Source organism: Bradyrhizobium sp. CIR18, from assembly GCF_014198295.1.
Classification (GTDB): Bacteria; Pseudomonadota; Alphaproteobacteria; order Rhizobiales; family Xanthobacteraceae; genus Bradyrhizobium.
The window spans coordinates 1-115,343 of record NZ_JACIHF010000012.1 but is presented as its reverse complement, the minus strand read 5'-3'; the positions used below and the strand labels follow the sequence as shown (position 1 = coordinate 115,343).

General features: G+C 62.2%; 104 protein-coding genes and 1 tRNA gene (1 of these 105 running past the window's edge). 37 read left to right on the top strand and 68 right to left on the bottom strand.

The genetic code is table 11. The annotated features are described in order from the left end of the window. The 5 genes from GGD65_RS29850 to GGD65_RS29830 form a co-directional block, all read right to left on the bottom strand. On the bottom strand, nt 1-1,240 hold the 5' portion of the coding sequence (locus GGD65_RS29850) for an AAA family ATPase (RefSeq protein ID WP_183237630.1). The gene continues 1,010 nt to the left of window position 1, outside the view; only the first 1,240 of its 2,250 coding nucleotides appear in the window; it begins with the start codon at nt 1,238-1,240; its stop codon lies off the left edge, out of view. A 496-nt stretch (nt 1,241-1,736) separates the two neighbouring features. After that, on the bottom strand, nt 1,737-2,354 hold the full coding sequence (locus tag GGD65_RS29845) for a hypothetical protein (protein ID WP_183237555.1): 618 nt from the start codon (nt 2,352-2,354) through the stop codon (nt 1,737-1,739). Between the two features lie 99 nt (nt 2,355-2,453). Continuing rightward, a complete protein-coding gene (locus GGD65_RS29840) occupies nt 2,454-3,995 on the bottom strand; it encodes an O-antigen ligase (RefSeq protein ID WP_246783440.1) in 1,542 nt (513 codons plus the stop codon). A 32-nt stretch (nt 3,996-4,027) separates the two neighbouring features. Next, nucleotides 4,028-4,678 (bottom strand): hypothetical protein, encoded by a 651-nt coding sequence (locus tag GGD65_RS29835; protein WP_246783439.1) that lies wholly within the window; start codon nt 4,676-4,678, stop codon nt 4,028-4,030. A 101-nt stretch (nt 4,679-4,779) separates the two neighbouring features. Then, nucleotides 4,780-5,982 (bottom strand): polysaccharide biosynthesis/export family protein, encoded by a 1,203-nt coding sequence (locus tag GGD65_RS29830; RefSeq protein ID WP_183237554.1) that lies wholly within the window; start codon nt 5,980-5,982, stop codon nt 4,780-4,782. Nucleotides 5,983-6,387: 405 nt separating this feature from the next. Here GGD65_RS29830 and GGD65_RS29825 point away from each other — a divergent pair, with 405 nt between their 5' ends. The 3 genes from GGD65_RS29825 (at nt 6,388) to GGD65_RS29815 (ending at nt 8,595) form a co-directional block, all read left to right on the top strand. Beyond that, the gene (locus GGD65_RS29825; protein ID WP_246783438.1) at nt 6,388-6,825 is read left to right on the top strand and encodes a hypothetical protein; all 438 of its coding nucleotides are present in this window, start codon (nt 6,388-6,390) and stop codon (nt 6,823-6,825) included. Nucleotides 6,826-6,901: 76 nt separating this feature from the next. Continuing rightward, nucleotides 6,902-7,177 (top strand): hypothetical protein, encoded by a 276-nt coding sequence (locus GGD65_RS29820; RefSeq protein WP_183237551.1) that lies wholly within the window; start codon nt 6,902-6,904, stop codon nt 7,175-7,177. A 146-nt stretch (nt 7,178-7,323) separates the two neighbouring features. Next, nucleotides 7,324-8,595 (top strand): hypothetical protein, encoded by a 1,272-nt coding sequence (locus tag GGD65_RS29815; RefSeq protein WP_183237550.1) that lies wholly within the window; start codon nt 7,324-7,326, stop codon nt 8,593-8,595. A gap of 11 nt (nt 8,596-8,606) precedes the next feature. Here GGD65_RS29815 and GGD65_RS29810 read toward each other — a convergent pair whose 3' ends face one another. Then, nucleotides 8,607-9,233, bottom strand: coding sequence for a transglutaminase-like cysteine peptidase (locus tag GGD65_RS29810; RefSeq protein ID WP_183233109.1), 627 nt, complete (start codon nt 9,231-9,233; stop codon nt 8,607-8,609). Nucleotides 9,234-9,426: 193 nt separating this feature from the next. Here GGD65_RS29810 and GGD65_RS29805 point away from each other — a divergent pair, with 193 nt between their 5' ends. Continuing rightward, the gene (locus tag GGD65_RS29805; RefSeq protein WP_091956216.1) at nt 9,427-10,164 is read left to right on the top strand and encodes a metallophosphoesterase family protein; all 738 of its coding nucleotides are present in this window, start codon (nt 9,427-9,429) and stop codon (nt 10,162-10,164) included. Between the two features lie 62 nt (nt 10,165-10,226). Then, on the top strand, nt 10,227-10,889 hold the full coding sequence (locus GGD65_RS29800; RefSeq protein ID WP_183237547.1) for a hypothetical protein: 663 nt from the start codon (nt 10,227-10,229) through the stop codon (nt 10,887-10,889). Between the two features lie 3 nt (nt 10,890-10,892). Here the strand turns inward: GGD65_RS29800 and GGD65_RS29795 are convergent, their stop codons facing one another. After that, nucleotides 10,893-11,339 carry a hypothetical protein gene (locus GGD65_RS29795; protein WP_312017738.1) on the bottom strand — a complete coding sequence of 149 codons (447 nt, stop codon included), beginning with the start codon at nt 11,337-11,339 and terminating at the stop codon, nt 10,893-10,895. Nucleotides 11,340-11,694: 355 nt separating this feature from the next. On the opposite strand from GGD65_RS29795, the gene GGD65_RS29790 reads away from it, so the two are divergent. Continuing rightward, the gene (locus GGD65_RS29790; protein ID WP_183233106.1) at nt 11,695-12,072 is read left to right on the top strand and encodes an Ig-like domain-containing protein; all 378 of its coding nucleotides are present in this window, start codon (nt 11,695-11,697) and stop codon (nt 12,070-12,072) included. Nucleotides 12,073-12,412: 340 nt separating this feature from the next. Here the strand turns inward: GGD65_RS29790 and GGD65_RS29785 are convergent, their stop codons facing one another. Continuing rightward, nucleotides 12,413-12,658: a hypothetical protein gene (locus GGD65_RS29785; protein ID WP_183233105.1), complete on the bottom strand. Its 246-nt coding sequence runs from the start codon at nt 12,656-12,658 to the stop codon at nt 12,413-12,415. A 186-nt stretch (nt 12,659-12,844) separates the two neighbouring features. Between GGD65_RS29785 and GGD65_RS29780 the strand changes: the two genes are divergently transcribed. After that, nucleotides 12,845-14,062, top strand: a complete 1,218-nt coding sequence (locus tag GGD65_RS29780; RefSeq protein WP_183237544.1) for a hypothetical protein — start codon at nt 12,845-12,847, stop codon at nt 14,060-14,062. An 11-nt stretch (nt 14,063-14,073) separates the two neighbouring features. Here GGD65_RS29780 and GGD65_RS29775 read toward each other — a convergent pair whose 3' ends face one another. From GGD65_RS29775 to GGD65_RS29765, 3 genes are all read right to left on the bottom strand, one after another. Next, nucleotides 14,074-14,310 carry a hypothetical protein gene (locus GGD65_RS29775; RefSeq protein WP_244550789.1) on the bottom strand — a complete coding sequence of 79 codons (237 nt, stop codon included), beginning with the start codon at nt 14,308-14,310 and terminating at the stop codon, nt 14,074-14,076. Between the two features lie 187 nt (nt 14,311-14,497). After that, on the bottom strand, nt 14,498-14,914 hold the full coding sequence (locus GGD65_RS29770; protein ID WP_026201779.1) for a hypothetical protein: 417 nt from the start codon (nt 14,912-14,914) through the stop codon (nt 14,498-14,500). Between the two features lie 42 nt (nt 14,915-14,956). Further along, nucleotides 14,957-15,247 carry a hypothetical protein gene (locus tag GGD65_RS29765; RefSeq protein ID WP_092261669.1) on the bottom strand — a complete coding sequence of 97 codons (291 nt, stop codon included), beginning with the start codon at nt 15,245-15,247 and terminating at the stop codon, nt 14,957-14,959. A 979-nt stretch (nt 15,248-16,226) separates the two neighbouring features. Between GGD65_RS29765 and GGD65_RS29760 the strand changes: the two genes are divergently transcribed. The 4 genes from GGD65_RS29760 to GGD65_RS29745 all read left to right on the top strand — a co-directional run bounded on the left by GGD65_RS29760 (nt 16,227) and on the right by GGD65_RS29745 (nt 19,308). After that, nucleotides 16,227-16,400 (top strand): hypothetical protein, encoded by a 174-nt coding sequence (locus GGD65_RS29760; RefSeq protein ID WP_018317058.1) that lies wholly within the window; start codon nt 16,227-16,229, stop codon nt 16,398-16,400. A gap of 254 nt (nt 16,401-16,654) precedes the next feature. Next, entirely contained in the window at nt 16,655-16,816 is a 162-nt protein-coding gene (locus GGD65_RS29755) for a hypothetical protein (RefSeq protein WP_183237542.1), read from the top strand. A gap of 400 nt (nt 16,817-17,216) precedes the next feature. Continuing rightward, nucleotides 17,217-18,803: an EAL domain-containing protein gene (locus GGD65_RS29750; protein WP_183237540.1), complete on the top strand. Its 1,587-nt coding sequence runs from the start codon at nt 17,217-17,219 to the stop codon at nt 18,801-18,803. Between the two features lie 139 nt (nt 18,804-18,942). Continuing rightward, the gene (locus tag GGD65_RS29745; protein ID WP_018317055.1) at nt 18,943-19,308 is read left to right on the top strand and encodes an antibiotic resistance protein VanZ; all 366 of its coding nucleotides are present in this window, start codon (nt 18,943-18,945) and stop codon (nt 19,306-19,308) included. Between the two features lie 45 nt (nt 19,309-19,353). On the opposite strand, the gene GGD65_RS29740 is transcribed toward GGD65_RS29745, so the two are convergent. The 13 genes from GGD65_RS29740 to GGD65_RS29680 form a co-directional block, all read right to left on the bottom strand. Then, entirely contained in the window at nt 19,354-19,800 is a 447-nt protein-coding gene (locus GGD65_RS29740) for a CHRD domain-containing protein (RefSeq protein WP_210286646.1), read from the bottom strand. Nucleotides 19,801-19,952: 152 nt separating this feature from the next. Next, a complete protein-coding gene (locus tag GGD65_RS29735; RefSeq protein ID WP_183237538.1) occupies nt 19,953-20,234 on the bottom strand; it encodes a hypothetical protein in 282 nt (93 codons plus the stop codon). A gap of 109 nt (nt 20,235-20,343) precedes the next feature. Then, entirely contained in the window at nt 20,344-20,790 is a 447-nt protein-coding gene (locus GGD65_RS29730; RefSeq protein ID WP_179736946.1) for a hypothetical protein, read from the bottom strand. A gap of 141 nt (nt 20,791-20,931) precedes the next feature. Next, a complete protein-coding gene (locus GGD65_RS29725) occupies nt 20,932-22,659 on the bottom strand; it encodes a chemotaxis protein (RefSeq protein ID WP_183237536.1) in 1,728 nt (575 codons plus the stop codon). 5 nt (nt 22,660-22,664) lie between these two features. After that, nucleotides 22,665-23,756 (bottom strand): chemotaxis response regulator protein-glutamate methylesterase, encoded by a 1,092-nt coding sequence (locus GGD65_RS29720; RefSeq protein WP_179736942.1) that lies wholly within the window; start codon nt 23,754-23,756, stop codon nt 22,665-22,667. 16 nt (nt 23,757-23,772) lie between these two features. Then, a complete protein-coding gene (locus tag GGD65_RS29715) occupies nt 23,773-24,627 on the bottom strand; it encodes a protein-glutamate O-methyltransferase CheR (RefSeq protein ID WP_028142306.1) in 855 nt (284 codons plus the stop codon). Nucleotides 24,628-24,760: 133 nt separating this feature from the next. Beyond that, nucleotides 24,761-26,566, bottom strand: coding sequence for a methyl-accepting chemotaxis protein (locus tag GGD65_RS29710; protein ID WP_183237534.1), 1,806 nt, complete (start codon nt 26,564-26,566; stop codon nt 24,761-24,763). A gap of 61 nt (nt 26,567-26,627) precedes the next feature. After that, a complete protein-coding gene (locus GGD65_RS29705) occupies nt 26,628-27,116 on the bottom strand; it encodes a chemotaxis protein CheW (RefSeq protein WP_038949575.1) in 489 nt (162 codons plus the stop codon). Between the two features lie 62 nt (nt 27,117-27,178). Beyond that, complete coding sequence (locus tag GGD65_RS29700; protein WP_183237533.1) at nt 27,179-28,876, bottom strand: methyl-accepting chemotaxis protein; 1,698 nt, start codon at nt 28,874-28,876, stop codon at nt 27,179-27,181. A gap of 37 nt (nt 28,877-28,913) precedes the next feature. After that, nucleotides 28,914-29,375, bottom strand: coding sequence for a chemotaxis protein CheW (locus GGD65_RS29695; RefSeq protein WP_183237530.1), 462 nt, complete (start codon nt 29,373-29,375; stop codon nt 28,914-28,916). Next, nucleotides 29,375-31,450, bottom strand: coding sequence for a chemotaxis protein CheA (locus GGD65_RS29690; protein WP_183237528.1), 2,076 nt, complete (start codon nt 31,448-31,450; stop codon nt 29,375-29,377). Before GGD65_RS29690 ends, GGD65_RS29695 begins: the two co-directional genes overlap by 1 nt. After that, nucleotides 31,447-31,812 carry a response regulator gene (locus GGD65_RS29685; protein ID WP_018317043.1) on the bottom strand — a complete coding sequence of 122 codons (366 nt, stop codon included), beginning with the start codon at nt 31,810-31,812 and terminating at the stop codon, nt 31,447-31,449. The genes GGD65_RS29690 and GGD65_RS29685 overlap by 4 nt, the downstream gene beginning before the upstream one ends. Next, nucleotides 31,812-32,135, bottom strand: coding sequence for a lipid asymmetry maintenance protein MlaB (locus GGD65_RS29680; protein WP_018317042.1), 324 nt, complete (start codon nt 32,133-32,135; stop codon nt 31,812-31,814). The genes GGD65_RS29685 and GGD65_RS29680 overlap by 1 nt, the downstream gene beginning before the upstream one ends. 271 nt (nt 32,136-32,406) lie before the next feature. Here GGD65_RS29680 and GGD65_RS29675 point away from each other — a divergent pair, with 271 nt between their 5' ends. The 3 genes from GGD65_RS29675 to GGD65_RS29665 all read left to right on the top strand — a co-directional run bounded on the left by GGD65_RS29675 (nt 32,407) and on the right by GGD65_RS29665 (nt 36,554). After that, entirely contained in the window at nt 32,407-33,528 is a 1,122-nt protein-coding gene (locus GGD65_RS29675; RefSeq protein ID WP_183237526.1) for an HD domain-containing phosphohydrolase, read from the top strand. Nucleotides 33,529-33,714: 186 nt separating this feature from the next. Then, on the top strand, nt 33,715-34,383 hold the full coding sequence (locus GGD65_RS29670) for a hypothetical protein (RefSeq protein WP_183237524.1): 669 nt from the start codon (nt 33,715-33,717) through the stop codon (nt 34,381-34,383). 20 nt (nt 34,384-34,403) lie between these two features. Then, on the top strand, nt 34,404-36,554 hold the full coding sequence (locus GGD65_RS29665) for an adenylate/guanylate cyclase domain-containing protein (protein WP_183237523.1): 2,151 nt from the start codon (nt 34,404-34,406) through the stop codon (nt 36,552-36,554). A 26-nt stretch (nt 36,555-36,580) separates the two neighbouring features. Here GGD65_RS29665 and pobA read toward each other — a convergent pair whose 3' ends face one another. After that, nucleotides 36,581-37,753 (bottom strand): 4-hydroxybenzoate 3-monooxygenase, encoded by a 1,173-nt coding sequence (gene pobA / locus GGD65_RS29660; RefSeq protein WP_183237521.1) that lies wholly within the window; start codon nt 37,751-37,753, stop codon nt 36,581-36,583. A 50-nt stretch (nt 37,754-37,803) separates the two neighbouring features. Here pobA and GGD65_RS29655 point away from each other — a divergent pair, with 50 nt between their 5' ends. After that, nucleotides 37,804-38,709 carry a helix-turn-helix domain-containing protein gene (locus tag GGD65_RS29655; RefSeq protein WP_179736928.1) on the top strand — a complete coding sequence of 302 codons (906 nt, stop codon included), beginning with the start codon at nt 37,804-37,806 and terminating at the stop codon, nt 38,707-38,709. A 355-nt stretch (nt 38,710-39,064) separates the two neighbouring features. After that, a complete protein-coding gene (locus tag GGD65_RS29650) occupies nt 39,065-39,676 on the top strand; it encodes an NYN domain-containing protein (RefSeq protein WP_183237519.1) in 612 nt (203 codons plus the stop codon). Between the two features lie 24 nt (nt 39,677-39,700). Here GGD65_RS29650 and pcaG read toward each other — a convergent pair whose 3' ends face one another. Continuing rightward, on the bottom strand, nt 39,701-40,327 hold the full coding sequence (gene pcaG / locus GGD65_RS29645; protein WP_183237517.1) for a protocatechuate 3,4-dioxygenase subunit alpha: 627 nt from the start codon (nt 40,325-40,327) through the stop codon (nt 39,701-39,703). Nucleotides 40,328-40,330: 3 nt separating this feature from the next. Beyond that, on the bottom strand, nt 40,331-41,119 hold the full coding sequence (gene pcaH, locus GGD65_RS29640; RefSeq protein WP_183237515.1) for a protocatechuate 3,4-dioxygenase subunit beta: 789 nt from the start codon (nt 41,117-41,119) through the stop codon (nt 40,331-40,333). Between the two features lie 103 nt (nt 41,120-41,222). Here pcaH and GGD65_RS29635 point away from each other — a divergent pair, with 103 nt between their 5' ends. The 4 genes from GGD65_RS29635 (at nt 41,223) to GGD65_RS29620 (ending at nt 48,058) form a co-directional block, all read left to right on the top strand. Next, nucleotides 41,223-42,143 carry a LysR family transcriptional regulator gene (locus GGD65_RS29635; RefSeq protein ID WP_018317033.1) on the top strand — a complete coding sequence of 307 codons (921 nt, stop codon included), beginning with the start codon at nt 41,223-41,225 and terminating at the stop codon, nt 42,141-42,143. An 87-nt stretch (nt 42,144-42,230) separates the two neighbouring features. Further along, the gene (gene pncB, locus GGD65_RS29630) at nt 42,231-43,535 is read left to right on the top strand and encodes a nicotinate phosphoribosyltransferase (RefSeq protein WP_018317032.1); all 1,305 of its coding nucleotides are present in this window, start codon (nt 42,231-42,233) and stop codon (nt 43,533-43,535) included. A gap of 249 nt (nt 43,536-43,784) precedes the next feature. Next, entirely contained in the window at nt 43,785-45,098 is a 1,314-nt protein-coding gene (locus GGD65_RS29625; RefSeq protein ID WP_183237513.1) for a GGDEF domain-containing protein, read from the top strand. A 356-nt stretch (nt 45,099-45,454) separates the two neighbouring features. Continuing rightward, nucleotides 45,455-48,058: an autotransporter domain-containing protein gene (locus GGD65_RS29620; protein ID WP_183237512.1), complete on the top strand. Its 2,604-nt coding sequence runs from the start codon at nt 45,455-45,457 to the stop codon at nt 48,056-48,058. Nucleotides 48,059-48,071: 13 nt separating this feature from the next. Here the strand turns inward: GGD65_RS29620 and GGD65_RS29615 are convergent, their stop codons facing one another. After that, complete coding sequence (locus GGD65_RS29615; RefSeq protein ID WP_183237626.1) at nt 48,072-48,704, bottom strand: TetR/AcrR family transcriptional regulator; 633 nt, start codon at nt 48,702-48,704, stop codon at nt 48,072-48,074. A 651-nt stretch (nt 48,705-49,355) separates the two neighbouring features. Between GGD65_RS29615 and GGD65_RS29610 the strand changes: the two genes are divergently transcribed. Both GGD65_RS29610 and GGD65_RS29605 read left to right on the top strand, forming a co-directional pair. After that, entirely contained in the window at nt 49,356-52,760 is a 3,405-nt protein-coding gene (locus GGD65_RS29610) for an acyl-[ACP]--phospholipid O-acyltransferase (protein ID WP_183237510.1), read from the top strand. A gap of 5 nt (nt 52,761-52,765) precedes the next feature. Beyond that, the gene (locus GGD65_RS29605) at nt 52,766-53,440 is read left to right on the top strand and encodes a triacylglycerol lipase (protein WP_183237506.1); all 675 of its coding nucleotides are present in this window, start codon (nt 52,766-52,768) and stop codon (nt 53,438-53,440) included. A 4-nt stretch (nt 53,441-53,444) separates the two neighbouring features. On the opposite strand, the gene tcuB is transcribed toward GGD65_RS29605, so the two are convergent. Beyond that, nucleotides 53,445-54,545: a tricarballylate utilization 4Fe-4S protein TcuB gene (gene tcuB, locus GGD65_RS29600; RefSeq protein WP_183237503.1), complete on the bottom strand. Its 1,101-nt coding sequence runs from the start codon at nt 54,543-54,545 to the stop codon at nt 53,445-53,447. Continuing rightward, nucleotides 54,532-55,923, bottom strand: coding sequence for an FAD-dependent tricarballylate dehydrogenase TcuA (tcuA, locus tag GGD65_RS29595; RefSeq protein ID WP_183237502.1), 1,392 nt, complete (start codon nt 55,921-55,923; stop codon nt 54,532-54,534). The genes tcuB and tcuA overlap by 14 nt, the downstream gene beginning before the upstream one ends. A gap of 153 nt (nt 55,924-56,076) precedes the next feature. Here tcuA and GGD65_RS29590 point away from each other — a divergent pair, with 153 nt between their 5' ends. Then, nucleotides 56,077-56,760: a GntR family transcriptional regulator gene (locus tag GGD65_RS29590; RefSeq protein ID WP_183237501.1), complete on the top strand. Its 684-nt coding sequence runs from the start codon at nt 56,077-56,079 to the stop codon at nt 56,758-56,760. Between the two features lie 10 nt (nt 56,761-56,770). Here GGD65_RS29590 and GGD65_RS29585 read toward each other — a convergent pair whose 3' ends face one another. The 11 genes from GGD65_RS29585 to mobB form a co-directional block, all read right to left on the bottom strand. Continuing rightward, a complete protein-coding gene (locus tag GGD65_RS29585; RefSeq protein WP_183237500.1) occupies nt 56,771-57,856 on the bottom strand; it encodes a HupE/UreJ family protein in 1,086 nt (361 codons plus the stop codon). An 18-nt stretch (nt 57,857-57,874) separates the two neighbouring features. After that, nucleotides 57,875-58,348 (bottom strand): Cys-tRNA(Pro) deacylase, encoded by a 474-nt coding sequence (gene ybaK, locus GGD65_RS29580; protein WP_018317021.1) that lies wholly within the window; start codon nt 58,346-58,348, stop codon nt 57,875-57,877. Nucleotides 58,349-58,599: 251 nt separating this feature from the next. Next, nucleotides 58,600-61,368, bottom strand: a complete 2,769-nt coding sequence (gene fdhF / locus GGD65_RS29575; RefSeq protein WP_018317020.1) for a formate dehydrogenase subunit alpha — start codon at nt 61,366-61,368, stop codon at nt 58,600-58,602. After that, complete coding sequence (locus tag GGD65_RS29570; protein WP_183237498.1) at nt 61,365-63,071, bottom strand: NADH-ubiquinone oxidoreductase-F iron-sulfur binding region domain-containing protein; 1,707 nt, start codon at nt 63,069-63,071, stop codon at nt 61,365-61,367. The genes fdhF and GGD65_RS29570 overlap by 4 nt, the downstream gene beginning before the upstream one ends. A gap of 284 nt (nt 63,072-63,355) precedes the next feature. Further along, nucleotides 63,356-63,637, bottom strand: a complete 282-nt coding sequence (locus GGD65_RS29565) for a hypothetical protein (protein ID WP_018317018.1) — start codon at nt 63,635-63,637, stop codon at nt 63,356-63,358. Nucleotides 63,638-63,721: 84 nt separating this feature from the next. Continuing rightward, on the bottom strand, nt 63,722-65,374 hold the full coding sequence (locus tag GGD65_RS29560; RefSeq protein WP_028142275.1) for an OFA family MFS transporter: 1,653 nt from the start codon (nt 65,372-65,374) through the stop codon (nt 63,722-63,724). Between the two features lie 344 nt (nt 65,375-65,718). Continuing rightward, nucleotides 65,719-67,743, bottom strand: coding sequence for a cache domain-containing protein (locus tag GGD65_RS29555; protein ID WP_183237496.1), 2,025 nt, complete (start codon nt 67,741-67,743; stop codon nt 65,719-65,721). Beyond that, on the bottom strand, nt 67,736-69,169 hold the full coding sequence (locus tag GGD65_RS29550; protein ID WP_183237494.1) for a sigma-54 dependent transcriptional regulator: 1,434 nt from the start codon (nt 69,167-69,169) through the stop codon (nt 67,736-67,738). Before GGD65_RS29550 ends, GGD65_RS29555 begins: the two co-directional genes overlap by 8 nt. 196 nt (nt 69,170-69,365) lie before the next feature. Further along, nucleotides 69,366-69,599 (bottom strand): sulfurtransferase TusA family protein, encoded by a 234-nt coding sequence (locus tag GGD65_RS29545; RefSeq protein ID WP_100231531.1) that lies wholly within the window; start codon nt 69,597-69,599, stop codon nt 69,366-69,368. A gap of 45 nt (nt 69,600-69,644) precedes the next feature. Next, nucleotides 69,645-70,901, bottom strand: coding sequence for a gephyrin-like molybdotransferase Glp (gene glp, locus GGD65_RS29540; RefSeq protein WP_183237493.1), 1,257 nt, complete (start codon nt 70,899-70,901; stop codon nt 69,645-69,647). Between the two features lie 9 nt (nt 70,902-70,910). Then, a complete protein-coding gene (gene mobB / locus GGD65_RS29535) occupies nt 70,911-71,438 on the bottom strand; it encodes a molybdopterin-guanine dinucleotide biosynthesis protein B (protein WP_092261702.1) in 528 nt (175 codons plus the stop codon). 183 nt (nt 71,439-71,621) lie between these two features. On the opposite strand from mobB, the gene fdhD reads away from it, so the two are divergent. From fdhD to GGD65_RS29520, 3 genes are all read left to right on the top strand, one after another. Then, complete coding sequence (fdhD, locus tag GGD65_RS29530) at nt 71,622-72,512, top strand: formate dehydrogenase accessory sulfurtransferase FdhD (RefSeq protein ID WP_018317011.1); 891 nt, start codon at nt 71,622-71,624, stop codon at nt 72,510-72,512. Continuing rightward, a complete protein-coding gene (mobA, locus tag GGD65_RS29525) occupies nt 72,493-73,134 on the top strand; it encodes a molybdenum cofactor guanylyltransferase MobA (protein ID WP_183237491.1) in 642 nt (213 codons plus the stop codon). The genes fdhD and mobA overlap by 20 nt, the downstream gene beginning before the upstream one ends. A 93-nt stretch (nt 73,135-73,227) precedes the next feature. Beyond that, nucleotides 73,228-73,458, top strand: a complete 231-nt coding sequence (locus GGD65_RS29520; RefSeq protein ID WP_183237490.1) for a hypothetical protein — start codon at nt 73,228-73,230, stop codon at nt 73,456-73,458. Between the two features lie 71 nt (nt 73,459-73,529). Here the strand turns inward: GGD65_RS29520 and GGD65_RS29515 are convergent, their stop codons facing one another. The 3 genes from GGD65_RS29515 to GGD65_RS29505 are packed head-to-tail and all read right to left on the bottom strand — an operon-like array spanning nt 73,530 to nt 77,481. Next, nucleotides 73,530-75,491, bottom strand: a complete 1,962-nt coding sequence (locus GGD65_RS29515) for a molybdopterin biosynthesis protein (RefSeq protein ID WP_183237489.1) — start codon at nt 75,489-75,491, stop codon at nt 73,530-73,532. A 1-nt stretch (nt 75,492) separates the two neighbouring features. Further along, nucleotides 75,493-76,599, bottom strand: coding sequence for a molybdopterin-binding protein (locus GGD65_RS29510; RefSeq protein WP_183237487.1), 1,107 nt, complete (start codon nt 76,597-76,599; stop codon nt 75,493-75,495). Between the two features lie 54 nt (nt 76,600-76,653). Beyond that, the gene (locus GGD65_RS29505) at nt 76,654-77,481 is read right to left on the bottom strand and encodes a substrate-binding domain-containing protein (RefSeq protein WP_183237485.1); all 828 of its coding nucleotides are present in this window, start codon (nt 77,479-77,481) and stop codon (nt 76,654-76,656) included. A gap of 45 nt (nt 77,482-77,526) precedes the next feature. Between GGD65_RS29505 and GGD65_RS29500 the strand changes: the two genes are divergently transcribed. The 3 genes from GGD65_RS29500 (at nt 77,527) to GGD65_RS29490 (ending at nt 79,958) form a co-directional block, all read left to right on the top strand. Beyond that, nucleotides 77,527-77,742 (top strand): hypothetical protein, encoded by a 216-nt coding sequence (locus GGD65_RS29500; protein WP_143109122.1) that lies wholly within the window; start codon nt 77,527-77,529, stop codon nt 77,740-77,742. Nucleotides 77,743-77,751: 9 nt separating this feature from the next. After that, entirely contained in the window at nt 77,752-78,645 is an 894-nt protein-coding gene (locus tag GGD65_RS29495) for a helix-turn-helix transcriptional regulator (protein WP_183237482.1), read from the top strand. A 98-nt stretch (nt 78,646-78,743) separates the two neighbouring features. Continuing rightward, a complete protein-coding gene (locus tag GGD65_RS29490) occupies nt 78,744-79,958 on the top strand; it encodes an ABC transporter substrate-binding protein (protein ID WP_018317005.1) in 1,215 nt (404 codons plus the stop codon). A gap of 70 nt (nt 79,959-80,028) precedes the next feature. Here GGD65_RS29490 and GGD65_RS29485 read toward each other — a convergent pair whose 3' ends face one another. After that, entirely contained in the window at nt 80,029-80,994 is a 966-nt protein-coding gene (locus tag GGD65_RS29485) for a TAXI family TRAP transporter solute-binding subunit (RefSeq protein ID WP_183237481.1), read from the bottom strand. A 106-nt stretch (nt 80,995-81,100) separates the two neighbouring features. On the opposite strand from GGD65_RS29485, the gene GGD65_RS29480 reads away from it, so the two are divergent. Together GGD65_RS29480 and GGD65_RS29475 are read left to right on the top strand one after the other, a co-directional pair. Continuing rightward, nucleotides 81,101-82,075, top strand: coding sequence for a tripartite tricarboxylate transporter substrate binding protein (locus GGD65_RS29480; protein ID WP_183237479.1), 975 nt, complete (start codon nt 81,101-81,103; stop codon nt 82,073-82,075). Nucleotides 82,076-82,422: 347 nt separating this feature from the next. Continuing rightward, nucleotides 82,423-82,498 (top strand) — tRNA-Ile (locus GGD65_RS29475). 17 nt (nt 82,499-82,515) lie between these two features. Here the strand turns inward: GGD65_RS29475 and GGD65_RS29470 are convergent. From GGD65_RS29470 to GGD65_RS41170, 5 genes are all read right to left on the bottom strand, one after another. Further along, complete coding sequence (locus GGD65_RS29470; protein ID WP_183237477.1) at nt 82,516-83,766, bottom strand: tyrosine-type recombinase/integrase; 1,251 nt, start codon at nt 83,764-83,766, stop codon at nt 82,516-82,518. Nucleotides 83,767-85,139: 1,373 nt separating this feature from the next. Beyond that, nucleotides 85,140-86,066 carry a hypothetical protein gene (locus GGD65_RS29465; RefSeq protein WP_183237474.1) on the bottom strand — a complete coding sequence of 309 codons (927 nt, stop codon included), beginning with the start codon at nt 86,064-86,066 and terminating at the stop codon, nt 85,140-85,142. 401 nt (nt 86,067-86,467) lie between these two features. After that, nucleotides 86,468-87,280, bottom strand: a complete 813-nt coding sequence (locus GGD65_RS29460) for a hypothetical protein (protein ID WP_183237471.1) — start codon at nt 87,278-87,280, stop codon at nt 86,468-86,470. 386 nt (nt 87,281-87,666) lie between these two features. Further along, the gene (locus GGD65_RS29455) at nt 87,667-88,197 is read right to left on the bottom strand and encodes an ImmA/IrrE family metallo-endopeptidase (RefSeq protein WP_183237470.1); all 531 of its coding nucleotides are present in this window, start codon (nt 88,195-88,197) and stop codon (nt 87,667-87,669) included. After that, nucleotides 88,194-88,508, bottom strand: coding sequence for a helix-turn-helix domain-containing protein (locus GGD65_RS41170; protein ID WP_409362764.1), 315 nt, complete (start codon nt 88,506-88,508; stop codon nt 88,194-88,196). The genes GGD65_RS29455 and GGD65_RS41170 overlap by 4 nt, the downstream gene beginning before the upstream one ends. A 487-nt stretch (nt 88,509-88,995) precedes the next feature. On the opposite strand from GGD65_RS41170, the gene GGD65_RS29445 reads away from it, so the two are divergent. The 3 genes from GGD65_RS29445 (at nt 88,996) to GGD65_RS29435 (ending at nt 91,944) form a co-directional block, all read left to right on the top strand. Beyond that, nucleotides 88,996-90,663, top strand: coding sequence for a ThiF family adenylyltransferase (locus GGD65_RS29445; protein WP_312017737.1), 1,668 nt, complete (start codon nt 88,996-88,998; stop codon nt 90,661-90,663). Beyond that, nucleotides 90,615-91,157, top strand: a complete 543-nt coding sequence (locus tag GGD65_RS29440; RefSeq protein ID WP_183237467.1) for a Mov34/MPN/PAD-1 family protein — start codon at nt 90,615-90,617, stop codon at nt 91,155-91,157. Before GGD65_RS29445 ends, GGD65_RS29440 begins: the two co-directional genes overlap by 49 nt. Nucleotides 91,158-91,308: 151 nt before the next feature. Continuing rightward, the gene (locus tag GGD65_RS29435; RefSeq protein WP_183237466.1) at nt 91,309-91,944 is read left to right on the top strand and encodes a hypothetical protein; all 636 of its coding nucleotides are present in this window, start codon (nt 91,309-91,311) and stop codon (nt 91,942-91,944) included. Nucleotides 91,945-92,192: 248 nt separating this feature from the next. Here GGD65_RS29435 and GGD65_RS29430 read toward each other — a convergent pair whose 3' ends face one another. From GGD65_RS29430 to GGD65_RS29365, 14 genes are all read right to left on the bottom strand, one after another. Beyond that, nucleotides 92,193-92,399, bottom strand: coding sequence for a hypothetical protein (locus tag GGD65_RS29430; RefSeq protein WP_246783437.1), 207 nt, complete (start codon nt 92,397-92,399; stop codon nt 92,193-92,195). Nucleotides 92,400-92,439: 40 nt separating this feature from the next. Continuing rightward, nucleotides 92,440-94,908, bottom strand: coding sequence for a S8 family peptidase (locus GGD65_RS29425; RefSeq protein WP_183237465.1), 2,469 nt, complete (start codon nt 94,906-94,908; stop codon nt 92,440-92,442). A 17-nt stretch (nt 94,909-94,925) separates the two neighbouring features. Beyond that, nucleotides 94,926-95,912, bottom strand: a complete 987-nt coding sequence (locus tag GGD65_RS29420) for an AAA family ATPase (RefSeq protein WP_183237464.1) — start codon at nt 95,910-95,912, stop codon at nt 94,926-94,928. A gap of 57 nt (nt 95,913-95,969) precedes the next feature. Further along, complete coding sequence (locus tag GGD65_RS29415) at nt 95,970-96,320, bottom strand: hypothetical protein (protein ID WP_183237463.1); 351 nt, start codon at nt 96,318-96,320, stop codon at nt 95,970-95,972. A gap of 8 nt (nt 96,321-96,328) precedes the next feature. Continuing rightward, nucleotides 96,329-96,850, bottom strand: coding sequence for a hypothetical protein (locus GGD65_RS29410; protein ID WP_183237462.1), 522 nt, complete (start codon nt 96,848-96,850; stop codon nt 96,329-96,331). Nucleotides 96,851-97,484: 634 nt separating this feature from the next. After that, entirely contained in the window at nt 97,485-98,336 is an 852-nt protein-coding gene (locus tag GGD65_RS29405; RefSeq protein ID WP_183237461.1) for a hypothetical protein, read from the bottom strand. 262 nt (nt 98,337-98,598) lie between these two features. After that, on the bottom strand, nt 98,599-99,003 hold the full coding sequence (locus GGD65_RS29400) for a hypothetical protein (protein ID WP_183237460.1): 405 nt from the start codon (nt 99,001-99,003) through the stop codon (nt 98,599-98,601). Nucleotides 99,004-99,056: 53 nt separating this feature from the next. After that, on the bottom strand, nt 99,057-100,085 hold the full coding sequence (locus GGD65_RS29395; protein WP_183237459.1) for a hypothetical protein: 1,029 nt from the start codon (nt 100,083-100,085) through the stop codon (nt 99,057-99,059). A 53-nt stretch (nt 100,086-100,138) separates the two neighbouring features. Continuing rightward, nucleotides 100,139-103,405, bottom strand: a complete 3,267-nt coding sequence (locus tag GGD65_RS29390) for a DEAD/DEAH box helicase (protein ID WP_183237458.1) — start codon at nt 103,403-103,405, stop codon at nt 100,139-100,141. Next, the gene (locus tag GGD65_RS29385) at nt 103,398-104,252 is read right to left on the bottom strand and encodes a hypothetical protein (RefSeq protein ID WP_183237457.1); all 855 of its coding nucleotides are present in this window, start codon (nt 104,250-104,252) and stop codon (nt 103,398-103,400) included. Before GGD65_RS29385 ends, GGD65_RS29390 begins: the two co-directional genes overlap by 8 nt. 114 nt (nt 104,253-104,366) lie before the next feature. Further along, nucleotides 104,367-104,780, bottom strand: coding sequence for a hypothetical protein (locus tag GGD65_RS29380; protein WP_183237456.1), 414 nt, complete (start codon nt 104,778-104,780; stop codon nt 104,367-104,369). A gap of 107 nt (nt 104,781-104,887) precedes the next feature. Continuing rightward, a complete protein-coding gene (locus tag GGD65_RS29375) occupies nt 104,888-105,127 on the bottom strand; it encodes a hypothetical protein (RefSeq protein WP_183237455.1) in 240 nt (79 codons plus the stop codon). A 326-nt stretch (nt 105,128-105,453) separates the two neighbouring features. Beyond that, a complete protein-coding gene (locus GGD65_RS29370) occupies nt 105,454-106,734 on the bottom strand; it encodes a type II toxin-antitoxin system HipA family toxin (RefSeq protein ID WP_183237454.1) in 1,281 nt (426 codons plus the stop codon). Continuing rightward, the gene (locus GGD65_RS29365; RefSeq protein WP_027562245.1) at nt 106,724-107,062 is read right to left on the bottom strand and encodes a helix-turn-helix transcriptional regulator; all 339 of its coding nucleotides are present in this window, start codon (nt 107,060-107,062) and stop codon (nt 106,724-106,726) included. Before GGD65_RS29365 ends, GGD65_RS29370 begins: the two co-directional genes overlap by 11 nt. A gap of 285 nt (nt 107,063-107,347) precedes the next feature. Between GGD65_RS29365 and GGD65_RS29360 the strand changes: the two genes are divergently transcribed. After that, nucleotides 107,348-108,949, top strand: a complete 1,602-nt coding sequence (locus GGD65_RS29360; RefSeq protein ID WP_183237453.1) for a hypothetical protein — start codon at nt 107,348-107,350, stop codon at nt 108,947-108,949. A 50-nt stretch (nt 108,950-108,999) separates the two neighbouring features. After that, a complete protein-coding gene (locus tag GGD65_RS29355; RefSeq protein WP_179736835.1) occupies nt 109,000-109,311 on the top strand; it encodes a hypothetical protein in 312 nt (103 codons plus the stop codon). A gap of 295 nt (nt 109,312-109,606) precedes the next feature. On the opposite strand, the gene GGD65_RS29350 is transcribed toward GGD65_RS29355, so the two are convergent. From GGD65_RS29350 to GGD65_RS29335, 4 genes are read right to left on the bottom strand one after another with little or no spacing between them, the layout of a single operon-like run. Further along, nucleotides 109,607-110,875 carry a DUF2130 domain-containing protein gene (locus GGD65_RS29350; protein ID WP_183237452.1) on the bottom strand — a complete coding sequence of 423 codons (1,269 nt, stop codon included), beginning with the start codon at nt 110,873-110,875 and terminating at the stop codon, nt 109,607-109,609. After that, nucleotides 110,872-111,078, bottom strand: coding sequence for a KTSC domain-containing protein (locus GGD65_RS29345; RefSeq protein WP_183237451.1), 207 nt, complete (start codon nt 111,076-111,078; stop codon nt 110,872-110,874). Before GGD65_RS29345 ends, GGD65_RS29350 begins: the two co-directional genes overlap by 4 nt. A gap of 3 nt (nt 111,079-111,081) precedes the next feature. Continuing rightward, nucleotides 111,082-112,878 (bottom strand): ATP-binding protein, encoded by a 1,797-nt coding sequence (locus tag GGD65_RS29340; protein ID WP_183237450.1) that lies wholly within the window; start codon nt 112,876-112,878, stop codon nt 111,082-111,084. Beyond that, complete coding sequence (locus GGD65_RS29335) at nt 112,875-114,098, bottom strand: SIR2 family protein (protein ID WP_210286643.1); 1,224 nt, start codon at nt 114,096-114,098, stop codon at nt 112,875-112,877. The genes GGD65_RS29340 and GGD65_RS29335 overlap by 4 nt, the downstream gene beginning before the upstream one ends. Before the next feature lie 302 nt (nt 114,099-114,400). On the opposite strand from GGD65_RS29335, the gene GGD65_RS29330 reads away from it, so the two are divergent. Continuing rightward, nucleotides 114,401-114,619, top strand: coding sequence for a hypothetical protein (locus GGD65_RS29330; RefSeq protein ID WP_183237449.1), 219 nt, complete (start codon nt 114,401-114,403; stop codon nt 114,617-114,619). The last annotated feature ends 724 nt before the right edge of the window (nt 114,620-115,343 follow it).

The window sequence follows — 115,343 nt, the reverse complement described above, 5'->3', positions numbered from 1 at the left end:
TATATTTTTGCAAGAAATTGTCATACATTGCTTGATAAGATTGCGCATTGCTTTCCAATTCTCGCAACTGCACCTGAGCTTGATTGGTCAACTGGGATTCAGACACAGCATTGTTCAAGCTAGTTTTGATGCTTTCCTCTCGCGTAACCGCGATATCGTACTCGCTCTTATAAGACTCCTGGATACGCTTGAGCTCGTCCGTGATGTTCTTCTTAATCTCCGCCATTTGCCTTCGAAGGTTTACAGCGGCGAGATGGTCAGGCCCGTATTTTGCTGACCAAATGGACTCCTTAGAGGCCATGTCAACATACTGCGCCCGCAGCTTCACGATCGTATCGTTTTTAAGCGCATCCGCAATGTTGGCGTCAGGAACATCTTGTCTGAGGATGTCGTTTAGGCGGTCTAGCCTTGCTTTCGCCTCAGCGGTAGACGCATGTGCCAGAACTAATTGACTATTCACCTCGGCTAGCTGCTGCTCGTTCATAAGTCGACCGCCGGTATCAACGATCTTATTATCGGTCTTGAAATCGACGACTGCTCTTTGCGCGGCTGAAGCTTGTATGCGCAGCTCTTTGATACGATCTTGCAACCATACACTCGCCCGTCTTGTCGACTGGTACTTAGCTTCCAGCTGATCAACAATGTACGAATCCGCGATTGCATTCGCGATCCGCCCCGCCTTCACCGGATCGCGCGAAGTAAATCCGATTTCCATCACATAGGTTTGGCCAAGTCGCTTGATTGTGCGACCGGACTCAAACCGACCCAAAGCTCGGCGCGTCAATTGATATTCGGACGACGCACTAGGTGACGAGAACAACCTAGAAACGGATCCGATGACCGCCCCAACCAAACCACCGCCGCCACCTGTGAATTCTTCATCGTCGATGAGGTGCAGGTCTCGGATAACCGCAAGGCTAACGTTCTCAGATTTTAGAATTTCGACCTGGGTTTCGACCGTAGATGAGTCGAGAGCAACGTCTCCGAGAAAGGACTGCTGTTGAAACAACTGCAGCTTTCGCGTGTCAATCACCACTGAGGCTGTGGAGGTAAACAGCGGAGCTGCGGTAAAAAGATAGACGATAGCCACAAGGAGAGTTGCCGATGCAATGGCGAGCACCGTCGGAAACTGGCGCCGAATGATGTCAACGTAAAACCTAATATCCTGCTGGGACGAGCCCTGCTCCCCCTCGGGGAAATCCCGGTTGATCTCGTTAGTCGGTCTATTGAACTGAAGCATATTTAAGCCCTGAGACGAACCCAGTTTTAAAGTTTTGGAAATATCCTTGGCTTTGCGCCGAAGTGAAGAATACACGTATCTGCAAAGCTCAGACTTTTCGCGTGTGCAATATCTATTACCATGCGCCATCTCTAAGAAGAACAGGCCATTGCAGCGCAGACGCGGCGGTCAACCAAAAATCTCAGGAAGCTTAACAGCTGGAGATCAGCAGGCAGCCGAATCGAAGCAGGCCGATATCAACAACTCAGCAGTAGCAAGTCGCTCTGACGCCTCCTGCCGAGCATCGCTTCGATACTGCGTGAGTTAACCGGCCTGCCACGTGCCGACGTATTGCTACCCGCAAAATGTCGGAGAGCAGCGCAATGCATCTGCAAGGAACGTTTGATACAATGTTACGATCGCGACTCGCGCCCTCTTCATTTGAACCTTAACAAGCCAAAAGTATAGCGGCGCTAATTGCGCCGTAGTCGACGTCTATTGGGCAGGCCGTCGCCGCTTAGCGCGGGCTCACGCTGCTGGTCGTACCACCAACGGAACCACTGCCGAGGCTAGTGCCATTGTTTGCCGTCGTATTGTTGCCGAAAAAGGTGCCACCGCCACCACCGCCCCCGGTCGCAAATCCGCTTGTTCCTGTCGGTCCGCCTCCGCCGCTGCCGCCACCGCCCGCACCGCCGCCGGTCGCGGCGATCGCGACGTCGCCGGTCGCGGCTTGGTAGGCCGCGATCACGTCGGGGTTGCCGGTGCCAGCGATCGCGGTCTGGATCTCATTGGCAAAGGCCTGATCCTGCTGCGCGGCCATGCGGGCGACCTGGGCAAGGCCGGCGACGATCGCGCGCATCTGGTCGGTGGTCGTCGCGGGATCTTTCAGAAGCGCGATCAGGCCCGGCAGTGTGGTCGGATCGGAAGCGCCGAGGTCGCGCACGCGCGAGATCAGCTGCGGGCCGCCGGTCGGATATTGCTGCAGCAGACTATTCGGGGAAGCCTTGAAGTCGGAAATGACGGTGGCCGCCAGCTGGCGCTGCGGCGGGTAAACGGCAGCGTTTGCGGCCGAGGTAATCGTCGCGGCGAGGGCCGCGGCGGCAGCCATGCGAAGCGCGATTCTGATAACGCTCATAAATCAACCTCCAAAAAAACGGCGCCCCGATTGCTTCCTCGGCCCGGGCAAATGACTGTGCAGTGCAGGAACCTATCCGAAGAGAAATGGGCTGTCCATTTATTCTAAAGACTTCGTAAACGACGCAACTGCTTCAAATCTAGACACTTTTGTGAAACTGAGGCACCGGGCTCGAGGCTGCGTCCGCGGTTGTCGGATGCCCTCGCCTCGCCGACTGGTAGCGCCCGCCTCCGCCATCGCCCGGCCCTCCTTGGTGCGGAAGGACTGCGCCAGGCCCGCGCCGAAAAGCGCAAAGAATGGAATGCTGTAGCCGGGCACCTGCAGCGTGAAGTCGAGGCACGAATGCAGCAGCGACAGCGTCGCGGTCGCCACCGCCGCCAGCGGGATGATGGCATCGCGCCGGCGGGTGAACACGCCTCTCGCCAGGACGAGCAGCATGACGGCCCAGGCGAGCGCCACCAGCAGCGCCATGGGAATGCCCACCTCGGAGGCAAGCTCCAACGGCGTCGAATGCGCGGCATCCCAGACGCCGCGAATCGAGATGTTGGGGCTTCGATACGGCGGGAAGGCCCATTGGAAGGTCCCCATGCCGGTGCCGAACCATGGGTTGTTGCCGATGATCCGCAGCGTCGATTTCCAGGCCTCGATGCGGCCTTCGTCAACGAGGCCCTGACTGTCGAAGCGACTGGAGACGCGGCCGCCGAGCAGCTGCAAGAGGCCGAGCGCGACGGCGAGGCCCGAGCCGAGCGAGATCCAGATGCCGGTGCGCGGCGGCAGGTCTTTCCTGAGAAAGAGCGTGAACGCGACGATCATCGCGAGCAGCGACAGCCCGACGCCGGCGCGCGAGGTCGTCATGAACATCGCCATCAGGCAGATCAGCAGGCAGCCAAGCTGCGGCAGGATCTCTTTTGGCGGAATCGTGCGCAGATCGAGCGACAGGCGTCGCCATTCGATGTGCCGTTCAGGCAGCCGGCGGCGGACGTCCTCCAGGATCAACAGCATCCAGATCACCGCGCAGGAGCCGAAATAGGCCGCCGCCGTGTTGCGGTTGATGAAGGTGCCGGTGACGCTGCCGAGATAGGCCGTCTTGTCCCGCCACAGGATCATGGTGGGCTCGATCAGGAACGAGAGCACGCCATAGAGCGAGTATGCCGCGCCCGAGATCGCGATCACCCACAGCATGCGGCGGGCGCGGTCGCGATCGGCCCCGACGGTAATACCGAGAACGATGGCGAGGATGTTGGCGAGCGGCGCGCCGAGCGCGAAGAACGCTTCGTTCTTGACGATGGAAGCCGACGGGGCGATCGGCACGCCCAGCAGCTCCGCGGCCTGCTTCCAGATCGGCTGGAACGGCGCGACCCAGGGATGGTCGGAGAGCTGCTCATGCAGCACGAACGCGTAGGCCACAACGATCACGCCGATGCCGGCGAGCAGCCAAAGATGCGGCCGACGCAGATCGCGCGTCGGCGCGAAGATCACCGCGATCCCGAGACACAGGCACCAGAACGCAATCGACAGATCATTGGTCGAGCCGAACGGGAACGGCGCGCCAGCCATCACGAAGAACAGGATGAAGGTCGCGGGCAGGCTCCATGACCAACGAATCCTGAACCAGCTCATATTGGGAGGCCAAAGGCGCATCGTGCTTTCTTTAGGCGAGCTTTGCTTTAGGCTTAGAGGAAGCAATCGATCGGATAGATTTTCAGATCCACGTTGAGGCGGCTGTTCCGGGTCTGCGCCCGGAATGCCAAGAATACTCCAAAGCTATCACTGCCCGGATCGAGTTTTATTCCAGGGGTTAATTCGTCGGGCGGGACCAGGACGCCGATGTGCCGGTTGATGGCCGAAATCTCGATCCGCCCCTCCCCCTCGCCGAAATGCCCGCCGAGTTGCGTCACCGTGACTTTGGGCAGGCCGCGGCGCTGATGGCAAACCTCCTCCTCCCATAGCTTGGTCTGCTGGACCAGCGGCTTTCCCGCACCATCGGGGACAACGATATCCGGGAAGGAGGGACGCAGCATCCCGAAGAACTTGCTCTCCTTGGAGTTCGCCGACAGCCGGACCGTGAACGACAGCTCGCCCTTGGCTCCCTTGAAGCGCGACAAGATTGGAGCATCGGGCTCGGCGGAGACCATTACGTCGATGCGGTGGCGGACGCCCAGCTCTGCAGCGGCGCCGAGAGCCTGCCCGAGCGGTGCTAGCCCGAAGCCGACGGGGACGACAGCCAAAAGACGGCAAAGTGTCCGAAAGCGCATGAAGCCCCTTGCAACAGTGCGGGGGTGACCGATGACCGGCGCGCCGTGCTCAGTGGCGCCTTGATCCAAATCCCGAACTCGTAGCCGCAGCAGAACCGCTTCGATCTAAACGAAAATGGCACCGGGACAAAGCCCCGGTGCCATCGGTTTCGCTGGATCAAGTCGGCGTCTTACGGCGCCAGCTTGACGTTGTTGCGGAAGATCAGGGCGTCGTTGGAGAGATTCACCGCATCCGAGCCGGTGGCCATGATCACGCGCAGGAACTGCAGGAATTTCGTAACTTCGACGTTGCGGGAGTTCGAGACGTAGATCACGTCGCCGTTCTTCATCATGACCTTGGTGGTAAGGAAGAAGCCGCCGGGATCGCGGAGGTTCACGTTGAAGATGACCGGAACGGTCTCGGAAGTGTACTTGCTCACGTCGATACCGAGCTGGGCCGCAACCTCGCGCGGCTCGCGGCGATACATGTACACGGCGGCCGGATCGGCTTGGCCATCGAGAAGACCGCCGGCCTTGCCCATGGCTTCGCCGAGGTTGATGCGCCAGGCATCGAAGTTGAACTCGCCACTCTGGCCGCTGGCGCCGAACGCCAGGAACTTCTGCTGCTCGCGATAGACGTAGATGCTGTCATCGGGGCGAACATAAACGTTGTTCTCGGGCGCCATCACGAGATTTTCGAACGGCACGGTGGCCCGCTTGCCGCCGCGCTCCAGCATGACCCAGGTCTCGAAGCCCTGGCCCTTGATGCCGCCGGCGCGGGTGATCGCATCGAGCACGCGATCCTTGGCACCCGCCGCGCTCGCCGGATAACGCGCCGGCGAATTGACTTCGCCGAGCACGCTGATGAGCTGGGTGCGTTGCGACGACATCGCCACGACCGCTTGCGGCTCGATGGCGCGGTTGCCGATCTTCTCGACGATCGCACGCTGGATTTGCACCGCCGTCAGGCCTGCGGCCTTGATCTGGCCGGCATAGGGCACGGTGATGAAGCCGTCATTGTCGACCGACTGATCCGGGATGGTCACATAGTTGCCCGGGCGGACGCCGGCTTCCGCCGGAATGAACAGACCGCCTGCCGCAGCTTCGAAGATGGTGACGCTGACGACGTCGCCGATGCCGAAAACGATGCTGGCCGGCGGACGACGATCGGTGAACACGCCGGCGAGCCCCTTCGGCTCATGGGTGTGCAGGATCTTCACGGTGGCCGGATTGAGCGGCACCAGCTCGTAGGCCGGCGCGTTTTCAGTCTGAATCTTGTTGTTGACGTCGTCCGTCAGCGGACCCGAGCCGGGATTGGTCGAGCAGGCTCCGAGCGCCAAAGCAGCCGCCAGCAACGCAGGCTTCAACATATAGGTCTTGGCAATAGATGACATGAATCGCGCCCGAGGGTCCCCAAGTGACGTAGATTGGTACGGCCTAGGGGGTGGTGCGACAAGGGTTCCCAGTAGTTAACGGAGCGATCGGTCGGCCACTGTTGCGTGCGGGCCACTCTTTGGGGCTTGGTTTAACCCTTTGTGACCATTTGTTGTATTTCGTGTGCCCGGTCGGCGAGCAAACCGCCCAACTCAAGGGCTTCGTGTGTCGAGCGCGAGGCTTCTTGACCTCTCGCCGCTCTGCTAAGTCTGGGCCGTTAAGGATAGGAACTCCCATTGTCTGGCCTCCTTCTTGTTCCGCTGTTGGCAGGCTCCCTCCTTGGCGCCGCTGACCGCCCATGGGGCTCTGCTACCTCCTGTGCTGGCCGCGCGCGGTCCTCGTGCCAGGGCGCCCCCGTCGTTGAGGTGGCCGCCCCCTCCTCCATCTGGAAGTTCAGCCGCACGCAAGGGGCCAAGGACGGCGAGAGCTTCGCGGCCATCACGAAGACCGCGGACACCACCCAATCCGACCCGGACTTTGCCGGCCTCATCGTCCGCTGTGCGCCGAAGGGCAAGGTTGACGTGCTGGTGGCCTTGATCCGGCCTTTTCCGCCGCGGAGCCACCCCAAGGTCACCATTGCCGCGAGCGGCGGCGGCAGCCTGACCTTTGACGCCAGCATGGCGGCCGCAGGCGCCGCGGTGCTGCTGCCCGACGAGGTCTCGGCCTTTGCCGCCGGCAAGTGGCAGTCAACGGCCTCGCTGTCGGTGGTGGTCAGGGAAAGCGACAGCGAGATCAAGGGCGTGGTGGCCCTGAACGGCTTGCGGGAGGCCTATCATTCGCTGCTGGCAAATTGCAGCCAATAGGCCAAATTTAGCCATACAGCTTAAGGGTCTTTTTAGGGTGGGGAACCTAGGGTCCGAAGCACGGAGAGTGTTTCGGATGACCGCGTTTTTGATTTTCAGCTTTCTCGTAGGTGCCGTGCTGGGCCAACGCTTTCGCGTCCTGGTCCTGCTGCCATTGACCTTCGTCATGGTGCTCGCCGCCATCCCGGTCGGCTCGATGCTCGATCTCACCTTGCTCGAGAGCCTCAAAGGCGTGGCACTCGCGGCCATCGCCCTCCAGGGCGGTTATCTCTTCGGCTCGGCCGCGCGCTTTGGCCTTGCCGCCGCACGCGCCGCCCGCGTCTTCGGCCGCCCGATCAAGGCCACCCGCTGATCGCGCCGATCAATCAGCGACCAACGAGCCCGCGCGCAAACGGCCCAAGGTTTTAAGCGTTGGACCGAGGCAGGCCTCTGTTTGAAAACCACCCGCCCGCTTGTATGGTGACCTGACCGTTTCAGGATTCCCTTCGAGCGCGCCGTTTGTCCCTCGCTTATTTTGCCCTCATCGTTTCCATCGTCTCCGCTTCCGCTCTCGAAATCGCCGGCGCCAAGTTTGGTGCGCAGCTCGGGACGATGGCCGCCGCGCTAAGCCTGCTGGCGGCCACCGCAAGCGCGCGAAAAGCCGACTACGACCACTATGTTCGCGCGACCTCCTGGGGCCGCTGGATCCCGATCGCCATTCCGCTGTTCATCGCGGCTCAGCTCGTCCCGCTTCCGCTAAGCTTTGCCCATCCGATCTGGGCCAGCACCCGCGATGCCATAGGTGGCCTGCCGTTCGGACCGATCACTGCCGATATCGGCCTGACCGTCAGCGCGCTGCTGCTGGCGCTTGCGGCGATCTCGTTGCTCGGCGTCACCGTCCTGGTGGTCCGCAACCGCAGCCGGGCCGAACTGGTTCTCTTTGTGCTGAGCGGCGTAACCGCGGTCTCCGCCTTGATGTTGGACCTGCATCGGCTGTCGCCGGCGCTTGCGGGGACCGTTCCCGCTGATCTCACGGCAACCATGGCCGGCCTCGGCCTCATGCTCAATCTGGCGGTGATGCAGCTTGCGGCTGAACGGGCCGAGACCCATCACTCGGTCCTTCGCTCGGTGGCGATCGGCCTTTGCGGTCTTGTGGGCACGCTGGCAAGCGCGCTTGCGGTGTTCGGCCTGTCAGGCACGAACAGCGCGATCGCCGCGGCCTTTGGCATTGTGCTGATCCTGCTGATCCTCGTCATTCGCAGGCTCGATCTATCGCCGCTCGCAGCGGGCGCCTTGTCGGCCGCCGCCTTGATCGGAGCGGCGATCGTGCTGTCCTTCCTGTTCGAAAAGGGCTCCGGACCGATCCTGCTGCGGCTCGTCCCGGATATGGGGGCTGAAACGCGGGCCGCGCTGGAGCGGATGTTGTCCGACACGCGCTGGTTCGGCGCAGGCGCCGGGACCTTTGCTGCGGTGGGCCGGATCTACCAGAGCGATGTCGGAGCCGCTTTGACGGCGCCGTCGACAGCCGCGGCGGTCTTTGCCGGCATGGGATGGATTGGCCTGGCTAGCGCGCTGGCGGTGAGCTCGATCGCGCTGCTGCGCCTGTTCTTCGGCGCCTTGCAGCGCGGACGCGACTCGTTCTTCCCTGCGGCCGCCGCGGCCTGTGTTTTGTTTGCGCTGGTTCAGAGCTTCGCCGGGCCAGGATTGCTGCGGCCCGCAGCAATCCTGTGCCTTTCCGTGATCGTGGGACTCGGGCTGTCGCAGAGCGTCAGCCAATCCGGATCACGATAGAGCGCGGATGATCAGACCGCGCGGTCGCCGAGCGAGGCCCAGTAGTTCGGGTTCTTGGGCGACTGAATGCGGACCCAGCGATAGGGCTTCTTCGACCACGGCAGGATGTGACCGGAGAGATTGTCCAGCACGAGATCGCCGGCGAAGGTGCGAACCACGACCACGAGATGATGCTCGCCCCAGGTGGTCACGACCTCGCTGAGCAGCACCGAGCGCGCCGGAAAGCCCTTGGCGATCAGCTCGTGGCGTTTTGTCACAGCGTAATCGTTGCAGTCGCCGCTGGTCGGATGCAGCAGCCACTTCTCGCCGCGCAGCCCTTCCAGATTGGCCTCGGGACGGATGGCGGTATTGACCTGCTGGTTGACCTCTTGCATCTGCGCCAGCCGCTCCGCGGTAAGCTTCAGGCGCCCGCCCCTGAACACGACGTGCTGCGGCCGCGGCTTGCACTCGTCCTTGTACTTCAGGCAGAAGAGCGTGAACGCCATCGGCGCCAGCGTCGGCTGATCGAACTTGATGTACTGGATGGCCCCGCGCAGCCCCAAGGGCGCACCGACGAAAGCAGCTTCAGCGCGCTGCTGCACCCCTGCAGCAACGACGATGGCGGCCACGGCCGCCAGGAACTTTACAACTTTGCGCATGTCGCGCTCCCCGTTTTTGTTGGGGAGACGCTACGCGAGACGTCTTGAAATACGGCTCAAAGGCCGCGCGATCCTTTAATCAAAATGCGGGCGCCTTGGTCGGAAACAATTAAGAATACCGATGTGTGACTTGTTCTGCTAAGAGCCATCGCGACGTTCCGCTCGTGACGCTGGAAGCGATTCGACCGACCTGATGGGCCTTTCCTCACGCTTTCGAAAGAAGACCAAGCCTCGGCTTCCCGACGGCGTTCGCGTCTATGCCATCGGCGACGTGCACGGCCGCGCCGATCTGCTTCAATCGCTGTTAACCGTCATCGACGTCGATCTGGCCCGCTCGGCCCCTGAACGGGCCATCCAGGTCTTTCTCGGCGACTATGTCGACCGCGGCCCGGACTCGCGCGCCGTTCTTGATCTGTTGATCGAACGCTCGAAGACACACGAGACGGTTTGCCTGAAGGGCAACCACGAGATCTTCCTGCTCGAGGTCCTCAAGGACCCCGCCCGCCTGCAGGAGTGGCGCCACTATGGCGGCCTGCTGACGCTGGTCTCCTACGGCATCACGCCGACGATGAATCCGTCCGCGGAGCAGCAGGTCGAGCTGATCGAAGGACTGAAGCGCGCATTGCCGCCCGAGCACCTGGCGTTCCTGCAGCAATTGCCCTCGTCCTTTACCTGCGGCGACTTCTTCTTCGTCCATGCCGGCGTCAAGCCTGGCGTGCCGCTCGAGCGCCAGAAGGATGAGGACCTGCTCTGGATCCGCGAGGAATTCCTCGCGTCCGAGGAGCGCTTCGGCAAATATATTGTCCACGGTCACACCCCGGTCAGCGCGCCCGATATTCGCCCGAACCGCATCAACATCGACACCGGCGCTTACGCGACCGGAAACTTGACGCTGCTGACGATCCAAGGTGATAGTCTGCTCGCAATTTAAGAGCCCTGCTCTCGTTTCAATCCCGTGCTCGCTTCGCCCTCACAGGCCTCGTCGATTTCACCATGAACCGCATGTTCCTGCTTCGCGTCATCGGCATCTGCACTGCGTTCATGCTGGCGCTTCATGCCGGCATGGAATTCTACGGCGATCTCATCCGACCGAACTTTCGCGCGAGCGATTTGTTCTCGGGCGAGATTCCGCCCGAGAAGGCCAAGCTGGCGGCCGGCGGTGTCTTGGCATCAGTTTCGCTGGATGGCGACCTGCTCGCGAACTACGCGGCGGCAGTGGCCGCTGACGTTCTTCACGGTCCATCGTCCGATGCGGCCGGACGGGCCAGCGAGAACAAGGCCGCCCAAGGCGCCGTCGTCGCAGCCTTGAAGGTCTCACCGATCAGGCCCGCGCTCTGGCTCACACTCGGCACGTTGCAGGCCCAGGCCGGCGAAGCGGCAACGCCGGCTGTGAAGATGTCCTACTTGACCGGATCCGTGCCGATCGACGTCGCCTTCGCTCGCGTCCGGACCGTGACCTCGAGCGCGGCTGCAACGGACGAAGAGATCAAGCTGCTGGCGCAATCTGACATCCGCGCGGCGCTGGCCAATCGCTCGCGTTACGAGCCGCTGCTGATCGCGGCCTATGTGCAGGCATCTCCGCAAGGCAAGGCGCTGCTGCTCGACACCACGAAAGTGACCGATCCCAAATTCAACGAGATCTTGCGGCGGTACTGAAGCTCAGCGCACCGATTTCGGATTGACAGGCACGAAGTCCTGATCGCGACGCGGTTGGTCTGATCGCCCCTGATAGACGAACATTCCCTTCTTGGTCGTGACGATATCGCCTCGCTGCAGGCTATCGTCGCGGAGAAGGCGTTCGGTCGCGACAAGGTCCGGATCTTCCGGAATCGGCTTGTAGAGCTCGGGATGCTCCCGCCGCTCGCGCGAGACATCCTTGGCGCGGCGCCGCGCGTCCTCGATCCGCTGCCGCCATTCGTCGCGCGAGACTTCCGGCTCGCTTGGCGGAAGGTAGTCGTTGATGGATGGCTCGGGCTCAGACTGAGCACGACATGAGAGCGGGTAGGCAGAGAGGGCCAATCCGACAGCGGCGGCCACGGCCGCCTGAACCGGCGCGCGCCCGGATATCCAGCGATCCGATGTGGACTTGCGGCGAATGGATCGCACTCCGATCTCTCCCAAGCGGGCCGAGCAGCATCAAGCGCCCCCCTCAACTTCAGCTCATGCGGCTGCCAATTGCAAGATTTTAGGAACGCGGGGCCGTGCCATCAAAAATCGAAAAACAACCCCATGCACAGTAGCCGGCGCCAGCCATTTCAATCAGTTACGCCTTTCCCGAAATCCGATTTGATCCGTCGGGCAAAACAGAGGTAGGATGGCATGATCTGGAGAGAGCCGACCGGATGATCGCGCTTTCTGAGATCCATGTGAGATGAGCGGCTCAGTGGCAAACAGCTGCGTTCCAAGACCTCGTTAAATCGTCGCCGTTCGATTTCGGCATAAGCTGGTGGAGTTGCCGAGAATGCGTACAAGACCGGTACTGCTGTCAGGTGCTGTCCTCGCGGCGTCCGCCATGTCTGGCCTTGCGGCGCAGGCGAGCCCCATCTGCATCAAGGAACGAACACCGTTTGCCTTGTCGCACGATACGGTGAAATGGACGATGTCGATCGCGCCTGGCGCCGAGTGCATCCAGGGCCTGCGCTGGTCGTACATGCAGATCTTCAAGGTATCGGTCGTGAGCGGACCATCACGGGGACAATTGGCGGTGGTCGGGTCCGGCTTCCGCTATTCGGCAGAAGCCGAGGCGCCCGGCACCGACAAGTTCACGCTCCTGATCTCGGGCAAGAACCGTCGCAATGCAGGGACGTCGACCTTGGAGGTCGAGGTCAACCCGCAATAGCTTGAGAGAGGCACCGAAGGGTGAACGGCGCGGCTAGCGGCGGCTCGAGCCACTGCCCCGGGTTCTATTCCCGTGATAGGGTCGGGCGTATCCGCCCCTCGTCACGGGCGGCTCGATCCGGCTCGGGATATTGGGCGTCGCGTTGGGGCGCGCGGGCTGCGACGGATTGACAATGGTCACGTTGCGGTTGGGCGTCGATGGGTCATTGACGCCCTGGGCCCAGGCAGCGGCGGGCAAAAGCAACGCAATGGCGATCAGAACTGGTCGTTTCATACGATATCTCCCGAGCATGAACGTCAGGGAGGCGATCACCGTTCCTTCACGGTTCGTTGGGTGGACCTTAGCGGGGGACGGCAACCAGCTTGCCATCCCGCCAGACGCCCTGGGCCGACTTTCCAGCAGGCAGGCTGCCTGAAAGGTTCCGAACGGCGGTCGGCCGCGAGGCAGCCTGATTGGTCTGCGCCTTCTTCGTGGGGGTCGTGATGATGCTGGAGCTCGTGGTGTTGGCCTGATCCTTGGTCCCCTGCGCACCGGCAGGCGAAACCAGGAAGGTCAAAACCGTGAGGACTGCTAGAACGCCGCGCATGGTCGAGCACCAGAAAGAGAAGAGCTTGGCGAAATGTCACAGGTTCTCGCCCAAAAGCAAGCACCTTCGAACACTGCGCGAGGCCGTCGCGGAGCCGCCAATCGAAGCCAAACTGCCTCAACTCGAGAGGTTTGAAGCGGAAAGACCTAGCGAAATAGCCCTATCCGGGCTACTTGATCGGCCTTGATGACCGACTCCGGTGAAACTGCGGCCAACGCTCCCTCGGCGCAACAGATCAAAGCCGGGTTTATCCGTCTCCTGTCGAGCCGCATCCGCGCCGTATCCGACGATCCCCGGCAGATGCGGGAGATTGTCTATGAGCTGGCGCGCGTCAAGCTTCTGGAGCAATTCACGCACGCCGACGCGCGGGAATCGCGCGAGTTTCAGCAGGTCCTCGAACGTGCCATCAAGGAGGTCGAGCGTTCCTTCGAGCGTAGCGCCGCGTCCGAGCCGCAAAAAACTGTCGCGGCAACCGACGTTCCGGTCCCGCCCCCGGGCCATACCTTCGCTCCCCCGCCCATTCCGATGTCGTCACCCGTTTCGGCTTCGCCGCCTGCTGCGAACGACGCGGGAGCACCGCGCCGTCCCGTGGCTTCGCCGCGATCGCCGGATCAAACCAAACGCAGCGGCGCCTTCACCTTTCTGGTTCGACTGGCCGGCATTCTCCTGCTCATGGCCGGCGCCAGCACCACGGTGATCTATTGGCCGCGTTTGAGGACCCAAGTGTCCGCACTGTCACAATTGGTGCTGCCATCCGAGCGCGCGCCGGGCAACCCCGAGCCCCGGCCGGCCACCGCCCCGCCCCCGTCGGAGAGCGTGAGTGTCGAACGAGCGTCCGACAGCGCAAAGGAGCCGGCGCCACCTGCACACCCCTCCATGCCTTTGCCGACGACCTTCGGCGTCTACGCGCTGAACGAGGGGCAGCTCCAGGAACTGAAGCCGGTCCCCGGAAAGATTCCAGACCGCCGCGTTGCGATCTCGGCGGCCATCAACACGCCGAGTGCAACGACCCTGACAAGCGGAGATGTCAACTTTATCGTGTTCAGACCGGACGGAAGCATTGAGGCAAGCGTGACCGAGGTTCGAGTCGTCGCGAAGGTGTCCCGGTCAATGGGCGTCGATGCCTCCGGCAAGGCCGCCATCGTCAGCGCGGGCGATTCCTGGGTCATTCGCAGCATGTCCTACCCCTACAAAGTGGGGCCGGTCGAGGATCAGCAGAGGATGCTGTTGCTGCAACCGGAACAGGACGGCTTCACGCTGTCGCCGGGCCGCTACATCGTCGTCGTCAAAGGCATCGGCTACGATTTCACCGTGGCAGGGACGATCACCGATCCCAACCAATGCGTCGAACGTATCAACGCGGCAAACGGCGCGTTCTATTCTCCCTGCCCGCCGCCGCGTTAGATCGACGGCCGCTACTTACTGGGCTTGCTGTCCTTGGCCGCCTCCGCCGGCGCGTCGTCGACCTTACCGTTGTTCGCGACGCATTTTTGGAAGTATGCGCGCTGATCCTTGGCCGTTCCCTTGGCGCTCCCCGCCGCCGGGTTGCCGATTTGCCTGGGCGGAAACGCCTTGGCCACCGCCGCTTCGCATGCGCGCGCCACTTCGGCGGTGATGGCCGACGCCGTCGCCGGCGCAGCCAACGTCAACACGCATGCCAATCCAACCAACCTTCGCATATTCCTGACCGGCACCTTGCTGCTCCCTCGAAGCGTGAATGCTTGCCGGGACCATAGCAAAAAGGATCGACGCGCCAAACCGCAAAGCGGCGCCGAATTGTCACGCGGTGTGGCCTGGGCGTCTCGAAGGATGGCCGAGCGCGCGGCAAGAGCTCCAATACTAGCTGTTGAGCTGCGGCGGCTTGAAATTCGGAAAACGCGTGAGCATTGCGGTCTTGACGAACTTCAGGTGCCCGATGCTGCTCGCCAATTCCTTGAGCCGGCGCTGGCCATTGGAGATGTCCGCCGCAAAGAGATCCTGGTGATGATTGTCGAGCGCCTCTCGCTCGAGGTACTCGTCGGTACCGTTTCCGAAGGTGACGGATGCGCGCGCAACTGCGTCATCGACACGCCGGTTGAGGCCGGCCTGCTCCCTCTCCGCTTCCTGCAATGCCGTTTCGATCGCCGCCAGGACGGCACCGATCCGCGTGCGGTCGGTCTCCGCATCACGCTCCGCGGAGCGGGCCTTAAAACCTTTGTCCTCGCGGCGGGAGCCGAGAAGATTATGCGCGCGTGCTCTCAGGAACAGCTGAAACATGTGGGCCATCCCCATTTTCGAGATCTAAGCCGCTACCATCGGTCAGGCATAGTTAACAAAGCCTAAATCCTGCGTCCGCCCCGCCTGGCTTTGTGCGATCCAGGCCCGCCAGGCTCCTTCGTGCTTGGAATAGAGCTCCAGCCACCGAACGTCGTCAACCGCGGCCGCTCTCGTGCCTGCGCGGGTTTCGGCCACGATTTGCACCGTCTCCTTCGAGGCAAGATCTAGCGCCTCGAATTCCGCCGTCTCCTCCAGCGAAAGGCCTATCAGAACACGATGCCCTTGCGCGTCAACAAAATATCTGCGCGGCGCGTTCTGCCGTTGATCAATCATTTGAATGACCCTCGCTCATTATCCAGGGACCTGGAAGATCTCTCAGATGCCGGCCATAGCTACAAACAAACGCAATCAAAATAAGAGCGCAAGTCGTCGCGCCCAGCAACGCAATCAGCCACGTCATCTACGCCTACCCGCACGCCCTCCGGAAATAGAGGACCCGAACTCGCAATGAACTGATCCGTCTTAGGTTGCCTTGCCTGGGCGCTCAAGGACGGCGGCAGATTAACCTAACCGCACATGGTTATTTCGACTCCGCCACGACGACCATTCACCCGGGTCAGCACGCGCGCAGCCCCGCGGTTACGATGGCCGCTGGGTGCGACCGGCTTCCATCGAAGCGGGGGTATAGGGTGCATAGAGACGATATCGTGCCGATCGCTTCCGCGAGCGCCACGCGCGTACGGCATAGCCGCAGCCAAAACCCGCTGCGAAAATCGAAATCAAAACCAAAGCAGCTAACATTGGAATATTCCCACGTTTGCCGGAACGCTCCTCCCGCGCTCATTTTCATCTTTTCGTTGTGTCGACTTCAAGTTCGTCACCGCTGAAACTTTTGTCAGACGAAGATGAAGTTTGTGCAACGTGATGCTCGAAGATTGGTCGGCACGCGAGGGCACAGAGCGCGGAGAAGAGGCTCCAGTTCTTTTTACCAGAACTCGCCACGCCGACACCATGAACCTCGTTCATCTTGGTGCTTCAAACGTCGACCGGCACGGATGAGACCGCCGTCGGAGGGCGCGCATCGGATTCGCCAGCGAAACACCGTGGTTATACGGAGCGTCGCGCATCGATTTCATCGCAGTAAGGTTGAGCAGTTAGCTTAATCCGCGTTGTTTGTTGCGAAGTCTCACCGATCGCATATCCATCTCGCACCGGGCTCCCCCAAGCCCGGCCCCACCCAAGCAAAGCCGTCGAGCGAACATGGGTCGCTTGGCGGCTTTGTCGTTGTGTCGACAAGAGGATGATTTCGGTTATGGCGCGCAAGCCCTGGTCGTTCAAAGAAGACCGCCGGCTCATGGAGCTGGCTAAGTCTTCGGCTTCGCTGGAAGAGGCCGCGAAAGTTCTCGGACGCTCGCCTGATGCGATCAAGCGCATGGCCTTGCGGCTTGGTCTTTCGCTGAAGCCGAAGACGGGCAAAAAGAGCTAGCCTCGGAAAGGCGACGGTGCTCGCCTTGAGCCCCGCAGCACGACCTCCCGCGTGCGGTGAATGACGACCGACCTCACTGACGGGGCCAGCAGGCCACTGCAAAAGGCTCAGAGGTCACGACTCCGCAGATGCGGACGTCAGCCTACAGTCTTTCGAAACAGACATTCTTTCGAAGTAATCATGGCTTTGCCTCGCCGGGACGGAACCAGACCCACGTTCGGGTGTTAGTTCGAATCTCACAGCGAGGTCTGGCAGTGCTCCACTTTGCCATTTCCGCGGTTCTGGTTTGGCTGGCGATCAACATCGCCTTCGTGGTGCTTCGGCTGCGGGCCGCCCGTGATCCCGCAGCGCCCCACACCGACAGGTCAGGCAGAGCTTATCCCGCGCCCCCGATGAGCGCGACCAAGCTGACCTGACCTAGTTGCGCGTCTTCTTCTGGGACCCCATCCCAGGGCTCGTTCCATAGTTGGGTGTCCCCGTCCCCTTGAAGGCTCCGCCCATGCTGTCCGAACCGGAATTCGTCGCCGTGCCGCTGCGGGAGGTGGGCTGAGTGCCCGATGGCTGGTCTTTGGTTCCCTGCGCCCAAGCCGCGGAGCTTCCGACGACGAACGACAGGAGGAGGAGGCTTAACGTCCTGATCATACTGCTCAACTTTCCATGCTCGGGCCGCACGACATCAGTCAGCCAACCCCTCGGTAGCCCTTCCGGACCGGTCCGCCCGTTAAACCCTATCTTAGCCCCCGCTGGCTAGAATCAATTCCCAAAATCAGTTCCAAGATCAGTCACCAAGCCTCTCCTGAATTTCGCCTGGACCGGATGAGATTACAGCGGCCGAACCTCTCGTTTGCGGCGCTCGTTATTGCGAGCACGATGGCGTTCGGGCTGGCGGGCCATTTTGCGGCAGACGGCGTCATTCGCCACCAGCAGGCGCACCAGCTGAACGAGCTGACCGAGGTCGTTCTGCGCCGCTCCGAATTTGCGGTCGATTTCGCCGCGGCCAGCCTCGACGAACTCGCCAAGCGTGATCTTGCCAGCTGCGCACCGGCAGCGTTGCAAGCCATCCGGCTCCACGTCTACCAGCGCTCGGCGATCAAGGACGTCCGTCTCGTCAACCCGGACGGATCGGTGATCTGCTCGGCCTATTCCGAGACGCTCGAGTTCGACAAGGGCTGGGCGGATCGGCGCGACATGCTGCCCTCACACGACAAGAGGCTCTCGCTGTTCCGCGTGGAGCAGTTCGGCGGCGACGCATTGGGCGTGCTCAGGGACGTCAATCGCAGCTCCGCGCTGGTCGCCATCGTCGGCATCAACGCCGGCCTGTTCGATCTCATGCCCGCCGAGCTGCGCGCGCACAGCGAGGTGATCCTCGCCTTGAGCAATGGCGAGAAGCTCGGCGAATTCCGGCTCGATGCCGACAGGCCCCTGCCAGGGCCGATCAGCTTCGACAGGCATTCCACGCGCTTCCCGCTTCACGCCACGATCCGGCTCGAGCACGCCGTGCTTTCGAGCTGGAACAGCGAGGCGTATTGGCCGGCGCTCGCAGTCGCACTTGGGCTTGGTGCACTGTTCGGCATCCTGCTGGCACGCAGCCGCCGGATGGAAGGGCCGGTCGCCGATCTCGATCGCGGCCTCGCAGCCGGCGAATTCAAGCCATACTACCAACCCATCTTCGAGCTCAGGACGGGCCAGATCACCGGCTGCGAGATTCTGGCGCGCTGGGTTCGTCGGGACGGCTCGGTGGTGCCGCCGATGAACTTCATTCCGCTGGCCGAATCCAGCGGGCGCATCCAGGTGATGACCTGGCAGATCCTGAAATCGGCGCTCGCCGACCTGCAGGGCGTGCTGAAGGCGGACAAGACCTTCAAGATGTCCGTGAATGTCGTGCCCAAACACCTGCTGAGTGCCGGCTTCGTCGAGACGCTGCGTCGCACGGTCCTGGCAACGAGAATCTCCGCACGCCAGATCGTGGTCGAGGTCACCGAACGCGACGAGCTCGACGATCTCGCGCACGCCGCGACCGTCGTGGCCGAGTTACGCGACCACGGCTTCCGCGTCGCAATCGACGACGTCGGCGTGGGTCACAGCGGTCTGTCGCGACTGAAGGGACTTGGCGCCAACACGATCAAGATCGACAAGTTCTTCGTCGACACCATCACCGTGGATGCATCGACCACGACGATCGTCGAGATGTTGGTCGCGCTCGCCAAGGACTTCCGCATGACGGTCGTCGCCGAAGGAATCGAGACCGAAGAGCAGCGCCGCGCCCTGATCGCGTCCGGCGTCGAGGAAGGGCAGGGCTATCTCGTCGCCGCACCGCTGCCCTTTGCGAAATTCAGCGAGCTCGTCGATTCACGCCGCCACTCCGCATCCGCAGCGCCGGCCGGCGACGTCCTGGTGGCCTGACCATCTTCGCCGGACCGCCTCCCGGCCGGCGATAGCGGCTAGGTTTTAGGCAGCCCGCGCCGCCCGAAGAGCGACGAGGCGCTTTAACGATGTTCTCGTCTTTCGAAGCGGAATGGCCCTCGAGCGGTTATGGTAGGCCATGCGTCGAAATCACCTCATCGCAGCCGCGGGAATCTGCCTCGCCCTCATCGCCTATGCCACCCTGGCAAGGCTGGCGGGGCGGCCGGCGCTGATGGGGCATCACGAGGCTTACTGGATCGTCGTCATCGAGCGCTTCAGCGCCTATGGCCTGTTGGGCTTCCTGCTCGCTTTCCTGTTGCCCGGCCGACTCGCTTTGGCCTGCTCGCTCGTCATCGCAGTTGCGATGGGGCTGGAAGTCCTGCAAACGCTGACCCCCGATCGTGATCCGGGTTTCCTGGACGTGCTGCAAAAGGCGGCAGGAGGCACCGTCGGTGTCATCCTCGCCCAGACGATCCTGGCCTTCTTGCCTCGGCCGCCAGCCTGAGGCCCACGGCGCTGACACATTCTTCAGCGCCACGGCGACATCCCCCTACTTCATCATCTGCCCGCGCAATTCGCCGCCTGGGTTCGCGGCCGTATGGATGTTCGCGTACCATTTGCCGGCCAATAGATCCGCCGCCTGGGCATCCGTGAGCGTGGCGCTGCCCTGGATAGGACTCTGGACCGTCTTGAAGGGCAGAGCGATGCCGGCGTTCTTGCCCGCATCACTGGGGCCATGAAAATGCGCCCCCATCGCCGGACCAGTCAGATTGGCAAACGTAATCGTATAGGTCAGCACTTTGGTCTGGGTGTCGAACGCGGCCTCCGCCTTGCCTGAACCGGACGAGCCGTTCGGAGGCACTTCATTGCTGCCCTTGAGGTCGGCCTGCAGCTTGACGACCTCCGCACGTGACGACGCGGTTGTGACGATCAGCAGCCCACCGAACATCACCGTTCCCAACAGCGTCAGGCCGACCCGATACTTGGCTTTCCTCATGGCATTCTCCTACAGGCTCTACGGCCCGATGCGGTTGAAACCCCGGCCCCGGCTCGAAATTCCGGAGACGAGTCTATGCCTGATTCGCGAAAAGCTGGCGGCGATCCACCGGTGGCACGTGGAACGAACTGCGGGGCCTGACGCCAAGCGAGCTAGGCTGCCCCGCGCTCGCGGAACCCGGTCGGGGCCAGGAGTTCGGCCATCTGCCTGTGCGTGCTCTGCAGCGCCTCGATGGCGCCGTCGAGATCGAAATCCGCTTCGCGGATTGAGGCGAAGAACTTGGCCGTCAGCGCCAGGTCGAGCTTGACGCGCGTTGCGCCGTCGCGACTCTTGCGACGGTCGAGCGACAGATGGACGGCGCGCGTTTTGGCTTCTGCCGGCGAACAGCCGCTGAGTGTCGCCAGTTCGTCGTATGTCATCCAGATCTGAGGCATGGTCTCGTCCGTCCTTTATTGCCGCCTCATTCCTAACTTTCTGCGCCTGAATGCATCGTTGCCGCAGCGCGGTCGCAGCCCGCTTCGCTGCGATAGCGTCAACGCAAGACTAAGATGCGGGAGGCCTGGAAGGCGCAGGAAATTGGCGCGGCCGCGAACGGCTGTCGAGGCCCTTGGGCAATTTGTCATTGAGCTTCACGACGGCGCCTCGCGCCTCCACAGCCGGCGCATCTTCCTGGCTGTAGATCAGCGTCACCTCGAACATCACGTCGGGCGCTTCCCTGGCCGTTCCGGAGCAGGTCGCCATCGCACCGCTGCACACGCCGGCGAGGCTGACCTCGACCTCGTCCAGACCGAACACGGTCGGCGGCCCCTCGGCATAGCGCCGCGTGGTCAGCACGGCCGTGAAGCGCTGATCGTCATCGAACTGATAGGAGCCGCCATAGGTGAAGAAGCTGTCGCTGCCGGAGATCCGTCCGTCCGCCAGATGCACGATACCCGTGCCCTGGCCGCGCGGCGTCCTGAACCAGGCCGCGTATTTGCCGTCTCGCATCATGGAAATGTCCGCCGTAAAATTCACTGATATTTGCAACCAACTCTGGGGCGCGACAATGACCGACGCGGCGAGTATTCCGCGACGGTTAACGCCCTGCAAAGCCGACTCGTCAAATTGCCGCCGCATCACGTGGCGACGCAATCAAAACAATTCTATGCCGTCATCCGCAGTCTCGACCGCCTCGACCCGGCGCATGGCGGCGATCGATGCCAGTCCCAGCGCTTGCAGGAACTCGCGATGAACGTCCCGCTCGCGCTCCATCGTGTAGCGCGCGAAGAGATCGTCGAGGATCGCCTGATCCTGCAGCTCCGGCTGTAGCCGCTGCGCGCTTGCGCTCGCAGTCTCGAGCCGCGTGGCGACCGCAGGCAAGGCTGCGGAGCTTTCGCCGAGCCTGGTCATCTGACCCTGGGCCGAATTCATCAGCCGCTCGAATTCCGCGCCTTCGTCGACGAGCCGGCTCATCAGCTTGCCGAGCCGTTCATTGCCGGCCTCGACCTCGCGCAACGCCTGAAGGATTTGCGGCTCGAGCTTGGCAAGCTGGGTGGGATCACCCTGCACGCGGAGCTCCTTCAGCTCATTGGCCGAGCGCTCGATCCCGTCGAGCACGGGCCTCAGGCGCGCGGCCCCCGCGGAGACCTGGTCGGCGGTCGCCTTGAGCTCGTTGGCGATGACGACAAAGGCGCTGCCGCGGCTGCCGAGATGGCTCGCCTTGAGGCCGGCATTCATTCCGATCAGCGTGATGTCGACGGTCGCCTCGGCAAGCCCTGCGATCGCCTGGCGAAATTTCGTCAGCGTGTCCTCGACGATCGCGAGCGCCTCGTCGACCGAGCGGCCGGCACTCTCGCAGGTAGCGATCAGGGTCGATGCGTGCGCCAGCGTCTGCTTGATGCGCGTCAGGAACGACGACGAGCCGCCCTCCTCGCCGCCGAACAGCGTGCGGCCGTGGCCGACGACGCTGCCCGCATCGTGCAGGATGGCCGTCAGCGCGCCGACGATCTGGCCGACGTCGCCACCGAACTCGCGCTGGGCATCCCTGAGCTGGGCCGCCTGCAGCCGGCAAATCGCACGCACGCCGTCATCGCTCGGCACCGTTTCAGGAACGAGGCTCGGCGCGGCTTCCGACGCAAGGCCGAGGCCATGGGACACGTGCTCGAGACGCTGACGCGTGCTGTCGCCCGCCTGCAGCGAGATGATCGCGCTGCCGACCGCCTCGGCGATCTTCCTGGTGCTGGCACTGGCGCGGTCGGCCAGATGGCTGCTCTTGCTGCGCTGGTCGCGTAATCCGGAATAGGCCGCGCCGAGTTCGGCGCTCTCCGACATCAGCTGGGCCCGGTAGCGGCTCTCGAATTCCTTCTGCCGGCCGGAGGCGGTGGCAACCGCCTCGGACAGCCGCTGCTGGTCGCGCGCGCAGCCTTCGATCGAGCGCTGCACGGCCCTGCCGAGATCGTAGGCTTCCTGGGTGAAGGCGAGAAAGCCCTCGCGGTCGCCGTCGAGCGAGGCCGCCTCGATCCGCGCGCTGCGCGCGATGATGGTGATCATCTGGATGTGCTTGAACAGCGGCTTGAGCAGCGAAGACGCCTCCGCCGTGCTCTTGCCGATCGTCTCCAGCAGGGCGCTCTCCGCCGGCAGCGCCTGCGCCAGCTCGCTCAGCTGCGCGGCGATCTCCTGCAGCGCCGTTGCTGCACCCTCGATCTCGGCGCCGGAGAGCTCGCCCGAGAGCGTCGCCAAGCCCTGGTTCAGCTCCTTGAAGATGAGGTGGCCGCAGCCGAGCTCGTGACCGACGCGCGCGAAGACGTCCTCGATGCGCGAGGAGACGTCCTCGATCGCGGTGGTTGCCTCGGCGAGCGTGTTGGCCGGAACGGGCGACATGGCCATCAACCCGCTACCGCGGCGTGCCCGGCCTGATACCAGAGCATGATCTCGCGCGGGATGTGATGCAGCGAAACGACCTTCTCGACACCGCCATGGGCGATGGCTTCCTTGGGCATGCCGAACACCACGCAGCTCTCTTCGTCCTGCGCCCGCGTCGAGGCGCCGAGCTTGCGCATCTCCAGCATTCCGCGCGCGCCGTCGTCGCCCATGCCGGTCATGATGACGCCGAGCGCGTTGGCGCCGGCATGCTGGGCCGCCGAGCGGAACAACACGTCGACTGAGGGGCGATGCCGCGACACCGGCGGGCCGTCCTTGATCGCGATCTGGTAGCGCAGGCCGATGCGCTGGAGCAGCATGTGGCGGGCGCCGGGCGCGATATAGGCGCAGCCCGGCAGCACCGGCTCGCCGTCCTCGGCCTCCTTGACCCTGATCTGGCAGACGCCGTCGAGACGCTTGGCAAAGGCCGCGGTGAAGCCTGCCGGCATGTGCTGGACGATGACGATCGGCGGACAGTGCGGCGGCAGCATCTCGAGGACGTCATTGAGCGCTTCGGTCCCACCGGTCGATGCTCCGATGCAGACGATGCGCTCCGTCGTCGGCCGGACCCTGCCCTGCACCGGCGGCGGGATGATGGCGTCGGCGGTCAGCTTCTTCTCGATAGCCCGGCGTTCCGCACGCGGCCGCACCCGCGCGCGCGCAGCCGACTTCACCGCCTCGCGCAGCCGCGTCGAGCATTCGAGCAGCGCAAGGCGCGTGTCGATCTTCGGTTTCGGCACGATATCGACCGCGCCCGCCTCGAACGCCTCGAACATCACGTTCGAGCCCTCTTCGGTCAGCGAGGAGCAGATGATCACCGGGATCGGGCGTTGCGCCATGATCTTGCGCAGGAACGTCATGCCGTCCATCCGCGGCATTTCCAGGTCGAGGATCATGACATCGGGGATCTCGTCCTGAAGACGCTTTGCAGCCACGAACGGATCGGAGGCCGTTGCCATCACCTCGATATCAGGATCGTCGTTGAGGATCGTCTGCAGGATTTGGCGCACCGACGCCGAATCGTCCACGATCAGCACGCGAACCTTCTCCCTCGGCATCTTGGTTGCGCTCCGGCTAGACCTGGAAAATGGTTGGCTGAACCTGCTTCAGCCCGGGCACGGCACTGTGAATCATCGATTCCGAATGTCCAACCAGCAAATAGCCGCCCGGACGCAAATGGCTGCACAATTGCTCGACCACCTTGCGCTGGGTCTCGCGCTCGAAATAGATCAGGACGTTGCGGCAGAAGATGATGTCGACGTCGCGATCGACCGGATAGGACTTGTCCATGAGGTTCATCCTCATGAAATGTGTCGCGCGCCGCAGCTCGGGTACGACCCGCACCTCACCGCGCGACTTGTCCCGCGACGTCGAGAAATATCGTTTCACGAATTGCTCCGGCACCGGGCCGAGCACGTCGCGCGTGTAGATCGCCGTCTTGGCGAGGCGCAGCACCGCGGTCGAGATATCGGTCCCGAGGATCCGGTACTGGAAGCGCGAGCCGTTCCGCGTCATGTCGTCCAGCACCATCGCGGTGGTGTAGGCCTCCATGCCGGTGGAGCTCGCCGAACTCCAGATCTTCAGGTTCGCGTTCTTGCGTCCATGTGACTTGAGCAGGCCGGGAATCGCGACGTCGCGCATGAAGGTGAAGTGCTGCGGCTCGCGGAAGAAGTCGGTCTTGTTGGTCGTCACCACATCGATGAGATGGGTGAGCTCGGTATCGAAATGATCCGCCTCGAACAGGTTCTCGACATATTCGTTGAGACCGGTAAAGTTGAGCGCGCGCACGCGCTTGTGCAGCCGCCCCTCCAGCATCAGCCGCTTGCCCTGCGGCAGCTTGATGCCGACCTGGCCCTCGATCAGTTCGGCGATGGTGCGGAAATGGCGGTCCGACAGATGCACGGCCGTATCCTGTACGGCGGGCATCATGGCCGCCGGCCCCGGTCCACGACGGCCACCTGCACTGAATGTCGGGCCGTACGGGCCATCTCGAATCCTACGCGTTTAAACAACCGATGAAAGACCGGTCCACCGTCCCAGGGCAGACCGGCCTGCAAAAATCCTAGCGCTGAAAATCGGCGTCCCGATCATCCTCGCCGTCATGCATGTCGAACGCAAAGCCGCCGCCACCGGCAACCTTCACGGCGCGCGCCGGCCTGGCCTGCACGACCTTTTTCGCCGGACGCTCGGCAGCCGCCATGGTGGCCGCCTTGGCGCGCAACTGGCTCACCGCCTGGTCGATCGGCGCCGACGCCTGGCTCTTGGCGCCGTGCTCGATGCGGAAATAGGCGATGGTGGACTGAAGCTGTTCGGCCTGCGAAGCGAGCTCCTCCGAGGTCGAGGACACCTGCTCGGACGCGCTGGCGTTCTGCTGACCGACCTTGTCGAGCTGCTGGATCGCCTGGTTGATCTGGGCCGAGCCGACGTCCTGCTCGCGGCAGGCCGCGGTGATCTCCTCGACGAGCTCGGCGGTCCTCTTGATGTCAGGGACGAGCTTGGAGAGCATCGCGCCGGCCTCCTGTGCCACCTTGACGGTGTCGGCCGAGAGCGTGCCGATCTCGGCCGCGGCAGCCTGGCTGCGCTCGGCGAGCTTGCGCACTTCGGAGGCGACCACCGCAAAGCCCTTGCCGTGCTCGCCGGCACGCGCGGCCTCGACCGCGGCGTTGAGCGCGAGCAGATCGGTCTGGCGTGCGATCTCCTGCACGATCGTGATCTTCTCGGCGATGGTCTGCATCGCGTTGACGGCGCGGCCGACCGCGGCACCGCTGGCTTCGGCGTCCTTTGCCGACTGCGCGGCGATCTTCTCGGTCTGGTTGGCGTTATCGGCGTTCTGCTTCACGTTGGAGGCCATCTCCTCCATCGAGGAGGAGGCTTCCTCCGCGGACGAAGCCTGCTCGGTCGCGCCCTGCGACAGCTGCTCGGCGCTCGCGGAGAGCTCCTGGCTGCCGGCGGAGACGTTCTGCGCCGCCGTCAGCGCTTCGGACACGATCTGGCGAAGCTTCTCCACCATGCGCTCGAGCGCAAGGCCCAGCGTGTCCTTGTCCGACAGCGGCTTGGCTTCGATCGTGAGGTTGCCCTGCGCGATCTCGTTGGCGACGGCCGCGGTGGCGTTCAGATTGGCGGTCATCGCGTTCAGGGATTTCACGAGATCGCCGATCTCGTCGTTGCTGGAAGCATCGATCTTGTGGCTGAGATCACCGATCGCGACGGCATCCGCCAGCCCGACCGCCTTGGCGAGGGACCGGCTGATATTGATCGAGATCCAGACTGCGCCAATCGCGGCAACGATGAGCGAGACGATGACGAGGACGATCAGAACCAACTGGGCACGGCGGCTGTCTTCGTTGGACTGCACAGCCTGCTCGGCCATCTGCCTCTTCGTATTGGCGACATAGGCTCCCATCGCCTCCGTCGCATCCGCAACCACCTTGCGCCCGTCACCCATCGAGCGCTCGGTTGCCTTGGTCTTATCGGTCTTTGCCAGCCTGATCGTCTCTTCCTGAAAGACGTTCATTCTGGCGTAGGCGCTGGCGAAGTTGTCGAGCAGCTTCTTGCCGCCTTCGCTGGCCATCGCATAGACCTCGTCCCTGATCTTCATGGCCTCATCGCGGAGCTTGGCCGCGTTCACCGCGAATTCCTCGGCCTCGCTTGCCGTTCCAAGAATTGCGTTCTTTTCCGCCCTGACCTGCTGCCAGATGATCTTTTCGACCTCGGCTGCTTTCTCCATCCGCTTGGCGCGAAGCACCATGGAATCTGCTGTCGCGGCCATGTCGGACAGCTTCATGTAGCTCACGGCGCCTGCTACCATGAACAGAAGAATGACGACGCCAAACGCGCTGGCGAGCTTGGCTTTGACGGTGAATCTCATTTTCAGTCTCGTTGGTTCGAATTGGGGGGCTTACGCGTGACCACGCTTCACTCTCGCAAACTCAGGCGGCGCGCGGCGCATCTGTAGCCGTGTCGCGGCCTTCCGGAACTTCGTCATTGGCCATCAGCTTGGCGAGATCGAAGATCACGACGAACTTCTCGCCCTTGCGGCCGATGCCGGCGGCATAGTCCGATTGCCATTTCCCGCCGACCTCTGGCACGGGCTCGATCGCCTGCTCGTCGATGTCGGTGACCTCGAACACGCAGTCGGCGACGAAGCCGACGCCGACCAGACGGTCCTTCATCGGCACATCGAGGATGATGATGCGGGTCGCCTCGGTGGCGGCCACGCTGGGCAGACCGAGCTTGTTCCTGAGATCGACGATCGGATAGCCGCTGCCGCGCACGTCGATCATGCCGAGCAGAAAGTTCGGCGCGTGCGGAAGCCGCGAGATCGGCCGCATGTCGAGAATTTCCCGGACGTTGCGGATGCTGATGCCGAACGTCTCGCCGGCGAGCCCGAGCGTCAGATATTGCGAGGTTGCGGCCATGATGCAGTCCAGGATTCCCGGTTGGAAATGGGTACGGTCCGGCACAAGGCCGGACCGGTTGATCAGCGTTGGAACTCGGCGTCGCGATCGTCTTCGCCGTCATTCATGTCGAAGGCGAAGCCGCCGCCACCGGCGACCTTCATCGCACGTGCCGGCTTGCGGGCAGGCACCGGCTTCTTCATGCCGCGGTCGGCGGCCGCCATGTGCGCAGCCTTGGCGCGGAGCTGACCGACGGCGCGGTCGATCGGCTCGGCCGCGGCCTTCTCCTTGCGCGTGGCATGCTCGATCCGGAAGAACGAGATGGTGGACTGCAGCTGCTCGGCTTGCGAGGCGAGCTCTTCCGAGGTCGACGACACCTGCTCGGAGGCGCTGGCGTTCTGCTGGCCGACCTTGTCGAGCTGCTGGATCGCCTGGTTGATCTGGGCCGAGCCGACGTCCTGCTCACGGCAGGCCGCGGTGATCTCCTGCACCAGCTCGGCGGTCTTCTTGATGTCGGGCACCAGCTTGGACAGCATCTGGCCGGCCTCCTGGGCGACCTTCACGCTCTCCGTGGACAGCGTCCCGATGTCGGCCGCGGCGGCCTGGCTGCGCTCGGCAAGCTTGCGGACCTCGGAGGCGACCACCGCAAAGCCCTTGCCGTGCTCGCCTGCGCGAGCGGCTTCCACGGCCGCATTGAGGGCGAGCAGGTCGGTCTGGCGTGCGATCTCCTGCACGATCGTGATCTTCTCGGCGATGGTCTGCATCGCCTCGACGGCACGGCCCACGGCGACACCGCTGGCTTCAGCGTCCTTGGCCGACTGCCCCGCAATCTTCTCGGTCTGGTTGGCGTTGTCGGCATTCTGTTTCACGTTCGAGGCCATCTCCTCCATCGAGGAGGAGGCTTCCTCGGCGGACGAAGCCTGCTCGGTCGCGCCTTGCGAGAGCTGCTCGGCGCTGGCGGACAGCTCCTGGCTTCCGGCGGAGACGTTCTGGGCCGCAGTGATCGCCTCGGCAACGATTTGCCGGAGCTTTTCGACCATTCCGTTCAGCGACCTGACGAGATCTCCGATCTCGTCGTTGCTCGCCGAGGGAATGGTCTGGCTGAGATCGCCCTCCGCGACCGCACCTGCAAGGCCAACCGCTCTTCCGAGCGAGCGGCTGATCGAGATGGAGATCCAGAGCGCAGCCCCGATCGCAACCGCCAGCGAGATGCCGATCAGCGTCATCAGCAGGAATTGGGCCTGGTGCCCCTCTGCCTTGGACTGGACGGCCTGCTCAGCCATCTGCTTCTTCGTGTTGGCGACATAGGCGCCCATGGATTCCATCGCGTCTGCGACGACCTTGCGGCCGTCACCCATCGAGCGCTCCATGGCCTTCGGCTTGTCGGTCTTCGCCAGCCGGATCGTTTCTTCCTGGTAGGTATTCATCTTGGCGTATGTGGCTGCAAAGCTGTCGAGCAGCTTCCTGCCGTTCTCGCTCGCCAGCGCGTAGACCTCATCCCTGGTCTTCATCGCTTCCTCGCGAAGCCTGGCGGCATCGGCGGCAAACTGTTCGGCCTGAGCCTCCGTACCGAGCACCGAGTTCTTCTCGGCACGTAGCTGAAGCAAAATGTCCTTTTCGATCTGCGTCGCCTTTTCCATGCGGTTTGCGCGCAGAACCATGCTGTCAGCGGTCGCCATCATGTCGCCGAGCTTCATGTAAGCCACGCCGCCCGCAATCCCGGACAGGACGATGATCACGCCGAACGCACTGGCAAGCTTTGCCTTGACGGTAAATCTCATTTCCAGCCCCTACCCCGGTCTCGCCCGAGACCTCATCTCAATTCAGAATGCGTTCCATGTTCGGAACGATGACGAACTCTTCGCGCCACTTGGCAATGAAGCGAATGAACTCCGGCTTCCAGTGCATGCCGACGCGCGGCGTCTGCTGCACGTGGGTCTGGGAGATCTCCGTGACCTCGTAGACCTTGTCGGCGGTGACGCCGACCAGAACCGGCTCGCCGTCGAGCTCGAGCTCGATCACCACGATGCGCGTATCGGCAGAATCCTCGAGCTGCGGCATGCCGAAGCGGATGCGCAGGTCGGCGAGCGGAATGACGTTGCCGCGCACGTTGATCACGCTGGGAACGAAGGCGCGCGCGCCTGCCACCTTGGTGACGGGGACGGGATCGATGATCTCGCGCACGAGGCCGGCGTCGAGCGCGAACTTCTCCTCGCCAAGGCCGATCATCACGACCTGCATCGCGTCAGCCTGCCGTTCGCCAGCCAAACCATCGTTCATCACGCCGCCTCGCTGATATGCTGCTTCTCGACCTTCGACTGCGCCAACGCGACGAGCTGCGCGACGTCGAGGATCAATGCCGCCGTGCCATCGCCCAGGATGGTCGCGCCCGAGAACATCGTGACATCCGAATGCAGCTTTGAGAGCGACTTGATCACGGTCTGGTGGTTGCCGATGATCTGGTCGGCGACGAGACCGACGTGAGTCTCGCCGGTCGAGATGATGATCGTCTTCTGATGACGGTCGGGCGTGCCCGATGCCGTCATGATCTCGCGCAGCCGGAGGAAGGGCACCAGATTGCCGCGCACGTTGAGGAAATTGCGACCGCGCGAGCGCTCGTCCTCGGCGGTCAGCTCGATGCATTCCTCGACCGCGGACAGCGGAATGATGTAGCGGCCTTCGCCGACGCGGATCAGAAGACCTTCGATGATCGCCAGCGTCAGCGGCAGGCGCAGCGTCACCGTGGTGCCCTGGCCCGGCCGGGTCGACAGGTCGATCGAGCCACGCATGTTCTCGATGGTACGCTTGACCACGTCCATGCCGACGCCGCGGCCTGATAGCGCCGAGATGGTCTGTGCGGTCGAGAAGCCGGGATGGAACAGGAACTGATGGACCTCGTGATCGGTGAGCACGGCGCCAGTCGCGATCAGCCCCTGCTCTTCGGCTTTCGCACGGATGCGCGCGGTGTTGAGGCCACCGCCATTGTCCTTCACGGTGACGAGCACCTGCGCACCGGAATGGACGGCGGCGAGCTCGATACGGCCCTGCTCGGTCTTGCCATTGGCCGAGCGGGTCGCGGTATCCTCGATGCCGTGATCGATGGCGTTGCGGATCAGATGCACCAGCGGATCCGCCAGGCACTCGATCATGGTCTTGTCGAGCTCGGTATCTTCGCCCGAGGTGACGAATTCGACGGGCTTGGACAGATCCCGCGACAGATCATGCACGAGGCGGCGGAAGCGGCCGAACAGCGATCCGATCGGCACCATGCGCGCACCCATCGTGGTATCGCGCAAGGAGGAGGCGAGGCGCTCGATCTCCTCGGCGATCATCTTGATCGAGAGGTCGGAGCCGGAGGCGGCGAGCTGGGTCAGCCGCGCCTGGGCGATGACGAGCTCGCCAACGCGGTCCATCAGCTCGTCGAGACGCTCGGCCTGGACGCGGACGGTGGCAATGCCGCGATCGTCGCGCTTGGCCTCGAGCTTCGGTTCAGGCTTGGATTCGGATTTCGGCTCTGCCTTTGCGACCGCCTGCTCGGCGACGGGCGCCGCAGCAGCCTCGACCGGCGGCGCAGGCATTTCGGCCACCGGGGCCAGCTCCTCGTCGAGCAGCTGGAACAGCGGTGCCGGCGCAGGCGCTTCGACATGCTCCAAAGGCGACAGCGTCAGCTTCATCTCGTCCTGGACGAACATGAAGACGTCGTCGATCGCATCCTTGTCGCAGGCCGCGTGCAGCTTGACGTCCCACTTCAGATAGCAGTCTTCCGGCTCCATCTCGTCGAGGAACGGGACGCCGTCGGTAACGGGCACGACGAAGCAGGGGCCGAGCTTGCAGAGGTCTTCCAGCAGGTCGAGCGGGTTCGAACCGTTGCGCAGGATATGGGTTTCGAATTCCAGATAGAGGTGCCACCCGGCCTGCTTGCTGCCGGCGGGAGCCAGCGGCGGGGCTTCGGCGATCTCCATCACCGCTGTAACAGGCTGGTCGGCCGAGACGAAGCGCTTGAGGTCGTCGAGGATGGCCTCGCCAATGATGTCGTCGGTCGACTGGGGATCTTCGATCAACGCGCGGATGTAGTCCTTGGCCGCGAGCGCGACCGAGATCAGCTCCTGGGTCGGCTTGATCTCGCCCTTTCGGACGCGGTCGAAGGCGGTCTCGAATTCGTGGGTGAAGGAGGCGACCTTGTCGAAGCCGAACATGGCGCCCGAGCCTTTGATCGTATGCAGGGCGCGGAAGGCGGAATCGACCAGTTCGCGGTCGTCGGGACGCTGGCCGAGATCGAGCAAGGCCCCTTCAAGAACTTCGAAGAGCTCGCTGGCTTCCTGACGAAAGACCTCGGTCGGGTCCATTGCGCTCATGCGCGCACCAGCTTGCCGACCACGGCGAGCAACTGCTCAGGCTTGAACGGTTTGGTGATCCAGCCGGTGGCGCCGGCGCTCTTGGCTTCCTGCTTCACCGTGTCGTTGGATTCGGTCGTCAGGAACACGATGGGCATGCCGACCGCACTCGGCAGCTTGCGCAGCGCCCGGATCAGCTCCAGCCCGTTCATGACGGGCATGTTGAGGTCGGTGATCACGAGATCGAGCTTGCCGGCCTGCGCCTTGGCGAGGCCTTGCGCACCGTCGCCGGCCTCGATCACGCTGTGACCGGCCGGCTCGAGCACCACCTTGATCATTTGCCGGATGCTGGGGGAATCGTCGACGGTCAGAATCGTGGCCATTAGGTGCCATCTTTCTTTTGCGGGAAATGCTGATCGATCATCGCCTCGCTGGTGAAGCCGGCGCGGCGAAGGGTGTTGCGAAGAGACTGTGAGAATGAGGTCAGCACCACCGGGCGGCCCTGAGCCTGGCCCGTCTTGGCTGTCGACAGCAGAAGCTGGATCGAGGTCACGTCGGCCTTGTCGACGCTCGAACAGTCGATCTCGAGCCGCTCCTGGCGGCCGAACGCCTCGCGAATGAGCTCATAGACATTGCGAATGGCCGCGATGCTGCAATCGGCGGGCAACCGCAACGACCACTTTGGCTCCGTGGGATTGAGCGCCATCGCTGCCCCGCCTTTGCTAAAATTCCACTACTCGTTTGACGCGAATCCGGTGAGCAAACTCCTAACGCGGGCATCCGTACAACTACGGGTCACATTCTCGCGGAATTCGCGCAACTGCATGCAGACGTGTACAACCTCCTGAAATCTTTCATGCGCGGCGCGCATATCCGCGGCGCGGGTGCTCCCGTACGGCGCATTTGCTTCGCGTTAAATTCGCTCGGGCTATGGCTTGGGTTCGTGTCTTTGCCAGCGAAGAGAGCCCCGGCCGCCGATGCTGACCCAAGCGCTTCTGGTTGACGACAGCCGTTCCGTCCTCAACTTCCTGAAACGTCACATCGAGGCCGAAGGCCTGGTCGAGGCCACCACCTTCCTCGATCCCGTGGAAGCGTTGACTTGCGCGCGCGAACGCGGCTTCGATCTCGTGCTGGTCGACTACGAGATGCCGCACATGGATGGCATCAGCTTCATCCGCATCTTCCGTGCCCTGCCCGGCTGTGCCGACATCCCGATCGCGATGATCACGTCGCGGCAGACCGATGACGTCAAGATGGAAGCGCTGCAGGCCGGTGCAACCGACTTCCTGCCCAAGCAGCCGCAAAGCGTCGAGATGACGGTGCGCCTGCGGAATTTGATTCAGCTTGGTGCAGCCGTACGCAAGCTCAACGACCGTGCGGCGCATCTGGCCAGCGAAGTCGCAGCCGCGACGCGAAAGCTCGGCGAACGCGAGGAGGAGATCATCCTGCGGCTCGCACTCGCGGTCGAATACCGTGACAACGACACCGGCGAGCACACGCTGCGGGTTGCCCGGTACAGCCGCATCATCGCCGAGCAGCTCGGACTGCCGGCCCGGCTTTGTCGCGACATTTATCTGGCCGCGCCCCTGCATGACGTCGGCAAGGTCGCCATTCCCGACAACATTCTGCTCAAGCCCGGAAGGCTGACCGACGATGAGATGGCGGTGATCCGCACCCATGCAACGATCGGCGAGCGGATCCTGGCGAACTCCGGCTGCGAGCTGATCCAGCTCGGTGCGCAAATTGCCGCAGGCCATCACGAACGCTGGGACGGTGCGGGCTATCCAAACGGTCTGAGGGCAGACGAGATCCCGGTCGCCGCGCGCGTGGTCGCGGTCGCCGACGTCTTCGACGCGCTGACGACGCGACGACCATATAAGGAGCCGATGCCGATCGAGGTGGCTCGCGGCTATTTGGTCGAGAACCAGGGCCGCCAGTTCGATCCGGCCTGCGTCGAGGCTTTCTTGTCGCGCTGGGACGAGGTGGTCGAGATCGCCGGTGAGCGGGCAACGCCATTTCACAAGGCCGAGGCTCCGCTCCCTCCGGCCATGGAGGCACCGGCCGAGGGCCGTTCGCCTGAGGTTGTCCCGGCCAGCTGATTTCGCCGTCGGGCCAACAGCTTGGCATCTTCCTTCGTCGGCGATGGCCGGCTTGAACCACTTCCTGCTAGAGTGCACCAATAATCAAAGAGTGATTCTGGTCACACTTGCCTGGGCGCCCCGATGCTAAAAATCGCGCCGGGACGGGGACCAGCAAAGTATCGGTCGAATTGAATGAGAATAGTCATGAGAAGCCTGATCGGCGCTGTTGTCGGCGCGTTCTGTACTGCGGCCCCTGCCTTGGCAGAGACGCCGGCCGCGATCGTCGAGGATGTGCAAGGCAAGGTCGATGGCGTCGAGTTCATGGACTATGTCGCCGCGGGCAAGATCATCAAGCTCGGGCCCAAGGCCAGCATTACGCTCAGCTATCTCAAATCCTGCCTGCGCGAGACCATCAGCGAGGGCGTCGTGCTGATCGGCGCCGAGCAGAGCACCGTGCAGCTCGGCGACGTGCAGCGCGCCAAGGTGCCCTGTGACACCAAGGCGGCGCAGCTCTCCGAACGCGAGGCGAACCAGAGTGCGGCGACCACGTTCCGGACCATGCGGTCCGATGCCAAGAGCGCTCCGTCCAAGCTGCCGACGATTTACGGCGTAGCGCCCCTGATCCAGGCCAAGAGCGGCAGCACGCTGGTGATCGAGCGCACCGACGGCAAGGAACCCACGATCAGCGTGCCGCTCAAGAACGACATCATGATCCGCGGCAAATTCTATGACTTTGCCAAGGCCGGGAAGTCGCTGACCCCAGGCGGCAGCTATCTCGCGAGCCTCGGGGCCAAGCGTTACACCTTCCAGGTCGATGCCAGCGCGACCGCCTCGCCAACCCCGATCATCGGCCGCCTGCTGCGGCTCGAATAAGCAGACCTAGCGACCGGGCGATGCGGCGGATCGGGGGACGGGACATCGTTGCGGCGACCCTGATTGCGCTCGTGACGGGCGCGATCTTCACGTCGCCGCCGCTTCAGACCCTGCAAGGCCTTTCGCTCGACATCCTCATGGCGATGCGCGGGAGGCTTCTCGGCGACAGCCGCGACATCGCGACATCGCCGGTCGTCGTCGTGGCGATCGACAGTGAAACCTACGACACGCCACCGTTCAAGGGATCGCCGACGCAGACCTGGACGCGCGAGATCGGCCGGGTGCTCGGCAGCGTCACCGAGGGTGGCGCCAAGGTGATCGGCTTCGACGTCATCTTTCCGAGCTCGATCGAGCAATCGGAGATTCCTTTTGGCGACACCGCCGTTGGCGGCCGCATGAAGGGATTCGATCGGGATTACCTGATCGCGCTCCGGCAAATCTCCGACAGCGGCAAATTGGTGCTCGGCGAAATCCTGAGCAATGACCATCCGGAAGTGCCCTATCGCGCCCAGCAAGTGGCCGTGCGCAACACCGTGCGGGCGCTCAATGTCCACACCGACCACGACGACGTCATCCGACGGATGCCGCTGAGCTTTGCCATCGAGGGCCGGCCGGTCCCCGCGATGGCGGTCGAGCTCACTGCGCGCGCGACGGGCGCAAAGCCCGAGATTGCGCCCTCTGGCGCGACCGAATTGTCCGGCTATGCGATCCCAAGTGCCGTGCCGAATACATTGACGCTCAACTTCCGAGGGCTGGGACGCGACATCCCGACCTTCTCCTTTGTCGATCTGCGTGCCTGCGTCGAAAAGGGTGACCGCGACTTTTTTCGCCGCGCTTTCGACGGCAAGGTCGTGCTGCTCGGTACGGTCCTGAATTTCGAGGACCGCAAGCTCACCTCGATGCGCCTCTCCGGCGGATATGACGGCACGCCGGCGGCACGATGTGCCCTGCCCACGCCGGCAAGCACTGTGCAAAAGTCTCGCAGCGACGTCGCCGGTGTGTTCGTGCACGCCACCGCGGTCCGAAATCTGATCGAGCGCGATGCCGTGACCGAGCTCGGCTTCCCAATGCGGACCATTCTCACGATCGCGTTCGCGGCGATCATCGCCTGCGCGGCCTGCCTGCTCGCACCGAGTGGCGCGCTGCTCACGTGGTCCGCTCTCACCGTCGTTTATGCAGCCATAGCCGTCAGCGCGTTCGTCCATGCCTTGGCGCTGCCGCTGACGGAGCCGGCACTCGCCAGCCTTGCCGCGCTCGCGATCATGATCGGCTACCGATTCATGCTGGCCGATCGCGACGAACGCTTCCTGCGCAGGAGCTTTGCCTTCTACCTCGCGCCCGAGGTCATCGAGACCATGGTCACCTCCGGCAAGATGCCGGCGCTCGGCGGCGAGATGCGCAGCGTCACCATGTTCTTCTCCGACCTCAGCGGTTTCTCGTCCATTGCCGAGACCATGACGCCGGGAGAACTGGTGACGCTGATGAACGAATATCTGTCCGCCATGACGGATATCATCGAAGGCCATGGCGGTTACGTCGACAAATATATCGGCGATTCCATCGTCGCGATGTTCGGCGCACCGGCCGACGATCCCGCACACGCCGCCAACGCCGTCCGCGCCGCGCTGAAGTGCCATGAGAAGCTGGCGGAGCTCAATGCGGGCAATCCCGTCTTCGCCGGTCACGGCCTGTCGCATCGCATCGGGCTCAACAGCGGCGAAGCCGTGGTCGGCAATATCGGCTCGCGCCGCCGCTTCAACTACACCGTGATGAGCGACACCGTGAACGTCGCCTCGCGGCTCGAGGGCGCCAACAAATATTACGGTACCGCGATCATGGCCTCGGAGACGACCATGACGCAGAGCGGCGACGCCTTTGCCTGGCGTGAGCTGGATGCGATCAGGGTGCTGGGGCGCGGCGAAGCCATCAGGGTGTTCGAGCCGCTGGCGGAGAAGGGCGCGGAAGGCGCCCAGCAGGCGAAGGTCGCCGCAGCTTATGCTGAAGGACTGGCGCGCTGGCGCGCGCGGCATTTTGCGAAGGCGGCTGATGCCTTCGGGCAGATGGCGGAGACTGATCCGGCGTCTGCGCTGTTTGCGAAGCGCGCGACGGCATTCACCGCGAATCCACCGCCGCCAGATTGGACCCCGGTCAATACGCTGGAAGGGAAGTAGCGACGTCAGCGCCAGACGCTCCGCGCCTAGAACGGCAGTCCCACGTAATTCTCCGCGAGCAGGCGCTGCGCCGTCTCGGACGAGAGCAGATAGTCCAATTCCGTCTGCTGAAGCCGGTCCTCGTATTCGAGCCGGTCGGGGAAGCGGTGCAAGAGCATCGTCATCCACCAGGAGAAGCGCTGCGCCTTCCAGATCCGCGCGAGCGCCTTGGCGGAATAGCCGGCAAGCCCGGAATCATCGCCGCGCTGATAATGCGCGAGCAAGGCGTGATAGAGATAGTAGATGTCGGACGCCGCGCTGTTCAGCCCGCGCGCGCCCGTCGGCGGCACGATGTGAGCGGCATCGCCGGCGAGGAACAGGCGGCCATAGCTCATCGGCTCGGCGACGAAGCTGCGCAAGGGCGCGATGCTCTTCTCGATCGACGGCCCCGTGATCAGCTTGCCGGCGACCTCCTCCGGCAAGCGGCGCTTCAGCTCGGCCCAGAACGCATCGTCGCTCCAATCCTCGACCTTATCGGTCAGCGGCACCTGGATGTAGTAGCGGCTCAGCACCTGCGAGCGGAGCGAACAGAGCGCAAAGCCGCGCTCGTGCTTCACATAGATCAGCTCGGGCGACACCGGCTTGGTGCGCGACAGCACCCCCAGCCAGCCGAACGGATAGACCTTCTCATATTCGCGCAGCACATCCTTCGGGATCGACTTGCGGCTGACGCCGTGGAAACCGTCGGCGCCGACGATGTAGTCGCAATCGACGCGGACGGTCTCACCGTTCGATCGATAGGTCACGTAGGGCCGGTCCGAGGTCAGATCATGCGGCGTCACGTCCTGCGCATTGTGCACGACCTTGCCGCCGAGGCGGTCCCGCGCCTCATAGAGATCGCGCGTCAGCTCGGTCTGGCCGTAGACCAGCACCGAACTGCCGCCGGAATGCTTGTGCAGATCGATCTTGGACAGCACGCCGTCATGGGCGATCTCGAAACCGGTGTGGATCTCGCCCTCGCGATCCATCCGCTCGCCGCACTGCGCCTCGCGCATCAGCTCGGCGAAGCCATGTTCGAGCACGCCGGCGCGGATGCGGGCGAGCACATGGTCGCGGCTGTATTTCTCGAGCACGACCGCGTCGATGCCCTTGAGGTGCAGCAGCTGGGATAACAACAGCCCGGACGGCCCGCCGCCGATGATACAGACCTGAACCTTCATTTTCGCGTCCTCCCGTCGGCACTTTTTTGCAGATTTGGCGGCGCAGACCGATGGAGGGTTTCGCCATTGTCTTGTACTATTCGAACATGAGAAGCGCGCTCCCTGCCCCGGCGATCCGGGTCTACAATTTGTTCGGCGAGTCCGGCGATCTGCCCGACGTCGTGCATTGCGAGACCATCGCGTCCCGCTCGGTGCTGCACGACTGGACCCTGGCCGTGCACCGCCATGCCCGGCTGCACCAGGTGCTGCTGATCGAGCGCGGCGGCGGCGAGGCGACGCTTGACGGGCGCGTGGTGCAGCTGAAGCCGATGCAGATCGTCAACGTGCCGGTCGGTCACGTCCACGGCTTCCGCTTCGTGCCTGATACGCAAGGGTGGGTGCTGACCATCGCCGCGGAAATTCTGGACGAGGCGCTGCTTGCCGCCGAGGGCCTGCGCAGTCCGCTGTCGCGCTCAGCCGTGGTGCGCGGAACGCCGCAGATCCGCGCCACCATGAAGCAGATCTTCGCCGAACACGCCGCGCGCGATTTCGGCCGCGCGCATGTGCTGCGAGCGTTGTCGTCCGCCATGATCGGGCTGGTGGCCCGCGCGCTGACCAGCGAGAGCGGCGGCAACGGCACGGTCGAATCCAGCCTGTTCCGCCGTTTCGAGGCGCTGCTGGAGCAGCATCACCTGGAACGCTGGAGCGTCGCGGACTATGCCGAGGCGCTGGCGGTGACGCCGACACATCTCAACCGGATCACACGGGCGGCAACCGGCGATACCGCCTCGCACCTCATCCTCAACCGGCTGATCCGCGAGGCGCGGCGCAACCTCGTCTACACCAATTTGCCGATCTCGACGATTGCCTACACGCTCGGCTTCGAGGATCCCGCCTATTTCAGCCGGGTCTATGCCGCAGCCACGGGAGTGTCGCCGCGCGCCTTCCGCGCGCAGCTGCATGGCGATGAAGGTTGACACGTCGGACGAAAGACCGAGCGCGCCCATGGATGAAGGCGACATTGCCGCAATGGCCGCCTTTGCTGCCGGTGCAGCCACTTACCTTCGTATATCGGGTCCTATCCTTTGCATAGAAGCCCCTTACCTCAGTACAATTGAGTAGGGCCTGCTCGTGCCTTAGCGTGGCTGCATTCGGCGCCCTGGCGCTGGTGGCATGGAACCTCCCTTACCTTGGCGCAAGACGGCCACCCCTGTCCGGTCGTCTGCGCCGCTTTTTCAGCAAGCCATCGGCGCCTTCAGTATTTTCCGGCCGACATACCGTACCCTGACAGCTGATCGGCCAGCTTTCGCGTGGACTGGAGATTTGAGCACAATGTCTTCGATTGAGAAGATCGCACTCTTTATCGATGGCTCCAATCTCCATGCCACCTCCAAGGCGCTCGGCTTCGACATCGACTACAGGCGTCTGCTCGGCGAATTCCAAAGCCGGGGTGTGCTGTTGCGGGCCTTCTACTACACGACCCTCATCGAGAATCAGGAGTATTCGTCGATCCGCCCGTTGATCGATTGGCTCGACTATAACGGATACACCGTCGTCACCAAGCTCACCAAGGAGTTCGTCGACGCCACCACGGGCCGCCGCAAGGTGAAGGGCAGCATGGATGTCAATCTCGCCGTAAGTGCGATGGAGCTCGCCAAGCACGTCGATCAGATCGTGCTGTTCTCGGGCGACGGGGATTTTCGTTCGCTGGTGGAAGCCCTGCAACGCCGCGGCGTCCGCGTGACGGTCGTCTCCACACTCTCCACTCAGCCACCCATGGTCGCCGACGACCTGCGCCGGCAGGCCGATGTATTCATTGACCTGGCAGAACTGAGACAAAAAGTGGGGCGCGATCCGGTCGACCGGCCGGGATCGCGCGAAATGCGTCAGTCGCCGCAATTCCTCGCCCGCGGAGCGATCAATCGCGGCGATCCGGTGGAGTGATCCTGCCGGACGGCGGCCCAATCCTCACACGTCGAAGAACACCGTCTCCTCCGGCCCCTGCAGATGGATCGTGAAGGAATACACGACCTTGCCGCCGCCCTCGCTGCGCTTGGCGACCAGCGTCGAGCGCCGGGACGGCTGTTCGATCAGGTTGAGCACGGGGTCGGCGGCGTTGGCGGTCTCTTCATCCGAGAAATAGAGCCGCGTGTTGAGGCCGATATTGATGCCGCGCGCGACGATCCAGACATTGATGTGCGGCGCGCATGTCCGGCCCGCCTTGTCGACGATCGCGCCCGGCTTGATGGTCTCGAAGGTCACGAGGCCGCTCTCGAAGTCCGAGCCGGCGCGGCCCCAGCCGCGAAACTCCTGCTCCAGCGCGCCGGCCGAGCGATCGGCCGGATGGTTGTAGCGGCCGCTCGCATTGGCCTGCCAGATCTCCAGCAGCACGTCGCGCAGCGGCGTACCGGTGCCGTCGAGCACCTTGCCTTCCAGCGTGATGCGCTCGCCCTCTGTATTCGGCGTTGTCAGGACATTCGAGAAGTTCTTCTCGAAGATGTCGAAGCCGGCCATCGCCGGGATCAAGCCGATATGGACGTAGGGCCCGGCCGTCTGCGAGGCGGTTTCCTTGAGATAGTTGAGCGGCTGCGGCATGGCTCAGTTCCCCGCGGTGCGGTTTTCAAAATAGGTGGAGCGCTGGCCGCGCAGGACGATGTCGAAGCGGTAGGCCAGCGAGTCGAACGGCGCCGAGGCGTTGAGGTCGAGCGGCGCCACGAGGCGGTCGAGCGCATCCTGGTCCGGAATCGTCGTCAGGATCGGACAGACCGGGATCAGCGGATCGCCCTCGAAATACATCTGCGTGATCAGCCGCTGCGCAAAGCCCGAACCGAATACCGAGAAATGGATGTGGGCGGGACGCCAGCTGTTGACGTAGTTGCGCCAGGGATAGGGCCCCGGCTTCACGGTGCGGAAATAATAGTAACCGGTGTCGTCGGTGAGCGCGCGGCCGCAGCCGCCGAAATTCGGGTCGACCGGCGCCAGATAGGTGTCCTTCTTGTGCCGGTAGCGGCCGCCGGCGTTGGCCTGCCAGAACTCGACCAGGGTGTTCGGAACGCCGCGGCCGGTCTCGTCCAGCACACGGCCGTGGACGATGATGCGCTCGCCGACGGGATCGCCGTCCTTGGCGTAGTTACGGATCAGATCATTGTCGAGCGGACCGAGATCGTTGTGGCCGAACACCGGCCCCGTGATCTCCGAGACCGAGTTCTCCAGCGACAGCAGCGACTGCCGCGGCGAGCGCAGCACCGAGGATTTGTAGCCCGGCGCATGCGCCGGCGGATGGATCGAACGATCGCGCTGGAAGAAGCCGCCATCACCAAGCGGCGGCGTCAGGGGCTCGGGGCGGTTGAGGCGGGGATCCCGCAAGGCTGGCGCCTGGGCATTCATCGTGTCTCTCTCCCTGGGGCGCCCGGGGTCCGGACGCGCGGCTTATCGGGAGATCATGGGCCGGTCTATTCCGCAGATAAATAGATTGATTATAATATATTGCATGAAGGAAATCGATCATTTGGCCCTCGACGGCCACGCCCTCGAGCTGTTCCTTGCGGTGCTGGAGGAAGGCTCGGTCACGGCGGCCGCCACCCGGCTCGGCCTGACGCAGTCCGCCGTCAGCCACGCCCTGAACAAGCTGCGGCGGATCGCGGGCGATCCCCTGTTCGCCAAGTCCGGCCGCGGCATCGTCGCAACCGCGCATGCGCAAGCGTTGGCCGCAAAGGCGCGCGCACTGATCGACGAGATGCGAAGCTTTGCCGGCGGCGTCAGCTTCGAGCCGCCGCGCGCGCAGCTTTCGTTGACGATCGCGGCCAATGACTTCCAGCGCGATCTGCTGCTGCCCCGGTTCTTCGATCATGTCGCCGGCCAGGTGAAGAGCCTGAATTTGCGCGTGATCCCCTCGCAGTCGCCCTCCCCCGCGATGCTGCGTGAGAACCGCTGCGATCTCCTGATCACGCCGCTGCCGCCGTCTGGCATCGACATCGTGCAGAAGCGCCTGCTGAGGGATCATTACGTCTGTTATTTCGATGCCAAGGCGCGTACTGCGCCGGCCAGCCGCAGCACCTATCTCGCCGCGCGCCACATCACCGTCGTCTATACCGACAATGAGAGGCTCGACTTCGACCGCCGGCTGGCGGCCAACGGTCTTCACCGCGACATCGCGATCTCGGTCCCGAGCTTTTCCGGCGTGCCGTCCTTCCTGCGTGGCTCGCAGATGCTGGCGAGCATGCCGAGCCTGCTCGCATCCGGCGTGATGCGCGGCTTCGCGCAAACGCGGATTCCGCTGGCGTCCCGCACGCGGACGCTGGCCGAGCTGCCGATGTTCATGGTCTGGCACCAGCGCTATCAGAAAGATCCGGCTCATCGTTGGGTCAGGAGCCAGCTCGAGACGGTCGCAGCGACGGCCGCCAAGGCTTGAAGGCCTGATCGCCGATACCGCCTTTCGGAAGACCACCCCTCGCCAAACCCACTGGTTGCGCGCGGGCCGCCGCGCTAAAATCCCCCCATGACAGTGACCGATATTGCGAGCCGGACCTACAATCACAGCTGGCGGCTGGACCCCATCATCCGCAGCCTGCTTGATACCGACTTCTACAAGCTATTGATGTTGCAAATGATTCGGGAAGACTACCCGGATCAGCAGGTGACCTTCTCGGTCATCAACCGCTCGCGCCATGTGCGGCTTGCCGAGATCATCGACGAAGGCGAGCTGCGCGCCCAGCTCGACCACGCCCGCACCATCCGCTTCACCAAGAAGGAGCTGATCTGGCTGGCTGGTAACACCTTCTACGGCAAGACCCACATGTTCTCGGCGGACTTCATCCGCTGGCTGGCCGAATTCCGCCTCCCCGAGTATGAGCTGCGCAAGGTCGAGGGCCAATACGAATTGCATTTCCACGGACCGTGGACCCACACCACGATGTGGGAGATCCCGGCGCTCGCGATCCTCAACGAGCTGCGCTCGCGCGCGGCGACGAAGGGCCGCGGCCGCTTCGAGCTGGACGTGCTCTATGCCCGCGCCAAGGCCAAGCTGTGGACCAAGGTGGAGCGGCTGCGCAAGCTGGAGAATCTGCGCCTGTCCGACTTCGGCACACGTCGGCGTCACGGCTTCCTCTGGCAGCGCTGGTGTGTGGAGGCGGTGAAGGAAGGCCTGGGTCCGTCCTTCATCGGCACCTCCAACGTGCTGCTCGCGATGGACAACGATCTCGAAGCCATCGGCACCAACGCGCATGAGCTGCCGATGGTCGCCGCGGCACTCGCCAGGGACGACGAGGAGTTGCGCTGGGCGCCCTATCGCATTCTCGACCAGTGGCGCCAGACTTACGGCGGCAATTTGCTGATCGCGCTGCCCGACGCCTTCGGCACCAAGGCCTTCCTGCGCGATGCGCCGGAATGGGTCGCGGACTGGACCGGCTTCCGCCCCGACAGCGCGCCGCCGATCCAGGCCGGCGAGGAGATCGTCGCCTGGTGGGAAAGGAAGGGGCGCAATCCCAAGGACAAGCTGCTCGTCTTTTCGGATGCCATGGATGTCGGCTCGATCGAGGAGACCTATCACCACTTCGCCGGCCGGGTGCGGCTCTCCTTCGGCTGGGGCACCAACCTCACCAACGACTTCGTCGGCTGCCCGCCGGACGGCTCGTTCAATCTCGATCCGATCTCGCTGGTCTGCAAGGTGTCGTCGGTCGATGGCCATCCGGCCGTCAAGCTCTCCGACAATCCGGAGAAGGCGACCGGCATGCCCTCGGAGATCGAGCGGTATCTGCGCGTGTTCGGCGACGCCGGCCGCGTCCGCAAGCCGGTGCTGGTCTAACGGCACCGACGAAACTCTCTCGATCGGGTAAACCGCGCACGACGAATGCGAGGCATTCGTTCGTCGATGCGGCGCTTTGTCCTATTTACCGGCATTTGAAGCGATCTGCGCATATCGGCTTCACAGCGCTTTCACCCTGCGATGCAGTCTCCCGCGCCTTTCAGGCCGAGTTAAGCAACCATATCCTCTACTTGGCGTTGCAGGCGCAGCGCTCCGCTGGGGGTCATTGCGCGATTTGGGGAACGCAGGGTGTTTCGCAGAACAGCGACGTCGACGAAGGGACACAGCTTCCTTCATGTCATCAAGCTCGTATCGCCTTTCGTGATGGTCGTCGTGCTCCAGGCGGCGATCGCGGGATTCAGTCTCGAGGTGATGTCGTCGGTCCGCGCCTATATCGCGGGCGAAGCGATGTGGTCGCGCTCGCAGAAGAACGCCGTCTATTTCCTCAATCTCTATTTGCATTCGGGCGATGCCAGCCAGTTCACGCAATACCAGGCCTCGCTTGCCGTTCCCATCGGTGACGAGTTCGCGCGCTGGGCACTCGAGCGTGATCCGGTCGACGTCGAGGCCGCCCGCATCGGCTTCCTGCAAGGCGGCAACCATCCCGACGACGTGCCGGGACTGATCTGGCTGTTTCGCTACTTCAACCGCGTCAGCTTCCTTCAGGACGCGATCCGCGAGTGGGCTGCCACCGATCCGATGCTGCTGGAGCTGAGCGTGTTCGGCGAGGTCATCCGGTCCGAGCTCGCGAAGGGACCCATTCAGGACGAGGACCGCCTGCAAGTCCTGTCATCGCGGCTATCCGAGCTCAACGCCCAATTCACGGTGCATGCCAAACGGTTCTCCACGGTGCTCGGCGAAGGCTCGCGCGCCATCAAGCTGACGCTGACCGGCATCAACATCGCCACCGCCGCGGCGCTGATCCTGCTCCTGATCTGGCATACGCGGCGATTGGTGCTGCAGCGACAGTCCTTCGAAGACGCTCTGCATGCCGAGAAAGAACGCCTGGCGTGGCAGGCATCGCACGACTGGCTGACGGGCCTCGCCAACCGGCGCGCCTTCGAGGCACGCCTGCAAAGCGAGCTGGACAACGTTGCGGCCGGTCCGCTCGGGCTGATCCTGCTCGACCTCGACCAGTTCAAGAGCGTCAACGACGGCAGCGGTCATCTCGCCGGCGACCGCCTGCTCTGCCAGATTTCGAACCTGCTGCAACGGGATCGGCGGCCGCATGACCTGGTGGCGCGGCTCGGCGGCGACGAATTCGGCCTGATCCTGCCGCAGTGCTCGCCTGCGAACGCGGTCGACATCGCCGAACGGCTGCGGCGAGCGCTCGAGCTGTTCAACTTCGCCTGGGACGATCGCTGCTTTGCGGTGACCGCCAGCATCGGCGTCACCTGCATCGCGGATCGCAACATCACGCTCGAGGATGCAATGCGGCGCGCCGATGCGGCCTGCTACCGCGCCAAAGAAAAGGGACGCAACCGCGTTCAGGTCGATGGCGGGCGACCGGACGTCGTCGTGGTCGCGCCTTGGCGCCGCGAAGCCGCCGCCGCGCAAGGCTGATTGCCGCCCGCGCATCATTTCAATTCGACGGTCGGCCGACATTGCGATCGGGTTGAGTTCGCCTCAGACCGACCCGATGACGTCTCGGTCCACTTTGGCGCGCCGGACAGTGCAGTGATACGGCGCAGTTGTGACGTCGCGGCCACATGGCTTTGAAAAAGCGGCGCTCTTCGCATTCGGACACATCACATTGCGCGCCGGGCCACGATGGCCGGCGCCTCCTTCTCTAAGCATGGCACTGCCCAATATTTGCGGCGCGATTCCACGGGTTGCGCCGCAGGAGGAGTTTGGAAGTGCCTTGGAATCGTTTGCTAGCCCCGCGCAATATCGTCCGCTCGAACACGCCCCGGCGGCGCATGCTACTTCTGAGCACCGCGATCGGCGCCCTCGCCGCAAGCGGTTCTCTGCCGTGGTTCATCACGCCGGCGCAAGCGGTGTGTGTGGTGACCGGAGCCGGCACGCTGACGACGCTTCAATCGGGTGATTCGATCACCTGCGTCGGGAATAACACCCAGATCAAGACATTCCCCGTGGTCAACGGAGTCACCATCAACATCGGCGACGGCACCACCGCGACCTCAGTGAATGACCCCACTTTTGCGGGCATTGTGCTTCAAACAGCATCCAACAGCTCGATCAGGATCTTCAACAACGCATCGGTCGCGCCAGCCAACAGCGACGGCATCATCGTGTCAGGCGGAGGCAACAATACAATTACCGTGGATGCGGGTGCCGCAACCGGGTCACCGGCCCTCGGCTCGACGGGGCTTGGTCTGTCCGGTTCGAGCAACAACACCATCGTGATCGGAGGTACGGTTGGAAGCGGCGCTGCCGGAACCTCCGGCATCGGCATCTTCGCCGGCTCCGCGAGCAACCAAGTGAATGTCCTGTCGAGCGGCCTCGTCCAGGGCAACGGCCCGGCGGCCATCGAACTCAACGGCGCGGCAGACGGCAACACCATCAACAACGCCGGCACGATATCGAATGCCTCGGGCACCGCAATCTTCGGCTCTAACAGTCAGGACACCGTCATCAACGCCGGCACGATCATCAACAACATTGTCAGCACGGCTGTCGACCTCAAGGGCGGCAACGACGTCTTCGAGCTCCGCGCGGGATCGAACATCACGGGCTGGGTCGTGGGTGGTAGCGGAATGGACACGTTGCGCCTGGGCGGAACCGCCAACGCGGCGTTCGACCTCGGCACATTCGGTGCGGCCGGCCAGTTCAAGGACTTCGAGATGCTGGAAAAGACCGGCAGTTCGACCTGGACGCTGACGGGCACCACGATGGACACGGCCGCCATGAACGTCCAGGCCGGCACCCTCATTGTCAACGGCGCGATGGCCAACATCGGGACGGTGGTGAGCGGCGGCACGCTCAGTGGCAGCGGCATGATCGGATCGCTCACGGTGCTGTCCGGCGGCAGGGTCGCGCCCGGAAATCTCGGTCAACTCGTCGTCAACAGCAATGCGGCGTTCCAGTCAGGGTCAACCTACGCAATCTCGGTCAACGCGGCCGGACAATCAGACAAGATTTCCGCCGTGAGCGCGACGCTGACCGGCGGCACCGTCGCCGCTAACACGATTGCCGGCGCCTACAATCCCTCGACGCAGTACACCATCCTCAGCACGACGGCTGGCCTCACCGGTAGTTTCTCTGGTGTGACTGTCAGCGGATACAATCCGCAGCTGTTCGCGTCCTTCCTCAGCTATGACGGATTCAGCGTCTTCCTGACGCTCAACTACAACAATGCCGCTTTCCTCTCGATCGCCCAGACGCAGAACCAGAAGGAGGTGGCCGGCGCGCTGAGCGCATTCGGCCCGAACCTGCCCTTCCTGTCGTCTTTCGCGGGCCAGAGCGACGCGCAGCTCCGCTACAGCCTGGATCAGCTTTCAGGAGAAGCGGCGACCGGGGCCCAGCAGGGCGCTTTCCAGTTCACGAGTCAGTTCCTCGGCCTCATGCTCGATCCATTCGTCAACGGACGCAGGGGCGTGAACGTCGGCACCGGCGACGCCGCACTCGGCTTCAACACCGATCGCGCCGCGATGCCGGACGATGCCGCCCTCGCCTACAACAAGATATTGGGCGCGCCGACGGCAAAGGCGCCGACCTTTGCCGAGCGCTGGACCGCCTGGGGCGCGGCGTTCGGCGGCACCAACCAGACCGGCGGCGATCCGATCGTGATCGGCAGCCACGACCTCGGCGCGCGCGCAGGCGGCGTCGCGGCCGGTGCGGACTATCATTTCAGCCGCGACGCGATCGTCGGCTTTGCGCTCTCCGGCGGCGGCACCAGATGGGATCTCGCGCAGGCGCTCGGTGGCGGCAAGAGCGAGGCGATCCAGGCCGGCGTCTACACCGCGGTCCGCAACGGGCCTGCCTATTTCGCCGCCTCGCTCGCCGTGGCCAATCACTGGATGTCGACGGACCGCCTGGCGCCGTTCAGCAACCAGCTGACCGCGAAGTTCGATGCGCAGACCGTCGGCGGCCGCATCGAGGGTGGCTATCGCTTCGCGACGCCGATCGGCGGCTTGACGCCATATGCGGCAGCACAGGTGCAGGCGTTTCGCACGCCGACTTATACCGAGACCGATTTGGCCGGCAGCGGCTTCGGCCTGACCTATCGGGGGCGTACGGCCTCCGACACGCGCAGCGAACTCGGCGCGCGCTTCGATCGCGCCACACTGGTCGCACCGAACGCGGTCCTGACGTTGCGCGGCCGCGCGGCCTGGGCCCATGATTGGGTGAGCGATCCGACGCTCGTCGCCGCATTCCAGGCGCTGCCCGGCGCGAGCTTCATCGTGCAAGGCGCGACGCCGGCAAAGGACGCCGCGCTTGCATCGGCCGGGGCCGAGCTGAAGTTTTCGAACGGTGTTGCGTTGTCGGCCAAGTTCGACGGCGAGTTCGCGGCCCGCAGCACCACCTATTCCGGCACCGCGAGCCTGCGATACGCCTGGTAGCACCGGCGCCCGATCAAGACTTCCGCGCGCCGACCGGCAGAATGCCGAGGCCGGCGAGATGGGCGTCGACGAACTGTTCGATCTGCTGACGCAGCATCTGCGGCGGCACGGCCACCATGCGCTCCTCGAGACCGAGCGAGATGATTCCGTGCACGGCAGAAAACAAGGTGCGCGACAACAGCGCGATCTTCACGTCATCCGCATCCGGTAGCAGCCGCACCAGGGGCGGATGCATCAGCGCAAATGCGTCCATCACCATCTGCAGGATGTCGTCGGGATAGGGACGATCGTCCTCCATCCGATGCTCGAACAGCGAGCGCAGCAGATTGGCATGCTCCGCGAAGAATTCGAGATACGACTCGGCAAGCCCGTAGAGCTGGCGAACGGGATCTTCGGCCGGAACCCCGCGAAGCCGGGCCGTGAGCGCCTGGACGGTCTCCCGATTGACGGTCAGGATGACCCCGTCGAAGTCGCCGAACTCGTTGTAGACGCTGCCAACGGAGCAGCCGGCGGCCTCAGCAACATCCCGAACCTTCAACGATCTCAATCCTTTAGTCGCGATAATCCCCCGCGCGATCTCCAGGATCTGGAGCCGCCGCCGATTTTTTTTCTGATCCCGCAACGATTCTTCTTGAACATTGTTCATTTTCGAGCTACTCATGTGAACATTGTTCAAATTAACCTGGAGACGACCAAAATGCAAACCCTCGCTGTTGATATCGCCGCCACCTTCGTCGACGACGCCACCGCCCTCGTGACCGGCCTTGGCCGCGCCCTGCTGCGGTTCGCGATGACGCCGATCGATCGCATCGCAAATGCCTGCGACATTGCCGGCGTGCTGACAGAACGCCGGGCGACCTTCCGGATGTGGCGGGCGAGCCGCGCGCGTGCCCGTCAGGACGGCCGCCGGATCAGCCTGCTCCGCCGCCTCTCGCCCTTTCGTCACCTCGCCCATCTCACCTGAGGCGCACGCGACCTGCACACGCAGGTCGTCTCGAATGCAAGAACTGGTTGCAAGGAAGGACTCACCATGTCCCGATGTTCGCGGCCGATCTCGCCAGACTTCAGTGACGCGGTTCAGCTTTTCCTCATCGCTCGGCGCATACCCGGTAAGGCGCGCCCGGATATTTTGCGAACCTAAAGACGCCGCTTGGAGACCAACAGGATCAGAGGGATCGAGGGGACAAGGCAGGCCGGCCATCAGCGCCCGCAATCGTTCGTCCCCTCCCCTTCCGGTCGTGACGCTTCAAAGACAACGTAACGAACCTCATTCTGCCTTTCCAAAACAGGACTAGTCATGATCAGGGAATTGATGTCGTCACGCCGCTTTGCTCCACTGTTCTGGGCGCAATTCTTCTCGGCGCTCAATGACAACGTGCTCAAGAACGCGCTCGTCATCATCCTGCTTTACAGCGCCGCAACCGGCCACGGCGATGCGCTGGTGACGGTGGCAGGCGCGGTCTTCATCTTCCCCTATTTCATCCTGTCCGGGCTCGGCGGCCAGCTCGCCGACAAATACGTCAAATCCGTCGTCGCAAGGCGACTCAAGTTCGCCGAGATCTTCGCTGCTTGCTTTGCCGCCGCCGGCTTCTTCCTGCACTCGGTGCCGCTCCTGTTCGCGGCGCTCGCCCTGTTCGGCACCATCGCCGCGCTATTCGGGCCCGTAAAGTACGCCATGCTGCCGGATCAGCTCGAGCTCGGCGAACTCGCGACCGGCAACGCGCTGGTCGAAGGCGCGACCTTCATGGCCATCCTGCTCGGCACCGTCGCCGGCGGCCAGTTCGTGGCGGGATCCGCGCATATGGGCTGGGTCGCATCGGCCGTGGTCGTGCTGGCCTTGCTGTCATGGGCCTTCGCCTCCCGCATTCCGCAGACGACGCCGTCGGCGCCCGATCTGCCCGTCGACGCCAATCCCTGGACCTCGACGGTGAGCCTTCTTAGGACGTTGCATGCCGACCACCGGCTGTGGGACGGCACGGTGATCGTCTCCTGGTTCTGGCTGGTCGGCGCGATCGTGCTGTCGCTGCTGCCGGCGCTGGTCAAGGATGTCGTTGGCGGCACCGAGGGCGTGGTGACGCTGTGCCTTGCGATCTTCGCGATCGGCATCGCCATCGGCTCACTGTTCGCTGCCAGCCTCAGCCACGTTCGCCCGAACCTCGCGCTGGTCCCGATCGGCGCCATCATCATGGGGTTTGCCGGCCTCGATCTCGCCTGGGCCATCGGCGTGACCGCCAAGGGGCAGGACATCACCGCGGCCGGCTTCGCGACCTCGTTCGCAGGCCTGCGTATGCTCGTCGACTTCGTCGCCTTCGCATTCGGCGGCGGCTTGTTCGTCGTTCCCTCCTTTGCCGCGGTCCAGGCCTGGTCGGCACCGTCCGAGCGCGCCCGCATCATCGCCGCCGGCAACGTGCTGCAGGCCGCCTTCATGGTGGTCGGCTCGCTGTTCGTCGCGCTGCTGCAGGCGGCCGGCCTTCACATCGGCTGGATCTTCTTCGGGCTCGGCGTCGCCAGCTTCGGCGCAGTCTGGTTCGTGCTGACGAAATGGGGCAAGGAAGGCGTGCGCGATTTCGGCGGACTGCTGTTCCGCGCACTGTTCCGCACCGAGGTTCGCGGCCTCGAGAACCTGCCGCCTGCCGGCACGCGCATGCTGATCGCGCCCAACCATGTCAGCCTGATCGATGGCCCGCTGCTCCACGCCGTGCTGCCGATCGACGCGAGCTTCGCGGTCGACACCGGCATCGCCAAGGCCTGGTGGGCCAAGCCGTTCCTGCGCGTCGTCAAGCACTACACCATGGATCCGAGCAAGCCGCTGGCTGCGCGGGACCTGATCAAGTTGGTCGCCGCCGGCGAGCCGGTGGTGATCTTTCCGGAAGGACGCATCACCGTCTCGGGCTCGCTGATGAAGGTCTATGACGGCACGGCGATGATCGCGGACAAGGCCGATGCGGTGGTCGTACCCGTTCGCATCGAAGGCGCGCAGCGCTCGCATCTCAGCTACCTCAACTCCAGCCAGATCAAGCGCTCGTGGTTCCCGCGTGTGACGGTCACCATCCTGCCGCCGATCAAGCTGCCGGTCGACCCGGCGCTGAAGGGCAAGGCGCGCCGCAACGCCGCCGGCGCCGCACTCCAGGACGTGATGATCGATGCGATGGTCAAGAACGCCATGCTCGATCACACCCTGTTCGAAGCGCTCGGACACGCCTATCGCGACCGTGACACCGGCAAGGTCATCATCGAGGACGCGCTCGGTACCAAGCTGACCTATCGCAAGCTGATTCTCGGCGCGCAGGTCTTGAGCCGGAAGCTCGAGACCGGCACCGCCGTGGGCGAGAATGTCGGCGTGCTGTTGCCGAATTCGGCGGGCGTCGCCGTCGTCTTCATGGCGCTGCAGAACATCGGCCGGGTACCGGCGATGCTCAACTTCTCGGCCGGCCCGGTCAACGTCCTCGCGGCCATGAAGGCCGCAGAGGTCAAGACCGTGCTGACATCGAAGGCCTTCATCGAGAAGGGCAAGCTCGACAAGCTGATGGCTGCGATCTCCGCGGAAGCCCGGGTCGTCTATCTCGAGGACGTCCGCGGCTCGATCGGGACGGCCGACAAGATCAAGGGCCTGCTCGCCGGCACGACGCCGCGCGTCGCCCGCCAGGCAACTGACCCCGCCGTCGTGCTGTTCACGTCGGGTTCGGAAGGCACACCCAAGGGCGTGGTGCTGTCCCACCGCAACATCCTCGCCAACGCGGCGCAGGCGCTGGCGCGGGTCGATGCCAACGCCAATGACAAGGTGTTCAACGTGCTGCCGGTGTTCCATTCGTTCGGGCTGACCGGCGGGATGATGATGCCGCTGCTCGGGGGCATTCCAATCTACATGTACCCCTCGCCGCTGCACTACCGCATCGTGCCCGAGCTGATCTACCAGACCGGCGCCACGATCCTGTTCGGCACCGATACGTTCCTCACCGGCTACGCCCGCTCGGCGCACGCCTACGACTTCCGCACCCTGCGCCTCGTGATCGCCGGCGCCGAGGCGGTTAAGGACCGCACGCGGCAGGTGTTCATGGAGCGCTATGGCATCCGCATCCTCGAAGGCTACGGCGTCACCGAGACGGCGCCGGTGCTGGCGATGAACACGCCGATGGCCAACCGCCCCGGCACCGTCGGCCGCCTCTCGCCGCTGATGGAAAGCAGGCTCGATCCGGTCCCCGGCATCGAGGAAGGTGGGCGGCTCTCGGTGCGCGGGCCGAACGTGATGCTCGGTTACCTCAGGGCCGAAAATCCGGGCGTGCTCGAAAAGCTTCCCGAGGGCTGGCACGACACCGGCGACATCGTGGCGATCGACGCCGCCGGCTTCATCACCATCAAGGGCCGTGCCAAGCGCTTTGCCAAGATTGCCGGCGAAATGGTCTCGCTGTCCGCGGTCGAGAGCATCGCCGCGACGTTGTGGCCGCAGGCCGCATCGGTCGCCGTCTCGATCCCCGACCCGCGCAAGGGCGAGCGCATCGTGCTGCTGACGACGGAGAAGAATGCCGAGCGCAGCGCGATGCAGGGCCAGGCCAAGACGATCGGCGCGTCCGAGCTGACCGTTCCCGCGGCGATCTTGGTGGTCGACAAGGTGCCGCTGCTCGGCACCGGCAAGACCGACTACGTCACCGCGACGACGATGGCGCGCGAGCAGGCGTCCGCGCCGGAGCGCGAAGTGGCGTAAGGCAGATGCACGAGGCGCCTCATTCAGGCGACGCCCGATGCCCGGGAGTGGTTCTGCTTCACGGCATCGCGCGGACCTCGGCATCTCTGATGAAGCTGGAACGGGCGCTTCGTGCGGCCGGCTTCGCAACGCTCAACATCGACTATCCCAGCCGCAGCAAGCCGATCGCCGCGCTTGCGGAGGATATCCACCCGGCGATCACCCGTTTCGCCGAGCGCGACGCACCGCTGCATTTCGTCGCGCACTCGATGGGCGGGCTCGTCGCGCGCGCTTATATCGCGAAACACCGGCCGGCCCGGCTTGGCCGCGTCGTGATGCTGGGCACGCCGAACAGCGGCAGCGAGGTCGCCGATCTCCTGCGGGGATCTTTGCCCTATCGCAAATTCTATGGGCCAGCCGGGCTCGAGCTCACCACCACGCCTGCGACCGCGCCGAATGCCCTCCCCGCCATCGACTATCCGGTCGGCGTGATCGCCGGAAGCCGCTTCATCGATCCCGTCGCCGGCCTGCTCGTTCTGCCGAAGCCAAATGACGGACGGGTCTCGGTGCAAAGCGCGGGGCTGGCCGGCATGGCCGACCATATCGTCGTGAAGACGTCGCATACCGGGCTTCCGCGCCACGCCGCCGCGATCGCGCAGACCATCGCCTTCCTGCGCGAGGGCCGCTTTCAACCGAAGTAACGGGTCACCCTGCAGTCCGCCGCTCCTGCGCGTAGCGCACCAGCGCGGCGAAACGGTAGATGCCGTGCACGAACTTGCCATAGGGCATGGTGACGAACAGCGCGAACACCGCGCCGAGATGCAGCGCCAGCAATGGCCCCATTGCGGCGGTCTCACGCAGGACCAGAAGCGCCATGCCGGTGAGCCCGGTCAGGAACAGCATGGCGATGAAGCCGACATCCATGCCGTAACGGTTCTCGTCGAGCAGTTCCGGCGCCCTGCGCAGCTTCGCGACGAACAGCCCGACTGGCCCGACGACAAGGCCAATGCCGCCGAGCGAGCCGAGCACGACGGGCAGATCCCACCAAGGATACGGCGCCTCGCGCGCAAGCAAGTAGTGATAGAGTGTGGCCACCGATGTCGCCGCAAAGCACAGGATGAAGCCATAGAACGTCAGATGATGGTACAGCTTGCGCCGGTCGGTCGGCTTGTCGTCCTCGTTGTAGCAGCCGATGCCGCCGCCGTGGAGATAGCGCAGCTCGCCGGCATCGCGGATCGCCCGCAAGATCGATCCCCCATCGGCGCGACCGCCGATCGGCGGCCCGATGTCGCGCCAGAAGGCGCGCACGCTCATGATCAGTGCGAGGATCGCATATAGAAAGACGACGCTGAACAGCGCGGCCATGACGTTATGCGGCATCAGCTTGTAGAAGGCGCCGGGGCCGGTATGCACGCCGAACAGTACGCCGCGGTCGTTCAGGGCCGCGAAGCCGAGGATGAAAGCGGCCATGCTGAGCGCGGCGACAATGCTGAGGACGAGGCCGTTCCGCTCAAATGTGCCTGAGAGCGCCCGCGGCCAAGCACAGGCTGCATAGGACTCGGCGCGCGCCACCGCCAGCGTCTTGGGAACGTTGACGTTGAACTCGTGCGGCGGCGAGAACTGGCAATCGACATAGCAGGCACCGCAGCCATGGCAGAGATTGGCGAGATAGTTGAGGTCGCCGTCGGAAAAGGCGCGGCGCATTTCCATGGCCGGAAACACCGCGCAGAGGCCCTCGCAATAGCGGCAGGAATTGCAGACCGTCATCAGGCGGTCGGCTTCGTCCAGGATCCTAGTTCCGTGCATGTTTTGCCGCTTCCCGTCCCGCGATCCGTCCGAACACGCTGCCGATGGTCATGCCCATGCCGGCGGCATAACCCTTGCCGAGCACGTTGCCGGCCATGATCTCGCCGGCGGCGAACATGTTGCCTGACGGCTTGCCGTCAGCCATCAGCATCCGCGCCTCCTTGGTCACGCGCGTGCCGAGATAGGTGAAGGTGATGCCGGGCCGCACCGGATAGGCGAGATAAGGCGGCGTCTCGATCTTGCGCGCCCAGTGCGTCTTGGGCGGCGTGATGCCTTCGGTGCGGCAGTCATCCAGAATCGTGTGGTCGAAGGTGCCTGATAGCACCGCGGCGTTGAATTCGGCGATCGTCTTTTCCAGCGCTGCCGGGTCGAGCTCCAGTTTGCCGGCGAGCTCGGCCACGGTCTGTCCGGCGATCGGCGGAAACAGCGTCGGCATGAAGCTCGTGACCACGGTGGAGTCGAAGATGATGTAGGCGATCTGGTCGGGCTGCGCCGCGACCAACCGGCCCCAGATCGCGTAACGCTTCGGCCAGATGTCCTCGCCTTCGTCGTAGAAGCGCTGGGCGTGCTTGTTGACGACGATGCCGAACACCACGGAGTCGTGACGTGTGATAATGCCGCCGTCGAATTTCGGCGCGCGGGCGTCGATCGCGACCGCATGGCACTGGGTGGGATCGCCGACCTCCTGCACGCCCTTGTCGAGCAACATCTTCAGGATCGAACCACGATTATAGGGCGTGCCGCGGATCAGGAAATTGTCGGCGGCCTCGCCCCAATATTGCTTGAGCCATTCGATGTTGGCCTCGAACCCGCCGGCCGCGGCAACCAGCGAGGTCGCGCGGATCTCGGTCTCGCCCTTGATCGGCCGTTTCAGGCGCGCTGCGAGGAACATGCCGTCTTCGATCAAGAGGTCGGTGACCTCGGCGTCGTATTCGACCTCGACGCCGAGCCGCTCGGCGGTGAGATAGAGCGCATTCAGCATCGCCCGGCCGCCGCCGAGGAAGAAGGAATTGGTGCGGCCGAGGCTTAGCGTGCCGCCGAGCGAGGGCTGCCAGCGCACGCCCTGCTCCACGATCCAGTTCAGGATGTCCTTGGATTCGCGGATCATGTGGCGCGCGAGCACCTCGTCGGTCTGCCCGCCGGTGACGCGCAGCAGGTCCTCCCAGAACTCGTCCTCAGTGTAGGGACCGGTCAGGATTTCGGTTGCGGCGTCATGGGCGCAACGCATGTTGCGGGTGTGGCGGGTATTGCCGCCGCGATAGAACTTCGGCGCACCTTCGAGCACCAGCACCGACGCACCACCGCGCCGTGCCGCGATCGCCGCGCACAGCGCCGCGTTGCCGCCGCCGATCACCAGCACGTCGTATTTGCTGCTCATGCCGTCCGTCCGATACGACGAAGGGGAGACATTCTATCCACCGGCGGCACCGGTCACCCGCACCGCCATTGCGTACCTTTGTATACAAAGATATACATAAGCTGTGCAAGCGACATCTCTGCATGAGCAGGATGCGCCTTGCGTCGAGGGAACATGGCGAGGCGCCCGGCAAAGACAGGCGGATCAATCGCGCGCGGCGGCGGCGTTGCGCTCGGCGAGGCCGTGTTCCGCTCGCTCTGTGAAGCACTCCAGGCCGGCAACTACCGCGCCGGAGATCGCCTGCGCGAGGAAGAGGTCGCACAGCGGCTCAAGGTCAGCCGCACCCCGGTGCGCGAAGCGCTCGGCCGGCTCGCCGCGCGCGGCTTCGTCGAGCCCGCCGGCGGCCGCGGGCTGATCGTGCGCAATCTCGACATCTCCGAGGTCCTCGAGCTCTACGCCATGCGCGAGATCATGGAAGGCGCCGCGGGGCGCCTTGCCGCCGAGCACGCTTCGGCGCCCGAGGTCGATGCGCTCCGGGATATCGAGCAGGCTTTTGTCGAAGCTCCCGCAGCGGACGCGGCCGAGATGGCAAGACTCAATCGCAGCTTCCACGAGGCCATATGCCGGGCCGCGCGCAACCGCTATCTCGACAACGCTTCGCGGGAATTGCAGGACTGGATCGCCCTGCTCGGCCCGACCACCTTCTCCGTATCGGGCCGCCCCTCGTCCAGCCATGGCGAGCACAAGGCCATCATCAACGCCATCGCCGCGCGCGACGGCGACAAAGCAGAGCAGCTTGCCCGCGCACACATCCGCGAGGCGCTGCGCTGCCGGCTGAAGCTGTTACAGAAGCAGTAGGCCGGCCCGATCACGCCTCGAACACGCGCGTCAGCAGCCAATATCCACCGAGCAGCCCAATCGCCGCGGACACCGAGTAGACCAGTCTCGTCGCGCGTGCCGGCTCATCCGGCCCGACCACAGTCACACGGTCCAACAGGCCAAGTATCGGCACCATCAGCGCGACGATCGCGATCTGCCCGATCTCGACGCCGATGTTGAAGGCGGCCAGCGCCGGGACGATCGCATCCGGCGGCAGGCCGATCTCGTGAAGAGCGCCGGCGAAGCCAAAGCCGTGGATCAGACCAAACAGAAGAGCCACGCGCCAGCGCTTGTCGACGTCCCGCGAGAAGAAATTCTCGGCCGCCACGAACACGATCGAGGCCGCGATCGCCGGCTCCACGATGCGGCTCGGGATGACCAGGACATTCAGCGCCGCGAGCGACAATGTCAGGGAGTGGGCGATGGTGAAAGCGGTCACGATCTTGACGACCGGCAAGAGCCGTCGCGCCCACAAGACGATCGCGACCAGAAATGCGATGTGATCGTAACCGAGAAAGATGTGCTCGATGCCGGTGAGCAAATAGCGTTGCATGATCGAGAACGGCGATGGCGGCGCCGTCGAGAGCGTCACCGTCGTATTGTCGGCATCGAGCAAGGCCTGCGCCTCGGACCTGCCCTGCGCGATCAGCACCACCTGTCGCGCGGTCTTGTCTTTCGCCGTCAGCACGGTGGAGCGATAGACGATGTCGCCGGCCGCGTCCGTGCAAGCAAAGCTGTTGCGATAGACGATACCGTCACCATCAGGCAGGATCGCGGCATCACCCGGCGAACAAGCCGTACCGCCGCCTGTCACGGCCAGGTGCCGGCCGAGATAATCGATGATTGCGGATTTGGCCGCTTCGACCGCGACCGGGTCGACCGCGTCCTGCCCTGCATCATGGATCTTCGTGCCGATCAGGCGATCGACATCGCTGCCCTTCAATCCCATCTCGACGTTCACAATGCGATCGGCGGTGAGGGCCACGCGCGCGGTCACAAGATTGATCTGATGCGCCTCAGCCGGCGGGCAGACCACAAGCAAGATCGCGAACCACAGCAGCAGTGGCCGCCTCATGATCGCGCTCCATTGCCGTCACGCCAGCACATCCGCGACGACCGCTTTCACGACGTCCCTCACGTCACCCGGCTTGAGCCGCACCTGCAACCCGCGCTGGCCGCCATTGAGATAGACGAGATCATGCGCGAGCGCGCTCTGCTCGATCACGGCGCGAATGGGCTTGCGCTGCCCGAACGGGCTGATGCCGCCAACCTTGTAGCCGGTGACGCGCTCGGCCTCGGGGGGCTTCATCATCTGCGCCGACTTGCCGCCCGCGGCTGCGGCGAGCTTCTTCATCGAGACCTCCTGGTCGGACGGTACGACCACACAGACCGGCTTGCCGTCCACCAGCGCCATCAGCGTCTTGAGGACACGTGCCGGGTCTTCACCGAGCGCGGCGGCCGCCTGCAGCCCGATGCTCTCGGCGTCAGGATCATAGTCGTAGGCATGGACGGTGAAGGCAACACCGGCGGCCGTGAGCGCGCGAGTGGCGGGGGTGACCTTGGACATGGGCCACGTTTAGCACCGTCATTGCGAGGAGCGAAGCGATGACGATGTAGGGGTACAATTCCCCGCCACGCTCTCCGTTGTCGTCCCCGCGTACGCGGGGGACCCATAACCCCAGGGAAGAGTTTGGCTAAGGCTCGCAGTCCGGTACTGCGACCGTCTGCAATCGATGGATCACGCGGTATGGGTCCTGGCTTTCGCCAGGACGACACCGAGGGTTTGGCAGCAACGTGCCGCCAAGCGAAGGCAGTGCCCTACTCCGCCGCGTCCCGCATTTCCACGCGCTCGGCCCGGGCCGCGCAGAACTTGAACTCCGGGATCTTGCCGAACGGATCGAGCGCCGGATTGGTCAGCAGGTTCGCCGCCGCCTCCGCATAGCAGAACGGCATGAACACCATGTTCTCCGGCACGTCGCGGTCCGAGCGGACCTTGACCTCGACCGCGCCGCGGCGGGTCTCCAGACGAATGAAATCGCCCGGTGTAAGGTTCTTCTTGCGCATGTCCTTCGGCGACATGAAGGCGACCGCCTCCGGCTCGATCTGGTCGAGCACCTGGGCGCGGCGGGTCATCGAACCGGTGTGCCAGTGCTCCAGCACGCGACCGGTCGACAGCACCATCGGATACTCGGCGTCGGGGATCTCGTCCGGCGGGATGACCTTGGCCGGCACGATCTTGCCGCGGCCGCTGGCGGTCGGGAAGCCCGTGGTGAAGATGATCTCATTGCCGGGCTTGTTGGGATCGTCGACCGGATAGGTCACCGCGCCTTCGCGCACCAGCCGCTCCCAGGTGATGTTCTTCAGCGACGGCATCAGCTCTGCCATCTCGGTGAAGACGTCGCCCGGGCCGGCGTAATTCCAGGGCAGGCCCATGCGCTTGCCGATCTCCTGGATGATCCAGAGATCCTGCCGCGCATCGCCCGGAGGCTTGATCACCTGGCGGGCGAGCTGCACGCGGCGATCGGTATTGGTGAAGGAGCCGTCCTTCTCCGCGAACGCCGAAGCCGGCAGGATGACGTCGGCATGGAACGCGGTCTCGGTGACGAAGAGATCCTGCACCACGAGATGATCGAGCATGGCGAGCGCATGGCGCGCATGCTGCAGATCCGGATCGGACATCGCGGGGTTCTCACCCTCGATATACATTCCCGTGATCTCGCCGGCGTGGATCGCATTCATGATCTCGACCACGGTCAGGCCGCGGACGGGATCGAGATCCTGCTGCCACAGCTTTTCGAAGCTGCCGCGCAGATCGTCGCGACCAACCGGCTGATAGTCCGGCAGGAACATCGGGATCAGGCCGGCGTCGGAGGCGCCCTGCACGTTGTTCTGGCCGCGCAGCGGATGCAGGCCGGTGCCGGGACGGCCGACCTGGCCGGTGATCAGCGCCAGCGCAATCAGGCAGCGCGCATTGTCGGTGCCGTGGACATGCTGGCTGATGCCCATGCCCCAGAAGATGATCGACGATTTTGCGCGGGCATATGTCCGGGCAACCTCGCGCAAGGTTTGCGCCGGGATGCCGCAGATCGCTTCCATCTTCTCCGGCGCGAATTCCTTGATCTTCTCCTTGAGGTCCTCGAAGCCTTCGGTGTAGCCGGCGATGTACTGGTCGTCGGTCAGCCCTTCGGTGATGATCGTGTGGATCATCGCGTTCAGCATTGCGACGTCGGAGCCGGGCTTGAACTGCAGGTGTTTGGTCGCGTGGCGCGACAGCGTCTGCCGGCGCGGATCCATCACGAACAGCTTTGCGCCGTTCTGCTTGACCGCATTCTTGATGAAGGTCGCGGCGACCGGATGGTTCACGGTCGGGTTGGCGCCGATCACGATGATCACTTCGGCATCCATCGCAGCCGAGAATGGCGCCGATACCGCGCCCGAGCTTAAGCCTTCGAACAGCGCCGCCACCGACGAGGCGTGGCACAGTCGGGTGCAATGGTCGACGTTGTTGGAGCCGAAGCCGGTACGCACCAGCTTCTGGAACAGATAGGCCTCTTCGTTCGAGCCCTTGGCCGAGCCGAAGCCCGCCAGCGCCTTCACACCCTTCTCGTCGCGGATCTTGACGAGGCCCTTGGCGGCGATGTCGAGCGCTTCCTCCCAGCTCGCTTCACGGAAATGGGTGAAGGGATTGGCGGGATCGACCTGGTCGTTGGCATCCTTCTTCGCGTTCGGCAGCCGCACCAGCGGCTTGGTCAGGCGATGCGGGTGATGGATGTAGTCGAAGCCGAAGCGGCCCTTGACGCAGAGACGGTTGCGGTTGGCGGGGCCGTCACGGCCTTCCGCATAGATCACCTTCTCGTCCTTGACCTCGTAGGTCACCTGGCAGCCGACGCCGCAGAACGGACAGAGCGAATCCACCTTCTTGTCGGCATAGGTGACACGGGTCTGCTTCTCGTCGAGCATCACGGCCGGCATCAACGCGCCGGTCGGGCAAGCCTGCACGCATTCGCCGCAGGCGACGCAGGTGGACTCGCCCATGGGATCGTCGAAGTCGAACACGATCTTCGAGCCATGGTTGCGATAGGCCATGCCGATGACGTCGTTGACCTGGACCTCGCGGCAGGCGCGTACGCACAAGCCGCACTGGATGCAGGCGTCGAGGTTGACGCGCATCGCCGGATGGCTGGCGTCGGTTGCCCAGCGCTCGGCGGCGGGGAAGCGGCTCTCGGTGACGCCTGTCGTCTCGGCCCAGTGCCAGAATTTCGAATCCGGATCGTGGCTGGTCTCGCGCGCCGGCTGGTCGGCGACGAGCAGCTCCATCACCATCTTCTGCGCCGACACCGCGCGCGCGGACTCCGACTTCACCTTCATGCCGACCGACGGCGTGCGCTTGCAGGACGCAGCCAGCACGCGCTCGCCCTCGATCTCGACCATGCAGGCGCGGCAATTGCCGTCGGGCCGATAATCGGGCGCGGGCGAATAGCACAGATGCGGGATCTCGCGGCCCTGGCGTTTTGCGACTTGCCAGATTGTCTCGCCGGGATTGGCTTCGACCTGCTTGCCGTCGAGCTCAAACGTAATCTTGGTCATTCGGCCGCTTCCTTGAACTCGTCAGGGAAATATTTGATCACGGTGGCCAGCGGATTCGATGCCGCCTGTCCAAGCCCGCAAATCGAGGCATCGCGCATCGCCTGGCTCAATTCTTCCAGAAGAGCGCGGTTCCAGACCGGCTTCTGCATCAGCAGCGCCGCCTTCTGGGTTCCGACACGGCACGGCGTGCACTGGCCGCAGCTTTCGTCCTCGAAGAATTTCATCAGGTTCAACGCCGCCGCGCGCACGCTGTCCTTTTGCGACAGGATCACGATCGCGGCAGAGCCGATGAAGCAGCCGTATTTTTCCAGCGTGCCGAAATCGAGCGGGATATCGTCCATCGACGCCGGCAGGATACCGCCGGATGCGCCGCCCGGCAGGTACGCATAGAACTGATGGCCATCGGCCATGCCGCCGCAGAATTCGTCGATTAGCTCGCGCACGGTGATGCCCGCGGGTGCGAGCTTCATGCCGGGATTCTTGACTCGGCCCGAGACCGAGAAGCTGCGCAGGCCATGACGCTCGTGGCGACCATTGCCCTTCCACCAATCAGCGCCCTTCTCGACGATGTCGCGCACCCACCACAGCGTCTCGATGTTGTTGATCAGCGTCGGCAGGCCGAACAGGCCGACCTGGAACGGATAAGGCGGCTTGTGCCGGGGCAGGCCACGCTTGCCCTCGATGCTTTCGAGCAGTGAGGATTCCTCACCGCAGATATAGGCGCCGGCGCCGCGGCGCATGTGCAGCGTTGGACCGCCCGGCGGAAGCTTTGCGATCTCGCGCTCCAGAATCTCGCGCGAGGCCGGATATTCGTCGCGCAGGTAGATGTAGACATCGGAGGCCTGCACCACATGCGCGCCGATCAGCATGCCCTCGATGAAGCGATGCGGGTCGCTTTCGAGATAGACGCGGTCCTTGAACGTGCCGGGCTCGCCCTCGTCGCCGTTGATCGCCATCAGCCGCGGGCCGGGCTCGCCGAGCACGGCGCGCCATTTCCGTCCCGTCGGGAAGCCGGCGCCGCCAAGGCCGCGCAGCGAAGCATCGTCGAGCGATTTCAAAAGATTGTCGGTCGACAGTTCGCCCGAGCGCAGGCGGCTCAGCAGCTTGTAGCCGCCGCCCGCGACGTAGGCCTCGTAGCCGATATAGTTGGGCAGATGCGCGTGAGTGTCGCCGACCTTCGCCGCCGCCATCACATTGGCGACGGTCGCATGATCGACGAAATTGTGCCCGACCTCGGCTGCCGGCGCAGTATCACAACGACCGACGCAGGGCGCGCGCACCACACGGATGCCAGGGCCGCTTGCGCTTTGCAGATCCTCGAGCAGCTTCTCACCGCCGAGCATCGCACAGGTCAGGGAGTCACAGACGCGGATCGTCAGCGGGGCGATATCCGGCTCGCCCTCCTTCACCACGTCGAAATGCGCGTAGAACGTCGCGGTCTCGAACACTTCGGCGAAAGCGAGCTTCATCTCGTCGGCGAGCGCGGCCAGATGCGCGGCCGAGATCTGATGATATCTGTCCTGGATCAGGTGCAGATATTCGATCAGGAGATCACGCCGCCGCGGCCTGTCGCCGAGCAGCTGCTCGATCTCGTGCGCGGCGGTGGGATCGACCTGCCGCCCCTTGGGCGTGGCCTTGGCGCGCTTGCGTCCCTCACCGGGATGCTCGAACGGGCGGACCTTGTGCACGTCGTCGTGGCTCATCGATTCGTCTCGATCTCGTCTTTTAGAACGACTCCAGTTCTAGCTCCTGGCATGCCAGATGCCAAGCAAATTATCATGCTCGCGGAAGCAGTTAAGCGCAGCCCAAGGGCAACCCAGGATCGCGGCCCGGACACGGCCTTGCGTTCGTCCAACGCGCCAATCGATAGAACGAAGCCTGAATTGGTCTGGAGATCAATAAAGGCTTCCTATGCTGCGATAGCGAAATCGTATCGAGCTCCGCTCCGAGGCTGCAGGTGACCTCTCCGTGCCCCAATGCTGACGGGTCAGCTCTTGCCCATGCACTCCTCGATATAGAACCAGCGATCGTCGCCCGCGAGGCCCTTGGCCTTCACGTCCTTGCGGCACTCCCTAAGCTTTGACTTGTTGGCGCTCCATTTGGCCTTCATGTCCTTGAGCTTCTGCGCGGTCAGCTTGATCTTGCCGGGCTTGGCCTCGGTCGCGGCGGGCGGCGTTACAGCCGGTGCCGCGGCGGTTTGTGCGGATGCGGATTGCAGGGCGCCGGCGACGAGCAGCACGGCGGCTGCACAAACGAGCTTACGAACCATCGAATTCCCCCAGGGAAGTTTTGAAACAATCGAAATGAGCGGCGGGGGCGCGCATGGTGCGCTCCCGCCGCGATGAACGTGCGATCAGAAGATCTTGACCGCGCTCTCCAGCGTCTTCCAGACGCCCCAAGCCAGCGGCACGCCGACAAAGGCCCAGAACAGCGCCGCATTGGCATCCAGACCGCCCTTGCCGATGCCGAACGAGCCGTGCTGGACCGACGCTTCGCTCTTCGCACTGGCCGCCTGCAGGCGGGCCACCTCCTCGTGGCTCATGTTCCACTTCGGATCGACCGGCTTGATCAGGTAGTTGCAGATCAAACCGGCGATCAGCATGGCACACAGGATGTACATCGTCGTGTTGTAGAGCTGATCACGCGGCACGCCGGCCGCGAGCTGGAACTCGCGGATGTAGTTGACCACGACCGGACCGATGATGCCGGCAGTCGACCATGCCGTCAGCAACCGGCCATGGATGGCGCCGACGAACTGGGTGCCGAACATGTCGGCAAGATAGGCCGGCACCGTCGCGAAGCCGCCGCCGTACATCGACAGGATGATGCCGAATCCGAGCACGAACAGCAGTTTCGAGCCCATCGCCGCGAAGGTGGGCGCCAGCGCGTAGAGCACGATGCCGAGGATGAAGAACGTGTAGTAGGTGTTCTTGCGCCCCATGAGGTCCGACATCGACGCCCAGAAGAACCGGCCGCCGATATTGAACAGCGATAGCAGGCCGGCGAAGCCGGCGGCGATCGCCGCGATCGATGCCTTCTGTTCGACCGAAAGCTGGCTGAACGTCAGCTCCGGATGCCCGATCAACTTGCCGGCGAAGATTTCCTGGAGCATGGGCGAGGCCATGCCGATCACACCGATACCCGCCGAGACGTTCAAGCAGAGCACCCACCAGATCAGCCAGAATTGCGGCGTCTTGTGCGCGTTGTTGAGGTGCACATGGTGCTCGGTGATCATCGACTTCTTCTCGCTTGGCGGCGTCCAGCCATCAGGCTGCCAGCCGGGCGGCGTCACCCGATACGAAAAGGCACCGATCGTCATGAAGATGAAATAGATCACGCCCATCACGACGAAGGTCTGCCAGACGCCGACATCCGTTGCGGTCTTGAAGTAGTTGATCAGCAGATTGGCGAGCGGCGCACCGATCATCGCACCACCGCCAAAACCCATGATGGCCATGCCCGTCGCCATGCCGCGACGATCGGGGAACCATTTGATCAGCGTCGACACCGGCGAGATATAGCCGAGGCCGAGGCCGACGCCGCCGATGACGCCGGCCCCGAGCCACATGATCCAGAGTTGATGGACGTAGACGCCGAAGGCGCCGATCAACAGGCCGCCGCCCCAGCAAAGCGCGGCAACGAAACCTGCCTTGCGCGGGCCGGCACGCTCGAGCCAACCGCCCCAAATCGCGGCAGAGACGCCGAGCAGGACGAAGAACAGCGTGTACATCCAGCCGAGGCTCGCGACCTTCCAATCGCAGGTCGTGGTGAACAGCTCCTGCCACAGCGAGATGTCGGGGCAAGCCTTGCTCTGCGTGATGCCGATCGAGCGCGACAGCGGCAGCCAGAACACCGAGAAGCCGTAGGCCATGCCGATGCAGAGATGGATGCACAGAGCGGCCGGCGGCACCAGCCAGCGATTGAACCCGGCCTTCGCGATCGTGCGTTCACGATCGAGGAAGCCGGAAGCACCAACCGGTGCAAGAACGGTATCGGCAGTTGTCATAAGCATTCCCTCCCAAGCGCGGCCTTGCCGGCACATCGGTTTGAGACCGGTCGTGTGCGTGCTTTCAGCCGCGCATGACAGGTCGGACTTCATTCATGCCGAAGTGGAATCGTCTGGTGCGCATCCGTCTTGTGCGCCGAGCAAGCAACTGATCGCGGGCGATGTCCCTTCGCCTCGCAAGCAGCGTTGCCTTGACGGCTATCGCGCCCTCATCCCCCTCAACACCCTGCCTTGAGAAGAGCAACGCGCGTGCCAGAAGTCGCATCGTGACGATTCAACGACTTCCCGCAGCGCAGCGTGCCGCGCCGGACAGAATGTCCCGAATCCAAGGACAAAATGTCCAATCAGGTCGCCTCGGGCAGCCACATCGTGAAGGTGCTCCCGGAACCGAGGTGGCTTTCCGCCGTGATCTGTCCGCCCTGGCGCTTGATCAGCGTCTGGCTGATGGAGAGGCCCAGTCCGGTGCCTTGCCGCCGTTTGGTGGTGTAGAAGGGGTCGAATATCTTTTCGATCACGTCTGCGCTCATGCCGATTCCGGTATCAGTGACCTCGATGGCGACGCCTCGATGGCCGTCGCGCTCGGCATCGAAGGAGCGGAGCGTCAGGGTCCCGCCGTCCGGCATGGCGTGGATCGCGTTGACGACGAGATTGACCAGGACCTGCTGCAGCTCGTTCCGGTTCATCAGCACGAGCCGGCTGGCGCGATCGTCCCTGACCACGGCGATCTCGGTCTTGTTCAGAAGATGCTGCACCAGCGGCAGACAATCGGAGATGACGCTCGTCGGCGCATGGCGCTCGACATAACCGGCATATTCCTCCGGCCTTGCAAACTGCAGCAGCTTGGTCACGATCTGGCTGATGCGGTGAATCTGCTCGTCGAGCAGGCGAAACTCGACCTTCGCCTTGTCGGCATCGGCCCCGAACACGCTGCGGATGACGTCGAGATTGCCCTGCATCACCGCGATCGGATTGTTGATCTCGTGCGCAACGCCGGCGGTGATCTCGCCGATCGCAGCCAGCTTCTCGGACATGATGAGTTGCTTGGTGGTTGCCTCGAGCTTGAGATTGGCGTGCTCGAGGTCGCGGGTGCGCTCCAGCACGCGGACGTTCAGTTCCTCATTCCACTCCCGGAGCTGCCGGTCGCGTTCCTGGATCTGGTCGAGTAGGCTGTCGAGATGAACCGCGACACGGCCGATCTCGTCACCCAACACCGGCATCTTGGTGCGGGCGGACAGGTTCCCGCGCTCCACCTCGCCGATCGTCACCGTGACGCGCTCCAGCGGCATGAAGATGGAGGTCGCCCAGCGCAGGAAGATCGGTACGGTCGCGGCGGTGATGGCAATGAACGCTGCGATGATGATCACCAACGTCTGGTACTTGGCTTCACTGAACGGCTTCTCCAGAAAGCCGACATAGAGCATGCCGACCCGCTTGCCATAACTGTCGACCAGCGGCTCGTAAGCGGAGATGTACCAGTCATTGACCACGAAAGCGCTGTCGAGCCAGGTGTGCCCCTCGCCCAGCACGGCCGAGCGCACCGCCGCCGACACGCGCGTGCCGAGCGCGCGCCGGCCCTCGAACAGGCGGACGTTGGTCGAGATCCGCACGTCGTCCAGGAACAGCGTCGCGGTGCCCTGGCTGCCCTCCGGCAGGCTCGCCGCGCGGTAGACGAGATCGTTGATCGTGTCGATGAATTCGAGGTTCTGGTTGAGCAGCGTGCCGCCGACCAGCGCAGCGGCGCCCCCGTCAGGCAGCATCGCCCGGCTCGCCGCGTGCACGACCATGCCGCGCGTCTCCGTGCTGCGGTCGGTCGGCACCGCGTTCGGGGTCGGCACCAGGTCCAATCGCGCGCGCTCGGCCAGGGCCGGCGAAATTGCGGCGAGCTCGTCATTGCCGAAAATGTCGACGCCCGTCGCTGGGACCTGGCCCGACAGCGCCGACATGATGATCGGCCAGTCGCCTCTCGGTTGACGCTGCAGCGGGGGCGATGAGGCCAGGACGTCGCCGCGATCATTGGTCAGGTACAGGAAATCGAGACCGATCTCCTTGCGGGTCTCGTCGAGCAGGTCCCGCAGCGAGCCGCGCGCATCCGGCGCCAGCACCTCCTGGAAGCGGGCCGACAGGCCGAGCGCCCGGATCTGGACGCCGGTCTTTTCCAGGATGCGGGCGAGATATTGATGGGCGATGGTGAGATCGCCGTTCACCTTGGAAATCAGGGCCGCGTCGAATTTTGCGTTCCAGCGATAGATTGCGACGCCGAGCAGGAGCGGCAGGATGACCAGCATCGGCAGCAGAGCGATCGCGAGCAACCGGAAGCGGACGGAGCGTCCCCGCACGAGCTCACCGCTGCGGCGGGCACCATCAGACATCCCATAACGCGCATTTGCGGTCGATGGTCTTGCGCGAGATACCGAGACGCCGCGCCGCCTCCTCGCGATTGCCATTGACCTCCTTCAGCACGCCGAGGATGTGACGGCGCTCGAGCTCGGCGAGACTGTCCGCAGGCGCCGACTGGCCGTCGTTGCGGGGACCGGCGAAATCGTCGGGGAAGGCGCCGAGGATCAGCGTGCGCTCGATCAAATTGCGCAGCTCGCGCACATTGCCCGGCCAGTCATAGCTTGCGAGCGCCGCTCGCACCGAGGCGTCGATCGTCACCGGCGGCATGCCGAGCTGGGTCGACAGCTTGCTCATGAAGATGGCGGCAAGCTCCTGCACGTCGTCGCCCCGATCCTTCAGCAGCGGCAGGTGGATCTGCATCACGTTGAGCCGGTAGAACAGATCGGCTCGGAAACGGCCCTTCTCGACCTCTTTCTGAAGCTCGGCATTGGTTGCGAAGATGAAGCGCAGGTCGACCGGAACTTCACGCTCGGAGCCGACCGGACGGACGCGGCGGTCTTCGAGCACGCGAAGCAGCTTGCTCTGCATCGGCAGCGGCAGCTCACCGATCTCGTCGAGGAACAGCGTGCCGCCATGCGCATACAGGAACAAGCCCTCACGCCCCGAATCGGCACCGGTGAAGGCGCCCTTGATGTGCCCGAACAGCTCCGCCTCGATCATCTCGGGCGGGATCGCCGCACAATTCACGGGCACGAAGGGCTTGTCGGCGCGATCGGACAGCGAGTGGATCGAGCGCGCTGCCACTTCCTTGCCGGTGCCGGATGCGCCGGTGAGGAGAACCGAGGTCGGCAGGCGCGCGACGCGAGCGATGGTCTCACGCACGCGCAGCGTCGCTGCCGATTGTCCGATCAGATTGTCGCGCAGAAAGGTGCGGTCGGACGAGGCGCGCAGGGCGTAGCGCAGGACATAGTTCTCGCGCTGGAGGCGGACACGGTCGAGGCATCGTGCCACCGCGTTGAGGATCTGGTTGGAGCGGAACGGCTTGAGCACGAAATCGGCCGCACCGGCGCGCAGGGCCTGGATCGCGGTGTCGAGGTCGGCATAGGCGGTGATCAGGATGGCGTCGGCGAAAAAGCCGACGGCGCGCTGCTCGGCGAGCCAATCGACGCCGTTCTTGCCGGGCATGATGTTGTCGAGAATGACGACGTCGTAGCGGTTGGAATCGAGCTTGCGCGAGGCCTGGTCGGTATCGGCCGCCTCGTCCACCAGCTTGCAGCGCGGCGCAAGCGTACGCACCAGGAAATTGCGCATGCCCGGCTCGTCGTCGACGATCAGGATGGAGGCCTGCGCCAGCGCGCCGAACTCCGGCCCTGCAGCCGTCTTGCCGGGCTTGACGGCAGGCTCGCGGCCCGCCGCGGGACCTGCGGCAGCGCTTGCCCTCGATGTTGAGAAAGTCATGCCCGACGTCTTTGAGAGTCTTGGGTTTGAGGGGTCTTGGGTTTGAGGGTCTTGGGATTGAGGGTCTTGGGATTGAGGGTCTTGGGTTTGGGCTCATCCACGGCAGCAATCGGCGCCTTTCGCATTGCAGCGAAGTTCCGGCCGTGTCCCGCGCAGGCAACATAGTCAAACGTCGCCGCCGTGAATATTCGCCTTTCTACGGGGCGTCGCCCTTTTCGACCAGGAACACGATGCGCGCCTCGTTGCGTTCGGTGATCTCGACCTTGTCGCCGGTCTCGCGGATCAGGTTCGGAATGTCAATCACCGACAAGGGATCGGTGCAGTGGACCTCGAGCTGATCGCCCGGCTGCAATGGCTTGAGCGCCTTGCGCGTCTTCAGGGCGGGCAGCGGGCATTTCAGTCCGGTGAGATCGAGCGTCGTTCTGGTCATGGGCGCAACATGGCGGGACCGATCGATGGCGTCAACGCGACGCCGCTAGAGCAGATCGGCGTAGGACAAAAAACCTACGGCCTGCCCCGGCTCGACGCCCGTGATGCTCTCACCGAGCTCGACGAGGCCGTCGGTCTCAACCAGCGAGGACAACAGCCCGGCCCCTTCGCGCGGAAACTTCACCGCCTCCAGTGTACCGTCCTCCGCCCGCCGCAAGGAGACGCGAACATATTCGCGCCGGCCTGCCTTCTTCTTGTAGGTGAAAGCCGCCCGCAGTTGGATCGGCAGAAGCGGCTCCGGCAGGCCCCCGGCGAGCGCCAGCACTGTCGGCCGCACTACATGGACGAAGGTGACGAAGCTCGCGACGGGATTGCCCGGCAATCCGATCAGCGGCGTGCCGTCGATGATACCCATCGCCACGGGACGGCCAGGCTTGATCGCCATCCGCCACAGCACCAGCGAGCCGATGCTCTCGACCGCCGCCTTGACGTGGTCCTCCTCGCCGGTCGAGACGCCGCCGGTGGTGAGGATCAGGTCATGATCCCCGGCCACCTGCTTCAAGCCATTGCCGAGCGAAGTCCGCTCGTCGCGCAAGATGCCGAGATCGCTGACCTCGCAGCCGAGCCGGCGCAGCATCGCCATCAGCATGAAGCGGTTGGAATCGAACAGTTGCGAGGCCGCGCGCGGCTCGCCGGGCGAGGCCAACTCGTCGCCGGTCGAGAACACCGCAACGCGAATGCGCCTGATGACGTCGAGACTGACAAGACCGAACGCCGCGGCGAGCGCGACATGCTGCGGCCGCAAGCGCTGGCCGGTGCGCAGCGCGACGTGCCCTTTCGGGATGTCCTCGCCGGCGGGGCGAACATTGGCACCGGGCTTCAGCCCCGGCGGCAGCACGATCCTGCCGGAATCGTCGATGCGGACGTCCTCCTGCATGAAGACGGTTTCGGCATCCGGCGGCATCGGCGCGCCCGTGAAAATGCGCGCGGTATGGCCGGGCTTGATCGGCGCCTGTGCGAGGCCGCCGGCCTGGATGCGGCCGTCGAGCGGGAACGCCCGCTCCGCGCCTTCAGGAATGTCGCCGTTACGCACGGCGTAGCCGTCGACGGCCGAGTTGGTGAAGGGCGGCAGCGGCAAGGGCGCTGCGACATCGCGCGCCAGCACGCGCCCGTCTGCGTCGATGAGCGCCACCGTCTCCAGATCGGCGATCGCGTTGACGCGCGTCGTGATGAGACCAACGGCCTCGTCGACCGACATCATCGGGCCGCCGAAGGCAAAGCAATCGTCCGAGAGTTGCGCCATGGTGCCTCGTCAGCGTATCGCGGCGCTTTTCGCCACCGCTTCCTCGACCGGCATCGCGGCGCGCAGCAGCAACGCCGCAGCTGCCGCGACATCGTCGAGATGGACAGTCGGCAGCTTGGTGTCAATGGCGGTGTCGGCCGCGATCCCGGCAATCCCGGGATCGTCGGGAAACAGCAACGGCTTGCCGTTCGCCGCGCGATGCACCTCGATCTTGCGATGCGGCTCGCGCTTGAAGCCCTCGACCACGACGAGATCGACCGCGGAAAGCTTGTTCAGGAGTTCCGGCAGCCGCGGCTCCGCCGCCCCGCGCAGTTCGTGCATCAGGGCCCAGCGGTTTGACGACGCAACCAGCACCTCGGCCGCGCCGGCCTCGCGATGGCGCCAGGAATCCTTGCCGGGCACGTCGACGTCGAACTGGTGATGCGCATGCTTGATGACCGAGACGCGCAGCCCTTGCGCGTTGAAATGCGGGATCAGCCGCGTCAACAGCGTGGTCTTGCCCGCACCGCTCCAGCCTGCAAGGCCGATGACTTTCATTCCAGCTCCGTGTCCGCGAGCGACTTGGTTTTGGTGGAACCGCTATCCCTTCCCGTCATTGCGAGCGAAGCGAAGCAATCCAGACTCCTCGCTTCGCTCCTCGCAACGATGACCGGAGGCATTTCGTTTTCCGTCAGCATGCTTATATCGGCTTGACCCGAATGTCATGCTAACCTCGCCGCCATGATGAAGATCGACAAAGCCCCGGTGCCCCTGATCGTCCCCAACCCGGACGACCCGCGCCTGACCCAGAGCGTGACCGGGACCGACCAGACCGGCGCCAGGGTCGAGATCAAGGTACCGATGGAGCGGCCGCTGACGCTCTACCTGAACTCCCAGGAGATCGTCACCATGATGACGATCGGCGATTACCCCGAATATCTGGCGCTCGGCTACCTGCTGAACCAGAACATGCTGAAATATAATGACGTGGTCACCGAGGTCGAATACGACGACGACCTCCAGGTGGTCGTGGTGCGCACCACGCACCACACCAATTTCGAGGCCAAGCTGAAGAAGCGCACGCAGACCTCGGGCTGCGCGCAGGGCACCGCCTTCGGCGATCTGCTCGAGGCGGTCGAGAGCGTCGCGCTGCCGAAGGCCGAGCTGCGCACGTCCTGGCTGTACCAGATGACGCAGACCATCAACACCATGCCCTCGCTCTATCTCGAGGCCGGCGCGATCCACGGCTGTGTGCTGTGCAAGGAAGGCACCCCGCTCTGCTACACCGAAGACGTCGGCCGCCACAACGCCGTCGACAAGATCGCGGGCTGGATGTACCGCCACGGTGTCGATGCCAGCGACAAGATCCTCTACACCACGGGGCGGCTCACCTCGGAGATGGTGATCAAGACGGTCCGCATGGGAATTCCGATCCTGGTGTCGCGCTCCGGCTTCACCGCCTGGGGCGTCGATCTCGCAAGACAGGTCGGGCTGACGCTGGTCGGACGCACCCGCGGCAAGCGCTTCATCGCGCTCGCGGGCGAGGAACGCATCGTCTACGACCAGGACCTCGCTTACGTCGAGGAAGAGTCGGCCAAGCACAAGCGCAAGGGTGAAGCTGGTGACGACTGACATTCTGCCGACGCAAGGCGTGCTGCTCGCCGGCGGCCTGGCGCGGCGCATGGGCGGTGGCGACAAGCCGATGCGCACCATCGGCGGCCGCACCATCCTGGAGCGCGTGATCGCGCGCCTGTCACCGCAATGCAGCGGGCTGATCCTCAACGCGAACGGCGATCCCGCGCGTTTCGCCGCGTTCGGCCTGCAGGTCGTCGCCGACGACGTGCCCGGCTTTCCCGGCCCGCTCGCCGGCATCCTCGCCGCGCTCGACTGGACCGCGGCGAACCGGCCGGGCGTCGAATGGGTGCTCAGCGCCGCCGGCGACTGCCCGTTCCTGCCGCGCGATCTGGTCGCGCGCCTGCATGAAGCGCGAAAACGGGAGAACGCCCAGCTCGCGGTCGCGGCATCGGGCGAACAGTCGCATCCCGTGATCGGCCTGTGGCGCGTCGCCTTGCGCGACGAGCTCAGGCACGCGCTGGTCGTTGAAGACCTCCGCAAGATCGACCGCTGGACCGCGCGCTATCCACTCGCGACGGTGACGTGGCCGACCGAGCCGCTCGATCCTTTCTTCAACGCCAATACGGTCGAGGATATCGCCGAGGCCGAACGGCTGGCGGCGCTGGATGATGCATCCTAGGGCATTGCTGGAGTTCATGGCCTTGAGCTCCTGGCTATGAACCGAGCCTGAGAAGCGAACGACCAATGATTGGGACGTTGCCCCGGATGAGCCATGGCCGACTCGCTCTTGGAAGTCATTTTCGACGTTGTCGATCTCGCGTTCGATGTTTCGGACGCAATCGATCGCACGAAGCAGCTGAGCAAGCCTGACACCGTCGAAGTCCCGCCGGACCCGAAACCGTTGCCGGCCGCCGCCCAGCGTGCGCTCGCGGAAGCCGAGGAACGGGAGCGCAAACGAGGTCAGTCCGATCAAGCCGTCAGCAGCACCGACCAGGCATCGTAGCTGCAGATCCAGCCGGTATCAGTCCGCTCCTTCCGCCAGATATTTGATGCGCGAGGTCTTCTGCACCGTCGCTACGCAGGCCGGAATCCGGCGCGCTCCAGCGCGGCACGGGCCTCATTCGAGCCAAGCGCATCGAGAAACGCCTGCACCGCCGGCCGGTCCTTGCGCTCCGTGACCAGCGCGAAGTCATAATGCTCTTCCGCGAACGGAATGAAACCGAGGCCGGCCGCATGGGCGACCGGTGCAATGGTCATGCCCCAATCGGCGCGGTGCTGCGCAACAGCTGCCGCGACCGCATTGTGCGAACGCGGCTGATTCCAGTAGCCTTCCGGCCGCGCGCCGCCGAGCAGCCGATCGATCAGGATGCGCGTGCCGGCGCCCTGGTTACGGTTGACCATGATGCAGGCGGGGTCAGCGAGAGCGGCGGCGACGGCCTCCTTCGCGCCGAGGCCCTCGAAACGCCTGTCGTCCTTGCGGAAGACGATGCCCTGCATCCGCCGCCAGCCCGGCACGAGCTCGAGGCCCTCGACGAGATAGGGCGAATTGTACGTCTCGCTCTTGTCATCGAACAGATGGATCGGCGCGAGATCGCATTCGCCGCGCTTTGCGGCCGCGAGTCCGCCGAGGCTGCCGACGGCGATCGAGCGCACGGCCAGGCCGGTATGCGCGAGCTGTGCGGTGACGAGATCGAGGCCGGTGCAATGGCTGCCGACGATGACGAGATCGGGCACGCGCACATGCGGCGTGAACAGCGTCACCTCGGCTTCGGTCCCGGCCGGCATCTGGTCGGCGAGCGCGTCGATGCGCAAAAAGCCGTCGGCCTGCGCGAAGGACGTGATCGCGCCAGACCCCTTGCCGGAGGGATAGGCGATCAGGCCGTCCCTGCCCTCGACCAGCGCCACCATGACGAACTCGGTGCGGCCGAGCTCGGACGCAATGCGCACCGGCACGGTCGCGTTCACCTTGGCATCCGAGCGCGGCGGCAGGCCGGCCAGCTTGCGCAGCACCGGCACGATCATGTCGTGGAAGGTGAACATCGCCGAGGTCGGAAAGCCCGGCAGGATCACCACCGGCTTGCCGTCGCACACCGCAAGGCACAACGGCTTGCCAGGCTTGAGCGCAACGCCATGCGCGATGATGCCGGGCCGGCCGAGCCGGCCGATGATGCGATGGGACAGGTCGCCCGCGCCTTTCGAGGTGCCGCCCGACAGCACCAGCATGTCGGCATCCGCGAGTGCGGCGCGCATGGCAGCTTCGAGCCTGGCTTCATCGTCGGCAATGGCGCCGAGGAAGACCGCCTCGCCGCCATTCTCGTCGATCGCGGCCGCGACGATCGCGCCGTTGGTGTCGTAGATCGCGGCGGGCGGAAGAGCCCCGCCGGGCTGGACCAGCTCGTCACCGGTGGAGATCACCGCAACCCGCGGCTTGCGCGCGACGGCCACCTCGGCAATGCCGCAAGCCGCGAGCATGCCGATCTCGCGCGAGCCGATGATCGTGCCGGCACGCAGCAGCGCCTCGCCGCGCGCAATGTCGGATCCCGCGTACGACACGAATTGCCCCGGCGAGACGGCACGGCGGACGTCGATTGCATCGGATCCAACCGGCTGGGTGTGCTCGACCATGACGACCGCGTCGGCGCCACGCGGCAACGGACCGCCGGTGGCGATCGGCGTTGCGGTTCCCGCCGCCACTTGCATCCTTGGCGCGGTGCCGCAGTGGATGGTCTCGCCGTTCAGCGTGAGGCGCCGGGGAGCGCCTTCGCCGGCCGCCGCAAGGTCGGCCGAGCGCACGGCAAAACCGTCGACATTGGAGCGATCGAAAGGGGGAACGTCGATCGGCGCAATGATGTCTTCAGCGAGTGCCACGCCGAGCGCATCGCCGAGCTTGCGCTTTTCGCTCGGAACGGCGCGCGGGAACAACGCGGCCCCGAAGCGTGCCAGGGCCTCCTCGCGCGAGAGGATCTTGAGGAACTGCTCTTGTTCGAGCGCGCTGCGGATTTGCGATTGCGGGTTCATCGACATGTCAAAACCCATATCATTCCCGCATCAGATAGGCATCGATCGGCACGCCCGCCGCAAATCCCTCGTCCCTGTCGGGAATGAGCAGCCATGCGTCCGCACCAGCAATAGCCTGGAGCGGCCATTCGCCCACGGCAAGCGGCATCCATGCGTGCTGTTCCCGGGCCAGCAAAGCGATCTCGGCGATGCCGACGCTGGATGCGATTTTTCGCGCAAGCGGCAGGATCACGCGCCGGCGCGGCCGGCGCGCCGATAGCCGGTCGACGAGCGGAAGCACGAGCGCGAGCCACGCCGCCAGCGCGTGATCCGGCGAGCCCGGCAAGGCCACGACGGGAACCTTTCCGATCTTCGCGACCGCGGCGGTACGCCCAGGCTGAAGTGCAAGACCGTGGGCGATCACCTGACCACGCTGAGCCAGCGCCGTCACGGTCGCATCGCCGCGGCCAACGCCGCTGCCGCCGACTGAGAGGATCAGATCGCAGGAGGACGTATCGAGCGCATCGGCAATCGCCACCGCATCGCGCGCGCTCGCCTCACACGTCTTCACATCCAGTCCCGCAGCGCGCGCGATCCCCGCGATCATATGCATCGTTGCCGTTGCACCCGGCACGTTGACGATGCGCAGCCGGGGCCGACGCACGCCGAGCTTGTCCAAACCGGCAATGCGTGCGAGCAGCAGATCGGCTGCGACGACCGGTTGGCCCTCGGCGCCGGCCGGCGTGCGCTCCGCGATGTCGCTGCCGCCACGCCTGACGCCCTGCCCCGGCCCGCCCTCCGCCAGCACCTGCACGAGCGGCCCCGATGCATCGACCGCGTCGGCATCGAGCACACAGTCGCAGCCGGCGGGCATCGTGTCACCGGCCTCGACCCACGCGGGCGCTTGTGGCAAAGGCAGCGGCGAATAAGAGGACGCGCCGACGAGATCGTTGGCGCAAAGCGCCCAGCCATCCGCGGCGGCGATGTCGTGATGCGGATGGGCCGCAAGCAGCGGCGTGCCCGCCGCGATGCAGCCGGCCGCTTCGCTCAGCGGCAACTCCACCGGTGAAAGCGGCTCAAGCCCGCTCAGCAACGCGGCGAGCGCGGTGTCGAGCGGCGTCAGCGATGGCGGCAGGCGCTGGGTCATGCGCCATGGTGGACCATGCATCGCCCGGTTTGGCAACCACCGGCGATGCCGACGTCAACCGCCCGACCTGTCCGCATTGGGGAAGAACAGCTGCTGTCCGTCGACCTTGTAGCCTGCGATCGCCGTCTGCCCCTCCGGCGAGGTCAGCCAATCGATGAAGGTCTGCGCGAGATCCTTCTTCACGTTCGGAAACTTCTCGGGGTTCACCAGCATCACGCCATACTGATTGAGCAGCCGCCGGTCGCCTTCGACGACGATATCGAGATCGCCGCGATCCCTGAAGGCGATCCAGCTGCCGCGATCCGACAGCACATAGGCATTGGCGGCGCGCGCGGCGTCGAGAGCCGAGGCCATGCCCTGTGCCGCCTCGCGATACCAGGCGCCCTTGGCTCCGGCGATGTCGATGCCGGCGACGATCCAGAGCGCAAGCTCCGCAGCATGGGTGCCCGACCGGTCGCCGCGCGTCACGAACGGCGCACCCTTGGCCTCGATCGCCTTCAGCGCCGTCGCGATGTCCTTGCCCTTGACGCCGGCGGGATCGTTCTTCGGCCCGATCAGCACATAGTCGTTGTACATCACGTCAAAGCGCTTCACGCCAAACCCGTCCGCGACGAATTTCTCCTCCTGCGGCCGGGCATGCATCAGCACGGCGTCGGCCTCGCCCCTGCGCGGCCCGTCGAGCACCTCGTCGGCGCGCCGCGCGATCACCGTCACGTCGACACCGGTCTTGTCGCGAAAGATCGGCAGCAGATAGTCGAGCAGGCCGGAATCCTGCGTCGCGGTCGTCGTGGCAAGGACGAAGCCGCGGTCCTCGGCGGATGACGCCACAACGGCGGCGGTGAGGCCGCAGAACAGCGCGAATGCAACGGACAGGCGGCCCATGATCGGGGGTTCCTTTGGCTACGACCCGATCATGATGATGATCGATTGCGCCGCACTCGTGACGCGCTTGCCTTTTGCGCACGTCACCCGGGAAATTTCGGCAACGCGCCGAACGATTCAGGATCATTCACCAAAGCAAAAGACGCGCGCGCGGATGTGTTGCAAAGCAGCGAGATGATCGGGCATGGTTCCGGCGGACACGAATTGAAATGCAGAATTCCACCTGCGTCGAACGTCAAAAAGAAGCAAGAATTTGCATAGGAATGCAGGATGGAATTCCTGACGACCAGCGAAGCCGCCGACTATCTTCGGCTCGGCGAACGCAAGCTCTACGAACTCGTCACCACTGGCGCGATCCCCTGCACCAAGGTGACCGGGAAGTGGCTCTTCCCACGCCACGAACTCGATCTCTGGGTGCTCTCAGGCCTCGCGCGTCCGGCCGGCATGCTGATCGCGGAGCCGCCGCCGGTCGTCGGCGGCAGCCAGGACGAGCTGCTGGATTGGGCCTTGCGCGAATCCGGCTCGGGCCTGGGATCGATGAGCGAGGGCAGCGTGCGCGGGCTCGAGCGCTTGCAGCGCAACGAGGTGATGGCGGCGGCGATACACTTCCACGGCCTCGATGCTTCCGACGATCTCACGGGGGATGCCAGTGTCGAGGCGCTGCGGGCCGCGCCGGATTTGCATGATGCGGTGCTGGTCGCGTTCGTGCGCCGCGAACAGGGTCTCGTGCTGCCGCAGGGCAATCCCAAGCACCTGCACGGCCTGAATGACGTGCTCGCGCTCGGCGCCCGGATGGCGATGCGGCAACAGGGCACAGGCGCGCAGATGCTGCTCGACGTGCTCCTGAAGCGCGTGGGCGCCACGACGCGGGATTTGCGCAGGGTCGAGACGCCGGCCCTGACCGGACCGGATCTTGCGGAACTGGTTCGCGCCGGCCAGGCCGATTGCGGCATCGCGACGCGCGCCGCCGCGCGTTCGGCCGGCCTCGATTTCGTGCCGCTGGTCTGGGAGAATTTCGACCTCGCGATGCGGCAGCGCAGCTATTTCCGCCCCGCCATGCAGGCCTTGATCGGATTCCTGAACGAACGGCGGCTGCGCCAGCGCGCCGATGAGCTGACCGGCTACGATCCCTCACCCGCGGGGCGGATCCGCTTCGCAGCCTGACATTGACGCCCGCCCCAAAATAGTTGCAAAAGAAACCAATTCAGCCGGGCATACCCGGGGCAACACCGGCCAACGTGCCGGATCAGGGGAGGACAAGCGTGAATCCAATCAGATTTGGACTGCCGGTCGCGGCCGCCTTGACGGCGGCGCTGCTGTCCGGTGCGGCATCGGCGCAGGTTTCCGACAACGTCGTCAAGATCGGCGTGCTCACCGACATGAACGGCCCGGCCTCTGCGCCGACCGGCCAGGGCTCGGTGACGGCGGCGCAGATGGCGATCGACGATTTCGGCGGCACCGTGCTCGGCAAGCCGATCAGCATCGTGATTGGCGACCACCAGCTCAAGGCCGACATCGGCGGCACGATCGCGCGGCGCTGGTACGACGTCGACCAGGTCGACCTGATCGTCGACGTGCCGGTCTCCGCGGTCGGGCTCGCGGTGCAGAACGTCGCCAACGAGAAGAAGCGGCTGTTCATCACCCACTCCACCGGCACCGCGGACTTCCACGGCAAATTCTGCTCGCCTTACGCGATCCAGTGGGTTTTCGACACCCGCGCGCTCGCGGTCGGCACCGCGGACGCCGTGGTCAAGCGCGGCGGCGACAGCTGGTTCTTCATCACCGACGATTACGCCTTCGGCCATTCGCTCGAGCGCGATGCCTCCGCCGTCGTCACCGCCAATGGCGGCAAGGTGCTGGGCTCGGTGCGGCCGCCGCTGGCAACGCCGGATCTCTCCTCCTTCGTGCTGCAGGCGCAGGCCTCCAAGGCCAAGATCATCGGCATCGCGGCCGGCCCGCCCAACAACATGAACGAGATCAAGACCGGCTCGGAGTTCGGCGTGTTCAAGGGCGGCCAGCAGATGGCGGCGCTGCTGGCGCTGATCACCGACATCCACGGCCTCGGCCTGCAGGCGGCGCAAGGCCTGCTGCTGACCACGTCGTTCTATTGGGACATGGATGACAAGACCCGCGAATGGTCGAAGCGCTATTTCGCCAAGATGAACAAGATGCCGTCGATGTGGCAGGCCGGTGTCTATTCATCCGTGATGCACTATCTCAACGCCATCAAGGAAGCCGGCACCGACGATCCGCTCAAGGTCGCCGCCAAGATGCGCGAGAAGCCGATCGAGGATTTCTTCGCGCGCAACGGCAAGCTGCGGGAGGACAATCTGATGGTCCACGACCTCTGGCTGGTGCAGGTCAAGACGCCGGAGGAGAGCAAATATCCGTGGGACTATTACAAGATCCTCACCACGATCTCCGGCGACAAGGCGTTCGGTCCGCCGGACCAGGCGTGTCCGATGGTGAAGAAGTGAGTTTGGCGAGTGGCGAATAGGGAGTGGCGAATGGGGATGCTTCCATTCGCTATTCGCAACTCGCCATTCGCTACTTCACCACCCCGATCTCGCGAAAATACTTCATCGCGCCGGGATGGATTAACTCCGGCCTCGGCGCCGCGGCGACCGTGTTCGACGCCGTGGTCTCGCAGGCCTGCGCGAGCTTCTTGCAGAAAGTCGCCTCATTGCCGTGCAGCGTCTTCGCCAGGCGATAGGCGACGTCATCCGGCAGTTCCTCGCGCGTCAGCACGAAGCTCCAGGACCCCAGCGAGGCAATCGGCGCGTCCTGCTTCGGATAGCTACCCGCCGGCACCGTCAGTGGCTTCAGGAAGGCATGCTTGGCGCGGATGCGCGCGATCTCCTCGGCGTCAGGCGCGATGAAGCGCGCGCCTGAGGCGCTCGATGCGACCGCGGCAAAGCCGGGCCAGCCGATGCCGGCGCCCCACAACGCAGCGACGCGGCCGTCCTCGACCATCGCGGGGCCGTCGCCAGCGCGGTCGAGATAGATGGCCTTGAAGTCCTCGTCCTGCTTCAGGCCGAGCCCATCCAGCACATAGCGCGCCAGGATCGGCAGGCCCGAGCCCTTGGCGCCGAACGCAACGGGCTGGCCGACGAGATCGCGGATCGTCTTGTAGGGACTGTCCGCGCGAACCACGAACATGCCGGGATTGGAATAGATCGCCGTGAGAATCTTCAGCCGCACCGGCGCGCGGCCGATGCCGGCGAAGGCCTCATAGGCCGGCTCGCCCGCGACCAGCGCGAGATCGAGCTCGCCCTTCTCCAGCAGCGGAATGTTCTCGTTGCTGCCCTTGGTGTTGCGGGGCGCGATGGAGATTTGCGGATCGGCCGCGTTCATCACCTCCGCAAAAGCGTTGCCATAAAGCGGAAAGCCGCCGCCGGGCGTCGCCGTGCCCAAACTGATCGTCGTGGTCGGAATGGCCGTGCCTCCGGTTTGAGCAGCAACGGGGCTTGCGAGCAGCGCCGCGCCGAGAAGGGTGAGGATCGCGAATCTCATGGTCGTCCCTGACGGACCTGCGTCAACACCGACTTGCGGCGATGTAGGCAGGGAGCGGATTTTGTGAAAGCATGTCGCCAACGACAATAGAACAATGGGAGGCGTCATGTTGCGAATTTTGCGGTGCGGTTTTTTCGGGCTCACCGTCCTTTTAGGTCTTTTCAGCGCCACGCCTCCCGCCTCCGCCGCCTATCCCGACCGCCCCGTGCACTGGCTGATTGGATTTGCCGCCGGCGGTCCGGTCGACATCGTGGCGCGGATCATGGCGCAGTGGCTGTCGGACCGTCTCGGCCAGCAATTCATCGTCGAGAACCGCACCGGCTCCGGCGGCAACATCGCCGCCGCCGCCGCGATCAACTCGCCGCCCGACGGCTACACGCTGCTGTTCGTCGCGCCCAACAACGCGATCTCGACCTCCCTTTACAAGAAGCTGCCGTTCGACTTCTTGCGCGACACCGTGCCGGTGGCGAGCATCATGCAGCTCACCAACATGCTGGTCGTCTCCAACGCGTTTCCGGCCAAGACGGTTCAGGAGTTCGTCGACTACTGCAAGGCCAATCCCGGCAAGATCTCCTTTGTCTCGTCCGGCAACGGCACCTCGGTGCACATGTCGGCCGAGCTGTTCAAGGTGCTGACCAAGTGCGACATGGTGCACGTGCCCTATCGCGGCTCCGCCATCGCCTTCCCCGACATCATCTCCAACAAGGTGCAGCTGATCTTCGACAATCTGCCTTCGGCCATGGAGCAGGTGAAAGGCGGCAATGTCCGCGCGCTGGGCGTGACCTCGCCGCAGCGCTGGCCGAGCGTGCCCGACGTGCCCGCGATCGCCGAGACCGTGCCGGGCTTCGAATCGGTCGGCTTCTACGGCATCTCCGCGCCGAAGGGCACGCCGCCCGAAGTGATCGAGATCCTCAACAAGGCCGTCGGCGAAGCGCTGAAAGACCCGAAGCTGGTGGCACGCCTCACTGAAGTCGGCGGCCTCCCCAAGCCGATGACGCCGGCCGAGTTCGGCAAGCTGGTCGCGGACGAGACCGAGAAGTGGCGCAAGGTGGTGGAGTTCGCGGGGGTGTCGGTGGACTAGGCGGCGGGCTCAGCCGCAAGCCTGCAACTCGCTTGGCAAGCGTCGGGGGGATCCCGGAAGGCCCCCTCTCGTCAAAAACGGCAAAACAACCCCATGCACAGTAGACGAGGCCAGCAATTTCAATAGGTTACCGAACCTGAAAGTGAGGCCTTCGCAAGTCGGTTTGCTTTGTCGGGCAAAACAGGGTTATACAGGCACCATCGCCAATTTCGGATATTCAACAATCACCTGAGATGCGGCGGCGGCGTTCCCCTCCGCCAGAGCCGGCATTGCACCCCCGCCCCCATCCCTGTAAACGAACCGCGCACCGTTGCCGGCCGCACGTTCCTGCGAGCCGTCTCGCGGCGGGGCCTGTAGCTCAATGGTTAGAGCCGGCCGCTCATAACGGTCTGGTTGCAGGTTCGAGTCCTGCCGGGCCCACCAAAGAAATCAATCACTTATCAAGCGCCGTTTCGTCTGATCGGAATCACCGCACCAGAAACCGCACCAGATACGTGCGCTTTTCGTTCGCCGGCTGGATCGCGCTTTGCGATTTTCTCGACGGCGTCGGACAAATAATCGGGATGGTGATGGCCATAGGTGTTGAGCAACACCTCAAGCGACATGCCTAGATAACCTGCTGCCTGCCAAGGGTCCGCGCCTCTCTGCATGAGCCAAGTCGCTGCGGTGTGTCGCAAAGTGTGAGGGGAGATTCCCGAACCAAGCCCCGCAAGCCGCACAGCGCTCTTGAACGCCATTTTGACCGAGGTCACAGGCCTACCGTTGTACTCGACGAAATGCTTGGCCTCCGGAGCGATCCTGTGCCAGCGCCGCAGGTGAGCAAGCAAGCGCAAGGGGATCGGTACGGTCGGTTGCCGCTTGTTGGTTTTAGCGCTGCCCTGTTTCAGACGGTAGTAGCGGCCTCGCTCCAGGTCGACATAAGAGCGACCGATCGCCGGAATAGGAGATGCGGCTGCGATGGCCCCCGCGCGAGTTCCGCTGTAGATGCCCAACAAAATGAACCGAGCAAGATGGCGGAGCGGACGCTTGCTTGTCGGGACCTTCAAGTCGTCCATCGGCCGACGCGAGCCTTTTTGCATTTCCCGATAGCGCCAGCAGGTCCAAATCAATTTGGCAGCATCGCTGCGCGTCAGCCACTTGTCTCGCGGCTGCCCCTTCTCTGGCAGTGACACCTTAACGATTTCTCGATGATATCCTTCGGCGGCATGGTGACCAATGGCAGCGCGAAGATCTTCGAGGTCTCGGCGAGCGCCTCCCTTTTTGCGGCGCTTCTTGGTGTAGGAGCGACATGCCTCCCCATTGACCTCGCCAAGCATTTTTGCCCCCCACCACTCGTTCAATCGTTCTATTCGTTTCTTGAACTTGCGGATATCTGGGATGGTATCGTCGCCTTCGCAATCGACGTTGAAACGACCACGAAGCTTGTCCAGCTGCGCATCCAAATAGATCGAGAGGACATCCGCGATTGCGATATCGTCTATGTGCTGGACACGTCGCTTGGGTGTATGTTTGGAGCTTATGTAGTCCCTTAGTTTTTCCTCCGCGGTCGCAATCTCATCTGCAGCGCAGCCTGTGCCGACATCCCGGCCGTTGTCTCTGATGATCCAGGTTGCTTGGTGGGTGATCTTTCCCCTCTTGTTTCGGCGGGCGGCCTTAAGCTGAAGTCTGGCCCCCTTGCTTCTTCTCGGCATAGCTCTCGCATCCGTTCGATATGAGCCAGCGTTGTAAATTCCTTGCCGGCAATCTTCTCAATAACCAATCGGTTACGATCGCGCTCACGCCGTAAACCCGCGACCGTCATTCCTCCCAAAGGAAACGCGATCTTCACGGCATCAGCAAGGCGAAGAGGGGTATCGGGTGTAATTTCAGGTTGCGTTCGATTTGTCATCGACGCCTTGTCATACTGTAGAGGGAAGTTTATTAGGGCAACATTCGTCGCGGAGACCTACTCCGTGGGCAAGCTCAGCCCCAGCTCTATCGCGCGATCGAGCGTAGAATCGTACAAATAGGCAAAGACGACAACAGCGGGAGGGAATCAGCAGAGTTCACACTCGGGTCTCGGCACGCCTCAACAAGGGGCCGTTCCGAATGAAAGCGTAGGATGCTATACTCTGGTCAAGGCAATTAGTTATGGATCCAAAGTTACTATCGAACCGATTATCGCGCACACCTTCGATCGCAGCTTAGTGACGGTGTGGGCCAAACAACTCGTTGACGATAAGGGCGATCAAATGATGCCACCTCGCGGGATGTCAAAAGAGCAGGCCGCGGCCTACGCCGGTTGCGAAACGCTATCAGCTTTCAATGACTGGATTCGGCGGGGATCATGCCGCGACCCATTCCCGGAACACATCGGTGGGACAGGAAAGCTATCGATGCAGCCTTTGACCGGCTGTCGGGGCTCAAGCCCGCGGATGAATCGCAACGGTCGTCTTATGACGAATGGAAAGCCTCGCAAAATACGGATGTGCCTCGAGGGCATCAACACGTTAGCCGAAAAGCTCGCCGATGAAACAGAAAGGCGCGGTTGGGAAGCCCCCGTCCAACTGAAAGCTCTCTTCCAAGGAGCAGATCGTAAGTGCTTGATCTGTAAGCTTGGCGCATGGCGCCTCGAACCTGGGACCCATTGATTAAGAGACATACTATCTCCCTTGATTTCACAAGCGAATTTTTCCAACTGAGCCAAAATCCGATCATTACAGATCAATGGCTTGCAGCGAAAAGTCCAACTGTGAGGGCTCCCTGGTTGTCGGATCCAGGCATGCGACGCATTGAGGTTTTCAGGTCTTGTCTGCTCAGCTCAGTCGACGGACGCATTAGGCACGACTTAAGAAATGAGTGCCGTCGCCCAGATTGGCCACCGACCCGCACTCAGCGAGCCCCCCGAAATGGTGGGCTTCCGATCCACCCTCCCTTTGTATATGTGTGCTCGAACCCCATGGGCCGCGAGCCATAGGGTCGGCCGGGAACGATCGCCTCTTTCGGTGGTGCGGCACTGATGGAGCAACGCCCGGAAACTCTCATTAACGAGCTGCGGCTTAGGCAGCAACTAGGAAGGCAAAGCTCAAAAGAGTAGCAGATCCTGGCCGGGCGGCGGATCTGCTGGTTCCTCGATAGAGTCATTGAAGAACTCAATGACGTTCTTTTTCTTCTCCTCTGTCCAGCTATCGTAGAATGTGGGTGAGAGCACGAAATTCTCGACCCGCTGAAGGATCAGAACGGAAAGTGCCTCCTTCTTGTCGGGCTCATCAAAAAGCTTTGCCAAGGCTTTTTTGATCGGGTCTTCTTGGGCTTTCGGGTAGGAAAGAACCGCGACCGTTTTCTTGTCAGACACCGGCACCACATTGAACAGTGGGCCAATGATATTGTTGCCATCGTGGTCAATGGAGAAGAACGACGACACCGCCACGGTAGGGATTTGATCATCCAGCTCAACCACGTAGTGGACAAGCTCGGGCTTGCGTTCGAAGTGCTCGCATTGATACCGGAACACTCTCCAGGCTTTGATCCAGAAGTTGACTGCCATCACGCCCGGGCCGTCAGGCTCGCCCAGCTTCGTCACACCGTTCTTTATGTTGTCATAGTGCGCGTTTTGAAAACGGTTTGCGGCTTCCAAGCAGGCGTGCATCTCACGTAACAATGCACGGTGGCCGAGCTCGTACATCTGATCTTGATTTTCGGTATCCAAAGGCTCGGTGTCGATGAGCTTGAAAAGCTCCCTATCGTGCTCGCCGCACAGCCCGGTAAAAGTGGAGGCGTTATTGCGCCCAATAAGTTCGAACTCAACCACGGGCGTCGCACCGCCAGCAATCTTCCCCTGCGGAATGAGGACGTGGTTATCTTTTTGGAGGACATCGAGGACTTTGGCGTTTTGGATGGAGTGCGCGCGGATCGCCGGTTTCTTGCAGTCGAATGTGCCATGGAGGCACTTGTTGAATTCCATCTTCTGGATTTTGAAGAACGCGCCCTTCTGCTTCCCGTCAACCGCCATCGCCCCCTCCTTAAAAAGGGGCAACCTATCATAAGTTGCGGTGGATCGGGCCTTCTTCCCGAACGACGAAAAGCGAGTAGCGGCGACTTGCGATGGACTTCGGTTGACGGATGGAAATGTATCTCCGTCAGAAACTCGGGCCACTGTTCGGCAGATCGGATTAGGAAAACCACCTCGGATCCAAGCTTTCCACGTTGCGATCGGGGCGCATTCATATGGCACCGGACGCTCAAGGCGGGGGTGTCGTTGCCATGGCGCCACGCTAGCCGTAACAGCCGGTCATGCCCATCGCGTTCCAGCCATGTCTAAACCTTCCGGTGATGCTGCACGTGGTGTTCCGACGTAGACCGGCTTGCCACCGAGAACACGTCGCTCGAAAGACCGACGCCAGAAAAGAGCTTTCAGAATGGAAAATCGTCGTCATCCACATCAGCAGGCGAATATAGCGCCGTCTCCAGCCGCTTGACGAAATCACGTATGAGACCGGCGGTCTCTTGAACGTAAGGCTTCGTGAATATCTCGAGTAAATTGCCTTGACTGTCGCGACCGTTACGATGCACACAGTCGTGCCGATACTCAATCGCCTTAAAAAGGCGGTCCTTTGTCCCCTCAAGCAGCTCAAAAATGTCGACGTTCGCTGCAATCTTGTAGAGCGCGCGTACTTTCGGGATGTTGTGATAAACGATCGAACGCAAATGCAACAGAACCTCTTGTTCAACAAGTTGCTTGTTCGCAGAAATCTCGGCAAGCGTGAACTTCTTGCTACGCAGATCGACATCGCCAGCAATTAGTCGCCGCATCGCGTCGGCATCGTTCTTTACAACATTTATAAGCGTGTCCGCGAGGTACGCCTCGAGCCCACCAATTTGCTGTGCGAAGATCATCCTGTTGAGGAGATGAGCGCCACCACCACCATGCTCGGCCAGGAGGTCGCTAGCATGGTGATAGAGATCTATGAGGATCGCCAGGGGGTGATCTGGCGCTTGATAGGTCACCCAATCTTCGTCATGAGAGTATTCGGCAAGGCCAGCATGTATTTCTACTGCCGGATGCTCATCAAGCGTGATCTGGCAGTCTCCCATGCTGTTGAAGCAATAACCAGGGAACGCAGTCTCGCAAGAAGGGCACACGACTTCGACGCTGCCCTCGGAAACGTTCTCCGATGCGCGCTCACCGGTAAAGCTGAGTTCTGGCACCGCTAGTTTGGTAGCCACGAACTTGCGACACCCCGGACAAATGAAACTGATTTCTGACTCGTATCGACTGGACATTGGTGATTTCTCTAGGAGCGGTGCAACAGACGACACCGTCGCCAGATCGATTTATGGTGCCGATAGTGGCCCTGTTGGCGGTTCTTTTCGCTTCATACTGGCAGACCATCCGCGCCTATCCCAGCAATGGGGGTGCATACATTCGTAGCAAAACCAAAACGCTCGGGAATGCTCTGGCGTGGCGGGCGCCTCGATTGCAGGCTGGTACTGGCCGGGAAACATGGACGGCCTACGTTCGGCGGTACCGAAGCCGGTCTTGCAGACGAAGCGCGAGACGTCGCGGGCTTGGCGACGTTTCGCTTTCACTTGGACTGAAAGAAAACGGACCATCAAAAAGGTCGGTGCCGTCCGTAGACGTTACCAAGGCGCAGGCTCATTGCATGCCTACTGACGTTATATCGAGTCGCCAGGCGCTCCACAGCCGCGTCATTATCCAGGGCGTGTATTGCCTCATCCGCATCAAGGAATTCTTTCGGCATCAGAATTGAAGCTGCGAAAAAATTAGCTTCGATTTCCTCAACATCAGTCGCCTGCGAAGACTCATGAGAGCGATAGTTGACTCGGTAATCGCGATCATAGTGAGACGAAATGCCAAGATGCAATAAGTAGTGTCCGAATTCATGGGCTATCGTGAACCTTTGACGCACAAGAGGGTGGCTTATATTCACGCCTATTGTCGCTGTAGCTCCCGAACGCACAAGTAACCCAGACACATCGCCTAGATCTCCGTACTTTATTTCTATTCCCATCTTTCTAACCAGCTTTTGAATAGCGACGGCGGGTTTAGAGACACGGTGCTCCAGCAAGAGAGCAGAGACGAGCCTCTCTATCTTCGCGTAACGTGCGCGCTGAACTGTCATCTTCGTCGCCTTTGAGAGGACGGCTCCTCTAATCGATCCAGGAGGGCCTTTATTGTATCCGGGACGGGGTCGTCTTCCTGGCCTACTGTCGACAGTGTTGTACTTGGTAGCAACGAACCCGGACTAACTCTCAGCACTCTTGCCAAGTCCAAGAGCTGGTGCACCAACAGTGCTTGGCCGCCTCGTTCTATGTTAGTCAAAGTAGTTCGGGACAATCCGGACTTCTCAGCCACTTGGGCCTGCGTCAATCCAACGGCATCCCGACGCGCTCGAATGGCTGCGCCGATACTTGCGTAAATGTTCTGCTTCATGCAGGGCCGTTTGATTCTGCTTTGAAAAAACTAACTGAACGGCTCAGGATGTCAATGCCATTGACACGCCCTCAGCAAGTCATTCCACCAGATGTCAATTTCATTGACATTTATAACTTTAGGTCAGAATGCTTGACATCTGAACTCGCGAGCAGATACGTTCCAGTCGGCTCGCCGGAGTCGCGGCGAGCAGTAAGCAGAAAGGAATTCAGGCATGGCCAAACCGCCCGACCAAAACCCTGTGCACCCATCGCATCCGCAGCATCCCGACGTCCCACCGGGCCCTCCCAGCGAGACGCCGGGGAAGGGACCGCCGCGCCCCAGCACACCTCCGGGCCATCGTCCGGTGGGTTAAGAATTGACCAGTCACAAAGAAGTCGGGGTACACGAGAATTGGTGGACAGCTTGGCCCACCCTTCTTGCTGACGAATTGGCGGCCTTTACCCGTCGTGGGGTCGCTCCGCGCACCATTCTCAAGAGGAATGGGGTGCTGATCTTGGAAGCGGACTGGCCGATCCAAGGCCAGTCCGAAACGATGCTGCTGCGCATCGGCTATTCCCCGCTTCACCCTTTCTTCCGGCCCGCAGTTGCTGCGCCCGGCGAGAATTTAGAGCGGCACCAAAACCCCCTCACCCGCGAGTTGTGCCTGCTCACCCAGGAAGCAGGGCAATGGGATTCGAACCAGCTTGTGGCGGACTTCGTCCAGGAACGCCTAGACCAACTTCTACGCACTCTCGCCGCAAGAAAAGAAGGCCGATGGGAAGACGCGGCCGAGCTCGAGGAGCACTTTGCCGATCCCTTGATGCCTTACTTCGCAGGCTTCGCCGAAGATGACTCAGTCATTCTTATTGATGGACAAGCCCCGCTACCTTCCGCACGACACGGTCTGATGGAGATCGTCTATGCCGCTCGTGAAAGCTGGCGAAATCCCAATGCCTTCGAAGGCGTCCTACGACAGCTGAAGGATGGCCATGGCGCCGCGCTGGGTAGGCGGTTCGGTTTGCCTAATGAACCAAAAGACGCTCAGGTTGTTACCGCACGCTGGGTGAAGTTCACGCCACCTCCTGTTGCAGATACCTCAGAATTACTGCGCTTAGCTGAGGAGGAGCTTGGCCGGCATGCGGTGCTGCAAGCCCGCAGTGTCCAAAGAGTTAACCAGACCGCGCAGGGGCCTTTCTCGATCACAGGCATCGTGTTCCCGGATGAAGCCGAATACGGCGGGCAAAAAAATGGCGCGGGCTGGGTGTTTCTGGCAACGCGGCGGGGGCCAACTGGTGAGACAGATACAAAACTGATCCTTGGAGAGCGCGCGGGAAAGGACGACCTGTTTTCGAGGCTCCCCGTCGCAAGAACTCTTCTCGCAAAGAAGGCTCTTGTCGTCGGCTGCGGCGCTATTGGTAGTTTCGCTGGTCTTGAACTTGCTCGTGCAGGCGTTGGCGAAATGGATTTTTTTGACTTCGATATTGTTCAACCTGGCAATAGCCTGCGTTGGCCGCTAGGCCGTCCCGTTTGGGGAGCCTCAAAGGCCATTGCCCTCGCGAACTTCGTCGTCGCAAACTACCCATGGACAAAGGCAAGTGCTATCAGCGGCAGACTCGGCTCGGCAGAAACCAATCCAGAACGCGTCCCGCGCGATCTGAAAGGTAATGTGCTCGCGCCAGTATTCGATGCCCTGCGCGCGGCCGATATCGTCGTCGACGCTTCGGCCTCGCTGGAAGTGCAGCTCGCGTTGTCGCATTACTGCTGGCAGTTCCGCGTACCTTATCTGATGGGCTATGCGACGCTAGGCGTCGCCGGCGGCGTTGTCGCCAATTTCCGTCCAAATTCCGACAACTGCTATGTGTGCCTCCAGGAACACTGGAAGGACAAGCAGAACATTCCTGAACCTCGCGCGGATCATGCGGGCGTTGTGATCCCGCTTGGCTGCAATGCGCCAACATTTGCTGGCGGCGGCTTCGACCTACAAGAGGTCTCACTGGAAATAGTGCGTACCGCCGTCGGGCTGCTGTCGGGGGAAATTTACGATCCCGGCAGCTGGCAGGTCGCCATACTAGCCCTCAAGGATGAGGGAGGCGCGCGCATACTGCCGCACTGGGAAGGATACCCATGCCCACCACATCCGAGATGCCCAAGATGCAGCGGGGTATTTCGGTGACTGTCTGGCTATCCTCGCAGGTGATGCAACGCATGTGCAGTTTAGCACGAGATTTATCGCCCCTTGAAAATGGCGGCATCCTTCTCGGGTGGCGCTCAGGCGAGGACCTCATTGTCGTCGACTTGCGCGGCCCTGGCCCTCAAGCGCTCCATGCGCGACATTGCTTCATACCGGACCACGTATGGCAGGTGGCGGAAATCAATCGTGCTTTTGAGGCAAGTCGCGGTGACCTCGACTATCTTGGCGATTGGCACTCGCATCCCGACAGCGTGGCCGAGATGAGCAAGCTCGATTCGGCCACGCTTCTCCGAATAACTCGGAAGGTGAGCGCCCCTCTCATGCTGATCGTGGCGGGAAGTGGGACGGACTGGTCATCGCGATGCTGGAAAGGGCAGATTGCCCGTTCTTTTCTTCGGCGACGCTTGGTGGCCACGCAGCAAAAGCTCAACATTTTCGATCCTCCCGAGCAATGGCCCGGCGCGACAGGGACGTGAGCTGTTGCAAAAGCGCCCATCGCGGTCCCCGATGCGGCAAGGTGACACGGTTTGCTATGAGTATCTGAGCCGCCATGGATAGGCGATTCTTGAAGGCTCGTCGTTGTCGTCGGACAACATAAACGCGCTGAGACGAGTGGAGCGAGAGTAAATGGGGGATTTGGAATATCTTGGTCGCAATCTAAATCAACGCTCCTACGATGCCGCTGAGGCATTCAAGTCCGCGATGAACCGTGTCATGGCAGAAGCGAATGCGCATGGCCGACTGATGAGCGGGAGCACCTTGTCTATGATGGAGACAATGGCTCTGGAGGTATTCGCCGAGCATACCAAAGATGCCGTCCAGTTCACGTTCAACGCGACGGGAACGACCGAAGGCGAGGTGGCAAACCAGGTCAGTTATTGTCTAGGCCGAATGATTGATATGATCATTGGTCACATGTTCGATGCGACAACGCGTTTGGTGCCTGGTAACAGCGTCGATCATGCCAACAAGGTACGCATGCTGTTGAATGACTGGAGGCAGAGGGCTATTGACGATTTCATCCATGGCATGGTCGGGAGCAATCGCTTGAAGCAAGATCCAGTAGTCAACCTGATCGCAAACCAAATCAATAGTCCGGGCGGAGTTCAGCAGGTAGGAGTGGGCGAGTTCTCGCAATCGGCCTTCAGCCATGAGCACGAGCATTTGATTGAGGCAGTGCAGAAGGCAAAATGCGATCATCTGAATTTACCGGACTTTTGCCCGAGCAGAAGGACGGTTTCCGGGACATCGCGGACACGCTAATTGCTGAAGCAAAAAAGGAGAGTCCAGATTCCGGAAAACTTAGACGGTGGGGCACCAGATTGAGCGAGTTCGCTCTTCAGGTCGGGATGCGCGTTGCTTCTGACGAAATTCTCAATGTTCTTGGGCGGATATTCCTCCTGAATTGTTAGGCAGCGTAGCTGTGGAGAGTTGTTGCTATCGAGAGGATTCACCGCTCTAATATCGAGCTTAACCAGCTACGCTGGTCATCACCGAAGAAATGATGGCCGTCATGCTCCTCTCCTCACCGGCGCCTTCCACCGCATGAAGCGCCCCTCCAGAGCCTCGAGGACGGCATTGAACGCCAGCCCGTTGACTGTGATGCTCAAAATGCCGAAATACATCTGCGGGATCAGGAAGCTGTACTGGCTGTTGATGATGAGATAGCCGAGACCCGCTTTCGCACCGACCATCTCGGAGGCGACCAGTACCAACATTGCAGACGCGCTAGTGAGACGAGCCGCAAATAGATTCCGATCAAACTTGGATCGCGCTAGCAATGGCGACCGCATTCGCAACTGGCGTGAAGATATCCACATTCGACCCTGGCGCTCTGATCGTCACGATAAGCGCATACCGCGCAGTGCCATCGAACCGCTCCAGATAAGGCTTTTCCTTCCACCAGCCACCGACGGGGAAGACGCCAATGGCATCGCGCTCAGCGAGATCAGCAGCGCTTCCCGACCAAAAATCGGAATGAACGGATCCGTTGTCGCGAAACATACTGAGAAGCCAATCCTCGCCGCCGCTGGCAGGCGCCCCTTCCTCTTCATCCCGTGCCGCCTGATTGATGCGGCCTCGGAACTCGTCGACAGTCTCAGTCGCGGACTTCACACGGAAGCGAAGACCGTGCGAAGCGTACCGATGTCGTCTCGTCCACCCACGCTCCCCAGGATTGGGTTCGATGAAGTAGGACAAAGTCGCTCGTAGCTCTACCTGCGCGGCCCCAAGCGCGGCCAGTTGCTCCTTCGGCCAAGGCAGGCGATGGAGTTTCATGTCACGGGTCTTGGCAGCAGCTCCCCCTTCTCGCTGAAATGGATTGAGTTCATCTTCGACGATGAGCGTTAAATCGTTCACGGTCGAAAGGAGGGCCCGCCCAAGGTCTGGAACTCCATAGCCATAGCGGCGTACAAGCGCCTGTATTTGCCCCTTGGCACCGTTGCATGCGTTGATGCGAGCGCGCATCTGCGGGGTCCACTCGGCCGAATGCACGATCAAAGCCCTGACCGTTTCCGGCCAGAGGCCTGGGCGCGCCACCAAGATCAGCCCCGCCAGCCGTGCGGCGTGGGCGGTGGCCGCGCTTGTGTCGCCCAGAGTTGTAAAGTGGCGCAGCTCCGGGCGGAAATACGTCGTCAGCATCTGCAGGTCGTCGATCGGTTTGCCGGGAAGCGCGCCATCATGCGCGAGATTGCCTCCTTCGAACACGACGTCTGGTTTTACAGGCCACTGCCGGTCCCAGACGACAGAAGTCCTGCTGCGCGGCGAGAGCTCGCCGGCAGGCGCGATCGGCGCGTAGCGAGCGAAGTCAGGATCGATGATGTCCACTTTCTCGGTGTAGGCACCCACCGTCAGTGCATTCCACGCCTGCGCCGGATCATCGACCGCCTCTAGATCGTTGCGTGTGAGGTGATCAGCCGGCATCAGATCCTCGGCGAGATTTCCCGCGGACAGAATGATCAGGCGCCGCTGATCCTCCTCAAAACAAAATTGGTCCACGGCCGCTGACCACGATGTCGGTCGGCCGCGCGCAGGATTTGCGCTGGTGACCGCCATGGCAATGGCTCGGCGGCGAGCTGGCGCCTGAATTTCGGCCCGAGCAATTGCCTCTCCGGTGATCGCGCCATAGAGCTCGGGATCGTTCGCTTCGTCCTCGGGCGGCAAAATGCGAACGCTCTCGAGGCGGTAAGGCAAGGCAATTGGATCGTTTCCGACGAGGACGGGGACAAGGTCACCATAGAGCCCGACACCGGCCATCCGCGTCCCGTGACCTTGCCACACCGGGGTGTCGTCGCTGCCCCAGCCGGGCTTGATTGTGTGGCAATCTTCCACGGCAAGCGCAGGTTCGATCAAGGGGTGAGTTTGACGCACACCGCTGTCGAGAAAACAGACAGCGACATCATTGCCCGGCGGCGTCACGCGGTCGAGCAGTTCATCACTCCAATCGCGCTGCTCTGCTCCCCCAAGGCCCATGAAGAAAGATGGTGTATCCTTCGCGCGACGCAACTCGGCCACAACGTCGCTGTGAGCCACAAGCCGGTCCAGCGTTGCTATGCTCGCGAGCGCAAGCATGACCTCTCGCTCGGGAAATTTAACCGCATGTGCGCGCAACGTAAGATTCAGCGCTTGGGCGATGCGCTCGAAATTCTCCCGACGACCTTTGCGCAGCCAAATCTCCCACCAGACCTGTTCATTCGGCTGCTGCGGAAAAAGCCCATCATCGTCGGTGTATAGCGAACGTGCCGTAGCCAGCCGTATTGTGTCAATCCGCGACACCAACGGCTCATTCCGCGGCCTTCCCTTCTTGGTATCAGAGTCGCGATAGGCCTCGACCTTTCGCAGATAGTAGTTCTCGGCCTGTTGCGGCACGAACACCGAAGCGCGTAGCGGCTCACCTTCTCTTACCGGTTCATGGACCGCGACAACCTCCATCTTTTGCCGTCGATCGGCCAATTGATCCAGGGCGATGCGCTCGCGCGCCGGCAGTTCGATATCGAGGTAAGACCCTGGAAGCCCTACGGCCAGGTTGAGATCGCGAGCGGCGATCTGTACTTGAGCCGCGTGAATGGCATGTCCGATAGCCTGGACCAACGCCGCGGCATGGCCTGCGCGATCGCGTTCAGGTACCGCGGGCGGTTCGATCTTCTGTTTGGGCCTCCGATACGGCTCTCTAACACCATTGTCGCGAAGATGAATGTGGGGTCTATCCCGAGGAAAATCGTCTGCCATTACAACCTGTACTGTCGTTAATCAGACAGCGAGGCCCGCCGGCGTTCCATCAGCGCTTGAATGAGCGCCTCTGATGTTATCCGTTTCCCGCCCCGCAAGAGTATCGCTTTAGCCGCGTCGTCCGCAGCTCTCACAATTTCCGCCTGAGATAAATTATGCGCCTGCTCGACGGGCTGCCTCCAGGCGATGCCGCGCGTGTCAAAACGGTCGAGGCGCGCCTGCAGCAAGGCTTCAGTCAGGACCGAATCGGGCAACGCGTATTCAATGACATCGTCAAAGCGACGGAAGAGCGCCCTATCCAACAGCTCGGGATGGTTGGTTGCGGCGACGACGAGGCCGTAGCTTTCATCCTGCTCCAAAAATTGCAGGAAGGAGTTCAAGACACGGCGAATTTCGCCGACGTCCTGGCGCTCGCCACGCCGGGCGCCGATGGCGTCGAATTCGTCGAAGAAGTAGACCCCGCGCGTTGCCTGCATAGCGTCGAAGACGAGCCGTAGCTTTCCAGCCGTCTCGCCCATGAATTTCGTGATTAGGCCATCCAGGACGACGGTGAACAATGGGAGATGGAGCTCGCCGGCCAAGGCGGCCGCCGTCATCGTCTTGCCCGAGCCAGGCGGTCCCACCAGCAGCAGTTTGCGACGTGGTTTCAGGCCGTGCTCACGCAGACTCTGCTGCTGCCGCTGCTCGCTCAGCACACGTTCGAGCCGATGTCGCAATTCGCCCGGGAGAACCATGTCGGTCAGACGCAGGTCCGGATAACCGGCGTGCAGCAACCCGGCCAATTCGCCTTTCGGCTGAACCAGCGGAACCGGCCGTGCCGTCTTGGTCATTGCAGAGTCGGCTATCTTGGCCTGGTCAATCAGCTCTTTGAGTTCCTGCGCCAGCTTGCCATGTCCCTGCCGCGCCTCATGCGCGGCAAGCTGCATTGCGGTGGCGAGGAAACGCTCACCGTCGCCGGCAATGTGGCTCTTCAGCAAACTGACAATATGGCGAGCGGTCGACATGGTCTTCAGTCTAATCCATCAACGCCGGTCTGGTTGCGTTTGCCAGCGTTGTCCACCTTAACGTTTCGACAACTGATTGTATCGGGAATTCGTGTCTATTCCATTGCGATTCCTCAGAAATCTCGACCAGCAGGAAGGTTTCTGTAGCATTTCCGGCCCCCCACTGCCAACGGCGGATATCTCGCTCCCTACACTCCCGGTCCGGTGCGGCGCTCCGAAATCGTGGGCGCACTGGTCTTCGGAGTCCGGACCCGCGCCTTCATCCGCAAAATAAGGCCCTTTGCGGATGGCGCCGATCGTCTGCGGGATCAGCCAACTGGCGTCGGTACAGCACTGCTCGTGCGCATATTGCGCCGGCTCGTAATCGATGGTGATCGCAAAGTTGGTGCCGTGATCGAAAACAATCACCCCGCAAATCATTGCCGTGCCCTCTCCGCTAGGCCCCCCTCTTGATCTTGGTCCACCTTCCATCGCCAAAGACCGGCGGCCATCCATACGCAGCCGACTGCAACCAGCAGTCCATGTGCAACACGGAGAGGCTGTGAGCCGAAGAACTGCGGAATGTACAAGGACATCCCGACGGCAAAGGGAATGCCGCTCGCCTTCGAATAGCGACATGATCGCCAAAGCGCCATTGCGGTCGCAATTGCCGCGGCCGCAAGGAGCAGCAAACCAGCAAGAAACATGACCAGACCGGGTCCGGAACGGATGACCTCTACTAGCCCCAGCGGAGCGTCAGTGTGCAGCCGCAACGCTTCCTGCCCCAGCGCGTGAAGACCATAGCTTTCGCCGCCATAGAACGGCAGCGTAAACCCTGTGCCGATCACGCTCAGCACGATGGCGGGAAAGATCAGGCGTTCAGCGGAGGTGCCGCGAAGTGAGCATTGCAGTCCGAGCAACCCCAGCGGCAACAAGGTAAACGCAACAATGGCAAGCATGTGCGAAGCCAACCATGCCTCTGATCCAAAGGCCGCAGCGCCCAGCAGCGACCTCTCATCGGAGAATGGGCAATGGTCGGGTACATCACGAACAGGATCCCGGAGATGACAAGAGCGCCAGTCCCGATGCGGCTCGCAGCCATCGGCTTCTCGCTCTCATTGATCGCAGGATCCCGCTTCCCTGATCGCGCATGAGGACCAAGGAAGTTGTCATCGTCCAGATCGTGTGTCATGTCGACTGTAGGCTCGCAATAGACAGATAGCTCCAATTTCACGATTTCGATAAAACGCATAGTACCGCTTTGTGACGGCACGAAACTTGAAGAGCCTTGCATGAACAACGGCGACATAAGATGCATCGGCTGAGGTGGATCGAATTTGGCGCTTTGCCTAGCACAAGGGGCGAACGTCGCTGCCCCGCGATCAAAGCAAGGCGACCCAACGAATGCAACGGCTGCAATTCTCTTGGCGGTTGGGTTCGCACTCGAAATGCAAGAACCAGGTGATTACCATCTCGATGGAAGGCTATCCTGGATGCCATCGTCCGCAGATCCTGCGCCGATAATGAGGTATCAATGAATGTGAGCATGGAGCCGCGTTGCTGACCCCGTCCGAAAGTGATCGCCCTTTTCCGTTAGATCGTCGGGATGTTGGCTTCCTGAAGCAGGTCGTTCAGATCGCGCCTGCACTTGTCCCTGACATCCTCCAGGGAACGGGCGAGCGAAGGATCTACAAAATCGAGGAAGTTGTTGACGCGCCGGATGGTGCCGTCCTTTAGACCCTGCTCCAAACGCGAGCGAAGCTGTCTGAGTTGCCCATTCAAGCCGCCCAACCCGTCGCGAAGTTCCCTATTCTGCACTTCCCTGTATCCACCGACGGCCTTGCGGATCACATGCCGACTTTCCCGATCAACAAGCTCGCCGGTGCGAAGCGCCTGTTGGGTATCCTTTAGAGCTTGGAAGAATTCGTCTGGCGTCTCGCAATGTAGCGGGACCTCGAAGGCCGGCCTCTCGAAGGCCATGGCGATGGTGCGGAGGATCACTTCATCAAGATCGTCGGCTCCGCGAACTTGAATTACATCCCGATAGTACCAGCGCTGCAACTCCGGGAAACTGTTAAGATATGAAATGCACTCGTCCCAAGACCACACAATGGCTCTGCGATCTAACCTGTTCACTTCCCACTCCCCATTGAGATCATCAACAAATTTCTGAACGCGGGTGTCGCGGCGCGCAGTCGTTGCGAGGATCCAGATATTCAAATCAGGTTTGAAGGAAAGCGCCTCCCTAGCCGCAGTGTGTAGGAAACGGCGGTCAATTGGCCCACCCGGGTATGGATTGCCGCGCTCGTCCAAATCAGACAGACGCTTACATTGAATGCCAATCATGCCATGACGCGATTTTCCATACACGTCGACCCCATGTTGAGCCTGCCCCGGTCGGCCGTAGCTTTGGGCGCCTGGAACATCATAGACCTCACGAAGCATTCCGACGGCTAGTTCTTCGAATTGCTGCCAGTAGAGCGGAGGCTGAAAGAATTGAGATATCGTCCCAATCAATGATCCATTGCGCAATCTCTTTGACGGCAGGTTCGCCAGCTATGACATGTCGAGATGTCTGAGCTAGCTAGAAAACAGAGCAAGCAGAGAGCGGACGCTCGACGAGGCCACCGCTGTGCTGAATAAGGCTCGCGAAGGGATACTCGAGTTGCGAAGTGCCCGCTGAGCAGACATAAGGACCGCGGCAACCTCATATTTGGTTCACCGTTTTGGCAAGTCGGTTATAGCTGATGACACGGTTAATTACCGGGAAGCGGCTGATCACGTAGTGCTCGATTTTGGCCAGGCGGAGTTCGCCTAACAGCAATCCTTCTCTATTCTTTTCCTTGGAGAGGGCCGACCGATAGTAGCGTTCGAGCGACCGATTATAGCGCGCGAGGAGCCTCCGGTCGGTTTCGAGCTTACTGAGATCAATCCAATTGTTCTTGCATTGAAAATTGTAGACCGTATCGTCACGAACGGTTACGATGTCGAACTCCGCGCGGTTGATCCGCTTGATACCTGTGACCGCGAATCCCAATTTGGACAAGTCAGCCGCCACCTTTCGCTCGAAAATGAAGCCTGCGTGGATCTGGAAGCGCTTGCGGCTACCCAAATGGACATTTTTGAACGCATTGAGGAAACGCGTCAGCAGGTTGACGTTGCTCTCTACGACATCCCCTTGAAGCTGTTGCTAGCCTGTTTGAAATGAGCGTCGCCACCGAGCAACATGCGCTCGAGCTCCACCGACGGAAACACCGTCTGAGCCGCCAACATCGAACGAAACTTTCCTAATTCGATTCTGATGAAGTAATCGTCCTCACAGTAGCGAGAGAATGCAAACACAAGGAGCGAGAGGGTCGAATACTCATCATCGTTCAGACCGAAGGCATCGTAGGCGGTCTGGATGAAACGCACGTTGTTGCGGAGCTCCGGCGCCGAGAAGATCTTGGCAGGGTCCTTAGGTTCGGCGCGGGTCGACGTCAGGTAACCGCCACGTTGCTGATGTATGTCGAGGAGGCTGACACGCTCCGGTTCAAGAAACACACCCTCCAAGGCATTATATTCGTGGCTGGCATAGGCTCCCCGTTTATCTGCAGCCAGAGTGAAGTCCTTGAATACCTCTGCAAGAACGCCTTTCCAGTTCCAGCCTGTAAACGAGATGCAGCAATGCTCAACGATCGGCAGAAGCTCATTGAACGCCACTTCCGGAGCAAGTGGCCGCGTTCCCGAACAGACCTCAGGCATCATGTACAGCAACGAGACGAAATGCCGGCGGCGCGATTGGAAATAACCCGCGGCGTCGGCGACGCTATAGATTTGGGAGCCGTCGCCGAGGCCACGACCATCCGATTGAAATCCAACCATCGCGCGAGTGGTCCGCAGCATGGTGATCATGAATCGCTTTGCCAACGCCTCGCCGTAGTATGGCGCCACCAGGCCTCGCGCCAGAAGGGCCACATTCGGGTTTGCGACCAGCCCGGCGCCGACCGGCAGATACATCAACCGAAGCGACTTCTCGTCATCGATGTCGCCGTAGAGAACGACATTGATGAATTCCTCGATGTCACGAATGATTCCATGCCAAGTCGACAGCGCACCGCGCGCATCATACTGAACCAGATGTTTCCAAATGGCCTCGCCGTGAAGCCCGATTTGCTCGTCGATTAGACGGATTGCCTCTCTCCGTCCGATCAATTCGGTGCAGTCGCTCAGGACCTTCCCTCCCCTGGATCTCTATTCCTCGTCGTTCAGCCCGTAAACGACTGAAACAGCATCGCGGCCGCGACTTCATTTCTTACAACGTCCATTTCTGCGGATGATCCCGCCTTGAAGCGCCCGCGTAACGCAAGACATGCCTCAAAGGTTTCAACCCGCGAAGCGGCGGTTGTAATTTGTCTCAAGGCGGCATGATGGCGATCGTAGTCCCCGGCTCTCACCATTTGGGGCAGCATGTCGATGATCGGAAGCACGGTCCCTTCTCCTTCTGCAGCCTTATGGGCGACGATCTGTCCAAGCACGCCACAGAGGAAGCCGAAATCAGGGGCAATGCGTATGGCGAAACGGCGTGCACGCTGCGCCGTGGAGGATCGATTTGCTTGTTGTTTAACCTCCCCCTCGTGCTTCCGGATGAAGGTGAGGAGCCAAGCCTCAATCTCAACAAGCGTACGCCCTCCACACCACATCGAGACCAACGTCTGAAGCGCCTCCAGTATCCGCTTGGCTGTGGCTGTGGGTGCTGTCGTATTTGTGTAGGCTCGGCCGAAGACCGACTCGAGGGCCGCCTCCCTGACAAAGATCGTCAAATCCAAAGGGTGTTCAGCCACGACATCGAGCAACCATCTGATCCAGTCTTCGGTTGCGGTCTTATCAACCGGCGCCTGATCAAGCGCCTCCTCCAGCCGCTCGATGAGTCTTGGAGGAATACCATTCCGTACAGCGATTTCCCGCTGCCAATCGAGAACGGGCGGATCTTCCAATTGCTCCTCGGCAGCCTTGAGCGCGGTACGGCAGCGTTGGAGCCATCTATCCGCTCCTTGAGCATCAGCTTCTTTCAGCCGGAAGTACCCCAGAGAGCGACGGACAATGTCGTCAAACCCGCTCTCGCCCGCTGCTGTGACAGCCGACAAACGCCGGATAATCGACTGCATTTTCGGGTCGGAATCGGCGGATACCTCGATCTGATCGAGCAGCAATTCGATCGGATCATAAATCTCCTCACAGGCATCCCGCTCGGAAAAGACCGTCTTCAAGATTCCTTCCTCCGGTAGAGCGAGGTTCGCTCTCTCTACTCCAATCGGCTGTGCAGGTATGACGATTGCCAGCCCGGTTGCTGCGTATGCCGCGCGCCCAGACCTTCCTAGCGCATTGAGTATCTCGTGAGGACGCAGATCCGTGCGGGGATTGCCACTTGGGTCATCAACCGCGCTCCTATCGGTGCCTGCGAGGATCACCACGTCGCACGGCAGATTCAACCCTTGCGCAATGGTAGATGTCGCGGCGACCACATCGAGGCCCAGATCGTCGCTTTCGATCTCCCTGCGAACCCGGAAAACGCTTTCCGTCAGTTTCCGCTCCAGGGGGAGCAGATCGCCATGGTGTACGGTCGCCCTGCACCCGGAGGGATCGAATGTGGCTTCGGGCGATCCCACATCTTTGAGAACCGACTTCCGCATCTCCTCCTGCGCCTCATCCAACGCGATCGTAGCCCTCGCCAGAAGTCCATTGATCTGATCTGCAACGCTTCCACATGCCTTGGTATCGTTGCAGAACACAATCACACGCTTTCCGACGGACGCGTAATCCGCTGCAATCTGCGCGGCGACTTCGTTCCTGTTCGATGTAAATCGGCCCCTGGCGTTTCTCACTAGCGGCGGCCGTCGATCTGAGAGTGCTTGCACGACTAGTTTTTCCGGCCTCTTGGGGTGCCAGCCTGAGATCAACGAGAAGAGCCCGAGGGGCTGTGCGGGAACGCGGCTCTGTGCCGCCTTACTTTTCATCCTCAATGCTTCTTTCGCGGCCTGAGCAACGTCAGAGCGGTCATAGATGACACAAGAGCGAAGTTGTCGTGTTGGCTTCCAAGGATCGTCGAACGGCTCAACCTCCCTTCCCGTCACGCCGCGCAGCCAACGCGCAATTTCGGCGCCGTTGGCGACCATGGCAGACAGCAGCAGCAGGTCCGCTTGCTTGCGATGGCGGAGAAACGTCAGAAGCGCCAGCATTGCGTCGATCGCTCGCGCGCTCACCTTTGATGAGGTTTTCGGATCGTCTGCACTGATGAGATGAAATTCGTCGAATACAAGAAGCCCTACCTTGTCGAACAGCTCGGGTGCGAAACCCAAAAGGGCAAGGCAACGCTCTGGCGTCATTACGGAGAACGGTGGCAGCCTCTCACCAAGCTCCTCGAGCGCAACATCTTCAACAACGCTGACCGCCTCCAAGCCCCCGATTTGCGCAGACATGTCCGTCTCGACCTGATCGACCAAAGCATGCGTTGGCGCTAGGTAGACGACGCTCTCCCCCGCACATAAGGTCGCTGCAATTTTCAGGACAGATAGAGTTGTCTTTCCCGAACCGGTCGGAGACGTCATCACCATCGATCTGCCGCGGTTCAGGTATCCAGTCCTGACTGCCTTCAGATGATTGATCCATAGAAACGGGCGCGATTGCGCTTGCGAGAGGAGCCAGTCGGCCCAGGCCTTCGCCTGCGCACCGGATGGTGTTGGAAGCCGAACTAGCATTGCAGCCTGCATGCCATTGACGAGGCGGCTCAAGAGCGTTGCCAGATGATGTGGCCCCGCAAACTGGTGATGTATCGTTCCCTCAAGCCCTAGCTTGAACTCTACTGCCGATGCCTCCGACAGACGGATGACCCGGCTCAGCCTTGAACGGACATCCGCGTCAGGAGCGGCGCTCCCGCGCGCCTCCTGACCGAGCCCCTGAACAACATACGCACACTCCCTCAGAAGGAGGTCGGTGGCGACTTCGCGGCTGTCACCCTGTGCAATGAAGTCTTCGTCGAGGTCACGCTCAATCAACGGGGTGAGATTGCCGGTTGCCAACTCCCGAAGGCTAAGAATCAAAGATCGTCGGACCGCCCGCCGTTCGCCCCTGGCCCTCAGTTGACCTGCAACTTCCGCAGCATCGGCCGCCCGGTCGGCAATTAGGAACAGGAGCGTCGCCGAAATCGACGCTCCTACAGCATCACCTGAAACAAGCGTCGGCCGGTCTAATGCGGCTTCGCGAACGCGGCTCAATATTTGATGAGCACTCGCTGCGACGAAAGCCGCAGCACGTGTTTGCTCTGGTCGAAGATTGAGTGCGACATAGGCCTCGAAGGTCGAAGCAAGGCGCCTCACCCGGTCGATCACATCGCTTGCGATCGCAGATGCCCCCAGTAGGCGGACTGTGGCCAGCTCTATGTGCGCGGCCGTAAGTAGTTCGTCCAATGTTTCTGGGTCCAGACCAGGCAGGTCCGGTGCTTGGCGTAGAAGAATGCGGGAACTTGGATCAAACACCGGCGATCTCCTCGACTTTCGCCGCCACCTCGCCTGCGAGGAGGGCTAACCCACTCCGCACGTTGTCGAAGGCCAACACGCCGGCCGTCCGCGATTCGAGCGACCCACCGGCCGCGGCTTCAAAGCCGGCAATGATGTGCAGAAAATTCCCTGCCTTGCGCTGATCTTCGCCTGTCGCCACGGCAACCCTGAACTCGCGCGCGCCCTCCCAGAACACGTCGTCAACCGCCGTCTCGGGATCGATGTTTGGGACACTCTTGAGCAGGGTTACGAGGTCGGCGAGGATCTCATCGTCGCGATCACCGCTAAGAATAGTCCCGATCTCAGGCCATACGCTGGAACTTATGAGGCTACGGGGTGATTTCGAAGCCTTGTCCTCACAAAGCACAATTCGCTTGATCTCGCGTCCATGCCCATCCAGCTCGACGATAAAACCGTCAAAGCCCTTATCTGCCTGCCGCACATGGGGAGCAGTCATATAGCCGTTCGGAAGAGCCATTCTCGCGGCGACCCACGAGATATGTTGGAACAGGAGGCCGTCGCGATGAACAATGGATGTTTTGATCCGCTTCTCCGCGGCTTCCTTCTCTGCGTCGGTGCCCGACCGACGCAGGTCTAGGTCTTCCGCATGCGGAGCAGTCAGCTTTCGTACGACATTCTGTACCACCTTGCCCTTTGAAGCCCGTCGGCGCGGCTCCAAGGCATTGATTACGCGCTGAGCGTTTTGCTCCTGTCGCAAATACAGGTAGGCGACAACTTCAATCAGCTTGGCACGGCTTTTCTTGTTAATCGACCATTCAGAAAAATTGCATTCGGTAGTAGTGGACGGCTTTAGCGAAAGCGGCATTCTAATCGTTTCCGAATCTACGAATATTTTCAATCTAACAGCGCATTGCAACCAAGTCACCCGTTACAATGCTCATTGCGGTCTCTCGGGTGGCCGTTAACGCGCGGCACGCGATCAACTGACTTGCCGGAAGAAGCATTGTTGCCGCCGCACGACGCACTCCGCAATCAACTTCGATCGAGACACGTGATCATCATAATGGCTGATATCGGCCACGCCGTGCGCGCCAAGTGCGACCTTAATCGCATCGAGGCGTCTCAACCGCTCACGCAATTTCGAGAGCGCCCTCTCGGCCTCCTCCCTGACGGTTTTAACGTACTCCATGAATTCCACCTGCACCTGTTCGGCAAGCAGCCCCACGATCTGCGATGTCGATTTCATCGCGGACAGAATCGAAAGCGCGGCGAGCCGATCTGCTGGATTGGCGTTGTCCCGCGTCGGATCCCGCATGATGTCCAGAATGATGAAGGTGTGGAGACACAGCACCGCGGGGCCCCGCGTCACGTTCTCGGAGACTGAAAAAGCCATCACGTGCGCTGGGAATCGTAGGCTTTCAAGAACTCATATTCAATGACGAGCTTTAAGGCATGGTCCTCGTCCCATCCCTCCGCCTTCCTCAACCATCGGCGTAGCCGTTAGCCGTCCAGTTTTTGCGCGCTGCGATGCGCCAGGATCAAAAAGCGGAGCCAGCGCGGTTGGTCGAGTGGATGCGATGAGCCCGTGGATTTGTTAGCCAAATCCGAGAAGGCTTCGAGCGCCTTAGCCGCCTCAGGCGAGACCCACTCTTCAAGGGACTGCCGGGGAGAAGATAGTTCTACGACGAATCCGGTCGACGAGGATGCTGGCTTGGCGATCAGGCATTCGAATTCCTGCAAGAGGCCATTGTATTGCGCGTAAGTAAGCCGGTCGAGCTCTCTTGGAACGATATTTGTAATCTGTACCCACCTTCACGAGACCAGAGCGTAAGCCGGGCCGCAGGCAGGCTCTTGTCGCTCTGCCGTTGAAAGACGAGGATATCCTCGCCGCGGGCCATGCGACCAAGATCCTTGTCGGCGTCTATCCCACGCTCCCAATGGCGATGTTGCAGCGGCAATAAGCGCCTCCCGCAGCTCTGCACGCCTGGTTTCGGGACCAAGGATCGAGAGATCCTGGAAGACTTCGATCGCGTGTTTGTCGCTCATGTGTTTGGTCTCCGATCGAACTAGCTGATCAGGCTCGTTATGGCCTGCGGCGCGCCAATGAAGGCGTAAGGATTGAGGAACTGGCGGCGCCAAAACAAGTTTCGATCCACTTGTCCAAGCGCGGCTTCGTCACAAACCGCCGACCAGCGATCCTTGATGGTTTTGATTTGATGCACGACAATCGCGACGGCATCCGTCTCGTTGAGAAGAAACGACGGCGCGCCTTTTAGGCAGAGCGCAATCTGGCTGTGCCGATCCTGGCCCAAGATAAGCATGGCTTGCGTCGCCTCGCCGCCCGTGCGGCTTTGCGGACAAATATCATAGGCAGGTGTGAGCGTCAGATTCGTGCCGTCCCAGAAGGCTGCGTGATTTCGGGCATGGTCATCCGTGTTGCCGCAGAGCACGTTGAAGACAATGCGCGAAAACAACTCCCGTAGCGTCTCCTTGGGTTCCGTAAAACGGTGGCGGATGGTCGTGGCGAGCTGTTCGTAGCTGGCGTAACGGGCCATCATTTCGTCCAGCTCAAGCAATGTTAGGGCGGATACCATGGCCTTGCGGTACCATCCGCCGGTAGCCTTCGCACGATCGAAGCGCTCGATAAGGAGGATGTCCTTGCCCGCCACGCGTTGAAGGCTCACAGGCGCGACGCGAAGCCCGGCCGCCGCGGCCAGGCGCATTGCGATGAATTCCGCCTTCACCACGCTATAGAGGTCGGTTTGCGAAGAAAACTTCGCGATGAATTTCTTATCATCGGAGTTAATCGTCGCTTTCGGGCGCGCCCCGCCAATGGAGCTACCGTGGAAAAGAGCCCGGTCGAGCTCGGGCGTCAGCGGCGTTCCTTGTTCGACGAGCGCCGCCGCATTGAAGAGCTCATCGAGAGAGGCGCCCTCGCCTTCACGCGCGACATAGGCTGAGGGCGAGGGTTGAAAATCGAGCGCGCCGATGCGATCCGACCCTGACTCGAGGAGAAAGGTCAGCTCATCAAGGCTGCCCGCGTCAATTTCCTTTCCGCGGGCGCCGAACTTCCGATTGAGGATCACGCGCCGGCCCCAGGCGTCGGGAGCGCCGTCGCGAATACAGTTCGGCATGTTCAGACCCGCAAGAAGCGGAAGGATTCCGCTCCGCAGCGGCAATTCGGGCTGGTAAAGCGCAATGGCGTCCTTGCGCTCGATATAGCTCCGTCCATAGTTGAACAGGAGCTGTTCGCCACGCGCCGACAGAAGGCCTGCAACAACCGGTTTCGTCTGGCCCGGTAGCCAAGTCCAGACATAGGCCTCAGTGAATTTGGGATCAGAAGTCATCCTTGACCTCTTCACCCCGCCGGGCACGAATGGATTTAGGCAGAAGCGTCATGACTTCGCGATTGCTTTCGATCGCCTGAGACATTGTCGCCTGCTCGACGTCGAACAGCCTGACGCCGACAATCGCAGCGACCTCAAAGACAGCGCCAATGGTGGATCGCGGGTCGCCTGCCTCTATGCGCCGCAGCAGCCCGCGCGAGATCCCTGCCCGCTCCGCGACGTTGAGGGTGCTCATCTTCCGTTCGATGCGGGCCTTGCGCAGGAGCTGCCCAAGCAGCACCGCAGCATCGGCTGCATAGGCAGAAATGGGATGATGGATCTTAGCCATGGTTCATAAATAGATCGTCACGCCCTTCGTGGATCGTATATAGACCAAGGCCGCAAAAGTTTCAACTGGACTGGTGCATAAAAAGATCAGATCGGCCCTTATGGTCCATTAATGGACCGTCCTTCAGAGAAACGTAGGAATTATCAAGGAGCTGGCGAGGACGCCCTTAATCCCAGACCTCGCCTCGTCCAAGCTTCCCACAGGAGATTTCGCATCTAAAAGCGCGGCAGATTGCGGAATCGACCTCGGGTACATAGCATGAACGCAAGCGATTGAAAAACGTTCATGGCAGACACATCCGGCGACTTTGAAATTGAGCCTGAGTTCGAACCGGGCCGCATGTGGCTTGTCGAACTCGCCTTCTGGCGCCCTTCAACGCTGGCCGACGATGAAATGGAATCCTGCTTTCCGGACCGAGATGGAAGATGGAGCAGCCAAACCAAGGCTGCCGTTCTCAGACATGGTGCGAAGGGTCTCGACCTCAATCAGAATTGGGCTCTTGTCGAACAGAATTGGTTCTGTCCCGTTTGCCGGCGCAGCAAAGTCGATATCTTCCGCCTTTCCAGTCGCGGTATTCTGCTCGCCAATTTGGAAGAGCATCACGATCACCTGCGGGACTACGTGGGGCGTCGAGGGCGCACGTTGTTCGGGGACCGCTGGACCGTAGATCTTCCGCCAGGATGTGGAGAAATAGCCGATACTGTCGAACACTTGGTATCCAGCTTCCCTCGCGAGCTCGTCTGCTCGGAATGTAACGCCGCCGACGGCAAGGCAAAGCTCATGATGAAGGGCGCCATTCCGGCGTATTTCAGCTTTTCGCCCGCCGAAATTCGCACGTTTATCGAGCCGGTTGCGAACGCGGACCACCGGGTCCTCGAGGACCGCGTTGAGAAGGCCTGGCAAGCCTGCGCGCCCTCGCTAAATGCACGTATCGCTTTGATCGATCAAACGTTGAACATGATTCATTCCGGCGCGCTCTACCGGGAAAGAGGCACATCGTCCTTCCGGATGTCTCAACGTCAATTCGAACCGCAATTCCAACTTTACAAGGCTTTTCTTCGGGAAGCCGATCGTGATGAACGCGGTCGGGAGCTGACGCGAACGATGGCCGAATTCCTTGCCCGCTCGGTTCAAAAACACTCGCCCGTCCTGACCCCGCGACCACGGCGCGAGGCTCATGCAGGCGCGGCCCCGACGGACAACGAGTATGCAGCCTATTGCGATGTCGTCTCGCCCCGGCGCTGGCGTGAGGCTAGTGAAGATTGGGCATGCCCCGTTTGCGGTCGAGGAAAACGGGCGCTCATTCGAAAATCGGGTAGTGGAAAATGGGCGGGCGGGATTCGGGAGATGGTCGAACCCATTGAGGAAACGGATGCGATTGCGGTAAAACATCGGCGGCGAACTCTGCCAGGGTTCTCGCATGCCTTCATCATGAAAGGATCCCAATCGGTGCACATCTGCTCGGATTGCGCCGACATCATCCCGCAGATCAAGTCCCGGCGTCGTGATTTGACCGACATTTACTTAAAGCTGGATGACCTGCGATCGTGCATTCAAACCGCGACGGCGCATCTACCGCATGAAGTGGATTGGGAAGAGGTCGCGCGCCGTGCACAGTCGAATCAAGCCATCGCATCAGCCTGGGATGCTTATTGGAAGCATCGATACCTCACGTCCCGCCTTCGCCATATCTTCCGGGTCTTCGCGAAGGAAGGCGGCGAGGCGCGCGGGCTTGAAGAGGCAGCCGAAGAGCTGATGTTCGTTGCAGAGATTGACGAGCAATCCGAGGCCCTCCATCTGATCCGATGGTTCCTTCAGGAGGATGAGCATTTCGGTGGTGAGGAAGCGCGCCGCAAAGCCGAATATCATGCGCGGAAAGCAAGCTGAACTTAGCGGTAGCGCTGGAAAGAGTTGTCCATGCCGTCAAGGAGGATTGCGTGAGCCTGAATGATCCATCTCAGATTTTTTATGTTGCGAATGTGCGTGTGCCAGGCGGCGGAAACAACATCTCGCTGGACGAGGCCGATCTAGAGCGGTACCGCACCGATCCCGACGGCTTTGCTGCCGAGCAGTTTGGTCTGTCGAAGATCGAATATATTGAATGGGTGGAGGTAGACGGTACGCCTCTTTGCTCACATCGGACGAAAGGGGGCGATCTTTGTCGCAATGCAACGAGCCGCTCGCAACAATCCGCCCGCGCTTGGAAGGAAGCGCATCGAAAATTCCAATGCTCCTCTCACCGAGCCTGAGTCTACATGATGCGCCCGCATGCTTAGGGTGATAAGGGACTCACATCGTTAACCGCGAGTAGCCGATTATTCGGCAACTCGCGCGGCGCGCGCGATCATCCTGGGCGTTGGTTCGATCCTGCGCGCGCGCAGCCTATTCCGCCAAATTATCCGGTGCGAAACTACAGGTGCATTTCAGCCGGAACCGGCTTCCGAGCGTGTTTTCCAGTTCAGCTGGGCGATCGCCTGACTACTGCTGACAGCCAATCGCCACACCGGCAAGCGGAAGAGAGAGCAAAATGGCCGGCAATACGTGTCAGTCGTCTTTGTTTTCGATCAAAGGCATTTCCAAAGCAGGTATTTCCTGCAGTGCGCGCCCTGCTATGCCTTGAAGGTCGCCATACATTCCGACCGTCGAGTCGATGACACCTTGAATCTGCGCTTCACGCTTAGCCCAAAGACGCGTGGTCGTCTTCCGTTCGCGATTTAGGTCCTCTTGCATTTCAGAGAACCGCTCAACGATGGCTTCGACGCGATGGCGGAACCGGGGGCCAGTCAGATACTGGTACACGAGCTCCGTTTTGGTTTGCTGCCCATCCTGAGACAATCGGGCGGCAGCGAGCTCGATCAAGGATTGACGTAGTACAGCGGCCACGGGGAGCACGAACCGAGGATGCGCAACCCAAATGCCCTCCATCAATTCGAAGCTCTCAACTCCCTTCGGCAAGACCTCAGATATGAGTAGCGCCAGCTCCGCCTTCGCGGATCGCCGATCTCCGCGCAGCTTTGGCAGCCAGGAATCACTCCAATTCTTGGTTCGTTTTGTCTCCCATAAAATTGCGCCGCAGGCCTGCCCCATCGGGCCGACCACGCGTTGTAACAAGTCACCCCCGAACTCGCCTTTAGCGACGGGCTCGAGCACATCAAGCGGAAATCGCCCTCCTAAGAGAGCCTCTAGCTGCAATTCGAGGACCTCGCCCTGCAACTGTTGTGACCCCTGCTCGGCTTTGCGCCTCAACTCCTCAATCTGCCGCTGCATCGACAGGATCTGTTCTTCCTTCTCAGACACCTTCAACCGAAGACCGTCTTCGGCGTCTTTTTTGGCTTGCTCGCGAATAGCGCCAAGTGCTTCCTGAACTCGCTTCTCGACAGAGAGCTCGAGTTCGCGCTTGGCGTCGTCAAGCTCGCGCTGCTTGCGCAACAACTCGACCTGAGCGGCCTGCGCCTCGGCTAACCTTGTATCTCGTTGGGCGAGCACATCTTTGAGCTCTGCTATTTCCTTTGCCTGAGCTTCAATATCCATTGTCAAAGCCAGTTTGGCCTTGCGCGCCTCGTCCTGCACAATCGCTTGGCGCTGGATCTGCAGCTTTTCTGCAACCAAGCTGTCGACGCTTTCCTGCGCCTGCTTGACCGCTGCCTGTTCGGCGCGAAGTTCCGCCTCGCGCTTAGACAGCGCGGCGTCCTTGTCGGCAATTTTCTGCTCATACTCACGTCTCGTTGCTGCGATCAGAGGCGCGGCCAGCGATTCGGTGAGCTTGATTTCAGTACGACAGCTGGGACAGGTTATCGTGGCATCGAGAGTCATGCGCGCTCGGACGGATAATTATCCCTAATGTTGGCATTAAAGTAGACGCCATGGGAATTCGCCGCCATCAGCCGCTCGTATTCAAATGCTGGGACATTGTAGTAGCGATACACACCGGCCTTGAACTCGACCTCAAGGGTCGAACTATCTTCATCATAGCCCACAGAAATCAGATTGGTCGAATTTACAGGTTGGCGCTCCATTATCTACTTTCCTTTTTTTCCATTCTTCCATTTTGGATTCTGCGCGCGCCAGGAGCCGCTGAGATTCACGTAGTCTTCTTTTCCTCTCGGCTTGGCCCAGGCCTGCGCAACTCGCGGATCTTCGCTGCTTGGCCTGGCATCTTCAGGCGGCAATGTTATGCGGCAACGGATTGGTAGCTTCGCCGCCTCTCCGGCAATGATGGCTTCACCGGTTCGCAGAACGGGCAAGCTATCCATAAGTCCGCTGAGGCTATCAGGCAGGGCGGATTGAACTTTGTTGCGATCGCCTGTGTTGGAGAGCCGCAGGGCAATAAAGGTCCCACATTGGGAAAGGATGGTGTCGTCGATCTCTGACGGCCGTTGACTGACAATCATGGCGCCGACACCAAACTTGCGTCCCTCTTTGACGATACGCTGAACCATCGCCTTCGCAGGACCGTCGGCATCCTTGCCGAGATATCGGTGTGCCTCCTCCATGACGACGAGTAAAGGTCGCTGACGGCCGCCTTCAGGGGTTTCTCGTCCCCAAAATAGCGCTTCATACAGAATATTGAGAATGCCGCCGACAAGGTGATGGAGGACACCGCTTGGTATGCCCGAGAGGTCAAGAATGCTGATCGGCTTCTCCGCGCCAAGCCAGCTTTCTAGTAGCTCTGGCAGGTCCTTCTTTGCTTGATCGCTAAGAGCTGGCTCCCAGTCTCCGGGATGAAGCATGAAGTCGTACTGACGATCGAGCAATCTCGATTTCATTTGATCGAGCTGCCGCCGAATTGAAAGGACACCTGTTTTGTTGGCGAAGGGCGTCGTATTACCTGGACCCGGCAAGGGATAGATCGGAGCGGTCAGCTTCTCTGCGTCACCAGCCTTCTGCATTGCAGAGTTGATTTGCGTGTTCTCCTTCCACGTCTTTATTTCCGGGTCTATAAGATCAAACCACAGCTGCTTCAAACTGAACGGAACCGGGGTATCGAACGTAAGCGAGTTGACGTCGATGCCGTCAAACTTTCCATCCTTGGCCAGTTGCAGTTTTTTCGCAAAAATTTTGTCCGTAATGGCGGTAAAGGCAGGGTCACTGAGCTTTCCTATCATAAAGGCCAGCAATTCAGTCGTGTCCGTGGCCCAGTACGGAATGAGTAACGGTTTTTCGTCGTCGGATGGGGAGACACGAAAGACATGCGCGACGTTTTTCAGCGCAGTCGCATACTCCCCATGAATATCGAGGAGCAGAATCCGCGTGCTTGGAAAGCCGCTCTTGCCGCTCGGCGAATTGACGATGGCACGCAGAAGACTCGCGATTGTTGTCGATTTTCCGGAGCCGGTCGACCCAAGCACGGCGCTGTGTCGGGTCACAAGACGATCCAAGTCGATGCGAACTGGGATGCTCTCAGCTCCTGCGAGCCTACCGATGACGACTTGGCCCATTTCGGCCGCACCATAGATATTCGCGAGATCATCCTCGGTGACGAGATGCACCTCATCGTTGATCGCCGGGTACTGGCTGATACCTCGTTCGAAAGCCGTATCGACAATTTCGCCCACGAGCTGGATCGTCGTCCATCGTTCTCCGCGCGAGTTCAAGTTCTGCGCGGCCTCCGGTGTCGCTGTCGCACCGACCTCTGCGATGATGCCGTAGAGATCATGGTAGCCTTGCGGGATCCGAACGAAACTACCGACTTGGCCAACGCGATAGCTGCGTCCACCAATGATGGCTATGCCGGATGCCACGCCCTCGAACTGACGGACGCTGATGGTCGCGCCCGAGACCGCGCCAACATGCCCAAGTAGGGTCGGTGCAATCATGCGGTCGCTCCGCTTGCTATTGCCGGAGCAGCAGCGCCGCCAGGTACGATTGCAGCGGGCGTGGCAGTGAGAGCTTGCATCGAACGTGATGCTGCGAAGAACCGGCCGAAGGCCTCAATCGCGCCCAACGTAAAGCGAGCCGGCCCACCCGAGGCCGGAGCCGACCAATAGGTTGCTCTAATCGGTCCCCAGTCTTTGCTGGGAAGTTCGGTCGAGACCTGCCAAGGCCCCTCGATGCCGTTTACCACCGCCTTGTCGGGAGCATAGACGCTCAGATTGGGACGGCGCCTTGCTAGGTCGCAAGCGGCAACCTCATCGGCAAGGGACTTATACTGAAAGGCGAAGACGCTTGCCGATGGATTGGCCGCCAGACCTTCATCTATACGAGCAGATACATGCGCATCCGCGTAGGAAAACCCAATTGAAATGAGGAGTGTGTCGGGGGTCGCCAAGAAAGCGCGCAAACGATCAAACAACGCTGCGTAAGGCGCTTTTTGAGTCTGATCGTACTTGAGATGCTCTGGAAAGACCAAATGGGTCGCCGCGTTACTGCCGGTTCGGATCACTTCGTCCTTGCCGCTCGCCTTCCAGCCGAGAGAACCATGCAGCTTCCAAAGTCTTGTCCACCGCGGCGGAAGGTCATTCCCGGCGACAGATACGGGATCGAAAAACGGCTCTCGTCCACCCGTAAACCCGTCGAAATAAGGGGCACGAACAGCCTCAAAGGCCTCCTCGAAAAGCAGATCGTAGTTCGTGGTGAATATCTCAACAGGATGATCACGAGAGATCCCCGTGATCCAGTTGACGAGGTCACTGTAGGCGCTTCCGTTCGTCGGAAGCCGCACATTCACGATTTTTCCGATTTCGGCGCAGATGTCCTCGCCAAAGGCTTTGAAGCCGTCGCCATCGAGGCCATGTATCTTTGACTTTCCGATGACTTTGCTAAGAGAGCGGATCCGCGACAGAATCGTCTCAATGTCTTGCTTGTCCAACTCAGCCTTGAGTGAGCTAATTTGGCTGCCATATTTCGGCGTCAGCGTATCAAGAACGAGCTTCGTGAGCCCTTCGACGGCGGGAATGAGAGGGTAGCTACCGTCATCCTTGGCGGTGCCCGCCCCTGCGCCCGCGCCGACTAACAGGCCGATGCGTTTTCTTCCCTGCGCGACAATAGTCCGCAACGCGGCCATGTATTGGTCTGGATTATGTATGCTGATGCTCAAAGCGGCTCCCGTCGTACAATTTCCACGAGTATTCTATTTCCGAGCCCCTGATATCACGCAACCGATTTTGAGCTGATGACGTGTGGATAATCTCTCGCGAAAAAGTGCGATAATTCACCCACGACTGCCTACGGCCTTTGTTGCGGCGAGTAGCACACATAGGCCTCGCCGAGGATTGCCGGTGCACACCGGCTGCCTTGCCCACTCCACCAAATCGCAGCACGACTGAGAACTTGAGCCTCAGACTAATAAAGGGCTGCCGGTCTTAGACAGGCAGCCAAGTCAAGGGAGGAAACGCCCATGTGGGCAGCGGTAGCGAGACCACCGCAAGGTACCGCCGACAGATCGGCGGATCTCGAAAGATCAAAGCTGGACGAGCCATCTTCGCAGCACATGTAGTTCAACCGACGCTGCATTTGAAGAAGAAGTTCTGCACGAAACGTACAAAACTGCGCAACGCGGTGACCGACTTTCCGTTGAACTTTTTGGCAGCTGATGATTTTCTGCTGTCCCTCGCATAGATGCGCCCAACCACTGTTCAGGAAAACAAGCATTCTCCAGCGCCACGACGAGACTCGCGACCTTGCGGTGAACGAGGAGACTTTCGAGTTGTCTTACTGCGAGGATTTTGGCCGCTTCTTCGAATTCCCGGAGGTCAGTCACTTCCACTTGCGGCGCGCCATAAGGTTGAGAGCAGCAGCATCCTGCTTGCACCTCTTTGAGCGGTCCGCACCTCGAGCATTATTCGGACTCGCTGCACTGTGCGTGCCGCTATCGACAGAGAGTGTAGTTCTTCGGCGGAGATACAGCGCGGTTCGCAGTCAGGCGGCAAAAGGAACGGGTATTGAGGCTATCTGCTTAGCTAGTCGGGGCCAATGGGCTGAGGTGATGCTCACAAGCAACGTGAGAGTACCTGCATCCTCAAAATCCAAAACCGAGCTGCCGCGACTGTGCTGAATTGAGCTTCACGCCTTCGATCAATTGTCGAAGACGAGATGACTCTTGTTGTGGTTGTAGTCGAGTACGAAACAGTCGATCCCGCAATCGTCTCCGCCATCAGTGATGTACTGGTCCGCCTCGAGAATTGAAATTCCGAACAGCCGGCTAAGGACTAGTCGTTGGAATTTGACGGTTCGAGGCTCGTCGAATTCGCCGTCTCCCTCCGGTGAAGGCCGCCTTGTCGGGTTGATACGAGTGCTGTGTAACAGCCCTTATGAACAGCAATAAGTTCAGTGCTCAGATTGG

Coding starts and splice junctions, on each gene's coding strand:
- GGD65_RS29785 (WP_183233105.1), bottom strand. CDS start 12,658: ATGCGCGGCGTTCTAGCAGTCCTCACGGTTTTGACCTTCCTGGTTTCG.
- GGD65_RS29790 (WP_183233106.1), top strand. CDS start 11,695: ATGCGTACAAGACCGGTACTGCTGTCAGGTGCTGTCCTCGCGGCGTCC.
- GGD65_RS29590 (WP_183237501.1), top strand. CDS start 56,077: ATGGCGAGGCGCCCGGCAAAGACAGGCGGATCAATCGCGCGCGGCGGC.
- GGD65_RS29495 (WP_183237482.1), top strand. CDS start 77,752: ATGGAATTCCTGACGACCAGCGAAGCCGCCGACTATCTTCGGCTCGGC.
- pobA (WP_183237521.1), bottom strand. CDS start 37,753: ATGAAGGTTCAGGTCTGTATCATCGGCGGCGGGCCGTCCGGGCTGTTG.
- GGD65_RS41170 (WP_409362764.1), bottom strand. CDS start 88,508: ATGAAGCAGAACATTTACGCAAGTATCGGCGCAGCCATTCGAGCGCGT.
- GGD65_RS29350 (WP_183237452.1), bottom strand. CDS start 110,875: ATGACTCTCGATGCCACGATAACCTGTCCCAGCTGTCGTACTGAAATC.
- GGD65_RS29845 (WP_183237555.1), bottom strand. CDS start 2,354: ATGAGCGTTATCAGAATCGCGCTTCGCATGGCTGCCGCCGCGGCCCTC.
- GGD65_RS29805 (WP_091956216.1), top strand. CDS start 9,427: ATGGGCCTTTCCTCACGCTTTCGAAAGAAGACCAAGCCTCGGCTTCCC.
- GGD65_RS29830 (WP_183237554.1), bottom strand. CDS start 5,982: ATGTCATCTATTGCCAAGACCTATATGTTGAAGCCTGCGTTGCTGGCG.
- GGD65_RS29685 (WP_018317043.1), bottom strand. CDS start 31,812: ATGGCCACGATTCTGACCGTCGACGATTCCCCCAGCATCCGGCAAATG.
- GGD65_RS29365 (WP_027562245.1), bottom strand. CDS start 107,062: ATGGCTAAGATCCATCATCCCATTTCTGCCTATGCAGCCGATGCTGCG.
- GGD65_RS29690 (WP_183237528.1), bottom strand. CDS start 31,450: ATGAGCGCAATGGACCCGACCGAGGTCTTTCGTCAGGAAGCCAGCGAG.
- GGD65_RS29635 (WP_018317033.1), top strand. CDS start 41,223: ATGAAGGAAATCGATCATTTGGCCCTCGACGGCCACGCCCTCGAGCTG.
- tcuA (WP_183237502.1), bottom strand. CDS start 55,923: ATGAGCAGCAAATACGACGTGCTGGTGATCGGCGGCGGCAACGCGGCG.
- GGD65_RS29665 (WP_183237523.1), top strand. CDS start 34,404: ATGCGGCGGATCGGGGGACGGGACATCGTTGCGGCGACCCTGATTGCG.
- GGD65_RS29340 (WP_183237450.1), bottom strand. CDS start 112,878: ATGATTGCACCGACCCTACTTGGGCATGTTGGCGCGGTCTCGGGCGCG.
- GGD65_RS29765 (WP_092261669.1), bottom strand. CDS start 15,247: ATGATTGATCAACGGCAGAACGCGCCGCGCAGATATTTTGTTGACGCG.
- mobB (WP_092261702.1), bottom strand. CDS start 71,438: ATGAAAGTCATCGGCCTTGCAGGCTGGAGCGGTGCGGGCAAGACCACG.
- GGD65_RS29560 (WP_028142275.1), bottom strand. CDS start 65,374: ATGACAACTGCCGATACCGTTCTTGCACCGGTTGGTGCTTCCGGCTTC.
- GGD65_RS29740 (WP_210286646.1), bottom strand. CDS start 19,800: ATGAGGAAAGCCAAGTATCGGGTCGGCCTGACGCTGTTGGGAACGGTG.
- GGD65_RS29410 (WP_183237462.1), bottom strand. CDS start 96,850: ATGCTTGCCATTGTTGCGTTTACCTTGTTGCCGCTGGGGTTGCTCGGA.
- pcaH (WP_183237515.1), bottom strand. CDS start 41,119: ATGAATGCCCAGGCGCCAGCCTTGCGGGATCCCCGCCTCAACCGCCCC.
- ybaK (WP_018317021.1), bottom strand. CDS start 58,348: ATGTCCAAGGTCACCCCCGCCACTCGCGCGCTCACGGCCGCCGGTGTT.
- GGD65_RS29550 (WP_183237494.1), bottom strand. CDS start 69,169: ATGACTTTCTCAACATCGAGGGCAAGCGCTGCCGCAGGTCCCGCGGCG.
- GGD65_RS29435 (WP_183237466.1), top strand. CDS start 91,309: ATGGGGGATTTGGAATATCTTGGTCGCAATCTAAATCAACGCTCCTAC.
- GGD65_RS29455 (WP_183237470.1), bottom strand. CDS start 88,197: ATGACAGTTCAGCGCGCACGTTACGCGAAGATAGAGAGGCTCGTCTCT.
- GGD65_RS29425 (WP_183237465.1), bottom strand. CDS start 94,908: ATGGCAGACGATTTTCCTCGGGATAGACCCCACATTCATCTTCGCGAC.
- fdhF (WP_018317020.1), bottom strand. CDS start 61,368: ATGACCAAGATTACGTTTGAGCTCGACGGCAAGCAGGTCGAAGCCAAT.
- GGD65_RS29610 (WP_183237510.1), top strand. CDS start 49,356: ATGATCAGGGAATTGATGTCGTCACGCCGCTTTGCTCCACTGTTCTGG.
- pncB (WP_018317032.1), top strand. CDS start 42,231: ATGACAGTGACCGATATTGCGAGCCGGACCTACAATCACAGCTGGCGG.
- GGD65_RS29585 (WP_183237500.1), bottom strand. CDS start 57,856: ATGAGGCGGCCACTGCTGCTGTGGTTCGCGATCTTGCTTGTGGTCTGC.
- GGD65_RS29650 (WP_183237519.1), top strand. CDS start 39,065: ATGTCTTCGATTGAGAAGATCGCACTCTTTATCGATGGCTCCAATCTC.
- GGD65_RS29520 (WP_183237490.1), top strand. CDS start 73,228: ATGGCCGACTCGCTCTTGGAAGTCATTTTCGACGTTGTCGATCTCGCG.
- GGD65_RS29725 (WP_183237536.1), bottom strand. CDS start 22,659: ATGTCGCCCGTTCCGGCCAACACGCTCGCCGAGGCAACCACCGCGATC.
- GGD65_RS29670 (WP_183237524.1), top strand. CDS start 33,715: ATGAGAAGCCTGATCGGCGCTGTTGTCGGCGCGTTCTGTACTGCGGCC.
- GGD65_RS29745 (WP_018317055.1), top strand. CDS start 18,943: ATGCGTCGAAATCACCTCATCGCAGCCGCGGGAATCTGCCTCGCCCTC.
- GGD65_RS29565 (WP_018317018.1), bottom strand. CDS start 63,637: ATGGTTCGTAAGCTCGTTTGTGCAGCCGCCGTGCTGCTCGTCGCCGGC.
- GGD65_RS29385 (WP_183237457.1), bottom strand. CDS start 104,252: ATGCCGCTTTCGCTAAAGCCGTCCACTACTACCGAATGCAATTTTTCT.
- GGD65_RS29465 (WP_183237474.1), bottom strand. CDS start 86,066: ATGGCGGTTGACGGGAAGCAGAAGGGCGCGTTCTTCAAAATCCAGAAG.
- GGD65_RS29605 (WP_183237506.1), top strand. CDS start 52,766: ATGCACGAGGCGCCTCATTCAGGCGACGCCCGATGCCCGGGAGTGGTT.
- GGD65_RS29710 (WP_183237534.1), bottom strand. CDS start 26,566: ATGAGATTCACCGTCAAAGCCAAGCTCGCCAGCGCGTTTGGCGTCGTC.
- GGD65_RS29345 (WP_183237451.1), bottom strand. CDS start 111,078: ATGGAGCGCCAACCTGTAAATTCGACCAATCTGATTTCTGTGGGCTAT.
- GGD65_RS29680 (WP_018317042.1), bottom strand. CDS start 32,135: ATGGCGCTCAATCCCACGGAGCCAAAGTGGTCGTTGCGGTTGCCCGCC.
- GGD65_RS29720 (WP_179736942.1), bottom strand. CDS start 23,756: ATGCCGAGGGAGAAGGTTCGCGTGCTGATCGTGGACGATTCGGCGTCG.
- GGD65_RS29510 (WP_183237487.1), bottom strand. CDS start 76,599: ATGACCCAGCGCCTGCCGCCATCGCTGACGCCGCTCGACACCGCGCTC.
- GGD65_RS29810 (WP_183233109.1), bottom strand. CDS start 9,233: ATGCGCAAAGTTGTAAAGTTCCTGGCGGCCGTGGCCGCCATCGTCGTT.
- GGD65_RS29800 (WP_183237547.1), top strand. CDS start 10,227: ATGAACCGCATGTTCCTGCTTCGCGTCATCGGCATCTGCACTGCGTTC.
- tcuB (WP_183237503.1), bottom strand. CDS start 54,545: ATGCACGGAACTAGGATCCTGGACGAAGCCGACCGCCTGATGACGGTC.
- GGD65_RS29695 (WP_183237530.1), bottom strand. CDS start 29,375: ATGAACGATGGTTTGGCTGGCGAACGGCAGGCTGACGCGATGCAGGTC.
- fdhD (WP_018317011.1), top strand. CDS start 71,622: ATGATGAAGATCGACAAAGCCCCGGTGCCCCTGATCGTCCCCAACCCG.
- GGD65_RS29420 (WP_183237464.1), bottom strand. CDS start 95,912: ATGTCGACCGCTCGCCATATTGTCAGTTTGCTGAAGAGCCACATTGCC.
- GGD65_RS29485 (WP_183237481.1), bottom strand. CDS start 80,994: ATGAGATTCGCGATCCTCACCCTTCTCGGCGCGGCGCTGCTCGCAAGC.
- GGD65_RS29715 (WP_028142306.1), bottom strand. CDS start 24,627: ATGATGCCCGCCGTACAGGATACGGCCGTGCATCTGTCGGACCGCCAT.
- GGD65_RS29405 (WP_183237461.1), bottom strand. CDS start 98,336: ATGCTTCGTGAGGTCTATGATGTTCCAGGCGCCCAAAGCTACGGCCGA.
- GGD65_RS29480 (WP_183237479.1), top strand. CDS start 81,101: ATGTTGCGAATTTTGCGGTGCGGTTTTTTCGGGCTCACCGTCCTTTTA.
- GGD65_RS29545 (WP_100231531.1), bottom strand. CDS start 69,599: ATGACCAGAACGACGCTCGATCTCACCGGACTGAAATGCCCGCTGCCC.
- GGD65_RS29750 (WP_183237540.1), top strand. CDS start 17,217: ATGAGATTACAGCGGCCGAACCTCTCGTTTGCGGCGCTCGTTATTGCG.
- GGD65_RS29820 (WP_183237551.1), top strand. CDS start 6,902: ATGACCGCGTTTTTGATTTTCAGCTTTCTCGTAGGTGCCGTGCTGGGC.
- GGD65_RS29770 (WP_026201779.1), bottom strand. CDS start 14,914: ATGTTTCAGCTGTTCCTGAGAGCACGCGCGCATAATCTTCTCGGCTCC.
- GGD65_RS29440 (WP_183237467.1), top strand. CDS start 90,615: ATGCCCACCACATCCGAGATGCCCAAGATGCAGCGGGGTATTTCGGTG.
- GGD65_RS29505 (WP_183237485.1), bottom strand. CDS start 77,481: ATGGGCCGCCTGTCCGTTGCATTCGCGCTGTTCTGCGGCCTCACCGCC.
- GGD65_RS29705 (WP_038949575.1), bottom strand. CDS start 27,116: ATGGCCGCAACCTCGCAATATCTGACGCTCGGGCTCGCCGGCGAGACG.
- GGD65_RS29730 (WP_179736946.1), bottom strand. CDS start 20,790: ATGATGCGAGACGGCAAATACGCGGCCTGGTTCAGGACGCCGCGCGGC.
- glp (WP_183237493.1), bottom strand. CDS start 70,901: ATGGCGCAACTCTCGGACGATTGCTTTGCCTTCGGCGGCCCGATGATG.
- GGD65_RS29735 (WP_183237538.1), bottom strand. CDS start 20,234: ATGCCTCAGATCTGGATGACATACGACGAACTGGCGACACTCAGCGGC.
- GGD65_RS29620 (WP_183237512.1), top strand. CDS start 45,455: ATGCTACTTCTGAGCACCGCGATCGGCGCCCTCGCCGCAAGCGGTTCT.
- GGD65_RS29555 (WP_183237496.1), bottom strand. CDS start 67,743: ATGTCTGATGGTGCCCGCCGCAGCGGTGAGCTCGTGCGGGGACGCTCC.
- GGD65_RS29655 (WP_179736928.1), top strand. CDS start 37,804: ATGGAGGGTTTCGCCATTGTCTTGTACTATTCGAACATGAGAAGCGCG.
- GGD65_RS29840 (WP_246783440.1), bottom strand. CDS start 3,995: ATGCGCCTTTGGCCTCCCAATATGAGCTGGTTCAGGATTCGTTGGTCA.
- GGD65_RS29570 (WP_183237498.1), bottom strand. CDS start 63,071: ATGAGCCACGACGACGTGCACAAGGTCCGCCCGTTCGAGCATCCCGGT.
- GGD65_RS29380 (WP_183237456.1), bottom strand. CDS start 104,780: ATGGCTTTTTCAGTCTCCGAGAACGTGACGCGGGGCCCCGCGGTGCTG.
- GGD65_RS29515 (WP_183237489.1), bottom strand. CDS start 75,491: ATGGGTTTTGACATGTCGATGAACCCGCAATCGCAAATCCGCAGCGCG.
- pcaG (WP_183237517.1), bottom strand. CDS start 40,327: ATGCCGCAGCCGCTCAACTATCTCAAGGAAACCGCCTCGCAGACGGCC.
- GGD65_RS29760 (WP_018317058.1), top strand. CDS start 16,227: ATGGCGCGCAAGCCCTGGTCGTTCAAAGAAGACCGCCGGCTCATGGAG.
- GGD65_RS29470 (WP_183237477.1), bottom strand. CDS start 83,766: ATGCCGAGAAGAAGCAAGGGGGCCAGACTTCAGCTTAAGGCCGCCCGC.
- GGD65_RS29675 (WP_183237526.1), top strand. CDS start 32,407: ATGCTGACCCAAGCGCTTCTGGTTGACGACAGCCGTTCCGTCCTCAAC.
- GGD65_RS29700 (WP_183237533.1), bottom strand. CDS start 28,876: ATGAGATTTACCGTCAAGGCAAAGCTTGCCAGTGCGTTCGGCGTGATC.
- GGD65_RS29360 (WP_183237453.1), top strand. CDS start 107,348: ATGGCAGACACATCCGGCGACTTTGAAATTGAGCCTGAGTTCGAACCG.
- GGD65_RS29615 (WP_183237626.1), bottom strand. CDS start 48,704: ATGAACAATGTTCAAGAAGAATCGTTGCGGGATCAGAAAAAAAATCGG.
- GGD65_RS29430 (WP_246783437.1), bottom strand. CDS start 92,399: ATGTTGGTACTGGTCGCCTCCGAGATGGTCGGTGCGAAAGCGGGTCTC.
- GGD65_RS29370 (WP_183237454.1), bottom strand. CDS start 106,734: ATGACTTCTGATCCCAAATTCACTGAGGCCTATGTCTGGACTTGGCTA.
- GGD65_RS29780 (WP_183237544.1), top strand. CDS start 12,845: ATGACCGACTCCGGTGAAACTGCGGCCAACGCTCCCTCGGCGCAACAG.